81 protein-coding genes and 9 tRNA genes (2 of these 90 running past the window's edge) are annotated in these 115,343 nt (G+C 59.5%); 66 read left to right on the top strand and 24 right to left on the bottom strand.

The genetic code is table 11. The features are described from left to right. The 3 genes from ICA15_RS02025 to ICA15_RS02015 form a co-directional block, all read left to right on the top strand. Nucleotides 1-4,152: the 3' portion of a non-ribosomal peptide synthetase gene (locus ICA15_RS02025; protein ID WP_210555568.1), read on the top strand. The gene continues 3,675 nt to the left of window position 1, outside the view; 4,152 of the gene's 7,827 nt are visible here — the last part of the coding sequence; its start codon lies beyond the left edge, outside the window; its stop codon occupies nt 4,150-4,152. A 13-nt stretch (nt 4,153-4,165) separates the two neighbouring features. Then, a complete protein-coding gene (locus ICA15_RS02020) occupies nt 4,166-16,492 on the top strand; it encodes a non-ribosomal peptide synthase/polyketide synthase (RefSeq protein WP_210555569.1) in 12,327 nt (4,108 codons plus the stop codon). A 75-nt stretch (nt 16,493-16,567) separates the two neighbouring features. Continuing rightward, nucleotides 16,568-17,524: an alpha/beta hydrolase gene (locus ICA15_RS02015; protein ID WP_042558563.1), complete on the top strand. Its 957-nt coding sequence runs from the start codon at nt 16,568-16,570 to the stop codon at nt 17,522-17,524. Between the two features lie 329 nt (nt 17,525-17,853). Here ICA15_RS02015 and ICA15_RS02010 read toward each other — a convergent pair whose 3' ends face one another. The 6 genes from ICA15_RS02010 to pvdM form a co-directional block, all read right to left on the bottom strand. Continuing rightward, on the bottom strand, nt 17,854-18,129 hold the full coding sequence (locus ICA15_RS02010; protein WP_210555570.1) for a hypothetical protein: 276 nt from the start codon (nt 18,127-18,129) through the stop codon (nt 17,854-17,856). A 364-nt stretch (nt 18,130-18,493) separates the two neighbouring features. Further along, the gene (locus ICA15_RS02005; protein WP_210555571.1) at nt 18,494-20,974 is read right to left on the bottom strand and encodes a TonB-dependent siderophore receptor; all 2,481 of its coding nucleotides are present in this window, start codon (nt 20,972-20,974) and stop codon (nt 18,494-18,496) included. A 115-nt stretch (nt 20,975-21,089) separates the two neighbouring features. Next, complete coding sequence (locus ICA15_RS02000; protein ID WP_210555572.1) at nt 21,090-22,739, bottom strand: cyclic peptide export ABC transporter; 1,650 nt, start codon at nt 22,737-22,739, stop codon at nt 21,090-21,092. Between the two features lie 108 nt (nt 22,740-22,847). Continuing rightward, on the bottom strand, nt 22,848-23,735 hold the full coding sequence (locus ICA15_RS01995) for a formylglycine-generating enzyme family protein (protein ID WP_150601402.1): 888 nt from the start codon (nt 23,733-23,735) through the stop codon (nt 22,848-22,850). A 37-nt stretch (nt 23,736-23,772) separates the two neighbouring features. Then, complete coding sequence (locus ICA15_RS01990) at nt 23,773-25,059, bottom strand: aminotransferase class V-fold PLP-dependent enzyme (RefSeq protein WP_210555573.1); 1,287 nt, start codon at nt 25,057-25,059, stop codon at nt 23,773-23,775. After that, complete coding sequence (gene pvdM / locus ICA15_RS01985) at nt 25,056-26,426, bottom strand: dipeptidase (protein ID WP_210555574.1); 1,371 nt, start codon at nt 26,424-26,426, stop codon at nt 25,056-25,058. Before pvdM ends, ICA15_RS01990 begins: the two co-directional genes overlap by 4 nt. Before the next feature lie 208 nt (nt 26,427-26,634). On the opposite strand from pvdM, the gene ICA15_RS01980 reads away from it, so the two are divergent. Further along, the gene (locus ICA15_RS01980; protein ID WP_210555575.1) at nt 26,635-28,260 is read left to right on the top strand and encodes a PvdJ/PvdD/PvdP-like protein; all 1,626 of its coding nucleotides are present in this window, start codon (nt 26,635-26,637) and stop codon (nt 28,258-28,260) included. Between the two features lie 150 nt (nt 28,261-28,410). Here the strand turns inward: ICA15_RS01980 and ICA15_RS01975 are convergent, their stop codons facing one another. The 3 genes from ICA15_RS01975 to ICA15_RS01965 are packed head-to-tail and all read right to left on the bottom strand — an operon-like array spanning nt 28,411 to nt 32,950. Then, nucleotides 28,411-29,805, bottom strand: coding sequence for an efflux transporter outer membrane subunit (locus ICA15_RS01975; RefSeq protein ID WP_210555576.1), 1,395 nt, complete (start codon nt 29,803-29,805; stop codon nt 28,411-28,413). 7 nt (nt 29,806-29,812) lie between these two features. Next, nucleotides 29,813-31,786, bottom strand: a complete 1,974-nt coding sequence (locus tag ICA15_RS01970) for a MacB family efflux pump subunit (protein WP_210555577.1) — start codon at nt 31,784-31,786, stop codon at nt 29,813-29,815. Beyond that, on the bottom strand, nt 31,787-32,950 hold the full coding sequence (locus ICA15_RS01965) for an efflux RND transporter periplasmic adaptor subunit (RefSeq protein WP_210555578.1): 1,164 nt from the start codon (nt 32,948-32,950) through the stop codon (nt 31,787-31,789). 322 nt (nt 32,951-33,272) lie between these two features. Here ICA15_RS01965 and ICA15_RS01960 point away from each other — a divergent pair, with 322 nt between their 5' ends. From ICA15_RS01960 to ICA15_RS01920, 9 genes are all read left to right on the top strand, one after another. Then, on the top strand, nt 33,273-33,755 hold the full coding sequence (locus ICA15_RS01960) for a sigma-70 family RNA polymerase sigma factor (RefSeq protein ID WP_150601408.1): 483 nt from the start codon (nt 33,273-33,275) through the stop codon (nt 33,753-33,755). A 132-nt stretch (nt 33,756-33,887) separates the two neighbouring features. Next, complete coding sequence (locus ICA15_RS01955) at nt 33,888-35,222, top strand: lysine N(6)-hydroxylase/L-ornithine N(5)-oxygenase family protein (RefSeq protein WP_150601409.1); 1,335 nt, start codon at nt 33,888-33,890, stop codon at nt 35,220-35,222. A 725-nt stretch (nt 35,223-35,947) separates the two neighbouring features. Beyond that, nucleotides 35,948-38,647, top strand: coding sequence for a magnesium-translocating P-type ATPase (gene mgtA / locus ICA15_RS01950; protein ID WP_210555580.1), 2,700 nt, complete (start codon nt 35,948-35,950; stop codon nt 38,645-38,647). Nucleotides 38,648-38,838: 191 nt separating this feature from the next. Further along, complete coding sequence (locus tag ICA15_RS01945) at nt 38,839-39,555, top strand: MgtC/SapB family protein (RefSeq protein ID WP_150616682.1); 717 nt, start codon at nt 38,839-38,841, stop codon at nt 39,553-39,555. Between the two features lie 188 nt (nt 39,556-39,743). Beyond that, a complete protein-coding gene (locus ICA15_RS01940; protein ID WP_150616681.1) occupies nt 39,744-40,133 on the top strand; it encodes a hypothetical protein in 390 nt (129 codons plus the stop codon). Between the two features lie 94 nt (nt 40,134-40,227). Next, nucleotides 40,228-41,436: an EAL domain-containing protein gene (locus tag ICA15_RS01935; RefSeq protein ID WP_210555668.1), complete on the top strand. Its 1,209-nt coding sequence runs from the start codon at nt 40,228-40,230 to the stop codon at nt 41,434-41,436. A gap of 87 nt (nt 41,437-41,523) precedes the next feature. Continuing rightward, nucleotides 41,524-41,946, top strand: coding sequence for a chemotaxis protein CheY (locus tag ICA15_RS01930; RefSeq protein ID WP_150616680.1), 423 nt, complete (start codon nt 41,524-41,526; stop codon nt 41,944-41,946). Nucleotides 41,947-42,081: 135 nt separating this feature from the next. Then, a complete protein-coding gene (locus ICA15_RS01925; RefSeq protein ID WP_150616679.1) occupies nt 42,082-42,708 on the top strand; it encodes a response regulator transcription factor in 627 nt (208 codons plus the stop codon). A 10-nt stretch (nt 42,709-42,718) separates the two neighbouring features. After that, entirely contained in the window at nt 42,719-45,937 is a 3,219-nt protein-coding gene (locus tag ICA15_RS01920; RefSeq protein WP_210555581.1) for a transporter substrate-binding domain-containing protein, read from the top strand. Nucleotides 45,938-45,954: 17 nt separating this feature from the next. Here the strand turns inward: ICA15_RS01920 and dkgB are convergent, their stop codons facing one another. Then, on the bottom strand, nt 45,955-46,758 hold the full coding sequence (gene dkgB / locus ICA15_RS01915) for a 2,5-didehydrogluconate reductase DkgB (RefSeq protein WP_210555582.1): 804 nt from the start codon (nt 46,756-46,758) through the stop codon (nt 45,955-45,957). Between the two features lie 367 nt (nt 46,759-47,125). On the opposite strand from dkgB, the gene ICA15_RS01910 reads away from it, so the two are divergent. From ICA15_RS01910 to ICA15_RS01890, 5 genes are all read left to right on the top strand, one after another. Then, on the top strand, nt 47,126-47,992 hold the full coding sequence (locus tag ICA15_RS01910) for a pirin family protein (protein WP_210555583.1): 867 nt from the start codon (nt 47,126-47,128) through the stop codon (nt 47,990-47,992). A 196-nt stretch (nt 47,993-48,188) separates the two neighbouring features. Further along, nucleotides 48,189-49,631 carry a mechanosensitive ion channel family protein gene (locus ICA15_RS01905; RefSeq protein WP_210555584.1) on the top strand — a complete coding sequence of 481 codons (1,443 nt, stop codon included), beginning with the start codon at nt 48,189-48,191 and terminating at the stop codon, nt 49,629-49,631. A 105-nt stretch (nt 49,632-49,736) separates the two neighbouring features. Next, entirely contained in the window at nt 49,737-50,531 is a 795-nt protein-coding gene (gene xth / locus ICA15_RS01900; protein ID WP_150601420.1) for an exodeoxyribonuclease III, read from the top strand. 137 nt (nt 50,532-50,668) lie between these two features. Further along, the gene (locus ICA15_RS01895; protein ID WP_210555585.1) at nt 50,669-52,324 is read left to right on the top strand and encodes a hypothetical protein; all 1,656 of its coding nucleotides are present in this window, start codon (nt 50,669-50,671) and stop codon (nt 52,322-52,324) included. Between the two features lie 225 nt (nt 52,325-52,549). Next, nucleotides 52,550-53,392 carry an arylamine N-acetyltransferase family protein gene (locus tag ICA15_RS01890; RefSeq protein ID WP_210555586.1) on the top strand — a complete coding sequence of 281 codons (843 nt, stop codon included), beginning with the start codon at nt 52,550-52,552 and terminating at the stop codon, nt 53,390-53,392. On the opposite strand, the gene ICA15_RS01885 is transcribed toward ICA15_RS01890, so the two are convergent. Genes ICA15_RS01885 through ICA15_RS01875 form a run of 3 tightly spaced genes read right to left on the bottom strand, consistent with a single transcriptional unit; the run spans nt 53,374 to nt 55,093 of the window. Beyond that, nucleotides 53,374-53,799, bottom strand: a complete 426-nt coding sequence (locus ICA15_RS01885; RefSeq protein ID WP_210555587.1) for a DUF4952 domain-containing protein — start codon at nt 53,797-53,799, stop codon at nt 53,374-53,376. The two genes, ICA15_RS01890 and ICA15_RS01885, sit on opposite strands and share 19 nt — an antisense overlap. After that, entirely contained in the window at nt 53,800-54,549 is a 750-nt protein-coding gene (locus ICA15_RS01880; protein WP_210555588.1) for a hypothetical protein, read from the bottom strand. A 49-nt stretch (nt 54,550-54,598) separates the two neighbouring features. Further along, nucleotides 54,599-55,093, bottom strand: coding sequence for a PAAR domain-containing protein (locus ICA15_RS01875; protein WP_150594673.1), 495 nt, complete (start codon nt 55,091-55,093; stop codon nt 54,599-54,601). Between the two features lie 210 nt (nt 55,094-55,303). Between ICA15_RS01875 and ICA15_RS01870 the strand changes: the two genes are divergently transcribed. Next, nucleotides 55,304-56,830 carry a nucleobase:cation symporter-2 family protein gene (locus ICA15_RS01870; RefSeq protein WP_150601424.1) on the top strand — a complete coding sequence of 509 codons (1,527 nt, stop codon included), beginning with the start codon at nt 55,304-55,306 and terminating at the stop codon, nt 56,828-56,830. 205 nt (nt 56,831-57,035) lie between these two features. Here ICA15_RS01870 and ICA15_RS01865 read toward each other — a convergent pair. Next, a tRNA-Asn gene (locus ICA15_RS01865) sits at nt 57,036-57,111 on the bottom strand. A gap of 219 nt (nt 57,112-57,330) precedes the next feature. Between ICA15_RS01865 and ICA15_RS01860 the strand changes: the two genes are divergently transcribed. Next, nucleotides 57,331-57,561 carry a hypothetical protein gene (locus ICA15_RS01860; RefSeq protein ID WP_042558588.1) on the top strand — a complete coding sequence of 77 codons (231 nt, stop codon included), beginning with the start codon at nt 57,331-57,333 and terminating at the stop codon, nt 57,559-57,561. On the opposite strand, the gene ICA15_RS01855 is transcribed toward ICA15_RS01860, so the two are convergent. Both ICA15_RS01855 and ICA15_RS01850 read right to left on the bottom strand, forming a co-directional pair. Then, a complete protein-coding gene (locus ICA15_RS01855; protein WP_150601425.1) occupies nt 57,558-57,758 on the bottom strand; it encodes a hypothetical protein in 201 nt (66 codons plus the stop codon). The genes ICA15_RS01860 and ICA15_RS01855 overlap by 4 nt on opposite strands. 223 nt (nt 57,759-57,981) lie before the next feature. Then, a complete protein-coding gene (locus tag ICA15_RS01850; RefSeq protein WP_150594675.1) occupies nt 57,982-59,178 on the bottom strand; it encodes an amino acid aminotransferase in 1,197 nt (398 codons plus the stop codon). Nucleotides 59,179-59,514: 336 nt separating this feature from the next. Between ICA15_RS01850 and uvrB the strand changes: the two genes are divergently transcribed. From uvrB to ICA15_RS01785, 13 genes are all read left to right on the top strand, one after another. Next, nucleotides 59,515-61,530, top strand: coding sequence for an excinuclease ABC subunit UvrB (gene uvrB / locus ICA15_RS01845; RefSeq protein ID WP_210555589.1), 2,016 nt, complete (start codon nt 59,515-59,517; stop codon nt 61,528-61,530). Between the two features lie 152 nt (nt 61,531-61,682). After that, a complete protein-coding gene (gene gltX / locus ICA15_RS01840; protein WP_150596876.1) occupies nt 61,683-63,164 on the top strand; it encodes a glutamate--tRNA ligase in 1,482 nt (493 codons plus the stop codon). Between the two features lie 247 nt (nt 63,165-63,411). Next, nucleotides 63,412-63,487 (top strand) — tRNA-Ala (locus tag ICA15_RS01835). Nucleotides 63,488-63,566: 79 nt separating this feature from the next. Beyond that, nucleotides 63,567-63,642, top strand: a tRNA-Glu gene (locus tag ICA15_RS01830). A 56-nt stretch (nt 63,643-63,698) separates the two neighbouring features. After that, nucleotides 63,699-63,774 (top strand) — tRNA-Ala (locus tag ICA15_RS01825). 81 nt (nt 63,775-63,855) lie between these two features. Beyond that, nucleotides 63,856-63,931, top strand: a tRNA-Glu gene (locus ICA15_RS01820). Nucleotides 63,932-64,113: 182 nt separating this feature from the next. Continuing rightward, nucleotides 64,114-64,653, top strand: coding sequence for a TetR/AcrR family transcriptional regulator (locus ICA15_RS01815; RefSeq protein ID WP_150594676.1), 540 nt, complete (start codon nt 64,114-64,116; stop codon nt 64,651-64,653). A gap of 30 nt (nt 64,654-64,683) precedes the next feature. Continuing rightward, nucleotides 64,684-65,517: an alpha/beta fold hydrolase gene (locus ICA15_RS01810; protein WP_042558594.1), complete on the top strand. Its 834-nt coding sequence runs from the start codon at nt 64,684-64,686 to the stop codon at nt 65,515-65,517. Nucleotides 65,518-65,564: 47 nt separating this feature from the next. Further along, nucleotides 65,565-66,008, top strand: coding sequence for an acyl-CoA thioesterase (locus tag ICA15_RS01805; protein ID WP_210555590.1), 444 nt, complete (start codon nt 65,565-65,567; stop codon nt 66,006-66,008). Nucleotides 66,009-66,168: 160 nt separating this feature from the next. After that, nucleotides 66,169-67,128 (top strand): tRNA dihydrouridine synthase, encoded by a 960-nt coding sequence (locus tag ICA15_RS01800; RefSeq protein ID WP_210555591.1) that lies wholly within the window; start codon nt 66,169-66,171, stop codon nt 67,126-67,128. A 121-nt stretch (nt 67,129-67,249) separates the two neighbouring features. Further along, complete coding sequence (locus ICA15_RS01795) at nt 67,250-67,696, top strand: Hsp20 family protein (protein ID WP_210555592.1); 447 nt, start codon at nt 67,250-67,252, stop codon at nt 67,694-67,696. 182 nt (nt 67,697-67,878) lie between these two features. Beyond that, on the top strand, nt 67,879-68,574 hold the full coding sequence (locus tag ICA15_RS01790; RefSeq protein ID WP_042558598.1) for a DUF1266 domain-containing protein: 696 nt from the start codon (nt 67,879-67,881) through the stop codon (nt 68,572-68,574). Next, nucleotides 68,571-71,276, top strand: a complete 2,706-nt coding sequence (locus ICA15_RS01785) for a J domain-containing protein (RefSeq protein ID WP_210555593.1) — start codon at nt 68,571-68,573, stop codon at nt 71,274-71,276. The genes ICA15_RS01790 and ICA15_RS01785 overlap by 4 nt, the downstream gene beginning before the upstream one ends. Here ICA15_RS01785 and ICA15_RS01780 read toward each other — a convergent pair. The 3 genes from ICA15_RS01780 to ICA15_RS01770 form a co-directional block, all read right to left on the bottom strand. Then, a complete protein-coding gene (locus ICA15_RS01780) occupies nt 71,273-72,964 on the bottom strand; it encodes a molecular chaperone HscC (RefSeq protein ID WP_150616667.1) in 1,692 nt (563 codons plus the stop codon). The two genes, ICA15_RS01785 and ICA15_RS01780, sit on opposite strands and share 4 nt — an antisense overlap. An 86-nt stretch (nt 72,965-73,050) precedes the next feature. Further along, a complete protein-coding gene (locus tag ICA15_RS01775; RefSeq protein WP_210555594.1) occupies nt 73,051-76,329 on the bottom strand; it encodes a PAS domain S-box protein in 3,279 nt (1,092 codons plus the stop codon). Nucleotides 76,330-76,398: 69 nt separating this feature from the next. After that, on the bottom strand, nt 76,399-77,289 hold the full coding sequence (locus tag ICA15_RS01770) for a LysR family transcriptional regulator (RefSeq protein WP_047300450.1): 891 nt from the start codon (nt 77,287-77,289) through the stop codon (nt 76,399-76,401). A gap of 148 nt (nt 77,290-77,437) precedes the next feature. Between ICA15_RS01770 and leuC the strand changes: the two genes are divergently transcribed. The 23 genes from leuC to ICA15_RS01655 all read left to right on the top strand — a co-directional run bounded on the left by leuC (nt 77,438) and on the right by ICA15_RS01655 (nt 102,602). Beyond that, the gene (leuC, locus tag ICA15_RS01765; protein ID WP_150601433.1) at nt 77,438-78,868 is read left to right on the top strand and encodes a 3-isopropylmalate dehydratase large subunit; all 1,431 of its coding nucleotides are present in this window, start codon (nt 77,438-77,440) and stop codon (nt 78,866-78,868) included. Nucleotides 78,869-78,870: 2 nt separating this feature from the next. After that, complete coding sequence (leuD, locus tag ICA15_RS01760; RefSeq protein ID WP_210555595.1) at nt 78,871-79,515, top strand: 3-isopropylmalate dehydratase small subunit; 645 nt, start codon at nt 78,871-78,873, stop codon at nt 79,513-79,515. Nucleotides 79,516-79,661: 146 nt separating this feature from the next. Further along, nucleotides 79,662-80,429, top strand: coding sequence for a class I SAM-dependent methyltransferase (locus ICA15_RS01755; RefSeq protein WP_210555596.1), 768 nt, complete (start codon nt 79,662-79,664; stop codon nt 80,427-80,429). A 54-nt stretch (nt 80,430-80,483) separates the two neighbouring features. Beyond that, the gene (leuB, locus tag ICA15_RS01750) at nt 80,484-81,566 is read left to right on the top strand and encodes a 3-isopropylmalate dehydrogenase (protein WP_150616663.1); all 1,083 of its coding nucleotides are present in this window, start codon (nt 80,484-80,486) and stop codon (nt 81,564-81,566) included. A 66-nt stretch (nt 81,567-81,632) separates the two neighbouring features. Beyond that, complete coding sequence (gene asd, locus ICA15_RS01745) at nt 81,633-82,745, top strand: aspartate-semialdehyde dehydrogenase (protein ID WP_150601435.1); 1,113 nt, start codon at nt 81,633-81,635, stop codon at nt 82,743-82,745. A 276-nt stretch (nt 82,746-83,021) separates the two neighbouring features. After that, nucleotides 83,022-84,032, top strand: a complete 1,011-nt coding sequence (locus ICA15_RS01740) for an aspartate-semialdehyde dehydrogenase (protein WP_150601436.1) — start codon at nt 83,022-83,024, stop codon at nt 84,030-84,032. 209 nt (nt 84,033-84,241) lie between these two features. Further along, a complete protein-coding gene (locus tag ICA15_RS01735; RefSeq protein ID WP_210555597.1) occupies nt 84,242-86,893 on the top strand; it encodes a FimV/HubP family polar landmark protein in 2,652 nt (883 codons plus the stop codon). Nucleotides 86,894-87,120: 227 nt separating this feature from the next. Beyond that, the gene (gene truA / locus ICA15_RS01730) at nt 87,121-87,945 is read left to right on the top strand and encodes a tRNA pseudouridine(38-40) synthase TruA (RefSeq protein WP_150601525.1); all 825 of its coding nucleotides are present in this window, start codon (nt 87,121-87,123) and stop codon (nt 87,943-87,945) included. Nucleotides 87,946-88,010: 65 nt separating this feature from the next. Then, nucleotides 88,011-88,631 carry a phosphoribosylanthranilate isomerase gene (locus tag ICA15_RS01725; protein WP_042558611.1) on the top strand — a complete coding sequence of 207 codons (621 nt, stop codon included), beginning with the start codon at nt 88,011-88,013 and terminating at the stop codon, nt 88,629-88,631. A gap of 200 nt (nt 88,632-88,831) precedes the next feature. Next, the gene (gene accD / locus ICA15_RS01720; protein WP_042558612.1) at nt 88,832-89,752 is read left to right on the top strand and encodes an acetyl-CoA carboxylase, carboxyltransferase subunit beta; all 921 of its coding nucleotides are present in this window, start codon (nt 88,832-88,834) and stop codon (nt 89,750-89,752) included. Next, nucleotides 89,749-91,056 (top strand): bifunctional tetrahydrofolate synthase/dihydrofolate synthase, encoded by a 1,308-nt coding sequence (gene folC / locus ICA15_RS01715; protein WP_210555598.1) that lies wholly within the window; start codon nt 89,749-89,751, stop codon nt 91,054-91,056. The genes accD and folC overlap by 4 nt, the downstream gene beginning before the upstream one ends. Further along, nucleotides 91,040-91,690, top strand: coding sequence for an SPOR domain-containing protein (locus ICA15_RS01710; protein WP_150616660.1), 651 nt, complete (start codon nt 91,040-91,042; stop codon nt 91,688-91,690). The genes folC and ICA15_RS01710 overlap by 17 nt, the downstream gene beginning before the upstream one ends. A 98-nt stretch (nt 91,691-91,788) precedes the next feature. After that, entirely contained in the window at nt 91,789-92,349 is a 561-nt protein-coding gene (locus ICA15_RS01705) for a CvpA family protein (protein ID WP_042558615.1), read from the top strand. Between the two features lie 41 nt (nt 92,350-92,390). Beyond that, nucleotides 92,391-93,896 carry an amidophosphoribosyltransferase gene (gene purF / locus ICA15_RS01700; RefSeq protein ID WP_150616659.1) on the top strand — a complete coding sequence of 502 codons (1,506 nt, stop codon included), beginning with the start codon at nt 92,391-92,393 and terminating at the stop codon, nt 93,894-93,896. Nucleotides 93,897-93,976: 80 nt separating this feature from the next. Further along, complete coding sequence (locus ICA15_RS01695) at nt 93,977-95,188, top strand: O-succinylhomoserine sulfhydrylase (RefSeq protein ID WP_210555599.1); 1,212 nt, start codon at nt 93,977-93,979, stop codon at nt 95,186-95,188. After that, entirely contained in the window at nt 95,185-95,961 is a 777-nt protein-coding gene (locus ICA15_RS01690) for an SDR family oxidoreductase (RefSeq protein ID WP_150616657.1), read from the top strand. The genes ICA15_RS01695 and ICA15_RS01690 overlap by 4 nt, the downstream gene beginning before the upstream one ends. Nucleotides 95,962-96,129: 168 nt before the next feature. Then, a tRNA-Val gene (locus ICA15_RS01685) sits at nt 96,130-96,205 on the top strand. 55 nt (nt 96,206-96,260) lie between these two features. Further along, nucleotides 96,261-96,337: transfer RNA gene (locus tag ICA15_RS01680), tRNA-Asp, on the top strand. A gap of 94 nt (nt 96,338-96,431) precedes the next feature. Then, a tRNA-Asp gene (locus ICA15_RS01675) sits at nt 96,432-96,508 on the top strand. A gap of 519 nt (nt 96,509-97,027) precedes the next feature. Next, nucleotides 97,028-99,859 carry a xanthine dehydrogenase family protein molybdopterin-binding subunit gene (locus tag ICA15_RS01670; RefSeq protein ID WP_150616656.1) on the top strand — a complete coding sequence of 944 codons (2,832 nt, stop codon included), beginning with the start codon at nt 97,028-97,030 and terminating at the stop codon, nt 99,857-99,859. After that, nucleotides 99,852-100,391: a (2Fe-2S)-binding protein gene (locus ICA15_RS01665; protein WP_042558620.1), complete on the top strand. Its 540-nt coding sequence runs from the start codon at nt 99,852-99,854 to the stop codon at nt 100,389-100,391. Before ICA15_RS01670 ends, ICA15_RS01665 begins: the two co-directional genes overlap by 8 nt. 2 nt (nt 100,392-100,393) lie before the next feature. Next, nucleotides 100,394-101,629, top strand: a complete 1,236-nt coding sequence (locus tag ICA15_RS01660) for a c-type cytochrome (protein WP_210555600.1) — start codon at nt 100,394-100,396, stop codon at nt 101,627-101,629. A gap of 1 nt (nt 101,630) precedes the next feature. Next, nucleotides 101,631-102,602 carry an XdhC family protein gene (locus ICA15_RS01655; protein WP_210555601.1) on the top strand — a complete coding sequence of 324 codons (972 nt, stop codon included), beginning with the start codon at nt 101,631-101,633 and terminating at the stop codon, nt 102,600-102,602. 201 nt (nt 102,603-102,803) lie between these two features. Here the strand turns inward: ICA15_RS01655 and ICA15_RS01650 are convergent, their stop codons facing one another. Then, nucleotides 102,804-104,087: an NAD(P)/FAD-dependent oxidoreductase gene (locus ICA15_RS01650; protein WP_210555602.1), complete on the bottom strand. Its 1,284-nt coding sequence runs from the start codon at nt 104,085-104,087 to the stop codon at nt 102,804-102,806. Nucleotides 104,088-104,270: 183 nt separating this feature from the next. Here ICA15_RS01650 and ICA15_RS01645 point away from each other — a divergent pair. Both ICA15_RS01645 and ICA15_RS01640 read left to right on the top strand, forming a co-directional pair. Continuing rightward, nucleotides 104,271-104,347 (top strand) — tRNA-Val (locus ICA15_RS01645). A gap of 521 nt (nt 104,348-104,868) precedes the next feature. Beyond that, nucleotides 104,869-105,324 carry a DUF2214 family protein gene (locus ICA15_RS01640; RefSeq protein ID WP_210555603.1) on the top strand — a complete coding sequence of 152 codons (456 nt, stop codon included), beginning with the start codon at nt 104,869-104,871 and terminating at the stop codon, nt 105,322-105,324. A gap of 222 nt (nt 105,325-105,546) precedes the next feature. On the opposite strand, the gene csrA is transcribed toward ICA15_RS01640, so the two are convergent. Then, nucleotides 105,547-105,741: a carbon storage regulator CsrA gene (gene csrA / locus ICA15_RS01635; protein ID WP_003179932.1), complete on the bottom strand. Its 195-nt coding sequence runs from the start codon at nt 105,739-105,741 to the stop codon at nt 105,547-105,549. Between the two features lie 250 nt (nt 105,742-105,991). On the opposite strand from csrA, the gene ICA15_RS01630 reads away from it, so the two are divergent. Together ICA15_RS01630 and ICA15_RS01625 are read left to right on the top strand one after the other, a co-directional pair. Continuing rightward, nucleotides 105,992-106,360: an SPOR domain-containing protein gene (locus ICA15_RS01630; RefSeq protein ID WP_210555604.1), complete on the top strand. Its 369-nt coding sequence runs from the start codon at nt 105,992-105,994 to the stop codon at nt 106,358-106,360. An 86-nt stretch (nt 106,361-106,446) separates the two neighbouring features. Beyond that, entirely contained in the window at nt 106,447-107,358 is a 912-nt protein-coding gene (locus ICA15_RS01625; protein WP_210555605.1) for a siderophore-interacting protein, read from the top strand. 51 nt (nt 107,359-107,409) lie between these two features. On the opposite strand, the gene ICA15_RS01620 is transcribed toward ICA15_RS01625, so the two are convergent. From ICA15_RS01620 to ICA15_RS01610, 3 genes are all read right to left on the bottom strand, one after another. Continuing rightward, on the bottom strand, nt 107,410-108,099 hold the full coding sequence (locus tag ICA15_RS01620) for an endonuclease (protein WP_150616650.1): 690 nt from the start codon (nt 108,097-108,099) through the stop codon (nt 107,410-107,412). A 4-nt stretch (nt 108,100-108,103) separates the two neighbouring features. Next, nucleotides 108,104-108,373: a DUF1654 domain-containing protein gene (locus tag ICA15_RS01615; RefSeq protein ID WP_090282667.1), complete on the bottom strand. Its 270-nt coding sequence runs from the start codon at nt 108,371-108,373 to the stop codon at nt 108,104-108,106. 199 nt (nt 108,374-108,572) lie between these two features. Then, the gene (locus tag ICA15_RS01610; protein WP_210555606.1) at nt 108,573-109,661 is read right to left on the bottom strand and encodes an asparaginase; all 1,089 of its coding nucleotides are present in this window, start codon (nt 109,659-109,661) and stop codon (nt 108,573-108,575) included. A gap of 348 nt (nt 109,662-110,009) precedes the next feature. On the opposite strand from ICA15_RS01610, the gene ICA15_RS01605 reads away from it, so the two are divergent. The 6 genes from ICA15_RS01605 to rbsK all read left to right on the top strand — a co-directional run. After that, a complete protein-coding gene (locus ICA15_RS01605; RefSeq protein ID WP_210555607.1) occupies nt 110,010-110,456 on the top strand; it encodes a hypothetical protein in 447 nt (148 codons plus the stop codon). 200 nt (nt 110,457-110,656) lie between these two features. Then, nucleotides 110,657-111,613: a sugar ABC transporter substrate-binding protein gene (locus ICA15_RS01600; RefSeq protein ID WP_150601453.1), complete on the top strand. Its 957-nt coding sequence runs from the start codon at nt 110,657-110,659 to the stop codon at nt 111,611-111,613. Nucleotides 111,614-111,668: 55 nt separating this feature from the next. Next, complete coding sequence (locus tag ICA15_RS01595; RefSeq protein WP_210555608.1) at nt 111,669-113,222, top strand: sugar ABC transporter ATP-binding protein; 1,554 nt, start codon at nt 111,669-111,671, stop codon at nt 113,220-113,222. Beyond that, nucleotides 113,219-114,196, top strand: coding sequence for an ABC transporter permease (locus ICA15_RS01590; RefSeq protein WP_150594716.1), 978 nt, complete (start codon nt 113,219-113,221; stop codon nt 114,194-114,196). The genes ICA15_RS01595 and ICA15_RS01590 overlap by 4 nt, the downstream gene beginning before the upstream one ends. A gap of 3 nt (nt 114,197-114,199) precedes the next feature. Further along, complete coding sequence (locus ICA15_RS01585) at nt 114,200-115,219, top strand: LacI family DNA-binding transcriptional regulator (protein ID WP_210555609.1); 1,020 nt, start codon at nt 114,200-114,202, stop codon at nt 115,217-115,219. 24 nt (nt 115,220-115,243) lie between these two features. After that, nucleotides 115,244-115,343 carry the beginning of a ribokinase gene (gene rbsK, locus ICA15_RS01580; protein ID WP_150616644.1) on the top strand. 818 nt of this gene lie beyond the right edge of the window, so the window shows 100 of its 918 coding nt (coding positions 1-100); it begins with the start codon at nt 115,244-115,246; the stop codon falls past the right edge of the window.

Here is a 115,343-nt window from a genome sequence, read left to right as displayed (position 1 = left end):
GATGGCGTGTCGTGGCGCATTCTGCTGGAAGATCTGCAGCACGCTTATACCGCGCTCGCCACCGGTACCGCGATGGTCTTGCCGGGCAAAAGCACTTCGCTGCACAGCTGGGCTGAACACCTGCAGCGTTATGCGCAGTGCGAGGCGCTGGCTGCTGAGAGCGAATACTGGCGCACAACCCTGGAGGCGGGTGACGCGCAACTGCCGCAGGATTTCCCGCAAGAGCGTCAGACCCGTGGACAAGCGGCCCGGGCCAGTTCGCGCCTGAGCCAGGCGCTGACTCACAAGCTGCTCAAAGTCGCCCCTGCTGCCTATCGCACACAAATCAACGACCTGCTGCTGACCGCGCTGGCGCGGGTGTTGTGCGACTGGAGTGAACAGCCTTCGGTATTGGTGCAACTTGAAGGGCACGGTCGCGAAGACTTGTTCGATGAAGTCGATCTGAGTCGCACGGTCGGTTGGTTCAGCAGCCTGTTCCCGGTGCGTCTGACCCCGCAAGCGCAGCCGGGCGCATCTCTTTGCGCGATCAAGGAGCAATTGCGTGCGGTGCCGGGCAAAGGCATCGGTTACGGCGTGCTGCGCTATTTGACCCGATCCGCCGAATTGCAGGGGCTGGCTCAGCCACGGGTGACATTCAACTATCTGGGCCAGTTCGACGGTGCGTTCAATGCCGACGAAGGCGCCTTGTTTATTCCGGCAGGTGAAAGCACCGGGGCCAATCAGGACGCTGCGGCACCATTGGGTAACTGGCTGAGCGTCGATGGTCAGGTGTACGGCGGTGAACTGGAACTGACCTGGACTTTTGGCACGGGCATGTACCGCGCCGAAACCATCGAAGCGCTGGCCGTAGCCTATCGTCGTGAGCTGGAGCGTTTGATCGAGCATTGCTGCGACAGTGGTGAGGCCGGTGTAACACCGTCGGACTTCACTCTGGCGAGCCTGACCCAGGCACAGCTGTCGGCACTGCCGATCCCGGCCCGCGACATCGTCGACCTCTACCCGTTGTCGCCGATGCAGCAGGGCATTCTGTTCCACAGCGTCAACGATCCGGACAGCCCGGCCTACACCAACCAACTGCGTGTCGATGTACAGAATCTGGACACCGAGCGTTTCCGTCAGGCCTGGCAGCAAACCGTCGACGCCCACGAAATCCTGCGCACGGCGTTCGTCTGGCCGCAAGATGCCGCCGCTGCGGTGCAAGTGGTTCGCCAGAGTGCGCAGATGCCATGGCGCTTGCAGGACTGGCGTGGTCGCGATGACCTCGGTACGGCGCTGGATCAACTGGCTGGTGATGATCTGGCCAGTGGTTTCGACCTGACCGCCGCGCCGCTGTTGCGGGTGACGCTGGTGCGCACGGACGACTCGACGCATCACTTGATCTACACCTGCCACCACATCCTCATGGACGGTTGGAGTACCTCGCAGTTGTTCGGTGAAGTGCTGCAGCGTTATGCCGGCATGACCCCGGCGGTCGGGCAGGGACGCTATCGCGACTACATTGAATGGCTCGGCCAGCGCGATCAGCAGGCCAGCCGCGAATTCTGGACGACGGCCCTGGCTGACCTTGAAGAGCCGACGCGTCTGGCCAATGCCGTGTCTGGCGGGCAGCGCAGTGCCAGTGGTTACGCCGATCACGAGCATGTGTTCAGTGAGCAACTGACGGCTGATTTGAACCGTTTCGCCCGCGAGCAGAAAGTCACCCTCAACACTCTGGTGCAAGCCGCGTGGCTGGTGCTGTTGCAGCGCTATACCGGTCAGGACAACGTCGCGTTCGGCGCGACCGTGGCCGGGCGTCCGACCGACTTGCCGGGCGTCGAGCAGCAGATCGGTCTGTTCATCAATACCTTGCCGGTGGTGGCAGCGCCGTCCGCCGATATCGTCGTCAGCCAGTGGCTGCAACAGGTGCAGAGCCTCAATCTGGCGCTGCGCGAGCACGAACACACGCCGCTCTACGATATCCAGCGCTGGGCGGGAGCGGGTAATGGGGCGTTGTTCGACAGCATTCTGGTGTTCGAGAACTACCCGATGGCCGAAGCCCTGCAACAAGGTCCGGCCAACGGCCTGACGTTCTCGGCGATTCGCCGTCAGGAGCAGACCAACTACCCGTTGACGCTGGTAGCGGTCACCGGTCGCGAGCTGAGTCTGGGGGTCAGTTATGATCAGGCCAGTTTCGCTGCGACGACAGTCGTTGCATTGAGTGCACAGCTTGAGAGTCTGTTGGCGCAGTTCCTGGCTGATGCCACGCAACCGTTGGGAACCCTGGAATTGCTCGCAGAGCCCGAGCGTCAATATGCGATCGATTGGGGGCGGGCCGATGTCAAGGCGCTGGATTCACGCAGCGTGCTGGAACACATCGCCGCACAAGTGCAGCGGCAACCGCAGGCGGACGCCATTGTGTTCGCCGAGCAACGGATCGATTACCAAGGCCTCGATGTCCGGGCCAATCGCTTGGCGCACAAGCTGCAAACGCTGGGGGTCGGGCCAGAGGTGCGCGTGGGTGTGTGCATGCGTCGCACACCGGACATGCTCGTGGCCTTGTTGGCAATTCTCAAGGCCGGTGGCGCTTATGTGCCGCTGGACCCGGATTATCCACAGGAACGTTTGCTGCATATGCTCGATGACAGCCGCGCCGCGGTGCTGCTCACCGAGCCGGCGGCGCAGGCGATGTTGCCCGCAGCGCTGAGCGCACAGGTGCTGTTGGTGGACGAGGGCACGCTGAGCGAATTCCCGTCCACGGCTCCGCTGGCGAAAGTGTCGGCGCAGAATCTGGCGTACGTCATCTACACCTCCGGTTCCACCGGCAAACCGAAAGGCGTGGCCATCACCCATGGCAACCTCTCGGCGCTGATTCAGTGGTCGGCCGGGGTCTATTGCGAGGAGCAGCTGCGCGGCGTGCTGGCCTCGACGTCGATCTGCTTTGACCTGTCGGTCTGGGAGATCTTCGTCACCCTCGCTTGCGGTGGTTGCCTGGTGCTGGCGGACAACGCGCTGGCGCTGGCCGATTTGCCGGCCCGCGAGCAGGTCACGTTGATCAACACAGTGCCTTCGGCAATTGCCGCATTGCAACGCGCCGGGCAGATTCCAGATTCGGTCACCACGATCAATCTGGCTGGCGAACCGCTCAAGCAAAATCTGGTGGACAGTTTGTACGCAAGCACATCGGTCAAGCAGGTCTACGACCTCTACGGGCCGTCAGAGGACACCACTTACTCGACCTTCACCCTGCGTACCGCGCAAGGGCAGGCCAACATCGGCCGGCCGCTGGAAAACACCGTGGCTTATCTGCTCGACAGCCAGTTGCAGGTGCTGCCGAACGGCGTGGCCGCCGAGCTGTATCTGGGCGGTGCCGGGGTGACCCGTGGTTATCTGATGCGCGCGGCACTGACCGCCGAACGCTTTGTGCCGAACCCGTACGCCAGCAACGGCGAACGGCTGTACCGCACCGGCGACCTGGTGCGCCAGGGCAGTGATGACAACATCGAGTACATCGGCCGGGCCGACCATCAGGTGAAGATTCGCGGCTTCCGTATCGAACTCAGCGAAATCGAAGCGCGGCTGTTGGAGCAGGACGAAATCCGCGAAGCGGTGGTGCTCGCTCAGGACGGTGCCGCCGGCAAACACCTGCATGCCTACGTCGTGGCGGCGCAGGCAGTGACGGATCAGCACGCATTGACGGAACGCTTGCGCAACGCGCTGGCCAGCCGCTTGCCGGCGCACATGGTGCCGGGACACTTGCACCTGATCGAAGCCATCCCGCTGACCCCGAACGGCAAGCTGGATCGCAAGGCCTTGATGGCGTTGGGCGACAGCCCGACACAGCAGCACTATCAGGCGCCGCAGACCGATTTGCAGTGGGAGGTGGCGACGGTCTGGCAAGAGGTGCTGGAGGTCGAACAGGTGGGCCTGGCCGACAACTTCTTCCAGCTCGGCGGGCACTCGTTGCTGGCCACGCTGGTGGTGACCCGGATCAAGGAGCGTCTGGGCGACAAGGTGCCGCTCAAAGAGCTGTTCGAAACCGACACCCTCAAGGCGTTCTGCGCGCGGATCGAGGCCTTGCGCGTCGAAATGTCGCCCGTTCAGGATGAATTGGCTAAATCCCTGGAGGCCCTCAAACGTCTATCCCTCGATGATCTGGAAAAACTGATTTCTTGAGAGGGAAAAACGCGTGCAAGAGTTAATCGAGTCGGTAGGACAACTTTCGGCTAAGCAAAGAAAGGCTCTGGCGGTTCTGCTCAAGCAGAAAGGCGTCAACCTCTTTGACATTGCCCCGGTTTTCAAGCGCACGGCTGAAGAGCCGCTGTTGCTGTCCTACGCTCAGCAACGCCAGTGGTTTCTCTGGCAGTGGGCGCCGCACAGCGCGGCCTACAACATTCCGACGGCCCTGCGTTTGCAGGGGCCGCTGGATGTGAGTGCGCTGGAGCGCAGCGTCCAGGCGCTGATCGAACGACACGAAACCTTGCGCACGGTGTTCACTCAGGAAACCGGGCAACCCTTGCAAAGGGTCCTGCCCGCAGGACCCTTTGCACTGGAGATCCATCAACTGAGCGCTGCGCTGGCGAACGACCCTGAGGCTTCAATTCAGGCGTTCGTGCAGACCCAGAGCCAGAAAACTTTCGACCTGGAGCACGGCCCGCTGTTGCGCGCGGCCTTGCTGCAAGTCACCCCGCATGATCATGTACTGGTGCTGACCCTGCACCACATCGTGTCCGATGGCTGGTCGCTGCAAGTGATGATCGAAGAGCTGGTGCAGCTTTACGCTGGCTTCAATCTCGGTCACGACGCCGGTCTGCCGGCCTTGCCGATTCAATACGCCGACTACGCCTTGTGGCAGCGGCAGTGGATGGAGGCCGGGGAGCAGGAGCGGCAACTGGCGTACTGGCAGGAGAAGCTGGGCGGCGAGCAACCGGTGCTGGAACTGCCGATGGATCGCCCGCGCTCCATCGAGCAAAGCTTCGCCGGCGCCAGCCATAACCTGATTCTCGACCCGACGCTGAGCAACGCGCTCAAGGCCTTTGCGCGCAAGGAAAACGTCACGCTGTTCGTCTTGCTGCTGGCCTCGTTCCAGGCTTTGTTGCACCGTTACAGCGGGCAGCCCGACATTCGTGTCGGTGTGCCGGTGGCCAACCGTGGGCGGGTCGAAATCGAGCGTCTGATCGGCTTCTTCGTCAACACTCAGGTGCTCAAGGCCGACATCGACGGGCAACTGCCGTTTGTCGATCTGCTGCGTCAGGTCAAGCAAACCGCACAAGAAGCGCAAGCCCATCAGGATTTGCCGTTCGAGCAACTGGTAGAAGCGCTGGAGCCGGGCCGCAGCTTGAGCCACAGTCCTTTGTTCCAGGTGATGTTCAACCACCAGGCCGAACGCCGCGCGAGCGTCGAGACGCGTCTGAACGGCCTGAGCATCGAGCCACTGGAATGGCAGAGCCAGACCGCGCAATTCGACCTGACCCTCAACACCACCGAACAGGCGCATGGCATCGAAGCCGTGCTCAAGTACGCCACCGATCTGTTCGACGCGGCAACCATCGAGCGTCTGGCGCAACACTGGACCGTACTGTTGCAGGCCATCGTCGCCGAGCCGACGCAGCGCATCGGCCAGTTGCCGATACTCGATGGCAGCCAGCAGCAACAATTGCTCGCACAGTGGAACCCGGCGTTGGTCGAGCAAACGGTCGAGCAATGCATTCACCAAACCATCGAAGCCCAGGCCGAACGTCATCCCGATGCGGTGGCCGTAACCTGCGACGGGCAACGCCTGACCTACGCAGAACTCAATCGCCGCGCCAACCAGTGGGCGCATGTGCTGATCGCGCGTGGCGTCGGCCCGGACGTGCGCGTCGGTGTCGCCGTTGAGCGTTCGCTGGACATGATCGTCGCCATCCTCGCGGTGCTCAAGGCTGGTGGCGCCTATGTGCCGCTGGACCCGGGTTACCCGGATGATCGCCTGAGCCACATGATCGAAGACAGCGGCATCGAGTTGCTGCTGACCCAAGAGCATCTGCTGGCGCAATTGCCGGTTCCGCAGGGGCTGGCGTGCCTCGATCTGAATCAAACGCCAGAACATGGCAACGACACCAATCCGGTGTGCCTGACTACGCCGGATAATCTGGCCTACGTCATTTACACCTCCGGCTCCACCGGCAAACCGAAAGGCGCGCTGCTGCCGCACAGCAACGTCATGCGCCTGTTCAGCGCCACCGAACACTGGTTCGATTTCGGTCCACAGGACAGCTGGACACTGTTCCATTCCTACGCCTTCGATTTCTCGGTGTGGGAGATCTTCGGTGCGCTGCTCTATGGCGGCAAACTGGTGGTGGTGCCCCACGACGTCAGCCGCTCCCCGGAGGATTTCTACACCCTGCTGTGCGACGAAAATGTCACCGTCCTGAACCAGACGCCGTCGGCGTTCAAGCCGTTGATGCAGGTGGCCAGCGAGTCGACACGCGATAACGCGCTGCGTTATGTGGTGTTCGGTGGCGAGGCACTGGAAGTGCAGAGCCTGCGTCCGTGGTTCGAGCGTTTCGGCGACTGTGCCCCCACGCTGATCAACATGTACGGCATCACCGAAACCACCGTGCACGTGACTTACCGGCCGTTGTCGCTGGCCGACTTGCAGCATAGCCACAGCAGCCCGATCGGCGAGCCGATTGTCGACCTGTCGTGGTACTTGCTCGACAACTCGCTGAACCTGGTGCCGCAAGGCTGCATCGGCGAGTTGTACATCGCCGGCGCCGGTCTGGCCCGTGGTTACCTGAATCAGGCGGGAATGACTGCTACGCGGTTCGTGCCGGATCCTTTCAATCCGCAGGCGGGAGAGCGTCTGTATCGCACCGGTGACCTCGCGCGGTTGCGCGGCGACGGTGTGATCGAATACATCGGCCGTATCGACCATCAGGTGAAGATCCGCGGCTTTCGTATCGAACTCGGGGAAATCGAAGCGCAACTGCTCAAGCACCCCGAAGTGCGCGAGGCGGTGGTGCAGGCGGTCGATGGCCTCAGCGGTCAGCAACTGGCGACCTGGATCGTCGCCAACGAGGCGCTGGACGCCGAAGGGCAGGGCGCGCTGCGCGAATCGATCAAGGTTCACCTGCGCCAATCCCTGCCGGATTACATGGTTCCGGTCAGTTGGGCGTTCCTTGAACGTCTGCCGCTGACGGCCAATGGCAAACTCGATCGCAAGCAACTGCCACAGCCCGACGTCGCCCAGGTGCAGGAAGCGTACGCGGCACCGCGCAACGAACTGGAACAGCGTCTGGCCGAGATCTGGCAGGACGTGTTGAAGGTCGAGCGGGTCGGCCTCAACGACAACTTCTTTGAGCTGGGCGGCGACTCGATCATTTCGATTCAGGTGGTCAGCCGCGCCCGTCAGGCGGGCATTCGCTTCACCCCCAAGGACATCTTCCAGCACCAGACCGTGCAGCGTCTGGCCACCGTCGCGCAACAAAGCGATGCGGTGCAGACCCAGCAGGGCGAGGTGCTGGGCGACGCGGTCCTGACGCCGATCCAGCATTACTTCTTCAACAGCGACATCCCGGCGCGGCATCACTGGAACCAGTCGATCCTGCTGACCCCGGCCACCGCGCTGCAAGCGGCACCGCTTGCGCAGGCGTTGCAGCATCTGCAACGGCACCATGACGCCCTGCGCCTGCGTTATCGCCAATCCAGCGATGGCTGGCAACAGAGCCATGCGCCTGCGGAGCAAGCGCAAGCGTTGCTGCGCACCTTTACGCTGGACGACAGCGCGGCATTGCCGGCCTTGTGCCTGGACTTGCAACGCAGCCTCGATTTGCTCGATGGCCCGCTGATTCGCGCGGCGCTGGTCGATTTGCCGGACGCCAGCCAGCGCTTGCTGCTGGTGATCCATCACCTGGTGGTCGATGGTGTGTCGTGGCGGATCCTGCTGGAAGATCTGCAAACCGCGTATCAACAACTGAGCACCGAGCAAGCCGTGCGTCTGCCGGCCAAGACCAGCGCGTTCAAGGAGTGGGGCAAGCGTCTGCAGGAGCATGCCCGCAGCGCTGAGCTGGAAAGCGAACTGGATTACTGGCGCGGGCAGCTGCGCGATGTGTCGGTCGAACTGCCGCTGGACAACCCGCAGGGCCAGTTGAGCAACCGTTTCGAACGCAGTGTCGATACGCGTCTGGACGCCGAACGCACCCGTCAGTTGCTGCAACAGGCGCCAGCGGTTTATCGCACCCAGGTCAACGACTTGTTGCTGACCGCGCTCGCCCGGGTCTTGTGCCAGTGGACCCACACCGACAGCGCACTGGTGCAGCTTGAGGGGCACGGTCGTGAAGACCTGTTCGACGACGTCGACCTGAGCCGCACGGTGGGTTGGTTCACCAGCATGTTCCCGGTGCGCCTGACCCCCGACGTCAATCTCGAAGCGTCGATCAAGGGCATCAAGGAGCAACTGCGCTCGATCCCCAATAAAGGCATCGGCTATGGCTTGCTCCGTCACTTGGGCAGCCCCGCGGCGCAAGCTTCCCTGAACCCATTGGCGCAACCGAAGGTGACGTTCAACTACCTCGGCCAGTTCGACAACAACTTCGACGCCGACGCCCTGTGGGTGCCGGCCACCGAAGACAAGGGCGCCGGCCAGGACGAAAACGCGCCGATGGCCAACTGGCTGACCATCGACGGCCGGGTCTATCAGGGCCAACTGAGCCTGACCTGGACCTACAGCAGCGATGTTTTTGAAGAGGCCACCATCAACGCGCTGGCCCGCGCGTATGAAGTGGCGCTGGGCGAGTTGATCGACCATTGCCTGAGCCACCCGAGCGGTGGTTTGACGCCGTCCGACGTGCCACTGGCGGGGTTGTCCCAAGCGCATCTGGACAGCCTGCCGATCGCTGCTCAGCGCATCGAGGACATTTATCCGCTGGCGCCAATGCAGCAGGGCATTCTGTTCCACAGCCTGTACGACGCCGATGCCAGCGCCTATGTCTATCAGATGCTGCTGGACATCGACGGCCTCGACGTGGCGCGCTTCCAGCAAGCCTGGCAGCGCGTAGTAGATCGCCATGAAGTGCTGCGCGCCGGTTTCATCTGGGGCCGCGACGGCCTCGATGCGCCGCTGCAAGTGATCAACCGGCAGTTGACCCTGGAAATGCCGGAAGTCGATGTGCGCGGTGTGACGGATCTGCCGGCCGTGCTCGAAGCGCGGGCGCAGGCCGACCGTGAGCGCGGTTTCGATCTGCAGAACCCGCCCCTGTTGCGCCTGTGCCTGCTACGTACTGCCGATGACCGTCATCGTCTGATTTTCACCTGCCACCACATCCTCATGGATGGCTGGAGCAACTCGCGGATGTTCGGCGAGGTATTGCAGGATTACGCCGGTCACCCGGTGCCGAGTGCACAGGGTCGTTACCGCGACTTCCTGGTCTGGCTGCAAGGTCAGGACAAGGCCGGCGCAGAGGATTTCTGGCGCGGGCAACTGGCTGAACTGGACGAGCCGACCCGTTTGGCCTCGGCCTGCCATGGGCGTACCGTGCCGGGGCCGGGCAAGCAAATGCATCGTCTGCATTTCGACGAAGTCTTTACTCAGCGCCTGAACAGTTTCTCCCGTCAGCAGCAAGTGACCCTCAACAGCCTGGTGCAAGCGGCGTGGTTGCTGGTGCTGCAACGCTACACCGGCCAGGCCACCGTTGCGTTTGGCGCAACCGTGTCCGGGCGCCCGGTTGATTTGCCGGGCATCGAGCAGCAACTGGGTCTTTTCATCAACACCTTGCCGGTGATCGCCAGCCCGCAGGCCACGGTCAGCGTCGGCGACTGGGTGCGCAGTGTGCAGGACAAGAACCTGTTGCTGCGTGACTTCGAGCAGACGCCGTTGCAGGACATCCAGCGTCTGGCGCAACTGAGCGGCGAAGCGCTGTTCGACACTTTGCTGGTGTTTGAAAACTATCCGGTGTCCGAAGCATTGGAAGCCAATCCCGGTGGCCTGCGTTTCGCAGGTTTAGAACACCGCGAGCAAACCAACTACGGCCTGACCTTGATCGCCGGGGCCAGCGACGTGTTGAATCTGGACTTCAATTACCTCACCGAGCACTTCGCCGAGTGCAGCGTGCAGGGGCTGGCGGCGCATATGCAAGAAGTGCTGCGTCAGTTCCTTGAGGCGCCGCAACGGCTGTTGGGCGAGATCGGCCTGCTGTCGGTCGCTGAACGCCAGACACTGGCGCAGTGGAACGACAATCACGCCACGTATCCGGCTGAACGTCTGATCCCGCAAAGCTTCGAAGCCCGCGTGCAAATGCATCCGCACGCACAGGCCCTGAGTCACGCCGGCGTGGCCCTGAGCTACGCCGAACTCAATCAGCGCGCTAACCAGTTGGCGCGTCATCTGCAGGTGCTCGGGGTCGGCCCCGAAATCCGCGTGGGCGTGGTGATGCCGCGTTCGGCGGAGCTGGTGATCGCCTTGATGGCGGTGCTCAAGGCCGGTGGCACCTATGTGCCGCTGGACCCGGATTATCCAGCCGATCGCGTGGCTTACATGCTCGAGGACAGCCAGGCAAAAGTCCTGCTGACGCAACAGCCGCTGCTGGCGCAATTGCCGCAGACCGACGCCGAAGTGGTACTGGTCGAGGCGGGCGGTCAGGCGTTTGCCGAGTTGTCTTCGGACAATCTGCCGGCGCAGGGCGACTCCGCCAATCTGGCGTACGTGATCTACACCTCCGGTTCCACCGGCAAACCGAAAGGCGTGGCCATCGCTCATCGCAATGTGCAGGCGCTGATTCACTGGTCCGCCGATGTCTACAGCGAAGACGATCTGCAAGGTGTACTGGCCTCGACGTCGGTGTGTTTCGACCTGTCGGTGTGGGAGATTTTCGTCACCCTGGCGCGTGGCGGTTCGATCGTCATGGCGCGTAATGCGCTGGAGCTACCGGACTTGCCGGAGCGTGATCAGGTACGCCTGATCAACACCGTGCCGTCGGCGATTGCCGCACTGCAACGCATCGGGCAGATTCCGCAGGGCGTGCGCATCATCAACCTTGCTGGCGAGCCGCTGAAGCAGAGTCTGGTCGATACCCTTTACCGCGAAACCTCGGTGGCTCACGTCTACGACCTGTACGGGCCTTCGGAAGACACGACCTATTCGACCTGGACTCGCCGCGCACTCGGTGGTCAGGCGAACATCGGTCGGCCGTTGGTCAACACCACGGCGTATATGCTCGACGGCCAATTGCAGCCAGCGCCGATTGGAGTGGCGGCCGAGCTGTATCTGGCTGGCGATGGCATCACCCGTGGCTACCTGTTCCGCCCTGGCCTGACCGCCGAACGTTTCGTGCCGAACCCGCTTTCGAACACCGGCGAGCGCATGTATCGCACTGGCGACCTGACCCGCTTCACTGACGACGGCCGTATCGAATATGTCGGGCGCATCGACCATCAGGTGAAGGTGCGCGGGTTCCGCATCGAACTGGGTGAAATCGAAGCGCGTTTGCTGGCCCACAACAGAGTGCGCGACGGCGTGGTGCTGGCCGTGGATGGCCCGAGCGGTCAGCAACTGGTCGCGTACGTGGTACCGAGCGACAGCAGCCTGAGCCTCGAAGAGCAGGACGCTCTGAGCCAGGCGTTGCAGGACGTGCTCAAGGCGCATCTGCCGGATTACATGGTGCCGGCGCAGTGGCTGTTCCTCGAGCAGTTGCCGCTGACCCCGAACGGTAAACTCGACCGCAAGGCCTTACCGGCACCGGACGCCAGCCAGTCGCAGCGCGATTACGTGGCGCCGTCGACGCCGCTGGAGCAACAACTGGCTGAAGTCTGGCAGGACATTCTCAAAATCGAACGCGTCGGCGTCACCGACAACTTCTTTGCCTTGGGCGGCGATTCGATCATCTCGATTCAGCTGGTCAGCCGCGCGCGTCAGCAGGGGATTCGTTTCACCCCGAAAGATTTGTTCCAGCAGCAGACCGTGCAGAAACTCGCCACGGTGGTCTCGGTCGATCACGCCGACTCCGTCAGCGACACCCCGGCGGACTATCCGTTGGCCCAACTGGATCAAGCGCAGCTCGATGCATTGCCGATGCCGGCTGACATGATCGAGGACGTCTACCCGCTGTCGCCGATGCAGGAAGGCATGCTGTTCCACACGCTGTCGGATAACGGCAGCAGCCTTTACATGCAACAGGTCAGCCTGCCGATCAAGGGCCTGGACGTGGAGCGTTTCCGCAAGGCCTGGGAATTCGTGATTGTCCGCCAGGCCATTCTGCGCACCAGTTTCCATTGGCAGGATGGCTTGAGCAAACCGTTACAGGTGGTGCATCGCCACGCGCCGTTGCAAATGCAGGTGCTTGACTGGCGCGAACGCGACTTCAGCGAAGCGGCTATCGCCGAGTTCGCCAGCGATGACCGCGCCCTGGGCTTCGACCTGGCCGATGCGCGCTTGCAACGGATCACCCTGCTGCGCCTGAGCGACGATCAGTATCAAATGATTTGGACCAGCCACCACATCCTGATGGATGGCTGGAGCAGCTCGCGCCTGTTCGGCGAAGTGCTGCAGTATTACGCCAAGGGCGAAATCACCGGCGAGAACGGTCGTTACCGCGACTTCATCGCCTGGTTGCAGGCGCAGGATCAGGACGCTCAGGAGCTGTTCTGGAAGGCGCGTCTGGCCGTGGTCAACGAGCCGACGGCCCTGAGCCAGGCGATGCATCCGCGCCACAGCGTCGATGTCGCCGGCCACGATGCGATCTATTCCAATTGGGACAAAGCGCAAACCGCGGGCCTGTTGCAGTTCTGCCGCGATCTGCGCATCACCCCCAACACGCTGATTCAGGGCGCATGGCTGCTGCTGCTGCAGCGCTACACCGGCCAGCAGACGGTGACCTTCGGTGCCACAGTGTCGGGACGTCCGGAAAGCCTGGCGAATGTCGGCAACATGCTGGGTCTGTTCATCAACACCTTGCCGATCATTCAGACGCCGCAAGCGGATCAGCGTCTGGCGGACTGGCTGGGCGAAGTGCAGGCCTACAACCTCGACATTCGCGATTATTCCCAGGCGCCGCTGGCCGATGTACAACGCTGGTCCAACCTCGGTGGGCAGGCGCTGTTCGACAGCATCGTAGTGTTCGAAAACTTCCCGATCGACGACCGTTTGCAGGAAGAAAACGACACCGACCTGACCTTCGGCAAATCCATCGGCCATGGCGTGACCAACGTGCCGATGGACCTCGCGGTGATGCTCGGCGACGAGTTGTCGATCGAATACCTGTATCTGCGCAGCCACTTCAGTGCCGACGCCGTTGTCGGTATTCGCCAGACCATGGAGAACACGATTGCCGCGATGTTGGCGGCACCGTACGAGCGCCTCGGCAACTTGCAGCGCCTGAGCAACGAGCAATGGCAAGCAGCACAGGCCTGGAGCGCCGAACCGGCTCACTCGCATCAAACGGCTCTGTTGCCGGAACTGATCAGCCGTCACGCGCAACAGCAGCCGCAGGCGATTGCCTTGCAATGCGCGGGGATGAGCCTGAGCTACGGCGAACTCGAACAGCGGGCCAATCGTCTGGCTAACTGTCTGATCGAACACGGTGCCGGGCCGGAAGTAGTGATCGGCGTGGCCTTGCCGCGTTCGCTGGAGATGGTGGTGAGCTTCCTCGCCGTCCTCAAGAGCGGTGCGGCGTACGTGCCGCTGGATATTGAGTATCCGCCGGAGCGTCTGGCATACATGATCGAAGATTCGGGCATGGCACTGCTGCTGACCCAGAGCAGCCTGCGCGCGACGCTGCCGGCGCCGGAAGGTCTGCTGCGCCTGGAAATCGATCACCTCGACGAGAGCCGCTACGCCGAACACGTTCCCGACTGCCGCGTTCACGAGCAGGGTCTGGCGTATCTGGTCTACACCTCCGGTTCCACCGGGCGTCCAAAAGGCGTCGCGGTCACCCAAGGCCCGCTGAGCATGCACTGTCAGGCGATTGCCGAACTGTACGAAATGGACGCCAGCAGTTGCGAGCTGCACTTCATGTCGTTCGCCTTCGACGGCGCCCATGAGCGCTGGCTGAGCACCTTGTACAGTGGTGGTCGCCTGGTGATCCGTGACGGTTGCCTGTGGACGCCGGAGGAGACCTATCAGGCGCTGCACGATTACGGCATCACCATCGCCTGCTTCCCGCCGGCCTACCTCAAACAACTGGCTGAATATGCGGCGGCCAGCGGCATTGCGCCGCCGCCCGTGCGGATCTATTGCTTCGGCGGCGATGCGGTGCCGGATCAGACTTTCGAGCAGGTCAAGGCTGCGCTGCGTCCCGAGTACTTCACCAACGGCTACGGCCCGACCGAAACCGTGGTCACGCCGATGCTCTGGAAAGTCCCGGTCAGCCAGCATTGCGAAGCGGCCTATGCACCGATCGGCCGCGCCGTCGGCGCGCGTTCGTTGTACGTGCTGGACGAGGATTTGAACCCGTTGCCGCCCGGTTTTGCCGGTGAGCTGTACATCGGCGGGTACGGTGTCGCCCGGGGTTATCACGGGCGTGCGGACCTGACCTGCGAGCGCTTTGTACCGAACCCGTTCGCGGCGGGCGAGCGCTTGTATCGCAGCGGCGATCTGGTGCGTTTGCGTACCGACGGTGTGGTCGATTACGTCGGCCGTATCGACCATCAGGTCAAGGTGCGCGGCTTCCGCATCGAACTGGGCGAAGTCGAAGCCAGTCTGCGCCAATTGCCATCGGTCACCGATGCACTGGTGATCGCCCGTGACAATGCCTCTGGCAAGCAACTGATCGGTTATGTGGTCACCGCAACTGGCGAAGACATCGGCGATGAACTCAAGGCTGGCCTGCGTGCTTCGTTACCGGAATACATGGTGCCGGCGCAGATCGTCTGCCTGGATGCTTTCCCCGTCACGCCAAATGGCAAGCTCGATCGCAAGGCGTTGCCGGAACCGGAATTCAAAACCGAGGAATACATCGCGCCGCGCAACGAGCAGGAAAGCTTGCTCGCGGACATCTGGGCGCAGGTGCTGCAGGTCGAGCAGGTGGGTATCAGCGATAACTTCTTCGAACTGGGCGGCGACTCGATTCTGAGTTTGCAGGTGATCTCCCGCGTCAGAAACCACCCGACGTTGCAGATGGATCTCAAGCTGCGCGACCTGATGCGTTATCAGACCATCGCCGGCATCGTCGAGCAGGAAGTGGCGAAGGAGGGCACGGCCCAGCCACAGACGGACATCACGCAAGTGGCCACCGAGGGGCTGTTCAATCTCTTGCCGATTCAGGAGTGGTTCTTTGCCGAAGGCATGGCCGAGGCGCATCACTACAATCAGTCGCTGCTGCTGAGCGCGCGCCAGCCGCTGGATCTGGACGCACTGGAGCAAGCACTGAGCTGGGTCGAGCAACATCACGACTCGTTGCGTCTGCGTTTCAGCCACGAAGGCGGACGCTGGTTGCAACGCTACTGTGACCTCAACGAACAGGGCGAAGTGTTGCTCTGGCGTCGCGAAGCGGACAACAGCGAGCAGGTCGAAGCGCTGGCCAACCTCGCCCAGCGCAGCCTGAAACTCGACGACGGGCCGGTCTGGCGGGTGATGCACGTCGCCTTGCCCGATGGCCAGGCGCGATTGCTGGTGGTGATTCATCACTTGGTGGTCGACACCGTGTCCTGGCGGATTCTGCTCGACGATTTGAAAGTGGCCTACGAGGCGTGCGTGCAGGGGCAGGAGCCGAAACTGCCGATTCGCACCAGCAGTTATCGTTCGTTCGCCGAGGCGTTACAGACCCAGGCGCCGGTGATCGCCGAGCAGGAACTGTCGTATTGGCTGGAGCAACTGGATCAGCCGGGCGTCGATCTGCCGTGCGACAACCCGCGCGGCAAAAACCTCGTGCGCCAACAAGCGCAGGCGCGGCTCAAACTGTCACGCGAACACACCGAACAACTGCTCAAACAAGCCCCGGCGGTGTACGGCACGCAGATCAACGATCTGCTGCTGTCGGCACTCAGTCGCGCGCTGTGCCGCTGGAGTCAACAACCGTCGGCGCTGGTCCTGCTCGAAGGCCATGGTCGCGAAGACCTGTTCGAGACCATTGATCTGAGCCGCAGTCTGGGCTGGTTCACCAGCATGTTCCCGGTGCGTTTGCGTCCAGACAGCGATGACATTGGCCGTTCGATCGTCAACGTGCAGGCGCAATTGGCAGCGGTGCCGCAGAAGGGCATCGGCTACGGCGTGTTGCGCCATCTGGCGGGGGCCGAGGTATCCCGGCAACTGGACGAGCTGCCGCAAGCGCGGGTCACGTTCAACTACCTGGGCCAGTTCGACCAGAGCTTCGACGAGCAGGCGTTGCTGGTGCCGGCGCTGGAAGAAACCGGTGACAACTACAGCCTCAAAGCCAACCTGGGCAACTGGCTGGAAATTGTCGGCCAGGTCTATGACGGTCAGTTGGCCATGCGCTGCATCTACAGCAGCCAGCGGTATCGCGCCGGCACCATGGATGCCTTGATGAACGATTTCCAGCGTGAGCTGGAGGCGTTGGTCGAGCATTGCATGGCACGCGTGGGCTGATCGGCAATTGCACTGACTCTTGTGGGGGGCGTCGCCCGTGCGCGCCCCTTGTTTGCTCATACAAGGACCTTATCGATGTCGTTACACCCTGATCTGGAAGCCTTCCTCGACCTCGCTCAAGACAGCCAGGACGCCGGCCTGCCGGCCATGCACCAATTGACCCCGAGCGAAGCCCGGGCGACTTTCGAGCAGACCACGGCGCAGTTGCGCTGGCCTGTGCCCGAAGATCTGCACGTTACACCGGTCGACACCCTGGCTCGCGACGGTGCGCCATTGGCGTTGCGTCTATACCGGCCCAATGGTGCGTCTGCGCCGATGCCGGTGCTGGTGTATTTTCACGGCGGCGGTTTCGTCGTCGGCAGCCTCGACTCCCATGATGGTGTGTGTCGTGAATTCTGCCGACGTACGCCCTGTGCGGTGCTTTCGGTTGGTTATCGGCTGGCACCGGAGCATCGCTTTCCTACGGCGCTGGAAGATGGCGAGGATGCCTTGTCGTGGCTGGCGGAAAACGCTGCGGGCCTGGGTCTCGACACCTCGCGCGTAGCGTTTGGCGGCGACAGTGCCGGTGCTACCCTGGCCACCGTGCTGGCTGTACAAGCGGTGGTACAGCCGTCGACGGTGGCCATCGCGCCCAAGGTGCAGTTGTTGTGTTATCCGGTTACCGATGCGTCGCGCACTCATGATTCACGCTTGCTGTTCGGCGAGGGTTATCTGCTGGAGAACGATACGCTGGACTGGTTCTATCAGCACTATGCCCGCAGCCCGCAGGACTATTTAGACTGGCGCTTTTCGCCATTGCTGGCGGAGGACTTGCGTGGTGTGGCTCCGGCGATTGTGCTGTTGGCCGGGTTTGATCCCTTGCTGGATGAGGGGCAGGCTTATGCGGATAAATTGCGTGAGCACGGTGTGAGTGTTGAGCTTGAGCATTGTTCGGGGTTGACCCATGACTTGCTGCGTATGGCTTGCGTTATGCCTGATGTTTTGCAGGTGCATGAACGCCTGAGCCGGGTTTTGGCGCGGGCTTTGGGTTGATTGTGGTTTGGTGGTTTGGTGGTTTGGTTGGGGGGAATATCCGTTGCTGCGGGTGTTGCTGATTAGGGTTCCGCCCTTACGGCGGGTCACTTTTGGCAAACGCCCGGAATGCCGGCCCAGCCAAAAGTAACCAAAAGGTCTGTGCCCTGACGTTCGGCCCCTCGCTGAGGCTCGGGGTCCCTTCGTTCCGGGATTGATCCGGGGGCATCGCTTCCGGTTTGCTTCGCTGCACCTCCTTTCGATGTGTTTGGCTTCGCCAAACGGTCGCTGCGCTCCCACCCCCGGATCAACCCCTCCACTCAGCCTGCCGACGGGCTCCGAGATCAAGATCAAGAGCGGTACTCGAGCTTGCGCTCATTGTGTTGAGTGGGGCGGCATGCGCCGCGTGCGGGTTGTACTTGTTTTCTTGTGGGAGCTGGCTTGCCAGCGATGGCGGCCTGACAGCCGACCAAGTTTTGACAGATGTACTCAACCCCCTTGTAGGAGTTGCCGAAGGCTGCGATCTTTTGATCTGCTTGGCTTTGGCTTTGGCTTTGGCTTTGGCTTTGGCTTTGGCTTTGGCTCTGGCTCTGGCTTTTGACGTTGCTTTTGATCTCCAGACCCATCGGCAGGCTGAGTGGAGGGGTTGATCCGGGGGGGGGGGGAGCGTAGCGACCGTACGACGCAGTCGTATACAGCGGAAGGAGGTGCAGCGAAGCAAACCGGAAACGCTGCGCCCGGATCAATCCCGTAGCGAAGGAACCCGAGCCTTAGCGAGGGCCGTACGTCAGGGTAAAGCCTTTTTGGTTACTTTTTCGGCGTCTGGAAAAAGTGACCCGCCGTAAGGGCGGAACCCTAATCAGCAACACCCGCAGCAACGGATATTCACCCAACCCCCAAGAACATGGTCGGCCCAAAGGCCGCCAAAAAAAGCCAAAAAAAAGCCAAAAAAAAGCCCCACCAAGGCAGGGCTTTCTTAAAAGCGAAAAATCAGAAGTCAGCCTTCACCGACATCACGAAATTACGCGGATCACCATAAAAGTTACCGAACCCTTCGGTACCAATGGTCGAGTAGTAACGCTTGTCAAACAGGTTATTCCCGTTCAACGCAACCGACCAGGTGTCATCGATACGGTAGCCAATGCGACCGTTCCACACGGCATAACCGGCACCATCAATGTTGTCACCGCCCAAGGGCGAAGTCCGGTAGTTGCCCGTCTGCGCATTAACGCCAGCACCAATCGTCACGCGATCCAGCGGCCCGCTCAGGCTGTAGTCACCCCACACACGCAACAGATGACGCGGCACGTAGGAGTTATAGATCACGCCGTCTTGGGTGGCGTCAGCATCCTCCAGCACTTTGGTCTGGGTATAGGTATAGCCAGCCAACAATTGCAGGCGATCAATCACCTCACCGCTGACTTCAGCCTCGAAGCCCTGCGCGCGCACCTTGCCGGAGTTGATCGAGCAAGAGCTGTCTTCGCAACGCGGGTCATCCTGAGCCGCATCTTTCTGAAGGGTGCGGAACAGGTTGAAGGAGCTGTTCAGACGTCCGTCGAACCACTCACCCTTGATCCCCAACTCGTAGCTCTGGCCAACCAATGGCTTGAGGGTGCTGCCATCGATAGTCTTGTAGGCGCCTTGCGGGGTAAAGATGTCGGTGTAGCTGGCATACGCAGTCAGGTTGTCGTTGAGGTCGAACAGCACACCGGCGAACGGCGTGACCTGCCCGGTTTCCGTGGACTTGGTGTTGACCTGGGTGCCCTCACCGCGGAAGTACTGCACCGAGTCGGTGTCGGACTTGTACCAGCTCACACGGCTGCCCAAGACGAGGGTCAGCGGATCGGCGAGTTTCAGGCGGGCGATGGAGTAAGCGCCGTACTGCTTGATATGCATGTCCACCGGGCCGCCACGGGAGGCATTGGCCAGGTAGTAGCTTTCGTCCGGTTGCGGGATGTGGTGGTTGGGGTTGAGCACGTTCTGTCGTTGGGGCAGGGCGGCTACCGCGTAGAAGTCATCCTTGTGCGAGCGGCTGGCGTTGGCGCCGACCGTCAGTTCGTGTTGCTGGCCGAAGGCGTCAAATTTGCCATCCACGTAGGCATCGAAGCCGTAGTCGCGCTGGTCGTAGTCGTAAATGCTGCCCAGCATCAGCGTGTTGGAGGCAGTGGCACCGATCGGTACTGCGCCGCTCGGGAAGGCGTATTCCATGTCCTGAGTGTTGCGCGAGTAGACGCCGGCGACCTTGAGCGACCAATCGTCGTTGAATTGGTGTTTCAGGTCGGCGAAGTAGGTGGCGCGTTTGCTGCGCTGGTTGTTCCACGCGGTGTTCAGGCACGTGGAGCGCTTGAGGTGCAGGTCGGAGCCGTCGGCGTAACGCGGCAGACCGCCCCAGCACGGCGTGGCATCGACGTCTTCCCAGGCGAAGCCCAGGCCCAGGGTGGTGTCGGGGCTGAGGTCGAAGTCGAGGGCGCCGTAGTAGATCTGGTCCTTGCGGCTGGCCACGTCATAGAAGTACTGACGGGTCTGTTCGGTGACCACGGCGCGACCACGGATGGTGCCAGCGTCGTTCAGCGGGCCGCCAGTATCGACCTGACCGCGATAGTTGTCCCACGTCCCTGCCGACAGCGACAGTTGCGTGTGCGCGGTGTCCTGGCCGCGCTTGCGCACGAAGTTGACGCCACCGGCTGTGCCGCCTGCGCCTTTCATCATGCCCGCCGCACCGCGCAGGATTTCCACGCGGTCATAGATGGCCATGTCGCTGTTGAAACTGTCGGCCTGTACGTAGCTGCTGCCCATATCCAGCGGCACGCCGTCGTACTGATATTGACCGGTCATGCGGAAACCGCGGGAGTAGAAATACTTGCCGCCCATTGGCGAGTCGTAAACGGTGATGCCCGGCGTCTTTTCCATCACCTGTTCGATGGTGTTGAGGTTCTGGTCGTCGAGCATTTTGCGGGTCATCACCGTGACCGATTGCGGTGTTTCCTTCAGCGAGTGCACACCCTTGCCGATGGTCACTGCGCCTGTAGTGTAGGAGTTGCTGCCCTCGGTGGTGGCGGTCAGGTGCTGGGCGTTGACGTTGGTCGGTGCCAACTCCATTGCATCGCCTGTGGTCGGGCCGAGTACCGTGACGGTATTGCCGTCGCGCTGATAGCTGATGCCAGTGCCCTTGAGGATGGCTTTGAGCGAGTCGTCATCCTGATACCGGCCGCTGAGCGGGCTGGAGCGCAGACCTTGCAGGTTTTCAGGGCTGTAGATGATTTGCAGGCTGGTCTGCTGGCCCAGCGCCTGGAGCGCCTGCGCCAGTGGCTGAGCCGGAATGTTCAGGGTCCATTCCTGCGCCTGGACGTAAGGGGCGGCAGCGACAGTCAGTGCCAGACCCAGACCGGTGCTGGCCAGTCGGGAGCGTGTCGCGCCGTGCATCAGCAGGGCTCGAGTCAGAGGGCGAAGCATGAAACGGGATGCGGACATGAGGTTAAGACCTTGGCAGGTATAGTTGTTAATGGTTCTTATTCATCTCATTAAGACGAGGAAGCCGCGGCAAACCGGAAAATTATTTTTCCCAGCCTGGCCACGGCCTCTTCAATCAAGCAGTTTGCAGTTCGCTTTTGACCTTGCCGGCCTCCATGCGCACAAGCTGATCGGCAACGTCGAAGTAACGGTCATCATGGGAAATCACGATGATGGTTTTGCCCAGACGTTTCAGGTCGGGCAACAGTTCGGTGTAGAAAATGCGCCGGAACGTCGGATCCTGATCCGCCGCCCATTCATCGAACACCAGCACCGGACGCTCTTCGAGCCAAGCGTTGACCAGCGCCAGTCGCTTGCGTTGGCCGGTGGACAAATCGGTGGTGCTGAAGGCGCCGTCGCGCACGCTGACCTTGTGCGCAATCTCCAGACGCTCCAGGTAGCGCGTGGCGTCCTGCGGGACTTCGCGGTCGCCCTGAATCAGATCATCGAACAGGTAATAGTCGGCAAAGATGGTGGTGAAGTTCTGCCGGTAATCATCGCGGTTGAGCGCGGTGATCGGTTGATCGTTGACGCGGATTTCGCCCTCGGTCGGTGCATAGAGACCCAGCAACAGTTTGATCAACGTGGTTTTGCCACAACCGTTTTCGCCGACAATGAACACGATGTCACCCTGTTCGATGCGCAGGTTGACTGGCCCCAGACGGAACGGTTCGCTGCCTTCCACTGGTGGGAAGGCGTAGCGCACATTGTTCAGTTCCAGACTGTTGACGACGCCGGGTTTCTTGCCCTGATCCTCCAGCAACAGATGCGGTTCGGGCGAGGAAAACTGCTCGCTCAGCTCGGCGATGCGGCGGAAGGCAATTTGTGCGCGGCTGATGATCGGCAAGGTGCTGACCAGATGTTCCAGCGGCCCCTTCATGTACAGCAGCACCAGGACAAAACCGCTCATCACCGCTTTATCGCCGCTAGGCCAGAAGGATTGCAGGGCCAGCGCCAGGCCGATCACCACGAAGAACAGCATCGAACCGAACGACTTGGCGATGACGAAGGTGTTGATCGATTTGATCTGGGTGTCGCAGATTTTTTCTGCGGTTTTCTGAATCCCGGCGACAAACATGCGCTGACGCCGTGGACGATGAATGCGCAGTTCCTTGGCACCCTCGGCAATCGCGTTGTAGTGCTTTTGCAGTTCATCTTCGCAATCACGGGCGGCGTAGAAACCGCGCATGCCCTTGGCCCGGGCAATCGCCTGAATGGTCGTGCCGATGGCGATGGCCACCAGCATCATCAGGAACATCGGCCACGACAGCATCGCCAGATAACCGAGGCAGCCGAGGGTGACGGTCATCGAAATCGCCAACGGCGCAAAGGCGAAGGCGAAGTCACTGATGGTGTCGACGTCGTGAGTCAATACCGGGATCAGGCGATGGCTGCGATAGCGTTCGATCTGGTCGATCGGCGCCGACAGCACTTTTTCCCCCAGTTCCTTGCGCAGCTTGGCAATGATGTGTTGGCCGACATAGTTGGTGCCGATGTCGGACAGAATCGTCGTCAGCAGCGCCAGTGCACACAGGCCGGCGAAGATCATGACTACGGTGCGGGTCAGGCCGTCGTCGGAGTGCAGGGCATTGTTGATGGTCGCCAGCAGCACAGTGACACTCAGGCCGCCGATCATGCCAAGCACGATGGACGCAGAGACGATCAGGCGGAAGGGCTTGAGCAGGGCGAACAATTCGTTGATCGCCCCACGCGTAGGCTTGGTCATGGAGGATTCCTGCTTCGATGCGGAGGGAGTGCCGGTACTTAAGGAAAACGAATGGTCACGGACTTTCTTTAAACGACCGCAGGTGGGCTGCGGTCGCGTGAGGCGGGATCAGAGGTCGCGCACTACTCGAAACCCGAGCCAGTCGCCCTTGCTGGTTGGCCAGCTGCTGTTGCGGTTGCCGGAACGGGAGAACACCGGCGCTTCGCCCCAGTCGTTACCGCGCATGACCTGGCGCTCGCAATTTTCCTGCGTCCATGGGCGACCGTCGCTCGGTACGTCGGAATAATCCTTGTGATAACAGTCGGCGGTCCATTCGTAGACGTTGCCGTGGGCGTCATAAACGCCAAACGCGTTGGCCGGGAAGGTGCCGGCCGGTGAGGTGAAGTTGTAGCCGTCGGCGGCGCCATAGGTGTTGGCGTGTTTGGATATCTGGTAGTTGTTGCCTTCATCGAACGGGAACGGGAAGGGCCCGGTGCTGCCACCGCGGGCGGCGTATTCGCGGATCGATTCGCTTTGCAGGCGATAAGCGTTGCCGGTCTTCTTCGACAGCCAGTCGATGTAGCCTTGGGCTTCAGCGACGTTCATGCACACGGCCGGATCGCGCGCCGTCTGTTTGAATTCGGGTTTGCCGGCCGTGCAGCGACGACCCGGACGATCATCGAAGTCATAAGGTTTGTTGCCGGTTTCGCGCACATACGCGTCCCATTCGCCCACCAGCACCTGGAAGCGGCTGATGGCGAACGGTTTGCTGAAGGTCACTTCGTGGCGTGGGCCTTCGTCCGGTTCGCGACCGACTTCGTCGTCCGGGGTGCCCATGGTGTAACTGCCGGTCGGCAACACCACCATTTCCGGGCAGTCCTTGCAGTCTTTGAACACTTTTCCGGGTGCCGGCGGGGTGGCAGCTTGAGCGGCGCCGGGCAACAGGCCGGCGCACAGCGCAGTCAGAGCCAGGGCGGGGAGCGCCTTGAAAGTGAAGCGGGTGTGAGGCTTTTTCATGAGTCGTCTCTGTGAAAGGAAAACTGGAGTCGAGGAATCAGGCGCGCAGTTTTTTACCGAGGATGTCCATGAACCGGTCGACTTCGGTTTCGTTGTTCAGCAGCCCTGGCGACGTACGAATCACCGGACCGACATCGCGGCTGACGGCATCGCAGATCACCCGGTTGTTCATCAGGTAAGCGGCCACTTCATCACTGTCCTGGCCCTTGACCCGGAAAAAGCTGAAACCGGCGGAAAACTTCGGATCGAGCGGGGTTACCAGTTCGATGTTCGACTGTTCGCGCAGGCGCTGTTTCAGGTAGCTGTTGAGCTGATGGATGCGGGCCTGCACGTCGGCCTTGCCCAGTTGCAGGTGCAACTTGAAGGCTTCGTCCAGCGCCCAGCGATGTTCGAAGGCGTGGTAACCGCCCGGGGTCATGGTGTTGGCGAACGTCGTGGCTTCGGAAAATGTCGGTACGCTGGGGCTGATGTACTTGAGCTCTTCGCTGCGGCTGCAAACGATGCCGGTGCCGCGGGGGCCGAACATCCACTTGTGGGTGCCGGCAATGAAAAAATCGCAGTTCATCTTCGCGAAGCTCAGGTCATCGACACCGAAGCCGTGCACCCCGTCGACCACGTAAATCAGCCGATCCTTGTCGTCGCGTCCGCGATTGTGTTCATCGACCAGACGCGAGATGTCGGCGATCGGCAATTTCACTCCGCTGCCCGAATGCACCCAGGTCATACCCAGCACACGGGTTTCGGGGCGGATGTTGCGGTTGATGGTGTCGAGTACCTGATCCAGCGAAATGCTTTGCGAAGTGTCGAACAGCTTGAGTTTGCGAACTTGTGTGCCGTCGCGCCGGCTACGGAATTCGAGAATGTTGCGGGTTGAGTAATGCTCGTGAACCGTGGTCAGGATCTCCTGATCCGGGCGAACATGTACGCCGCCATAAATCATCGCCAGGCCTTCGGTGGTGCTGCCGGTGAGAGCGATCTGGCTCGGTTTGGCTTGCAGGTACTTGCCGGCCCAGACCCGCACGTTTTCTTCGCGCTGCTCGGTGACGCCCAGGTCCCAGTCCATCGCCAGTCCCGGATTCAGATCCAGCGCTGCGCGATGGCGTTCGATGGCCTCGCGCACGGGGCGGGGATGTGAAGTGACCAGAAAGTTGGCGAAGTGAATGGCCTGCGGATCCTGATCGAACAACTGGCGCAATTGCGTCCATTTGTTGCCCGGCAGCGCAGGGTGAGGGGTGGCAGCGGTCGCGCACGCAAGGCTCGAACCCAGGGGCAGGGCAGCGGCGAGTACGCCGGCCTGTTTCAGGAATGTACGACGGTCAGTCATGGCTTGGCCGCATCCTGACGGGAAATCAGCGTGGGTTTTGCAGCCTTTTGCACTTGATCCCAAACGCGCAGGAAGTTGCCGCCCCACAGCTTGGCGATGTCCGCTTCGGAATAGCCACGCTGGATCAGCTCGGCGGTGACGTTGCGGATTTCGCCGACGTTTTCCCAGCCCTTGATGCCGCCGCCATCGTTGAAGTCCGAAGCGATGCCGACGTGGTCGATGCCGATCTTGCGCACGGTGTAATCGATGGCGTCGCCGAGATCCTTGAGGGTCGCTTTCGGCTCTTCTTCAAGAATGCCGTAGAGGCCGCTGGCGTATTGCCCGAGTTTCTGTTCGGACCAGGCGGTGATGATCGGATCGCCCGGCATCAGGGCCATGGCCAGGTTCGGCAGTGGCGGCAGGTCGAAGCGTGCGCGCAGGGCGTTGAGTTTGTCCTGGGTGCCTTGAGTCAGCGGTTTGAGGTACTGCGAAAAGCCGACCACCTGCACTACGCCGCCATTGTTTTTGATCAGTTGCAGCTCTTTGTCGCTGAGGTTGCGTGGAATATCCACCGCCGCTCGCGGCGCTGAGTGCGAGGCGACAATCGGCGTACGACTCAACTGCACAACTTGCTCCAGACCTTTGGTCGACATCTGCGAGACGTCGATGATCACCCCCAGGTCGTTCAAGCGATGCACGGCTTGTTTGCCGATGTCGGAGAGACCGTCGAGCGCGTCGGGAGAGTCATTGAAAAAGGGCAGCGGGCGCGAAGAGTCGGCCCAGCTGTTGTTACCGATATAGCTGAAGCCGAACATGCGCATGCCGCGTCCGGCCCACAAGTCCAGTTTGCTCAGGTCGTTGCCCAGTGGATAGGCGTTGAGCATGCTGATGAAAATCGCAAATTTGCCTTCACCGTGCAGACGGCGGAAATCATCCGGGGTATAGGCGATGCCGACCTGATTGGGGAAGTCGCGCACCATCCCGGAAATGATCTTGTAGCGCACTTCCTGCTGGTTGCGCGCTTCCTCGACAAAACCTTCGGTCGGGCGGTGCGGTGCATTCGGGCCGTTCCACATTTCCGGCCAGCCAAATACGGTCAGTGCCGCGCCGGACAGCCGTCCACGGTTGGCCTTGATCAGGTCGAACTGCCCCGAGCCATCCTTGTCGGCTTCGTTGCCGTGAGTGCCGAAGCTCAACGGCACGGTGATGTGGCTGTCGAAAGACAGGATGCGGTCCTGCAGTTCGGTCGCCTGCTTCATCACTTTGACCGGATAGCCGGTGTTGTCCCGAAACCAGTAATCCCAAGCCAGAAACCCTGCGCCGGCGCTGATCGCCAAGGCCAGCGGCAGGCCGATAAATAGAGCCTTTTTCGAACGCGGTTTTGTCATTGCCATCTCATTCAGGTTCGCCGTCGAGGTTCAGGCGCAGGGGCCTTTGCTATCTGGGAGGAACGAGCGGCGGAGCGGGTAATTTAGGGACGGAAGGTGAAAAGGCGACGGCGAATGCCGGGATCTTTCGCCGCGGCCATAAATTTCCTCGGCGAGCAAACGTTCTAGCTTGGATAAAGCCTGCTTCATGGCTGACACAGGTAGGGCAATGACGATCTCTCGACGCTGGTTCATGGCGGGCATGGCACTCACGGGCGCCGCGCTGCCTGCCGCTTTTTATGCACATCGTGAACTGACCCGTGAGGAGTTTCCGATCACCCCGGGAGAGGCCACGGTCGACCTGGCGGACACGGCCGGTCAGCAGTTGGCGGACAGTTTGCGCGGCGTTTGGGACATTCGTTTCACTGGTGCTGCCGCTGGACTGGATGGCTTGCCCAATGAAGGTCTGGAGCTGTTTCTCGACATTGCCCACCGTGGCCGCGGTTTGCGCGGTTATCTCGACACGGGGGCTAACCTGCGTTCCGAGGCGCCAGTGCGTTATCAAGTCATCGGCGATCTGGCGCCGGGTAATGGCGCCGAGATGTTCTGGCGTCTGATGCGCAGCGATGCGCCGCAAGCGCCGGCGGTGTACGAATTTAAAGTAAAACTGGACGAAGTCTGGGCCGCGTTCGGCAACGCTGGCAGCGGCACGTTTACCGGGCAAGTGCTGCGACTGGATCGCGCGCTGGGTCTACCAGAACTCGACAATCACTTCATCGCGATCAAGCGACGGTTTCCCGAAGCCCGAGAAAGAGTCGGGTTGAATCCGGCGTTTCTGGCGTGGCTGGTAGCGCCCGAACATCGGCTGTTCCATCAGCTCTGGCACGCGTCGCGGGACAAGTGGCACAAACTCTCCGAAAAAAAACGTGATGCGTTACGTGGTATCGGCTGGCAACCTGGCCCACGGGACAAGGAGCGTGATGCCCGTGGGCCGCGTAAGGATCGCAACGGCTCGGGCATCGATTTTTTCTTCATGCATCGACACATGCTGGGCAAAGCCCGTTCGATGCAAGACTTGCCGTCATGGCAGGCATTCCCCATGCCGCAGCCGGAGCTGGAGCGTGACCGTCAGGGCTTCGCCCGCTACTTCGACAATCACGACGGCAACGCATTGCCGCCAACGTGGCTGACCGAAGGCGACGACGAGTACACCAAGTGGGTCAGCGACATCAAAGCGGCCGAAACCTATCACAGTAATTTTCAGGTGTGGGAGTCGCAGTACCGCGATCCGCGCTACTTGTCGAAACTCACCCTCGGCCAGTTCGGCTCGGAAGTCGAACTGGGCCTGCACGACTGGTTGCATATGCGCTGGGCATCGGTGGCCCGCGACCCGTCCAACAACATTCCAGTGCCGATGGCGCGGGATCAGGCGGATTTCGCCGCGCGTTGGTATGCCCCGGAAAACGACTTTCTCGGCGATCCGTTTTCCTCCCATGTGAACCCGGTGTTCTGGCGTTTTCATGGCTGGATCGATGATCGGCTTGAAGACTGGTTCCGCGCCCACGAGCGTTTTCACCCGGGGGAAGTCAGTCGCCTCGAGGTCAACGGCGTGCCGTGGTTTGCGCCGGGGCGTTGGGTGGAAGTCGATGACCCCTGGCTGGGCCCCGACACTCACGGCTGCAGCAGCGTGCCCGGCCTGCAAGTCGGGCGTTCGGTGGAGATGGATCCGGAGACCATGAAACTGGCGCTGCGCATCACTTTCGGTGACGAAGACAACATGGCCGACCTGTTCCGTAAGGTGCCGCAGCGGCCGTGGTACGCCAGGCATTTGAAGGTGAAAGGCCGGCAACTTTAAGCGTCACCCATCCGACACAACGCAATACCCCCTGTAGGAGCTGCGGCACGCTGCGATCTTTTGATCTTGTTTTTCTAGATCAAAAGATCGCAGCGTGCCGCAGCTCCTACAGGTTTTTGGTTCGGTAAAAGAGAGTGTGAGTGTTCGCTGTCAGATAACTTGCCAGCCACCACCCAGCGCCTTGTACAAGGCAATGCTCGCCTGCAGTCGCGACAGGCGCAGTTGCACGTTCATGTCCTGCGCCGCATACAAGGTGCGCTGGGTTTGCAGCACGGTGAGCAAGTCCTCGGCACCCGCCTGATAACGGCTTTGCGCGATGTCGAAAGCGGTTTGCGCCTGACTCAATTCTTCGCTTTGCCACTGCCGTTGCTCATCGAGGCCACGGATGGTGCTCAGGGCTTTTTCGACATCGGCAAAGCCATTGATGATCGCCCCGCGATAGGTCTCCAGCAATTCATCCTGACGGGCCCTGGCCTTGTCGCGTTCGGCGCTCAAGCGCCCGTTGTTGAAGATCGGCGCCGTCAATCCGGATGACAGGTTGTAGAACGTTGTGCGCAGCAGATCCGCCGCCAGATCGGCACCGGTGCCGAGGCTGGCGGTGAGGGTGATTTTTGGCAGCATGGCCGCGCGGGCTACGGTGACATCAGCCTGGGCCGCCGCCAGTTTGGCTTCTGCGCTGGCGATGTCCGGACGTCGACTCAGCAGATCGCTGGGCACGCCACTGGCGATGTTCGGCCACTGCAATTGCGCGAATGCCTGCTGAGGCGAGGACAGCGCCTGCACCGGTTGACCGAGCAGGGCGGCGAGGGTGATCAGCGCTTCGCGGGCCTGTTGCTGCACCAGCGGCAATTTGCGCTGTTGCTCGGCCACCAGACTTTTTTGCTGGGCCAGTTCCAGCGCGGTGGCGCTGCCTGCGTCGAAGCGGGTTTGCACCAGGTGCAGCACGTTTTGCGCGTTGGCCAGATTGAGCTCGGCAATGCGCGCCTGCTCACGCAAGGCGAGCGCCTGGGTGTAGCTGTTGGCGACGCCGCTTTGCAAGGTCAGCTCGACCGTGGCGCGATCAAACTCACTGGCCTGCACGCCGAACACGGCGCTGTCACGGGCGGCTCGTTTACCCCCCCAGAAATCGATTTCGTAACTGGCGCTCAGCTCGGCGTCGTAGTAATCCAGCGAGCGATTGTCCGGGCTGACATCCAGTTGGCTGTAGCCTTTGCCGTGCAGAAGCTTCTGCCGATTGGCATTGATTCCGGCCTTGAGTTCGGGCAGCAGCGGGGCTCCGGCAATCGTCGCGCTGGCCTGCGCCTGTCTGACGCGGGCAACGGCCGCGCCGAGGTCATGGCTGCCCAGTCGTGCCTGTTCGACCAGTTGATCGAGTTCGCGACTGCCGAACTGCGTCCACCATTGGCGATTGCTTTGCACCGCGCCGGGATGGTCTGGCGATTGCCAGGCGGGCGGTGATTGCACGCCGCTGTCAGGGCGTGGCGCAGGGCTGCTGCAGGCCGCCAGTAACAGGCTGGCGGCAAGGAATGTCAGTTGCGCTTTCATAGGTTGATCATTCACTGGTAAGGGCTGTGACCGGGTCGAGCCGGGCGGCTTTGCGGGCAGGCATGAAGCCGAAGATGACACCGGTGACCAGGGCGCAGGCGAAGGCGCCGATTACGGCCATCCATTGAAATGCGATTGCTACGCCGCTGAACGACAGAACGCCGCCGACCAGCATCGCCAGGCTGATGCCGGCAATGCCACCGACCACGGAGAGCATCACCGCTTCGGTCAGGAACTGGCGCAGGATGTCGCGCTGACGGGCGCCGGTGGCCATGCGAATGCCGATCTCGCGGGTGCGTTCACGCACGGTCATGAGCATGATGTTCATCACGCCGATGCCGCCGACCAGCAAGGAAATGGCGGCGATGGCGCCGAGCATCAGTGACAGCGTGCCCTGGGTGCGAGCCTCGGCCTGGATCATGGCGGCGTTGTTGGTCAGCTCGAAATCCTTTTTGCCGTTGTGCCGGCGCAGCATCGATTGCTCGATGGCCTGTTCGGCGTCTTTGACCTTGCGTGCGTCCCTGGCGGCGATCACGACATATTCCGGGTTGCGACTGCCGAACAGGCGCGTACTGGCCGCCGAGTACGGCACGGCAATCCGGTTGTCGCTGTCCGAGTCGCCGGAGCTTGAGCCTTTTTCCGCCAGCACGCCGAGCACCTGGAACGGAACGTTTTCAATCAGGATGTATTGACCGATCGGGTCAGCCACGCCCTTGAGCAATTTGTCGCGAACCTTGGTGCCGATCACCGCGACTGCGGCGGCGCTGTCTTCATCGGCCTGAGTGAAGTAGCTGCCCTGTACCACCGGCCAATTGAAGATGATCGGGAAATTGGTGTCGTTGCCGCCGACGTAGCTGGAGTGATCGGCGTTGCCGAAGCGCACGCCGGCAGTCGAGCCATTGACCGGCATGATTCGTTCCACCTGGGGCAGGGTTGCAAGTTCGGCAACGTCATCGAGGGTGATGATGCCCGGTGGCGTGCGCGGGTTGGGTGCCGCGCCGCTGAGGTAAATGATGTTGGAGCCGAACGCCCCCATTTGCGCCATCACCTGGCGTTTACTGCCTTCGCCGACCGCCAGCATCACCACCACTGACGCGACACCGATGACAATCCCCAGCAGCGTCAGCGCGGTGCGGAAACGGTTGATCCACATCACCCGCCAGGCCGCTTGCACGGCATCCAGCAGTTCGCCCCTCCAGGCGCCGGTCTCGGTGCTGCCGGCGCTCAGGCGCTGGCGCAGATCCACTGCCTGCAAGGCGCCGGAATTGGCGGTACGGGCAGGGGCACCTGGTTGCTCGGCGGTATCGCTGATGATCAGGCCGTCACGAATTTCGATAATGCGCTTGGCACGTTGCGCCACTTCGCGATCGTGAGTGATGAGAATCACCACATGGCCCTGGCTGGCGAGCTCGTCAAGCAGGGCCATGACTTCTTTGCCGCTGTGGCTGTCGAGGGCGCCGGTAGGTTCGTCGGCGAGAATGATGTGGCCGCCGTTCATCAGTGCTCGGGCAATTGATACGCGTTGTTGTTGACCGCCGGAGAGCTGGTGCGGGCGATTGCCGGTGCGGCTGCCCAGCCCCAGGCGTTCCAGCAATGCGCTGGCCCGGGCGTGTCGTTCGGCCGCAGGCGTGCCAGCGTAGATGGCCGGCATCTCGACGTTTTCCTGTGCGGAGCCGGACGGGATCAGGTGATAACCCTGAAACACAAAGCCGAATGCCTCGCGACGCAGCCACGCCAGTTCGTCGGTGTCCAGTTGCGCAACGTCTTCACCGGCAAAGCGGTATTCGCCGCTGGTCGGGCGATCGAGGCAACCGAGGATGTTCATCAACGTCGACTTGCCGGAGCCGGAGGCGCCGACGATGGCCACGAATTCGCCGGCGTGAATCGACAGATCGATGCCGCGCAATACCTCCACCAGCGGGCTGTCGTTGCCGCCGTAGGCTTTGCGGATCTGGCGCAAGTCAATCAGGGGCGTTTGCATTCAGCCTCCGTTGCCGACAGCGGGAGCGCTGAGAATGTGATCGCCTTCGGCCAGGCCCTCGAGGACTTGTGTACGTAACCGGTCGCTGATGCCGGTGCGGACTTCGCGCGACTGGATTTCCCCGTTGGCAGCGACGATCTGCGCCAGTTGCCATTGCGGGCGCGAGCCCGGTTGCAAGGCAGTGCTCGGCACTGTCAGGGTGTCCTGCGCGTGTTGTGCGACGAAGAACACCTGAGCGGTCATGTCGGTCATGAGGGCGTTGTCTGTGTTGTCGACGTCGAGCAGTACGGTGTAGAGCACCACTCGCTCACTGCCACTGCGACCGCCGGTGGGGCTGCCGCCCTGATTTTGCTCAAGGGGGCGCGGGGGCACCGGCAGAATCTGCCGCACCGTGCTGCTCCAGCGCCGGCTGCCACCGCTGAGGGTGGTGAAGTAGGCGGTCATACCGGGTTTGACGTGGCCGATGTCCGCTTCGGAAACTTCGGCCCACACCGTCATTGGCGACAACCGCGCGATGCGCAGGATCAGTGGCGTCTGTTGTTGCGCGTTGAGTGTCTGGCCTTCGCGCGCGCCCACAGCGACGACGGTGCCGCTCATTGGTGCAAAGATGCGCGTGTAGCCGAGCTCCGCTTCGTCGCTGCGCAGGCTTGCCTGGGCCTGACGAATCTGTGCCTGAAACATGTCAATGCGTGCCTGGGTGGCGCGGACTTCGGCACGGGCGGTCTGCACGTCCTCCTCGCGGGTGGCGCCGCCGGCGGCGAGTTTCTGTTGGCGCTGGTATTTCTGCTGCGCCAGGTCGTGCTGAGCGCGCTGTTCCTGTAATTGGGCCTTGAGGTTTTCGATGGAGAAACGACCTGCGTCGAGTTTGGCTTTTTGCGTCGACGGATCGATTTCCACCAGCAGTTGGCCTTCCTTGACCGCATCACCTGCCTCGACGTGGATCTTCTGGATTTGCCCCGAGGCCTGCGCGCCGACGTCTACATAGCGTCGCGGCTGCAAAGTGCCCAGTGCTGTCACGCTGTTTTCGATATTGCTGCGGGTCACTTGTACGGTCGCCAGGGTGTCGCGTCCCGGCGGCAGGACTTGCCATGCGGCGACGGCGATCACGGGAATCAGACAAAGGGCGGCGAACAAGGCGCGTCGGGCGGGGCGGGGACGTTTCATGCAGGGTTCCGGCCAGTGGGTTCGGCCCGACGTTCAGCAGGTGCACGGAATGTTCGGGCACTTGAACGCTGTCGCAAGGCACGACAGAAACGGGGAGCTGTCATGTAAACGATGAATGTACGAGGGAATTTAAGCGCTAACACATCAGGTAACACGTGCCCGTCCGACACTATTCGGCAGGTATGTGGAAACAAGACTTTAAATCTATATGAGAATTACTATAAATTACGCACCTAAGTTGCCACTATCTTGCTACTGCCTGTCAGCGCAGGGCGGATGGGTGAGCCCAAGGACAAAAACCGCGTCGTTGCGGCCAGGAGTCATGTTGGAAAACTACTATCGCGAGCTGGTGTGTTTCCTGAACGCCAAGCTGGGCAACCGTCAGGTTGCCGAAGATGTGGTGCATGACGCCTATCTGCGGGTGCTGGAACGCTCCAGCGACACGCCGATCGAACAACCCCGGGCGTTTCTTTATCGCACCGCGCTGAATCTGGTCATCGACGATCATCGACGCAATGCCTTGCGGCAGGTCGAATCCCTTGAAGTGCTCGACAATGAAGAGCGTTATTTCACCCCGTCTCCCCACGGCACCCTCGATCACGGTCAACGCCTGGAGATGCTCCAGCGAGCGCTGGCAGAATTGTCACCGCTGTGTCGTGACAGTTTTCTGCTGCGCAAGATCGAAGGTCTGTCCCACAACGAAATTGCCGAGAGTCTCGGTATTTCCAAAGCGCTGGTGGAAAAACACATCGTCAACGCCATGAAACATTGCCGGGTGCGGATCCAACAATGGGACGCCCATTGATCCTTCCCCGTTAAATTTTTTTTCACCGTCCTCGTTCCTACTCAACAGACGACCTGCTGTCCTGCTTCGGGCCGGTCAGGTCATTCAGGCTTTATCCCCGAGGTTGAGGGGTTCATCCAGAGGACACTGGAAATGACACAGGCAATTGCATCGCCCATCGTTCACGACCTGATCGGCGTCGGTTTCGGCCCTTCGAACCTGGCGCTGGCCATCGCGCTGCAAGAGCGCGGGCCGACCCAGGGCGAACTGGATGTGCTGTTCCTCGACAAGCAGGCCAACTACAGCTGGCACGGCAATACGCTGTCGACCCAGAGCGAGTTGCAGATTTCCTTCCTGAAGGATCTGGTGACCTTGCGCAATCCGACCAGCCCGTACTCGTTCGTCAATTACCTCAAGTACCACGGTCGTCTGGTTGACTTCATCAACCTCGGCACCTTTTATCCGTGCCGCATGGAATACAACGATTACTTGCGTTGGGTTGCCGGACAGTTCTCCGGGCAGAGCCGGTATGGCGAAGAAGTGCTGACCATCGAGCCGGTGCTGCACAACCATCAGGTTGAAGCACTGCGCGTTATTTCCCGTGGCAGCGATGGCCAGCAACATGTACGCACCACCCGTTCGGTGGTGGTCAGTGCCGGTGGCACACCGCGTATTCCGGAGGCGTTCAAGGCGCTGAAGGGCGACAACCGTGTGTTCCATCACTCGCAATACCTGTCGCAGATGGCCAAGCAGCCGTGCGTGAACAATCAGCCGATGAGCATCGCGATCATCGGTGGCGGGCAGAGCGCGGCGGAAGCGTTCATCGACCTGAACGATTCGTTCCCGTCGGTGCAGGTCGACATGATCTTGCGCGGCTCGGCCCTCAAGCCTGCGGACGACAGCCCGTTCGTCAACGAAGTGTTTTCGCCGGAGTTCACCGATCTGGTGTTCCAGCAGAACAGCGCCGAGCGTGAGCGTCTGGTCAACGAGTACCACAACACTAACTATTCGGTGGTCGACATCGACCTGATCGAACGCATCTACGGCATCTTCTATCGCCAGAAGGTTTCCGGAATTGCCCGTCATGCGTTCCGCACCCTGACCACCGTCGAGAGTGCTACCGCCACCGAACACGGAATCGAGTTGGCGGTACGCAACAACGCAACCGGCGAAGTGACTGTGCGCAACTACGACGCCGTGGTACTGGCCACCGGTTACGAGCGTCAGATGCACCGTAAATTGCTGGCGCCGCTGGAAGAATACCTGGGCGAGTTCGAGGTTGATCGCAACTACAAACTGATCACCGATGAGCGCTGCAAGGCTGGCATCTACATGCAGGGCTTCTGCCAGGCCAGCCATGGTTTGAGCGACACGTTGTTGTCGGTGCTGCCGATTCGTGCCGATGAGATTGCGGGCTCGTTGTATGAACATGGCAAGCATCGTGGGCATCGTTCGATGGCGGATTTGCTATTGGCGACTGCCAGCTAAAATTTGCGCCGCCTGCTACACCGCCATCGCTGGCAAGCCAGCTCCCACAGTATTTTGTGCGATGTCAGCTATCGCTTACTCAACACTGATCCCTGTGGGAGCTGGCTTGCCAGCGAAGGCGGCAGATCAGGCAACATCACCTTTGATGAGCCACCGCCTTCGCGAGCAGGCTCGCTCCCACATTTGGATCTTTGATGAATACAAAAACTGTGTTCGCAGGAGATTCCCTGTGGGAGTGAGCCTGCTCGCGATGGGGTCTTTGAAAACACCAGAATTTCACAATCCTGAACCCTTCCTGAAGAACCCCGACATTCCCCGCCACACTGCCTTTCACGGGTTTACTCTCCAGACATCGAGGCGTAAGCTTCGCGCGTTTTCATCAATAGCGGAGACCCACAGTGGGTACTTGTTCGAGTGACAGTTGTCGGCCGGTCTCGGTAACCGGCAGATTCTCGGCAAGATAACGCGCATTTTTTTGCCGTTGTCTCGCCGTAAAAGCGAGCAGCGGCATCCCGTGCATGGCCAGTCCTTGGTCATGTCTCGACGTCCTTCTCATCGACGCTGAACAGAGCGTGATGTCGACTTTAAAGTCGCCATCGCAGCCCTATCGACACGCCTGTCTTTTCTGATCGGCGCGCCATGCCTTGCCGTGCCGGTTTTCCCGGCGGACGAGGCGCGGTTGTACCTGCTTGACGGTTTCCCGGCTGACTATAGGGGCAACAGCCATGAAACTTACGCTCAAGGAATTTTTCGCAGGTTTTCTGCGTACCCGCCACATCGCCCGGCACTTCCGCCGCCTGGCGTTGCTGGAAACCATCAACGACACCACGGTCAGCCGTGAAGTCCCGCCAACCCTGGCCAATACGCTGGTCGATGCCGCGCAAAGCGACAGCTCGGCATTGCTGTCTTCACTGGGTACGCACTCCGATGGCCTTACCGATTTCGAAGTCGATGCACTGCGTGCGCAATACGGTCTCAATGAAGTCGAACACGAGCAGCCGCTGCCGTGGTGGACCCACCTATGGCACTGCTACAAAAACCCGTTCAACCTGCTGCTGACGCTGCTTGCAGTGATCTCGTGGCTGACCGAAGACATGAAAGCCGCCGTGGTGATTTTCTCCATGGTGGTGCTGTCGACGCTGCTGCGCTTCTGGCAGGAAAGCAAATCCAACCAGGCTGCCGACGCGCTTAAAGCGATGGTCAGCAACACCGCGACGGTGATGCGCCGTGATGCACCGCGCAGCGAGTTGCCGATCAAGCAATTGGTGCCGGGCGATCTGATCGTGTTGTCGGCCGGCGACATGATTCCCGCCGATTGCCGGGTGCTCAGCGCCAAAGACCTGTTCGTCAGTCAGGCCGCGATGACCGGTGAATCGATGCCGGTGGAGAAATTCCCGCGTCAGGCGGATCGCGATACACGCAATCCGCTGGAGCTGGACAACATCCTGTTCATGGGCACCAACGTCGTGTCTGGCACTGCGGTGGCGGTGATTCTCACCACCGGCAACAGCACCTATTTTGGTGCGCTGGCGCAGCGGGTTGGTGCGACTGATCGGGCGCCGACTTCGTTTCAGCAAGGGGTCAACAAAGTCAGCTGGCTGTTGATCCGGTTCATGTTCGTGATGGCGCCGCTGGTGCTGTTCATCAATGGTTTCACCAAGGGCGACTGGTCCGAAGCACTGCTGTTTGCACTGTCGGTTGCGGTCGGACTGACCCCGGAAATGCTGCCGATGATCGTCACCTCAACGCTGGCCAAAGGCGCGGTGTTTCTGTCGCGTAAAAAAGTCATCGTCAAACGCCTCGACGCGATCCAGAACTTCGGCGCCATGGACGTGCTGTGCACCGACAAGACCGGCACGCTGACCCAAGACAAAATCTTCCTCGCTCGTAACGTTGATGTCTGGGGCGAAGATTCTGACGACGTATTGGAACTGGCTTACCTGAACAGCTACTACCAGACCGGTCTGAAAAACCTGCTGGACGTGGCCGTGCTGGAACACGTGGAAGTCCACCGTGAATTGAAGGTCGGCACAGCGTTTCGCAAGGTCGATGAGATCCCGTTCGACTTCAATCGCCGGCGCATGTCGGTGGTGGTGGAAGGGTGCGGCCAAGCGCATCAGCTGATCTGCAAAGGCGCGGTGGAGGAAGTGCTGGCGGTGTGCAGCCAGGTGCGTCACGGCGACGTCGATGAAGCCTTGAGCGATGAATTGCTGACCCGGATTCGTCAGGTCACTGCAGCATTCAACGCTGAAGGCTTACGCGTGGTGGCAGTAGCGGCACGCTCGATGCCTGAAGGGCGCGACACCTACAGCCTGGCCGATGAACAGGAACTGACGTTGATCGGTTACGTGGCGTTTCTCGATCCACCGAAGGAAAGCACCGCACCGGCGCTCAAGGCTTTGGCCGAGCATGGCGTGGCGGTGAAAGTGCTTACCGGTGACAACGAGTTGGTCACGGCGAAAATCTGCCGCGAAGTCGGCCTCGCTCAGCAAGGCCTGCTGATGGGCAACGACATCGAGCGCATGAGCGATGCCGAACTGGCTGTGGCAGTGGAAACCACTAACGTTTTTGCCAGGCTGACGCCGTCGCACAAGGAGCGCATCGTGCGCATCCTCAAGGGCAATGGCCATGTGGTTGGTTTCATGGGTGATGGCATCAACGACGCGCCGGCGTTGCGCACCGCCGACATCGGTATTTCCGTGGACAGCGCGGTCGATATCGCCAAGGAAGCGGCCGACATCATCCTCCTGGAAAAGAGCCTGATGGTGCTGGAGGAGGGCGTGCTCGAAGGGCGCCGCACCTTCGCCAACATGCTCAAGTACATCAAGATGACCGCCAGCTCCAACTTCGGCAACGTGTTTTCGGTGCTGGTTGCCAGTGCGTTTATTCCGTTTCTGCCGATGCTGCCGATGCATCTGCTGGTGCAAAACCTGCTCTACGATATTTCGCAGATCGCCATTCCGTTCGACAACGTCGATGAGGAGATGCTGAAGAAACCGCAGCGCTGGCAGCCGGGCGATGTCGGGCGCTTCATGCTGTTTTTCGGGCCGATCAGTTCGATCTTCGACATCACAACGTTCGCCTTGATGTGGTACGTGTTTGATGCCAACACCCCGGATCACCAGACGCTGTTCCAGTCCGGCTGGTTCGTGGTGGGCCTGCTGACCCAGACGCTGATCGTGCACATGATCCGCACGCCGAAGATTCCGTTCGTGCAAAGCCGTGCAGCGCTGCCGCTGCTGGTGATGACCGGGATCATCATGGCGGTCGGCATCTTCCTGCCGATGGGGCCGCTGGCGCACTACTTCAAATTGCAGGCGTTGCCGTCGATTTACTTCGTGTTCCTGCCAATGATTCTGCTGGCGTACATGGCGCTGACTCAGGCGGTGAAAGGTTTCTACATCCGCCGGTTCGGCTGGCAATAACACCCAGGCTGCGATCCTTTGATTTTTTCAAGATCAGAAGATCGCTCCCCCAGTAGGAGCTGCCGAAGGCTGCGATCTTTTGATCTTGGTTTTTAGAAGCCAGATCAAAAGATCGCAGCCTTCGGCAGCTCCTACAGGGTATGTGTTTTCAGCCCCCAATAAGGGGCTGTGGTTTATTCAAGGATTTCATCATGCAAGCCATCAACAACCTCAACCTGAGCTCACTGCTCGACACCCTCGTCAGCCTCAGCGCAGCTTTCCTTCTCGGCGGGCTGATCGGCTTCGAGCGCCAATACCGGCAACGTACAGCCGGCCTGCGAACCAATGTGCTGGTGGCGGTCGGCGCGGCGATTTTTGTCGACATGGCCAACCGTCTCGCCGGGGCCGAAGGCGCGGTGCGTGTGGTTGCCTACGTGGTCTCCGGCATCGGTTTTCTCGGTGCCGGGGTGATCATGCGCGAAGAGGGCAACGTGCGCGGCCTCAACACTGCTGCCACCCTGTGGACCTCTGCTGCGGTCGGTGCCTGCGCCGGTGCCGACCTGCTGGCCGAAGCGGTGCTGGGCACGCTGTTCATCCTCGCCGCCAACACTTTGTTGCGGCCGATCGTCAATAACATCAACCGCCAGCCACTGGACGTGGTCTCGGCCGAAGTCACCAATATCGTCTACGTGATCGCCCGACGTTCACAGCAAAAAGCTGTGCTCGCCTTACTCGAAGCCGAGCTGGAACGCAGCAACTACCCGGCCAGCGACGTCGACGTGCACGCCTTTGGCGCCGATGAAGTCGAGATCGAAGCGACCCTGGCGACCACTTCGGTGGACGGCGATGAACTGGATGCACTGATCGCGCGGATCTCGACGTCGGCGCTGGTGGTGCAGGCATTCTGGAGTCCGAGTACCACTGAATGACGTTACCAAAGGCATCCGCTGCCTTTGATCAATCAAGTAAGCCACTCCGGGTCATTGCGGTGTGGCCTTCTTCTTGTTTGCCGCCAGAAAATCCCGCTCGTTTATCAGACTTGTCTTACATGTTTTACGGCGCCCATTGATTAGAGTGTTCCGCTGATTGGAAACATCTCCTACGGCCGCCGAAATCAATGTCCTACAAACACTGGCGAATTCTCGTTGCTGAAGAGCAACTCATCGCGCACAACCGAATCTGCAAGTCCCTCAATGAACTGGGATATCGCACGCTCACACCGGTGCGTTCGTTTCGTGAACTGCTGGGCGTGACCCATTACTCGTTCGAACCGTTCGAGCACTTTGATCTGCTGGTCATCAACGGTGAGCTGATCGCTGCCGCCGGGATTGATCCGGTGCGGTTTTTCCAGAGCAACTCGCAGATTCGTCACGGTGTGATTTATGACGCACGCCGTGGCCAGGCACAGGCAGAAACGATTTATGCCAACCAACGACGCCAGTTGACGCTGATCCGTACTGCGGATCGGCAAACCCTGGCTGCACTCCTCGAACAACTCGATATTTAGGATATTTCCTATGGGATTTGGGACTTTTCCTAACGAGTTCTACGCACAAACACAGGACACTTGTGTGAATTTCACCATCCGCGAGGCAATGATCATGCCCCTTCAGCCGCTTCGAATTCTGGTGCTTGAAGATCACGCGTTCCAACGCTCCGTTGCGGTCAGCATCTTGCAAAGCCTGGGGTGTCGGCAGATATACGAAGCCAGCGATGGTGCGCAGGCACTTGCCCTGTTGGAGGACATCGGCTGCGTCGACATTGCCTTGTGCGACTTGCAAATGGAGGGCATGGACGGCCTGCAGTTCTTGCAACGCGTCGGCGCGTCCGGGCAGGTCAAGTCGGTCATCATCAGCAGCTCGTTGTCGGTCGATCTGCGCCGGGCGGTACATCAAATGGTGACGCTGCTCGGTCTGGATCTGCTGGGCGATGTCGGCAAACCACTGCATACCCAGGTGTTGGCCGATCTGCTGGAAAAATATGTTGAGCGGCCGAGCCTTCGCGAAACAGCGTCGGCGGTTGTTACTCTGGCCAGTGAGGTGTCCGTGCGGCGGGCTTTGGCCGATGGGCAGTTGCATGCCTGGTATCAGCCAAAATTCGATCTGCGCAGCGGTGAAGTCTGCGGTGCAGAAGTGCTCTGCCGCTGGCTGCATCCAACCCGGGGCATTATTTCGCCCGCGCAGTTCATGCCAGTGCTGGAACGCTGTGGCCTGCTCGACGAGTTGTTGTTCTCTCAGCTCGATCAGGCTTTGGATATTCAGCGAAGCGCCCGGGAGCAGGGTTTCGTCCTGAATCTGGCGTTCAACCTGCAAGCCGTGCAGTTGGCCAGCGCTGGGCTGACCGCGACCCTCAAAGGCATTTTGGCGCGCCACGCTGCCCAAGGCTTGGGACTGACCTTTGAGCTGACCGAAAGCGGCTTGCTGGAAGCGCCGGCTACCAGCCTGGAAAGCCTGGTGCGGTTGCGGATGATGGGTTGTCGCTTGTCGATCGACGACTTCGGTGCCGGATTTTCCTCGCTGCAACGGCTATGTCAGTTGCCCTTTAACGAGATCAAGCTCGACGCTGATTTCATTCGTAACCTTGAACGTGAACCCCGTTGCCGCGCAGCGATCAGCAGCACTTTGGCGCTCGGCGAAACCCTCGGCATGACCGTGGTGATCGAGGGCATCGAGACCGATGCGCAACGCCGCGAACTGCTGGCACTGGGCTGCACGCAAGGACAGGGTTACTGGTACGCAAGACCGATGGCCGGAACCGATTTGCTGAACTGGCTGCAACGGCGCAGTTATCAGCAGATCTCGGGCGAATGACGTTTTTTAGGGAAAGTCCTACAGAACCTGCCGTTGAGGTTGCGTAGTCTTGCCGCACCCAGAAACCTGATCACCGGGAGATTGACCATGATCAATAAAGCTCTGCGTATTCTTATCGCTGATCCGCAGCATTTTCACCGGATGAAAGTCGAGCGTCTGTTCAACAGCCTCGGCTACTACCGCGTTGCCCCGGTGCAGAGTATCGCCGAGCTGTTGACGCTGGTGGACTACGGCTGTGAACCGTTCGACGTGGTGGTCATCAACGCTGAACTGGCGATGGGGTCGCTGGATCTGCTGGGGTTTTTCCTCGACAACCCCCAGGTGCGTCATGCGCTGATCTACAACGAACCCTCGGCGCCATTGCAGGTGAAGTCAGGTTTCGCGCAGGAGAACGTGCAGATCAGTCATGCGGCGTCGCCCGGCGAGCAGGCAATCAGGCACTTGATGGCGCTGGTCGATGCGGCCAAATGGAAACAGGATGGCGTTGAGCAGCGTCGGGCATATGCATAAAAACACCCTCACCACAACTGTCAGATCTGACAGGTGATTTCCATTCCATTGCGTGTAACAGTCGCTGCGCAGCCATTGAGTCTGGATCAGCCGATCCCGGTGGTCTTATTGCCAGATTTTGTAGCGGGAGTGGAAATGAAGTCAGCGCTGATCGTCGACGATCACCCGGTGGTGCGCGCCGCCATCCGAATCGTGCTGCAAACCGAAGGTTTCAAGGAGATTCACGAGGCGTCCAGTGGCAACGAGGTGGTGCAACTGATCCGCGAACACCGGCCCCGACTGGTCGTGCTTGACTTGCATCTGCCAGCACTCGACGGGCTGGACGTACTGGCCCGAATCAAGGCCAACGATCTTGCGTGCCGAGTTCTGGTGTTCAGTTCCCACGATCCCTTGTTTTACCAGGAACGTTGCCTGCGCGCCGGGGCGATGGCTTACGTAACTAAAACCAACCAATTGCAACAGTTGCACAAAGCGATACAGGCAGTGATGTCGGGCTACACCTATTTTTCCGCGATGCCCGACAACGTCAGCGTGTTGAATGCAGTGCAAGCCACGGAAAAACAGATGATCGATCAGCTCTCTGATCGAGAGTTGAGCATTTTCGTGCAACTGGCGCAGGGCAAGGCCAACAAGACGATTGCCGAGGACATGCACCTCAGTCACAAAACTGTCAGTACCTACAAAACCCGACTGATGAAGAAGCTCGGCATGGGTACAGCGGTGCACTTGCGCGATTTCGCCAAGCGCAATCATTTGATCTGAGTAGCCGGACATGAGCCAGGGAGGGCGTATCTGTTGGCTGTGGCTAAGCCTTGTAACCTCTTGCTGGGCGAGTGAAACGCCGCAGGTTCTTGAGGTGCTGACCCGGTCCGGCCTGGACCATGTCCAGGTTCGCCTGGACGAACATGACCGCCAATGGCTGCGTCAGCATCCGGTGTTGCGCATGGGCATTTCCGGTCGCGATTACCCACCGTTCGAGATCACCCGCAATCAGCATGAACTGGAAGGGCTCACGGCCGATTACGCCGACCTGCTGGCGCAACTGCTTGGCCTGAGAATCGAAGTTCAGCGTTTTGCCAACCGGGATGCGGTGATGGCGGCACTCAAACGTGGCGATCTCGATGTGCTGGGGACATCCAACAGCTTTGAGATCGCAGATCCTGCGATCGTTCTATCCCGACCCTATGCCGAAGATCAGCCAATGCTGGTTACCCGGCTCGAAGAGTCCATGCCGTTGGATCTCGCCGGCAAGCGTATCTCGATGGTCGAGGACTATATGCCGCTGGCGACGGTGCAGATGTTCTACCCCGAAGCGAGCGTGCAACTTTACTCCGCGGCAATGGATGCACTGGGAGCAGTGGCGTTTGGTGCAGATGATGTTTATCTGGGCGACTTCATCAGTGCCAGCTACTTGATCAACACCAATTATCGCAATGACCTGCGATTGGCCGGGCCCGCGGGGCTTGATGCCAATCCATTCGGCTTTGCGCTGATGCGCAGCGATGTGCGCCTTAAACGTCTCGTCGACAAGGCGTTGGCGGCGATTCCCATGGAGCACCGGCAGCGTATCGAACAGCGCTGGAGTGTCGGTCTTGCCGAGATGGCTGAACAAACACGGGTGCAGCTCAGTGCCGCAGAACAGCAGTGGCTGGATCAACATCCGGTGGTGCGGGTCGGCGGCATCGAAGATTTCGCCCCGCTGAGTTTTTTCGACGCGGATGGCCGTTTCAGTGGGCTTGCGGCTCAACTACTCAACCTGATCAGTCAACGCAGCGGCCTGAATTTCCAGATCGTGCGAGGGCTGTCGCTGGATCGCCAGATCGAGCAGATGAAGGCCGGTGAGCTTGATGTGTTGCCCGTGGTGACGCCCAGCAGTGAGCGTGAAAACGAACTGCAATTCACTCGGGCCTATCTGAACAATCCGTTCGTGCTGGTCAGTGCGACAACGGCGGCGAGCCCGCGCAATCTTGATGACCTGATGGATAAACGGCTGGCGATTTATCGCGGCCACCCGTTGCGCGGTTATTTGCAGGAGCGCGTATCGGCATTACGTTTTGTCGAAGTCAAAAGCCCCGCCGAAGGCATGGCGTTGATCGCCAGGGGGCAGGCAGACGCCACCGTGAGTTCCTTGCTGGTGGCTCGATTTCTGATCGCCCGTCATCATCGCGAGCGTCTGCGTATTGCCAGCACCATTGGCGATCAACCAGCCCGAATTGCCTTGGCCACCGCACCGCAGTCTTCCATGTTGCATTCGATCCTGAACAAGGCGTTGCTGAGCATCGCTCCGCAACAGATGGACGAACTGATTGCCCGCTGGGGCCATGATGTGGTGGTGGAAGAGAGCTATTGGCTGCGTCATCGCCGCGAGATCCTGCTGGGTTTTGCGGGGGCGGCAAGCCTGCTGTTGGCGGCGCTGATCTGGATCGGTTTTCAGCGCAGGCAGATCCGTCAGCGTCAGCAGTGGTTACAACAATTGCAGCAAGCCAAAGACGCAGCGGACGACGCCAATCGGGCCAAAACCACGTTTCTGGCGACCATGAGCCATGAAATTCGCACGCCGATGAATGCACTGATCGGGATGCTTGAGTTGGCGCTCAAACGCGCCGATGAGGGCGTGACGGATCGCCTGGCCATTCAGGTGGCATCCAATGCCGGGCAACAGTTATTGGCACTGATCGGCGATATCCTCGACATCGCGCGCATTGAAACCGGGCATTTGTCCCTGGCCCCCGAGCGGGCCAACCTGCGGGAGCTGGTGGTGTCAGTGTGCCGGGTGTTTGAGGGGCTGGCGCGACAGAAGCGCTTGCTGTGGCATGTCGAGCTCGGTGCGCACAGCGATGTCGATGTATTGATTGACCCGACGCGCTTCAAACAAGTGTTGTCGAATTTGCTCAGCAACGCGATCAAGTTCACTGAGGAGGGCGAGGTCAGCTTGTGGCTGACGGTGACGGCGGTATCGGCCGAGCGACTGACCGTGAAAGTGCTCATCGAAGACAGCGGGATCGGCATCAGTACGCAGGACCGGCAACGGTTGTTCAGCCCTTTCGTACAGGCGAGCAATAACACTCAATCGGCGCGCGGTGGTTCCGGATTGGGCTTGGTGATCAGCCGCAGCCTCTGCGAAATGATGGGCGGCTCGTTGCACCTCGACAGCGAGCCGGGGCGCGGTACACAAGTGCAAGTCAACCTCGAACTGCCACTGCTGGCCGCCATCGCGCATGCCCCTGCATCACCGCTGACGCAGGATATGCCAGTGTGCTCACTGAGCGTTCTGGTGGTGGACGATCATCCGGTGAACCGTTTGTTGCTGTGCTGGCAGTTGAGTGAACTGGGCCACCGGACGATTGCCGCCGAAGACGGCCATGAAGGACTGGAACGTTGGCTGGCACAGCCATTCGACGTGGTCATCACCGACTGCAACATGCCGCGGCGCAACGGCTATGAACTGGCGCGGGCCATCCGTGACGAAGAAGCCGCTAGCGACCGCGCGCCCTCTCTCTTGATCGGATTTACCGCCAATGCTCAGGTCGAGGAGAAGGTTCGTTGCATTGATGCCGGCATGGACGAGTGCCTGTTCAAACCGATTCGCTTGCACGACCTGCAGCAGGCGTTGACGGGTGCCAGCCAGTGCGACAGTGATGTCGAACCGGTCGAGGGCACGACCCTGACAGAAATCGACCTGAGCGCGCTGGAGCAGATGGCCGGCAATGATCATTCGATGATTGATCGCCTGCGTGCAGAAGTTTTGCGCAGCCTGCACCACGACCTGCAACGCCTCGACGATCTGAACCACGAGAATGACAGTGACGGGTTGCGCGAACTGGCCCATCACATCAAGGGCGGCGCGCAGATGGTGGGGGCGGCGCGTGTGGTGTCGGCGTGCGCGGGTGTTGAACAGGCATGTATCGAGGCTGAAGCCGTTGCCGTGGTCAAGGCGATCCATACGCTGCGCGAGGCCATGAACAGCCTGGCGCAGCGTCTTCAGGGCTGAGCATTCAATCGCGCTGATTAATCCCAGGCAGGCGCAATGCCTTTGGGGCTGGTAAGGCGATGGCCGCGATCCAGCGTGGCGATTTGCGCCATGTCGGCATCGCTCAGCGTCAGGGTCGTGGCGCCGAGATTGCTTTGCAGGTTGGCGCGTTTGGTCGATGACGGAATCACCGCGTAACCCGACTGCATGGCCCAGGCCAGAGTGACTTGCGCCGGGGTGACGTGCAGGCGTTCGGCGATCTGCTGGATCAGAGGATCTTTCAGCACTTCGCCATAGGCGAGGGTCATGTATGAGGTGATGTGGATGCCCTGACTCCGGGCGAACTCGGCTACTTTGCGGTTTTGCAGATACGGATGCAGCTCGATCTGATTGGTCGCGATGTTGTCGGCGCCTACGGCAGCAATGGCCTGTTTCATCAGGTCGATGGTGAAGTTGGAAATACCGATCTGCCGGGTCAGGCCCAAACGCTTGGCTTCCAGCAGGGTCGTCATGAACTCTTCGACGGGCACTCGATCGTCCGGCGATGGCCAGTGGATCAACGTCAGGTCGAGGTAGTCGGTCTGCAGTTTTTGCAGGCTCTCTTTGAGGCTGTCAATCAGGCGCTCTTTGGCGAAGTTGGCAACCCAGATCTTGCTGGTGATAAACAGCTCTTCACGTGGGATGCCGCTAGCGGCGATGGCCTGGCCGACGTCGGCTTCGTTCTCGTAGATCTGTGCGGTGTCGATGACCCGATAGCCGAGCTCGAGGGCGGTGCTCACCGAATCGATGACCACCTGGCCTTGCAGGCGAAACGTACCAAGACCGAAAGCGGGAACAGACATGAAGACTCCAGAGGTTGCAGTGGGAATGGGGGGAGTATCCGCGTCTGCGGCCATGGGAAAAACCGTTGGCGGGGCAAAGCACTGTTGATCAGAAGTCATGAATCAATTCCGAGACCTGTGATGTCTGGCCAGGCCTCTTCGCGAGCAAGCTCGCTCCCACAGGGAATTGTGTTGGTGCTGAATTCTATTTACACCCCCGAAACCTGTGGGAGCTGGCTTGCCAGCGATCGCCGCGACTCGGTCTTGTGGCTGTCGAAGTTCACTGTCCTCCAGATAGAACGCTGAAGCTGATTTTTGCCGTCTAGTGCAATCATCGTCATGCAATTAAGCTCAATCCATTGCGTTATTCACACCTTTGGAGCCAATCATGAAAAACATCATCGGTATTTACACCAGCCCTCGCGGCCATTGGGTCGGCGATGGTTTTCCGGTTCGCACACTGTTTTCCTACGACAACCTTGGCAAACACATCAGCCCGTTCTTGCTGCTCGATCATGCGGGGCCTGCTGAATTTACGCCGACCACCGAGCAGCGCGGCGTGGGTCAGCATCCGCACCGTGGTTTTGAAACCGTGACGATTGTTTACGACGGTGAAGTGCAGCACCGCGACTCAACCGGCAGCGGTGGCACCATCGGCCCGGGCGACGTGCAATGGATGACTGCCGCTTCCGGGATCCTGCATGAGGAGTTCCACTCGGAAAACTTCGCCAAAACCGGCGGAAAGCTCGAAATCGTTCAGCTGTGGGTCAACCTGCCGGCCAAGGACAAAATGGCTGCGCCGGGTTACCAGACAATTCTTGATCACGACATCCCGAGCATTGCGCTCAAGGACAATGCCGGTAGCCTGCGTTTGATCGCCGGTGAGTTCGACGGTCACACAGGTCCGTCGCGCACCTTTACGCCAATTGATGTCTGGGATATGCGCTTGAACGCTGGCAAGTTGCTGGCGCTGGATCTGCACGAAGGACGCAATACTGCGCTGGTGGTGTTGAAAGGTTCAGTGCAGATCAATGAACAGGAATCGGCGGAGCAGGGGCAACTTGTGTTGTTCGAGCGCGACGGCCGTCAACTGACTCTCGAAGCTGGAACCGACGCCGTGGTGTTGTTGCTGAGCGGCGAGCCGATCGACGAACCGATCGTTGGCCACGGCCCGTTCGTGATGAACACCGAGCAGGAAATCCACCAGGCCTTCGCTGACTTCCAGTCCGGGCGTTTTGGCCGAATGCACGGGTAATTCCAGCCACACCAAACCCTGTAGGAGCTGCCGAAGGCTGCGATCTTTTGATTTGGTTTTTAAAGATCAAAAGATCGCAGCCTTCGGCAGCTCCTACAGGGGGCTTAGTGTTTTTTTGAAGGCTGAAATCAATTACTCCTACACTGTCCCCAATCTGTGCGATCTTCGCGCGATTGGCCTTCGTCGGAGTTGTTTGATGCTGTCTCTGCTGACTGAACATCCGTTGTTTTGCGCGTTTATCCTGATCCTGCTCGATCTCGGACTTTGGCGTCTGATCAGTTCCCGTGGCAGTGAATGGAAACTGCTTGTGCGGGTGCTGATTTTCACGGTGTTCAGCCTTCTGCTGTTCAATGAAGGTCTCAATCCGATGGAGCCCGCGCCGTGGGCCGACAACGTTCCGCTGCACCTGGCGGCGACCGGGTTGCAGATCGGCTGGTGGTTATTCGGCGCGCGCACGCTGACGGTGTTGATCGGTGCAGTCATGATGCAGCGGGTCGGGCACACCGGGCGGCTGCTCCAGGATTTGCTCGGCGCGGTGATTTTCCTGATAGCAATCATCGCGGCATTGGCGTACGTGCTGGATCTGCCAGTCAAAGGAGTGCTGGCGACTTCCGGCGCGCTGGCGATCATCGTCGGTCTGGCCTTGCAGAGCACGCTGAGCGACGTGTTTTCCGGGATTGTCCTCAACACCACCAAGCCGTATCAGCTGGATGACTGGATTTCCATCGACGGCACCGAAGGCCGGGTCACTGATATCGACTGGCGTGCCACGCGTCTGCAAACCAGTCAGGGCAGCATGGCGGTGATTCCCAATTCGTTGGCGGCCAAGGCCAAGATCATCAACTTCAGTCGACCGAGCAACATGTTCGGCGTATCGGTCAGCGTGCAGGTCAGCCCCCATGCGCGGCCCCATTCGGTGATCGACGCGCTGGAGCGGGCGATGCAGGGCTGTCGGCAACTGCTCGACACGCCCGCACCGAGCGTGGCGTTGAAAAGCTCCGGCAGCAACGGCGCCGAATACGAGATCAGCGGTTTCGTCGCCTCGATGAGCGAGAAACGGCTGGTGCGCAATCAGCTGTTTGATCTGGCGTATCGGCACTTGCAGGCATCCGGGGTCAATCTGCTGTCGAGCGATGAAGGCAACGCACCGACCCAGTCGTCGCGACCGCGTGCGTTGCTCGACAGCTCACCGATCTTTTCGACGCTGCGCCAGGAAGAAAAGGACACCTTCAGCCAGTACATGGTCCTGCAGACTTTCCGCGCCGGGGAGGTAATTCTGGCGGGCGGGGAGGTCAGCGATCACTTGTTCATTGTCGAGTCCGGGGTGGTTTCGGTGACATTGAAACGTCACGGCACACCGTTCGAGTCCGGGCGCATGGGCCCGGGCGAAGTGATCGGCGAGGCCGGAATTCTCGCCGATACGTCGCTGCCGGCGGACTTTACGGCAAAAACCTTCTGCGCCCTGTATCGCATCGAGAAGTCCTATCTCAAACCGTGTCTCGATGCGCGGCACGACATCAACGATGCAATGACAGCGCTGTTTGATTACCGTCTGCACAAGGCGCAATCGCTGACCGAGGAAGCGCCCGTGGTGGTGCCCAAGAAAGGCTTTTTGCAATGGCTGCGCAGTCGCGCCTGAGCCTTTCAGCGCTGTTGTCGCACGCCGTAGCGGAACGATTCAATGCAACCAGTGCGAGGCCGACAAGGTCAGAATTTTCACAACCTCTGGCACGAGCCCCGGACGATGAAAAACCTGCGGATCGCCACCTTCAACGTCAACGGCCTGCGCGCGCGGCTGCCCAATCTGCTGGAGTGGCTCAAACGCGAGCAGCCGGACATCGTTTGTCTGCAAGAACTCAAATCGCTCGACAGCGCGTTCCCTGCCGCCGACCTGGAAGCTGCCGGTTACGGCGCGATCTGGCACGGTCAGGCGGCTTGGAACGGTGTGGCGATCCTCGCCCGCGATGCGCAACCACTGGAGAGTCGGCGCGGCTTGCCCGGTGATCCCGAGGACAAGCACAGCCGTTATCTGGAAGCGGCGGTGCACGGCGTGTTGGTCGGTTGCCTGTACCTGCCCAATGGCAACCCGCAACCGGGGCCGAAATTCGATTACAAACTGGCGTGGTTCGAGCGGCTGATCAGCTACGCGAAAGACCTGCAAAGCAGCGATCACCCCGTCGTACTGGCCGGCGACTACAACGTCGTGCCCACCGACATGGACATCTACAACACCCGCTCATGGCTCAAAGATGCGTTGCTGCAACCCGAAAGCCGCGAGTGTTATCAGCGATTGCTGGATCAGGGCTGGACCGATTCGCTGCGGCATCTGTATCCCGAAGAGCGCCTCTATACCTTCTGGGATTATTTCCGCCAGCACTGGCAGAGCAACTCTGGCCTGCGCATCGATCATCTGTTACTCAATCCGGCGCTGAGTCCTTACCTGCACGAGGCCGGCGTAGATGCCTGGGTGCGCAATGAACCGCACGCCAGCGACCATGCACCGACATGGATTCGCATCGGTTCACGGAAAAAACGCTAGTTCAAAACCTCGCACCTGAGAATAGTTATCATAATAGATTGGTGAAAACTCAACCTAATCCATGTAGTGGCTTTTTGGTTCTGGATGTCGTAGCTTTGAAATATAGGAAATACAAAAATAATGATGGAGCGAAGCGAATGTCCAGTTACTTTAAAGATGCGATTTCCAAAATTTATGGTGATGATGACTTCATTATCATCGGTCTGACCGGTCGTACTGGGAGTGGATGCTCTACGGTTGCAAAAATACTTTCTAAACCGCAAAAGGAAATAAAGCACTCATTATTTTCCGGCAATAATCCTGAGTCTAATCCTCAGCGAAAACAGAAAATTGTCCTTAAGAATTTCGAAAAAACTTGGGAGCCATTTGTAACTATTCAGGCAAGCTCTGTTCTGACTCTCATGTTGTCGGAGCTGGATATTACTGATTCTTCTGTTTTTTTAGGTGGGGTGGAGGGAATAGATGAGGGGGTTAAGAGGAACATCGTTGAGGTTTTACAGGAGATAAAAAATGAGCCGCTTGAGGACGGTGATATAAAAAGCCTGCGTAGATATTACGCGGAGTTTTTACCCGGTCAGAATGAAAAGCTGAAACTGGCGATGGGTGGCTCAGGGTATGTTAAGTTGTTTCAGCAAGTAGGTAATAATCTGAGGAACTCAGGTAATCCGACGTCGGGTGAACTTAAGAGTGGTAGTTTTTACGCGTTAGCGGATAAAATAAATTTAATTATAAAGTCGATACGTTCCGCTCGAGGGAAAGGTCAGAAAACGTTTATTGTTATTGATGCTATTCGCAATCCATTTGAAGCGACTTATTTCCAGGATCGATATTCTTCATTCTATTTGATGGCTGTTTCATGTGAGGATGAGCAACGTAAGAGAAGACTGAGATTTTTAGGGTATACGGATGAGCAAGTAATTAGGATCGATAGCGAAGAATATAGCTCTCGAAGCCTTGATCAGCAGTCGACGTATATCAAGCAGGACATTCAAGCTTGCTTGGAAAGATCAGAGCTGTACATAAGTAATCCGGATTCAGAAAATGCCGTGTCGGATTTTTCCAGCTTGGCAAATCAGCTGATAACTTTTGTGTCCTTGATGACAAGGCCGGGTCTTGTTACGCCTACGCCTTTAGAAAGGTGTATGCAGATGGCATATACCGCAAAGTTGAACTCAGGTTGCATTTCGAGGCAGGTTGGGGCTGTTGTTACCGATTTGAATTTTTCAGTGCAGTCTGTTGGCTGGAATGATACTCCCTATGGACAAGTTCCGTGCAGTTTGCGTAATCGATTTGATCTGATTAGTGGGTATGATCAAATCGCCTATTCTGAGTACGAGAAAACCGATGTTGGGTATATTGAAAGATTTAGTGGTGAGAATTCTAAATATCTAAAGATTGCCAGTACGGGACGGAATGTCTCCTATTGTTTTAAAAGTGAATACAATAGCCTGAAGAAAGAAAAGAACCAGGTTCATACAAGATCCCTTCATGCAGAAGAAAATGCGTTTTTGCAAATATCCAAGTATGGTGGGCGACCGATCGAGGGGGGTAAACTTTTCACAACAGCTAGTCCTTGTGAGTTGTGCTCCAAGAAAGCTTATCAGTTAGGCATAAAGGAGATTTATTATATTGATCCCTATCCGGGAATTGCGGTGACTCATATTTTGATGGGTGGTACCAATAACCCTGAGTTGATAATTTTTTCGGGTGCTATCGGGCGTGCATTCCATAACTTGTATTCTCCTCGGCTTCCATACAAAGACGAATTGGCCGCTTTGGCGCGCGATGACTGATCATCGTGTGTGTTTTGCGACTCACTCAGCGGGTATCTCTGAGTGAGTCGTCATCGAACACCACGTTATCTGGTTATCCCGAGCACCCGACATGGATTCGCATCGGTTCACGGAAAAAACGCTAGGGGCGATTGGTGAAATCAATTGTCGAATTCAGTGCCCGATACCGTATACATGGCGACCATCAACGCAGTGACCTGCGGCCCCATGCATAAGGACTGAGCAATGAGTGAGCCCCGCCTGACGAGTCTGAAACGGTATCTGCAACGCCTGGGTTTCGAGGCACCACCGCCGCCGACCCTGGAAACCCTGCGCGAGTTGCAATTGCGCCATACCGGCGCTTTCACCTTTGAAAATCTCGCAACGGTCACCGGCACTCCGGTATTGATCGATCTTGCCTCGATTGAGCAGAAAGTCTTGCACGGTGGTCGCGGCGGTTACTGCTACGAACTCAATCATCTGTTTTTTGCCCTGTTGCTTGAACTGGGCTTCGACGTTCGGGCCATCAGCGGGCGAGTGGTCATGAATCAGCCCGAAGGCACCTGGACCGCGCGCACCCATCGCTTGAGTCTGGTAACCCTCGGCGGCGTGCGCTACATCACCGATGTCGGCTTCGGCGGCATGGTGCCAACCGCACCGTTGATGCTGGATACCGAGGCCGAGCAAGCCACACCGCACGAGCCGTATCGCATCGAAAAACAACCCGACGGCTACATGCTGCGCGCCAATGTCGGGGGCGAATGGCGGCCGATGTACCTGTTCGATCTGCAACGCCAGGAAGACATCGATTTCACCATCGGCAACTGGTATGTCTCGGCGCATCCGCAATCACCGTTCGCCAATCGGCTGATGGTTGCGCGTACTGGCGATGGCTGGCGGCGTACATTGAACAATGGCAGTTTCGCGATCCACCGCATCGGCGCCGAGAGCGAGCGGCGTGATGTAGCCGATGTGGAAGATCTACTCGATCTGCTTGAGGTTGAGTTCGGGATACAGGTCGCGAGCCCAGAATTGTTGAGGCCGGTGCTCAGACGCCTTATCGAGTCGGGTCAGGGATCCTCAGCGTAAGCATCGACCTGGATCGTAAAGAGATTGATCTTGGCCCACGACTCTCGTTGCCCGACCTCTGTTTCCTCTGAGCCAATGCTGATCAGGTAGTTGATGCCTGTTGCCGGATCCTTGAAACCATTTTGGGTCGAGTCCCAGGAGCAACAGGCGCGCGTGATCGGCGATATCCCGAAGTGCTGTTCAAGGTACTGTTCGGCTTTCGAAGCATTGGCCCCGGATACTTCATAGCTGGCAGAAAATGGCTGGCCCATGCGGTCAAGCGCCTGCTTGCAGCCTTTGAATTCAACAAACGATGGCTTGTCTGCGAGCTTCGACAGAAAGTCATCACAGCCAAAGTCGGCACTGGCGCTGTTGGCAATTACCAACAACAGCGCGGGTATCAATCGGATCAGGAACAGCCGAATCATTTATTTCTCCACCAGCAGTTCGCCGACATATTTCCCGCCTTCACCTTTGACTCGCCGGCAAATGAGGTAATCGTAAACATCGTTCCATTTGATCAGCTCATAAAAAGTGACGCAGCCGTCGGACAAATGGCCGACATGGATGTAACGGCTACTGTTGCCTTTCGTGCCTTGCAGTTCGATTGGAAACCAGACATCCGTGCAATGCAGGCTGCCTTTGGTCTTATAGCCGCCGGTTGAAATGTTCCCGTGAGAGCGGTCGGGTGCCATGATCCGGTGGCGGCCGGGCGGGATCGGTGTGTATTGGCCACCCCACTGACTATTGAGTGTCACCTTTGCCGTGATGCCGTTGAAACTGACCTGGGCCCATTGCTGAAGGAGTTTACCCTTGAACTCCGATACGGCATGGGCCGGTGCGCCGGTGTATTTGACCTTCACAGTCGCCGGCCCTGTGGGCGGCGTGTCCATCAGGTACTTCAAGGCATTTTCGGTCTTCAGGCTGGCGGTCTGCCCGACGAATTCAGAGTTGCCATCGGCAATCCGGAAGTAGGTTCGACCACCTGACTCCTTGGCGAGGGTCACTTTGGTGAATTCGCACAGCGCGACGAGGATGCCCTTCGGTTCGAGCTTTACGCTTAGCCAGCCGTTGTCGTCAGCGCGTTTGGTGTATTTGGTGACCACGGTAGACGGGTGGGTACTGCCGCCCTGCCTGTTCGAGGAGGCTAGATTATTGTTCAGGATCGCAAGCGCCATGCTGGTTACAACTCCTTCAGATAATTTTCAGCAGACTGGTTCCATCTGTTCAGGCCAGGTCGTCGGGTTCCAGATGCAACAGTTCGGTTGCCCTGGTGGAAACGCGTTGGGTCAGCCCCCGTTCATTGGTGACTCCGCGGAAAATCTTGCCTGAGGCGGTGGTGATTTTATAAGCGAAGTCCGGCACAGGCTCGCCGTCGGCGTCCGACAGGGTGAATTGCTCGTCGAAGCCGAGGTTGATCGGGGGGACTGGGCTGACCGCTGCGCCACCGCCACTTTGGCCAATGATGACTGTGCCGGAGCCGCCGACGATGACATCGCCGTGAGTGCCAAGGCTGCCTTGCGTAGCGGCATTTTTTCCGTTGATGAAGACCGTTGCCGAAATATTGCCACTGATTGTGCTGCCGCAAGAGGCAGGATCTCCGAGGCGCGCGGCTGGCAATCCATCGAAAAAAACGTCGGGCGAGCCGGCAGCGATTTTCTGTGCGGCATGCCCTGGGCAGTTTGTGGCGTCTGTAGCGCGTGCGGCTGGTTTTCCACTCATGCTGAATTCCTTATCTGATCCCGGAAAGGGTTTCCGTTAATCCCTACGGCATGCCGCCGATCCTGCCACGCGCCGAGGTTGAGCTCAATAGCTCTTCGCGGTACCGGTTTCGGACAACTCGAGATGATTTTTTGTATACAAAGCGATAGACACTTGTCGCGACTTTTGAATACAGTGTGCGCATAACAAAAACCAGGGAACCCCCCCACCATGAAAACGCCCCATGTTTCACACCAACGGCCCGAGGACGAAAACCTCGGGGTCGGCGCGAATATGGCTTACGGCCTGCAACATGTTCTGACCATGTATGGCGGTATCGTCGCGGTGCCACTGATCATCGGTCAGGCGGCCGGGCTGTCGCCCGCAGACATTGGTTTGTTGATTGCTGCTTCATTGTTTGCGGGGGGGCTGGCGACACTGCTGCAAACCCTGGGTCTACCGTTTTTCGGCTGTCAGTTGCCGCTGGTACAGGGTGTGTCGTTCTCCGGCGTTGCGACCATGGTCGCGATCGTCAGCAGTGGCGGGGAGGGTGGCTTCCAGTCGGTGCTTGGCGCGGTGATTGCCGCGTCGCTGATCGGGTTGTTGATTACCCCGGTGTTCTCGCGCATTACCAAGTTCTTCCCGCCGCTGGTGACCGGCATTGTGATCACCACCATCGGCCTCACGCTGATGCCGGTGGCCGCGCGCTGGGCCATGGGCGGCAATAGCCACGCGCCGGACTTCGGCAGCATGCAAAACATTGGCCTGGCGGCGGTCACGCTGGTACTGGTGCTGCTGCTGAGCAAGGTCGGCAGCTCGACCATCTCGCGCTTGTCGATCCTGTTGGCCATGGTGATCGGCACGGTGCTGGCGGTGTTCCTCGGCATGGCGGACTTCTCCAGCGTCACCACCGGCCCGATGTTCGGCTTCCCGACGCCGTTCCATTTCGGCATGCCGACCTTCCACTTCGCAGCGATCCTGTCGATGTGCATCGTGGTCATGGTGACGCTTGTGGAAACCTCGGCGGACATTCTTGCGGTGGGTGAAATCATCGGCACCAAGGTCGATTCCAAACGTCTGGGCAATGGTCTGCGCGCGGACATGCTGTCGAGCATGTTTGCGCCGATCTTCGGCTCGTTTACCCAAAGTGCCTTCGCCCAGAACGTCGGGCTGGTGGCGGTGACCGGGATCAAGAGTCGTTTCGTGGTCGCCACCGGTGGTCTGTTTCTGGTGGTCCTCGGCCTGCTGCCATTCATGGGCCGAGTGATCGCGGCAGTGCCGACTTCGGTACTCGGCGGCGCAGGTATTGTGTTGTTTGGCACCGTCGCCGCGAGTGGTATCCGTACGTTGTCGAAGGTTGATTACCGCAACAACGTCAATCTGATCATCGTCGCGACCTCAATTGGTTTCGGCATGATCCCGATTGCTGCGCCGAGCTTCTACGATCAATTCCCGAGCTGGTTCGCGACCATTTTCCACTCGGGCATCAGCTCGTCGGCGATCATGGCGATCCTGCTCAACCTGGCGTTCAACCACTTCACAACCGGTAACTCTGACCAGCAGTCGGTGTTTGCGGTAGCGGAGGAGCGAACTCTGCGCTATCGCGATCTGGCGGCGCTGCGTGAGGGTGACTACTTCTGCGACGGCAAACTGCATGACTGCGATGGCAAGGAAGTGCCGGTGATCGAAGTGGATGCAGATCACGACCATGGTCACGGTGCCCCGAAGGTGCAGGTGAAGAGCAGCGAACATGTTTGATCGCTGATCGAATAAAAAGGCCGATCTGTTGGAAGACAGATCGGCCTTTTCGTTTTCGTGGAGATCAAAAGATCGCAGCCTTCGGCAGCTCCTACAGGGGGAGTGCATTTCAAACTGTAGGAGCTGCCGAAGGCTGCGATCTTTTGATCTTTTCGAGCGCCCACAAAAAAGCCCCTGAACCTTTCGATTCAGGGGCTTTGCTATTTGGCTCCACAACCTGGACTCGAACCAGGGACCCAGTGATTAACAGTCACTTGCTCTACCAACTGAGCTATTGCGGAATTGGTGCGTATGTTACTGATTCAAAAAGAGAAGTCAAGCGTCTGTTGTTGAATTGTGCAATTCGCCAGGACGGACGGTGGTTTATCGGCGATTGGCGGTTACCAGAATCGCCTCAGGGGTCTACCATGGCCGCCCGGAAGTGGTCACACGCGCTGCCGGCCATTCGCCGAAAAGGTACGCGCCATGAATCACACATCACTGCACATCGAGGTGCTCGCATGACCACCGCTCAAATCAGCCTGCCAAAAGGCGTCGGCCCGCACGCCGAAAAACTCTTCGATGCAATCACCCAGGCCAGCACCGCTGAAGAACTGAACCGCGCTGGCGGCAAGGCTGAGGGTTTTGTCCTCGGCCTGGAAACTGCCAAGGCCATCAAAAGCCAGATCGCCGAATCGCTGTACGTTGTCTATGACGATGCCGCCAGCCAGCGTGCGAGCGAACTGGCTTAACTGCCGAAGGTGATGGTGCCCATCATCAGTTTGGCGTAAGCCGCGGTGGTCGCCAGTTGCACCAGCCACAAGGCCAGGCCGCCGAGAAACACCCCGGCCGCCACTTGCAGCACCAGGCTTTTCTCGCGTTTGGCGGGGGCGCGGGGGATGAAATCATCCAGATCGTCACGGTCGGCGCGCAGGTTGTCGTTTTTCATGGGTTTCTCGCAGAATTCTGAGGTGTTCACAAACCCTGTAGGAGTGAGCCTGCTCGCGATAGCGGTGTGTCAAGCAATGAAGCTTCAACTGACAAAACGCTATCGCGAGCAAGCTCACTCCTACAGTTTGGATTTGTGTGCAGTTTAGAGGGTGTGGACTGTTTACCGGCACAAATAAAAACGGGAAGCCCGAAGGCTTCCCGTTTTTCATCACAATGCGAAATCAGATGACCTGAACAATCGCATCCGTTACAGCCTTGATGTTGCTCTGGTTCAGCGCAGCCACGCAGATGCGGCCGGTGTCCAGGGCGTAGATGCCGAACTCGTTGCGCAGGCGATGAACCTGCTCAGTGGTCAGGCCGGAGTAGGAGAACATGCCACGCTGACGGCCGACGAAGCTGAAGTCGCGCTGCGGTGCTTTTTCTGCCAGCAGGCTGACCATTTGCTCGCGCATGCCGCGAATACGCAGGCGCATTTCCGCCAGTTCCGCTTCCCACTGCGCGCGCAGTTCCGGGCTGTTCAACACGGCGGCGACGATGCTTGCACCGTGGGTCGGCGGGTTGGAGTAGTTGGTGCGGATCACGCGTTTGACCTGCGACAGCACGCGTGCGCTTTCTTCTTTCGACTCGCTGATGATCGACAGGGCGCCAACGCGCTCGCCGTACAGCGAGAACGACTTGGAGAACGAACTCGAAACGAAGAAGGTCAGGCCCGATTCTGCGAACAGGCGCACAGCCGCGGCGTCTTCGTCAATGCCGTCGCCGAAGCCCTGATATGCCATGTCGAGGAACGGCACGTGACCTTTGGCCTTGACCACTTCCAGCACGTTGTTCCAGTCCGCCGGGGTCAGGTCGACACCGGTCGGGTTGTGGCAGCAGGCGTGCAGGATAACGATCGAGCCGTTCGGCAGGGCGTTGAGGTCTTCGAGCATGCCGGCACGGTTCACATCGTGGGTGGCAGCATCGTAGTAACGGTAGTTCTGCACCGGGAAACCAGCGGTTTCGAACAGCGCGCGGTGGTTTTCCCAGCTCGGGTCGCTGATCGCCACAACAGCGTTCGGCAGCAGTTGCTTGAGGAAGTCGGCACCGATTTTCAGTGCGCCGGTCCCGCCGACGGCCTGGGTGGTGATGACGCGACCGGCGCTGATCAGCGGCGAGTCGTTACCGAACAGCAGCTTTTGCACGGCCTGGTCGTAGGCAGCGATGCCATCGATCGGCAGGTAACCGCGCGAAGCGTGTTGAGCGACGCGAATCGTTTCGGCTTCGATAACGGCGCGCAGAAGTGGAATTCGCCCCTCTTCGTTGCAGTAAACACCTACGCCCAGGTTGACCTTGGTGGTCCGGGTATCGGCGTTGAATGCTTCGTTGAGGCCCAGGATTGGATCGCGGGGTGCCATTTCGACAGCGGAGAACAGGCTCATTTTTGCGGCGGCTCTGAATGGGGAGTGGAGGGACGTGTCGCGCTCCAGCCGGATGCACTAGAGCGGTGCACAAACGGGGAGCTAGTATAGAGGCCATCACTGAGCAATGGCGACAGGCGATTCGGCTTTTAGGGTAAGTTTTTCCGATTATTTCTTGACCGTTAGTCGATTGAGCGTGTCAGAGTTTTTACCGGATGTAGGACGTTTGCCTTGAAAGCCAAGGCAATCGCCACCACATTCAGCACAATCCAGCTTTTTCTTGCGCGACATCGGTCGTTTGCGGTCGTCCCCGTGGTGTTCCGCTTTGCTCGGAACCCCGCGATCCCAGAGGTGTGTATGTCCGAATTCCAGCTAGTCACCCGCTTTGAGCCCGCCGGCGATCAGCCGGAAGCCATCCGCCAGTTGGTTGAGGGCATCGAGGCCGGGTTGGCGCACCAGACGCTGCTCGGTGTGACCGGCTCGGGCAAGACCTTCAGTATCGCCAATGTCATCGCGCAAATTCAGCGCCCGACCCTGGTGCTGGCGCCGAACAAGACCCTGGCCGCGCAGTTGTACGGTGAGTTCAAGGCGTTTTTCCCGAACAACTCGGTCGAGTATTTTGTTTCCTACTACGACTACTACCAGCCCGAAGCGTATGTGCCGTCGTCCGACACCTTCATCGAGAAGGATGCGTCGATCAACGACCACATTGAACAGATGCGCCTTTCCGCGACCAAAGCGCTGCTGGAGCGCAAGGACTCGATCATCGTTACCACGGTGTCGTGCATCTATGGTCTGGGTAGCCCGGAAACCTATTTGAAGATGGTGTTGCACGTCGATCGCGGCGACAAGCTCGATCAGCGTGCGCTGCTGCGGCGTTTGGCTGACCTGCAATACACCCGCAATGATATGGACTTTGCTCGCGCGACCTTTCGCGTACGCGGTGATGTGATCGACATCTACCCGGCGGAATCGGATCTTGAGGCTATCCGCATCGAATTGTTCGATGACGAGGTCGAGAGTATTTCCGCGTTCGATCCGCTGACCGGCGAAGTCATCCGCAAGATGCCGCGCTTCACGTTTTACCCGAAAAGCCACTACGTGACGCCGCGCGAAACCCTGCTTGGCGCCATCGAGGGCATCAAGGTCGAGTTGCAGGAGCGTCTCGAATACCTGCGCAGCAACAACAAACTGGTGGAAGCCCAGCGTCTGGAGCAGCGCACTCGTTTCGATCTGGAGATGATTCTTGAGCTGGGCTACTGCAACGGCATCGAAAACTACTCGCGCTATCTCTCGGGTCGCGACTCCGGTCAGGCGCCGCCGACCTTGTTCGACTACCTGCCGGCCGACGCCTTGCTGGTGATCGACGAATCCCACGTCAGCGTGCCGCAGGTCGGCGCGATGTATAAAGGTGACCGCTCGCGTAAGGAAACCCTGGTGGAGTACGGTTTTCGTCTGCCATCGGCGCTGGACAACCGGCCTATGCGTTTCGACGAATTCGAAGGCATCAGCCCGCAAACGATTTTCGTCTCGGCCACGCCGGGCAATTACGAGGCGGAACACGCCGGTCGCGTTGTCGAGCAACTGGTGCGTCCGACCGGCCTGGTGGATCCGCAAATCGAAATCCGTCCGGCGTTGACTCAGGTTGATGATCTGCTTTCGGAAATCACCAAGCGTGTGGCGCTGGAGGAACGGGTGTTGGTCACCACGCTGACCAAACGCATGTCGGAGGATTTGACCGATTACCTCGCCGACCACGGCGTGCGCGTACGTTATCTGCACTCGGATATCGACACCGTCGAGCGGGTTGAAATCATCCGTGACCTGCGACTCGGCACCTTTGACGTGCTGGTCGGGATCAACCTGTTGCGTGAAGGCCTGGACATGCCGGAAGTGTCGCTGGTAGCGATCCTCGATGCGGACAAGGAAGGGTTCCTGCGCTCCGAGCGCTCACTGATCCAGACCATCGGCCGTGCGGCGCGTAATCTCAATGGCCGGGCGATTCTCTACGCCGATCGCATTACCGGTTCGATGGAGCGCGCGATTGGCGAAACCGAACGCCGTCGCGACAAGCAGATCGCTTTCAACCTGGCCAATGGCATCACGCCTAAAGGCGTATTCAAGGACGTTGCCGACATCATGGAAGGCGCCACGGTGCCCGGCTCGCGCAGCAAGAAGCGCAAGGGCATGGCCAAGGCCGCCGAAGAAAGCGCCAAGTACGAGGCCGAATTGCGCTCGCCAAGCGAGATCACCAAGCGAATTCGGGCGCTGGAAGAGAAGATGTATCAGCTTGCCCGGGACCTGGAGTTTGAAGCGGCGGCGCAGATGCGTGATGAAATTGCCAAGCTGCGCGAGCGTCTTCTGGCTGTTTGATTGTGCGGTGAATTATCCGGCCTCATCGCGGCCAGCGGGCCTGACAGACACAAACCTGGCTTAAATACCGTGCCCGCTGGAGCGGGGCGGGTGTCGCCTGTTACCATTCGCCGCTTATTGATCTTTGCTTTTCATTCTTTTCGAGACATGCCATGACCACCGTCCGCACTCGCATCGCGCCATCGCCTACCGGCGATCCCCATGTAGGTACCGCTTACATCGCATTGTTCAACTACTGCTTTGCCAAGCAGCATGGCGGTGAGTTCATCCTGCGGATCGAAGACACCGATCAGTTGCGTTCGACGCGCGAGTCCGAGCAGCAGATCTTCGACGCCCTGCGCTGGCTCGGCATCGAGTGGAGCGAAGGCCCGGACGTCGGCGGCCCGCACGGCCCGTATCGTCAGAGCGAGCGTGGCGATATCTACCAGAAATATTGCCAGCAACTGGTTGAGCTGGGTCACGCTTTCCCGTGCTTCTGCACGGCAGAGGAGCTGGACCAGATGCGCGCCGAGCAACAGGCGCGTGGCGAAACTCCACGTTACGACGGCCGCGCGCTGCTGCTGTCCAAAGAAGAAGTTGCCGCACGTCTGGCCGCTGGCGAGCCCCACGTGATCCGCATGAAAGTGCCGAGCGAAGGCGTCTGCGTGGTCCCGGACATGCTGCGTGGTGATGTCGAGATCCCGTGGGACCGCATGGACATGCAAGTGCTGATGAAGACCGACGGCCTGCCGACGTATTTCCTCGCCAACGTGGTCGACGATCACTTGATGGGCATCACCCACGTACTGCGCGGCGAAGAATGGCTGCCGTCGGCGCCGAAACTGATCCTGCTTTACGAGTACTTCGGCTGGGAACAACCGGAGCTGTGCTACATGCCGCTGCTGCGTAATCCGGACAAGAGCAAGCTGTCCAAGCGCAAGAACCCGACCTCGGTGACGTTCTACGAGCGCATGGGCTTCATGCCGGAAGCGATGCTCAACTACCTGGGCCGCATGGGCTGGTCGATGCCAGACGAGCGCGAGAAGTTCTCGCTGCAGGAAATGGTCGACAACTTCGACCTCAAGCGTGTGTCCCTCGGCGGGCCGATCTTCGACATCGAGAAACTGTCGTGGCTCAACGGCCAGTGGCTGCGTGATCTGCCGGTGGAAGAGTTCGCCAGCCGCTTGCAGACCTGGGCGCTGAACCCGGAATACATGATGAAGATCGCTCCGCACGTGCAGGGCCGTGTTGAAACCTTCAGCCAGGTCGCACCGTTGGCCGGGTTCTTCTTCGCCGGTGGCGTTAATCCGGATGCCAAGCTGTTTGAATCGAAAAAGCTCTCGGGCGATCAGGTTCGCCAGTTGATGCAGTTGATTCTGTGGAAGCTGGAAAGCCTGCGTCAGTGGGAGAAGGACAGCATCACTGCGACGATTCAGGCCGTGGTTGAGTCGCTGGAGCTGAAACTGCGTGATGCGATGCCGTTGATGTTCGCGGCAATCACCGGGCAGGCGAGTTCGGTGTCGGTGCTCGATGCGATGGAAATCCTCGGGCCGGACCTGACCCGCTTCCGTCTGCGTCAGGCGATCGACCTGCTGGGCGGCGTGTCGAAGAAAGAAAACAAGGAGTGGGAAAAACTGCTGGGCGCCATCGCCTGATCCCCTGTAGGGGCTGCGGCACGCTGCAATCTTTTGACGTTGGTTTTTAAAAACAGGATCGAAAGATCGCAGCCTTCGGCAGCTCCTACAGTCTGCGTAGGTTGTAAACCTCCCGAATTTACGGGGGGAGGGCGGTAAGTGATTGTTATGTCGGCAAAAAACTTTGAAATATTTTAAAAATAAGTTTGACAGCCCTCCGAAGCGCCATTAAGATTCGCCCCGTCCTCAGCGATGACATCAACGATGAGGGGCTTTAGCTCAGCTGGGAGAGCGCCTGCATGGCATGCAGGAGGTCAGCGGTTCGATCCCGCTAAGCTCCACCAATTTACACTTCAAGGTCTGGCCACACCGGCCTTGAAGCGATCAACACTCAGCGTTGATCAGTTGTATAGAAGGGTTTGCGTCCCCTTCGTCTAGTGGCCTAGGACACCGCCCTTTCACGGCGGTAACAGGGGTTCGAGTCCCCTAGGGGACGCCAGTTTTACAGAAGTGATGTTGCTGCAAGATGTCACTCCGCCGCGAGGCGAAAAATCCGGGGCTTTAGCTCAGCTGGGAGAGCGCCTGCATGGCATGCAGGAGGTCAGCGGTTCGATCCCGCTAAGCTCCACCAATTTTACAAGTTCAAGGTCTGGCCACACCGGCCTTGAATCGATCAGCTCTCAGCACTGATCAGTTGTATAGAAGGGTTTGTGTCCCCTTCGTCTAGTGGCCTAGGACACCGCCCTTTCACGGCGGTAACAGGGGTTCGAGTCCCCTAGGGGACGCCACGATTACCCGCTCTGCGGGATTTTATAAGGGTCATTCAATTATTGAATGGCCCTTTTGTTTGTCTGGCGTTTGGCCAACTCTCCTTTTTCCTTACACTGTGCTTCAGACCAGCGGTCATATCCTTGACTTGCAGAATATTATTATGCGAATAATATTCTAGTCGTAATATTCGGAGGCAACGATGAACGATAAAAAAGCTCAAACCCGCGAACGCATCCTCAAGGCTGCCAGCGCCGCACTGATCCAGCGCGGCCCGGCAGACCCAAGCGTGGGCGAGGTGATGGGCGCAGCCGGCCTGACCGTCGGTGGCTTCTATGCGCACTTCGAAAGCAAGGACGCGATGATGCTCGAAGCGTTCAAGCAGTTGCTGGGTCGGCGTCGCGACCTGATTGCCGACATGGACACCGAATTGACTGGCGAAGAACGCCGCGCGCTGGTCGCTGCGTTCTACCTGTCGCGCAAGCACCGCGATTCCAGCGAATCGGCCTGTCCGATTCCTGCCTCCATTGGCGAACTGGGCCGTTTGCCGGAGTCGTTCCGCATCGCGCTGAACGAGCACCTGGAATTGATGATTGCGCAGTTGGCGTCCAGCCCTGAGGACACCGACAAAGCCTTGGCCGACGTGGCCTTGATGGTGGGTGGGCTGGCACTCGCAAGAGCGCTCGGCCCCGGAGACTTATCTGATCGATTGCTGCGCGCTGCCAAGTCGGCGGTGCGTTGACCTGAAGGCAGCACGCCTGAGGAGAGAGCGATGAACACGTTGAAGTGGGTTCGTGGCGTTAATGGCACCTTGGGCTGGATTGCACCGCAACGAGTGGCGAGCAAAATGCGCCTGGCGTTCATGACGCCGCGCGCGCTGCCGCTGCGCGATTGGGAGTTGCCGCTGCTGGCCAATTCCGAACGGATCACTTTGCGCTTCGGCCTCTCCGCACTGCGCTGGGGGCACGGTCCGACGGTGTTGCTGATGCACGGTTGGGAAGGGCGACCCACTCAATTTGCTGCACTGATCACCGCACTGGTCGACGCTGGTTATACGGTGGTTGCACTCGACGGCCCGGCCCACGGTCGGTCGCCGGGGCGTGAGGCCAACGTTGTGTTGTTTGCCCGCGCCATGCTTGAAGCTGCTGCCGAACTGCCGCCCTTGCAAGCTGTTATCGGTCACTCCATGGGCGGCGCCAGTGCGATGCTCGCCGTGCAATTGGGCCTGCGTACCGAAACCCTCGTCAGCATCGCCGCCCCTGCGCGCATTCTTGGCGTGCTGCGCGGTTTTGCCCGCTACGTGGGAATGCCGCCCCGAGCGCGTTCCGCCTTCATTCGCCAGGTTGAGCAAGATGTCGGCATGCGTGCCGCCACCCTTGACGTCGCGCACTATCAACTGGATATGCCCGGGCTGATCGTGCATGCCGAGGACGACAATTTTGTCTCGGTCAAGGAATCGCAATTGATCCACGAATCCTGGTTCGACAGCCGCTTGTTGCGCCTCGAGAGCGGTGGTCATCAGCGCGTGCTGGCCGACCCTCGGGTGATTGATGGTGTGTTATCACTGCTGACCGGCCGCAGCCTTCAGGCGCGCCAATCGGCGTGAGCATCCGTTACACTGCCCCGGTTGAATAATCTGACCGGGAGTGGGGCATGGGCTGGGATCGGGCGACGCCGTTTACCATTGATCTGCAAGTGGGCGCCGAAGACATCGACGGGCTGGGGCACGCCAACAACGCAGTGTACGTGACCTGGCTCGAACGCTGCGCCTGGCGCCACTCGCAGCGTCTGGGGCTGGATCTGGTCGAGTACCGGCGGCTGGATCGAGCAATGGCCGTGGTGCGCCACGAGATCGATTACCTGGCGGCGGCCTATGAAGGCGACGAACTGCAATTGGCGACCTGGATCGTCGATTGGGATCAACGTCTGAAAATGACCCGGCATTTCCAGCTGATCCGCCCAAGCGACCAGACCACGCTGCTGCGCGCCCAGACCACATTCGTCTGCATCGAACTGTCCACCGGCAAGCCCAAGCGCATGCCGGCGGAGTTCATCGAAGGCTATGGCCCGGCGATCCAAACCCCAGAATCAGCGTAAATCCCTGTAGAAGCTGCCGAAGGCTGCGATCTTTTGATCTTGTCTTTAAAAACCAACATCAAAAGATCGCAGCCTTCGGCAGCTCCTACAGGTGGTCGTGGGTTTAACCTGCGCAATCCAGTAAACTGCCGCACGTTTTTCCTCAAGTAGTGTTTTCCCCATGCAAATTGCTCTGGCGCCCATGGAGGGGTTGGTCGACGACATCCTTCGCGACGTGCTGACCCGTGTTGGCGGCATCGACTGGTGCGTGACCGAATTTATTCGCGTCAATGACCAGTTGCTCACCCCAGCCTACTTTCACAAGTTCGGCCCGGAACTGCTCAACGGTGCCCGCACCGCGTCCGGTGTGCCGTTGCGTGTGCAACTGCTGGGTTCTGACCCGGTGTGTCTGGCGGAAAACGCTGCGTTGGCTTGCGAACTCGGCTCCGAAGTGATCGACCTCAACTTCGGCTGCCCGGCCAAAACAGTCAATAAATCCCGTGGCGGTGCGGTGCTGCTTAAAGAGCCCGAGTTGCTCAATCAGATCGTCGAGCACGTGCGTCGCGCCGTACCTGCGCACATTCCCGTCACGGCCAAGATGCGTCTGGGCTTCGACAGCCCGGATGGCTCGCTGGTCTGTGCCACGGCGCTGGCCGAAGGCGGTGCCGAGCACATCGTGGTTCACGCCCGGACCAAAATGGACGGTTACAAACCCCCTGCGCACTGGGAATGGATCCCGCGCGTGCAGGAAGTGGTCAAGGTGCCGGTGTTCGCCAACGGTGATATCTGGAGCGTCGAGGACTGGCGTCGTTGCCGCGAAATCAGCGGCGTGGAAGACATCATGCTTGGTCGCGGCCTGGTTTCGAGGCCGGATCTGGCCAGGCAAATCGCCGCTGCACGCGCCGGTGAGGAAGTGGTCGAGATGACCTGGGCCGAGCTGCTGCCTCTGATCCAGGATTTCTGGCTGCAAGCCAAAGCGCAGATGACCGCGCGTCAATCGCCGGGCCGTTTGAAGCAGTGGCTGGCCATGTTGACGCGCAATTACCCTGAAGCGACCGAGCTGTTTACCGTGCTGCGCCGTGAGACGGAACCGGATCACGTCTCGCGTTTGTTGGGTTTGCCAGTCGCCGAAGTGGCCTGAAAAAAATCTGCAAATACTCTCTTGAAATCAAATCAGCGGTCCCTATCTAAGGGTTACGCGATGCCGAATTCGGGTCGCGGAGATAAAAAACCTTGCTGATTGTTTTCAGGAGATTTGAACCATGAGTACTGCATTTTCCCTCGCGCCACTGTTCCGTTCCTCGGTGGGTTTCGACCGCTTCAACGACCTGTTCGAAACGGCCCTGCGCAACGAGCCAGGCAGCAGCTATCCACCCTACAACGTGGAAAAACACGGTGACGATCAATACCGCATCGTCGTAGCCGCGGCCGGTTTCCAGGAAGAAGACCTGGAGCTGCAAGTCGAGAAGGGCGTGTTGACCGTCAGTGGCGGCAAGCGTGATGCCAACGAAGGCGTGACGTTCCTGCATCAGGGCATTGCCCAGCGTGCTTTCAAGCTGTCCTTCCGTCTGGCCGATCACATCGAGATCAAGGCTGCCGATCTGAGCAACGGTCTGCTGAGCATCGACCTGTTGCGGGTGATCCCGGAAGAAGCGAAGGCCAAACGCATCCCGATCAACGGGACGCAAAAACCGGTTCTGCAGCACTGATTCACGCGCAGACACACAAGCGTCTGAACAAACATTGAGCCGCTGAATGAAGGCCCCGATACGTCGGGGCCTTTTTTGTGCGCGCTGAAAACCGGCTTTGCCGCCCGGCGGCGGTTTCTCTACAATCCGCCGCAGTTTTGCCGACCTCCTATTACTCACTCGGTCGGCCTGGAGCCTTTTTCATGGATGAGATTCAACAGCGTTGGCTGTGTGCCCTGTCTGCACCGATGGCGGCGCTCAATCCTGGAGCCGGGTACGACGATCCGGCTTTCTGCGACGACAACTACATCGATCTTAAAGACAGCTGGGGCATCGACAACCGGCAGCAGTTGTTCGACATGATCGAGCGTATGGCCGATGACGGCCATGCCACGCACCTCGAAGCGGCTTATCGGGCGTGGCAGCGTTGTCTGCCGGGTGAGTGGCAGGCATTGCTTGAGCGCCTCGAACCGCGAGAGCGCATCCTGCATGAGTTTGCCAGTCGCACGTTTGGCAGTTGCGGGCCGGGTGGGATCTTGTCCTGGGACTACGGGCGGATGGGGTTTCTCTTGCGTTGCGCCGTGCGCAACCAGTGGATCGATCTGGTAGAAAGCAATTGGTTGCATGGTCGTCTGGCCGTCAGAGCGCAATACCATTACGGCAGCTGGATGGCTTACTTCAATGGCTTCCTTGTCGGCCGTTCCTTCTGGTGTTGCTTAAGTAAAAGTGACGATGAGCTGGCGTTTGAACTGGATCGACAAGGGCAGAGTTCGCATAACCTGCTGATTGCCCGTGGGCTCGACCGGAACATCCCGCAGTTCCTCGCGGACTTGCCTTGGCAGATGGCGCTTGATCTGTCGCAACGTCCCGAATCGCTCAAGGAGTTCGACTGGTCATGAGTTGCTGGATCCGCTTGGGCATCGAGCCCACCACCGACGAAACCCTCATTCGCAACGCCTACCGCACACGCCTGCCGGAACATCACCCGGAGACCGATCCCGAAGGTTTTCAGGCGCTGCGCATGGCCTACGAAAAAGCGCTGCGTCTGGCGCGCGAAGGCGATGAAGAAGAATCAGAAGAATTCGAGGAATACGCAGAGCCGGAACAGACAATCATCGAGGTGCCGCAGGCCTTCGTCGATTTCTGCGAGTTGCTTGACGATCCTCTACGGCGCTTCGACTTTGCAGCGTGGCAGGCGTTTATCCGAGGGCTGGATCAACTGCCGCTCGAGTCTCTCGATGACCTCAGTTGGGGCTTGTACCATCGGCTGGCTGACGCCGGGCCGCTGTCCTATCGTTGCGCGAACCTGTTGGCCGAGCGCATGGCCTGGGACCAGCAGTTGCTGGATCTGTCGTTCGACGACGCAGAGCGTGTCGAAGCATTTCTGCAACGGATCAAGGCGGGTGATCCGTTCGATACGGATCTGATGAGCGCCTGGTCAGAAGCCGCGCAGACCGAATCCCTGTGGTACGCGCGCAGTCTGGATTTCATCTTCTCTCAGCGTCCGCTCCATGAGTTCGCCGACTTTGCCAGTCGGCACACCTGCCTGCCGTTGCCGAACGATGAAATGTACATCAAGCGGCTGGTGACGCAGTTCACTCAGGCGGGCATGGGTGGTGCAGGGTGGCTGCAGTGCTGCGAAGAGCAGCAGGGCAAACATCCTGAGGATGTCGATTGGCTCTACCTGCTCGCCTGCCAAAGCACTCTACTGGGCCTGGACGATCAGGCGTGGCCGTGCTGGATCCGGCTCTGGCAGGAGCATCGTCATCCGAAGGCTGAAAGCCACTTGATGGCAATGTGCGCAGAACGTCAGCCTGACTTTCTGCCGCTGCTGATTCAGGCATTTGATCGAGCGCAGGTTTTCAGTGACTGGTCCCGCGAGCTCGACCATGTCAGTCAGCAATATGGCAGCCCTTCACAAAGACCGGAAACCCTGGCGCGATGGCTGGGGATTGGCGGCCTCGAACTTCAGGGCCTGGCCAAGGCCTTCGTCGACTGGCGCATGGCCGACGATGAACTGCCGTTGCTGGCACTGTTGCTTGGCAACCATGACGACCCAAGGTTGCAGCGCCTCTATCGACATGCCTGGGTACTGCATCGCGGTGACGTGCCGCTGTTACAGCAAATGCTCGACGAACCGTTTTCGGTGGATGCCCTTGAGGCGTTGGTGCTGAGCGGATTCAAGCAACAGGCCGAGCAGCATGTGCGTTGGTTGACGCAAGCACCGATTCCGTTGGCGATGAGTGCCTACACCGATGCGAACGCGGTTTTGCCACAACTGCCCGAAGCCCTGAAAGAAGGTTTTGCGCACAGCCTCTGCCGACTCTGGTTACGCAGATTGCGTCCTTACAGTCGCACCGCGCTTGAGCGCATTGCCGAAGATTTCAAACTGAACGATGCGCGCGCCACCCTCGATTTGTCAGAGCTGGCGCTGCTGCTGCAACTGAGTCAGGGCGATGTAGAGTTGCCGTCGCCGGGGGCGGCTGAGGCGCTGTGGCAATGGCACGCTCAAACGCTGTTTCTGTTGGTGTTGCTGGGGCAAGCCGAGCGTTGGTTGCCATTGATCGACGTGCGACTGCTGGAGCAACTGCCTTACAACCCGGCCCATCCGCTCAGCCGGTTGCAGCCGTTGTTGCAGCGCTTGTTGCGTGAACAGGGTAACTGCGAGGGCTTGCTTGGCCTGCTGCAAACGGCGGACCCGGTGCATGCGCTGCTGGCCCGGCAAATGTGCGGTGTGCAGGAAGCACTCGCCAGCCTGCGACTGTTGAGCAACGACCGCCTGTTCGAATGCATGCGCAGCGATTTGAGTGCATTTGACGACGATCTGCTGGGGCGGATGCTATTGACGGCCGTGCTCTATCACTGCGGATTGTTCGACGCCAAACAGCGGCGCTTCCTGCTCGACAGAATGACCGAAGTCGTCAATCCCCAGGATTGGTTCGACGGTTTCCGCCACAGTCTGATCAAAGGCGAGCCAACGCGCCCACCACGCGAGGCTCTGGAAGACGAGGGCGTTAACGACATCGATGGGTTTTACCTGGCGCTCGACGTGCTCAAGGACCTGGTGCTTTACGGCAATGCCGGCGTGCCGCGCCAGAAAACCCTGATGCGCCTGCAACGCGCCAAGGACGATACGCAGAACGGGCTCGGTTTACGGTTTGCCTTCAGCGCATTGCTGTCGTGGTCGGAGCGCTTGTTGTTGGCCAAGGCCGACACACGTCCAGTTGCCGCCACGGCGTTCTGGCGTCTGGGCACACGGCTGGGGCGTGAGGCATTTATCGGTCAAGTGATCGGTATCGTGTTGCTGACGCCGCTGCTGGCATTGTTCAGCGGCTCAATGACTTCGGCCTTCGTTGTGTTGGCCGTGGCGCTGCTGCTGTTGCTCAGCGCCATGCTGCGGCGCCTGCACGACATGGGCCGCGGCGTCGCGACCTTTCTGGTGCTCGCGGGGCTGACACCGGTTTTGCCGTTTCTGCCGCTGGTGCTGTTCGGTTTTCCTGGCGAGAAGCTGCCCAATCGCTACGGCGTGCCACCGGAAAGTTTCCGTGAGGATCCTTTGTCCGGTGGGTTGCAGGCAGCGTTGCGCCGGCTCATTGGCTAGAGGCGCAACTCATCCAGCGCGCTGTTGAGCTGTGAGCGGTGGCTGGCGATCTCTGACGATTGCTGGCCGCCGAGCACGGTGGTGAAGCTGTGCAGCCATTCGGCAATGCGCTCGCGTTCCGTCCCCAGGCTCTGCATCCATGCGCGCTCCAGGCGTGCCAGCAGCGTGCGGTTGGGTAATGCATCGCGCGGGTGAACCTTGAGCGCGGCGAGCCGCTCATGACTGTTTTGTCGGGCTTGTTCATCAAGTCCGGTGGGGCTGCGGTCGATGCTGTGACTGTACCGTGCACCTGTTTCCAGCAGGGTGACGTCAACTTCGAGCAAGCCATTGATGTCGTAGCTGAAACGCACATCCAGTTGCTGGATGTGCTCGGTGGGCATCAGCGTGACATCGAAAGCGTCGATAAGAATGTTGTCGCGTACCCATGGACGTTCGCCCTGATACACCGCAATGCGGATTTTTTCCTGCCGCGGATGCGTCGTGTAATAGCGCTCCACCCGGGACGTTGGAATGATGGTGTTGCGCTCGATGATGGGCGAGAAGGCGCCTTCGATCCCCTTGCCGCGCATGGTCTCGATACCCAATGTGTAAGGGCAGACGTCCGTCAGGATCAGCTCTTCCACCGCACCGTCGCGCGCCTTGCACGCCGCTTGCGTCGCCGCGCCGAGCGCGACAATGGTGTCGGGATCCAGATGACGATAAGGCAGGCGCCCGAACAGCGTGGCGACCATCTGCTGCACCGCCGGCATTCGCGTGGCACCGCCTACCAATACCAGGCTGTCGAGATCACGCGGTTTGAGCCGGGCATCGCGCAGGGCTTGTTCGATCGGTGCGCGCAAACGGCCGAGCAGTGGCTCCCAGATCTTCACCGCAGCGGCTTCATCCAGCGACCATTCAAATGTCTTGTCGGCGTGGCGCCAGCTCAAATGCTGCGTGCCTTCACCGAGTTTGCACTTGAGCTGCTCCAGCGCGTCACCGAGGCTGGCCATGCCTTGCGCATCGACCATTGACGGGGTCAATTGCCAGGCCTTGAGGCAGGCCTGCAACAGCGCGGCGGTGAAGTCTTCGCCGCCGAGGAAGTTGTCGCCGGTGGACGCATGCACTTCGATCAGCGGCAGCGCATATTCCAGCACCGTGACATCGAAGGTGCCGCCGCCCAGATCGAAAATCAGCGTGCGTTCGAACTTCTGCTCATGCAGCCCATAGGCCATGGCGGCAGCGGTCGGCTCGTTGATCAGGCGCGTCACGGACAAACCAGCCAGCTCGGCGGCAAACAGCGTGCGTTTGCGTTGTTCGTCACTGAAATACGCCGGTACGGAAATCACTGCCTCGGATACCGGGTGGCCGAGAAAGGCTTCGGCGTCCTGCTTGAGTGAGCCGAGCACCAGTGCCGACAATTCTTCGGGGCTGAATTGACGACTGCCGAGTTCAATCTGCTTGTCGCTGCCCATGAAACGCTTGAAAGCAGCGGCGCTGCGTTCCGGGTGCGTAGTCAGTCGGGCGCGCGCGGCTTTGCCGACCAGAATCGTGTCGTCTTCATCGAGGCTGACCACCGACGGCGTCAGCACGTCGCCGAGGGCGTTGGGAATCAACCGGGCCTGACCGTCCTGCCAGACGGCGATAAGACTGTTGGTGGTGCCAAGGTCGATGCCCAGCAGGGCCGGGCGGGGGAGGGTTGCATCCTGCATGATTGATCTCGAAACGGCGCAAAAAACGCGACCCTACAGGTTGCCGCCAACACTGGCAATTGTTGGCCTGGTGCAAGCTGAGCGCGTTATGCCAGCAGCTTTTTCAAGCCCTCCAGCGGCAATGGCCGACTGTGCAGATAACCCTGATACAAATGGCAGCCCAAGCCCTGCAAAAACGCAAGCTGCTCCGGGGTTTCCACGCCTTCGGCAATCACTTCGAGTTCCAGGCTGCGAGCCATCGCGACGATGGCGCGAATGATCTCTGCGTCGTTCGGGTCAGTGGTCGCATCGCGGATGAACGACTGGTCGATTTTCAACGTATCAACCGGCAAGCGCTTGAGGTAAGTCAGCGATGAATAACCGGTACCAAAGTCGTCCATGGCGAAACTCACACCGAGCTTTTTCAGGCGGCGCATCTTGCTGATGGTGTCCTCCAGGTTCTGGATGACGATGCCTTCGGTGATCTCCAGTTTCAGCAGCGAGCACGGCAGGCCGTGGCTGACCATGCTGTGTTCGATACGCTCGACGAAGTCGTTCTGGCGAAACTGTCGCGGGCTGATGTTGACGCACAAGCTGAAATTGAGCGGGTCGACCAGTTTCAGGGCGATCAGTTGTTTGAACGCCGCACAGGCTTCATCGAGTATCCAGGTGCCGACTTCCAGAATCAGACCGCTGTCTTCCAGAACCTTGATGAACTCGGTCGGTGACTGTGCGCCGAGTTTCGGGTGGTTCCAGCGCACCAGGGCTTCGGCGCCGATGATGCGGTTGTCCTGCGCGTCGATTTGCGGCTGGAAATGCACCCTGAATTCGCCGCGCGACAGCGCCAGGCGCAAGTCGGTCTCCATGCGCAGGCGTTCGCTGGCCGCTTTCTGCATGGTGTTGTGATACATCTGCGTGGTGTTGCGCCCGGAATCCTTGGCTCGGTACAGGGCAATGTCGGCACGCTTGAGCAGGTCGGTCGGGGTCGAGCCGTGATCCGGAATAAGCGCCACGCCAATGCTCGGTGTCACTTGCAGGCGCTGGCCGTCGAGGAACATCGGCTCCGACAGCAGTTCACGCAGGGTGTCGGCCAGTTCGCGTACCTGCAAGCTGACTTCATTGCGCGTGCCCTCCAGGCCGCTGAGCAACACCACGAATTCATCGCCGCCCAGGCGCGCCACCGTATCCTCCATGCGCACGCTGGCTTCGAGCCGCGCCGTGATGATCTTCAGCACCGTGTCACCGACCGGATGGCCGAGTGAATCATTGATGTGCTTGAAGTGATCGAGATCGAGAAACAGCAAGGCACCGCGCAGGTTGTGGCGTTTGAGCAGGGCGATCTGCTGGCTCAGCCGATCCATCAACAACGCACGGTTGGGCAGGTTGGTCAGCGGATCGTGGTAAGCCAAATGACGGATTTGCGCTTCAGCGTTTTTCAACAGGCTGACGTCTCGGGCGGTCAGCAGCAGGCACGCCGTTTCATTGAGGGTGATCGGCTCCACCGAGACTTCCACCGTGAGGATTTCCCCGCGTTTGTTGCGCCCGAGCATTTCCTGGTGGTGCACGCGGCCCTTGATCTGCAGTTCGGCGAGCAGGGCCGAACGCTGTTTTTCCTCGGCCCAGATACCGACCTGATGCACGGTTTTACCCACCACTTCATCGGCGCGATAGCCGGTGAGGCGACAGAAACCGTCGTTGACCTCCAGATAGCGGCCGGTGTCGCGCTCGGTGATGGTGATGGCGTCAGGGCTGGAGTGAAACGCCTTGGCGAACTTCTCTTCGCTGGCTTTCAGGGCCGCTTCCGAGCGTTGTTGCTGAGTGATATCGCGCAATGTGGTGACGATGCACGGTTGATCGCCGACGCTGATTTGCCGACTGGAAATCACGCAGGTCAACGACTGGCCGTCCTTGTGCTGGACGATGATCGCGACATTGCTCAGGCCTTGTTCGCGGATCACCCGTTCGATGCGTTGCAGACTTTTCGCCGACGCGTCCCACAGGCCGATGTCTTCGGCGGTGCGGCCGATTACGTCGGCGGCGCTCCAGCCAAAGGTCTGGGTGAAACTGTTGTTGATTTCGATGAACTCGCCGCTGTCCTGACGGGTGACGCAGATCGGGTCGGGGCTGACCTGGAACAGCGTGGCGAATTTCTCTTCCGAGGCCACCAGGCGTTGTTCGCGTTCGACCTGATCGGTGATGTCGAGCAAAGTGCCGGCCATGCGCAACGGCGCGCCGTTGTCGTCGCGATAGAGGCGGGCGCGGCTTTCCAGATAACGTGAGCTGCCGTCGGGCAATTGCACGCGATACGTCAGTTGATAATTGCCCGCAGGGCCTTCGCGCAGACTGCGATAGGCGTCGCGCATGCTGTCGCGCTCCTCGCCGGGCACACCTTCGAAAAACTCGTCGAACGATTCATGGAAGGGTTTCGGGTCGAGTCCGTGCAATTGCGCGGCGCGTGCGGAGCCATAGAGCATGCCGCTGGGAATGTGCCAGTCCCAGGTGCCGAGCTGCGCCGAGTCCAGCGCCAGGTCGAGGCGTTCCTGACTGTCTTTCAAGGCGTGTTCCGCAGCTTTGCGCTCGGTGGTGTCGAGGAACGTGCTCAGCAGATAAGGCTGGCCTTCAAGTTCGACCTTTTGCGCGCTGAGAATGCCGTCATGGATCTGCCCGTTGCTGGCGCGAAACTGCACTTCCATGCTGATCAATTCGCCCTTGGCCTTGGTCTTCTTGACCAGTTCGCCGCGCTGCTCAGGGTGCACCCACAGGCCCAGTTCCAGAGTGGTGCGGCCAATCGCGCTTTGCACCGGCCAGCCGAACAGGCTTTCGAAATACTGGTTGGCTTCGCTGATCAGGCCGTCTTCCTGGCGGGTCAGCAGGACCATGTTCGGACACAGATGAAACAGCGTGGCGAAACGTTTCTCCGAGCTGCTCAGGGCTTGTTCGCGTTGCCGCTGGTGGGTGATTTCGCGAATCACCCCGATCATTCGGGGGCGGCCGTTTTTGTCTGGCAGCAGGCTGCCGTTGATCTCCAGCCAATGCAGGCTGCCGTCGGGCCAGCGGATGCGGTGATGCATCGCCTGTTCCAACGGGGCGCCGGCAATCACCGCGTGGAAGGCACGGACGGTTTTCGCCCGGTCTTCGGGCGGCAGCAAGTCGAGGTATTCGAGATCTGCCGGCAGCGGCTGGCGCGGATCGAAGCCGAACAATGCCTGCGTGCCCCGTGACCAACTGATCTGACCGCGCTCGATGTCCCAATACCAGGCGCCGAGCCGTGCGCCGTTGAGCGCTGCGAGCAATTGCGGCGCGCTCTCCCAGCTCTGCTCGGAATGTCGCGGGTCAATCGCTTGAATGCGCGGCATCGGCGGAATTCGGTCAACAGATTTCGGCATCGTTAACAGGCCTTGAGCGGGTGGTGGCATTTAGGCACAGAGACAGCGGCACTATAGGATTAGCACAAGTTAGCCCTGAGTCCCTGGCAGATCGATTTGTGCATCCAGCAAGGCCATAAACGCTCTTGCTGCATTCGATAGCGTCCGTTCGGTGTGCACGATATAGCCTAGCTGGCGACTGAGCTGTATGCCCGGCAATGCGATGCTTGCCACCTGTTCATCAAGCATGGTGCGCGGAAGTACGCTCCACGCCAGGCCGATGGAGACCATCATCTTGATGGTTTCCAGATAGTTGGTGCTCATCGCGATGTTCGGCGTCAGCCCTTGGGCCTCGAACAAACGTTGGACAATATGGTGTGTGAATGTGTTGCCGCCGGGGAAAACCGCCGGATGGCCGGCAATGTCCGCCAGACTGACGGCGCCGTTGCTGATCAGCGAATGCTCCGGGGCGACCACGAAATCCAGCGGGTCATCCCACACCGGCGTGGCTTTGACCAGCGTGTGCGGCTCGGGGGCAAGGGTGATGACCGCCAGTTCTGCACGGCCGTGGAGTATTTCTTCGTAGGCCACTTCCGAATCGAGAAACTGAATATCCAGCGCGACCTGGGGGTAGCAGCGGGTGAACTCCCTTAATAGCGGCGGCAAGCGGTGCAGGCCAATGTGATGACTGGTGGCCAATGTGAGGCGGCCGCTGACTTCGCCGGTCAGGTTGGTCAGTGCGCGGCGGGTGTCGTCCAGCACATTGAGAATCTGATAAGCGCGCGGCAGCAGGGCGCGGCCGGCCTCGGTCAGGCCGACTTCGCGACCCAGTCGATCGAACAGGCGCACCTTGAGTTGCTGCTCCAGACCGGCGATACGCTTGCTGATGGCCGGTTGCGTCAGGTGCAGCCGCTCACCGGCGCCGGAGAAACTGCCGGTCTCGGCGATGGCGATAAAAGCATTGAGGTTAGCCAGATCCATGGTGGTATTCCAGTTGGTTATCCAAAGCATAAAAAATATGAATTTGAGTTATTTAATCTAACCCCATAGGATCGACCTCACAAGCCAAAGGGTTATTGAATCTCTCAAATACCCAGGGCATAGAAACAAGCTGATGAGGAACCGTCTGATGGCCGGCAAAACGCTCTACGACAAGCTCTGGGATTCGCATTTGGTCAAGCAGCGCGACGATGGCTCTGCGCTGATCTACATCGATCGTCACATCATTCACGAAGTGACTTCGCCGCAAGCCTTTGAAGGTCTGCGTCTGGCCGGGCGCAAGCCTTGGCGCATCGATGCCAACATTGCGACCCCGGACCACAACGTACCGACGACCCCGGAGCGCAAGGGTGGCATCGAAGCCATTGCCGACCAGGTCTCGCGTTTGCAGGTCCAGACCCTCGATGACAACTGTGATGAATACGGCATCGTCGAGTTCAAGATGAACGACGTCCGCCAAGGCATCGTCCACGTGATCAGCCCGGAGCAGGGCGCGACCTTGCCGGGCATGACCGTGGTCTGCGGTGACTCGCACACCTCGACCCACGGCGCGTTCGGCGCGTTGGCTCACGGTATCGGCACTTCCGAGGTCGAGCACGTGCTGGCCACTCAGTGCCTGGTCGCCAAGAAAATGAAAAACATGCTGGTGTCCGTCGAAGGCCAATTGCCGTTCGGCGTGACCGCCAAGGACATCGTCCTCGCGGTGATCGGCAAGATCGGCACCGCCGGCGGTAACGGCCATGCCATCGAATTCGCCGGCAGCGCGATTCGCGATTTGTCCGTCGAAGGCCGCATGACCATCTGCAACATGTCCATCGAAGCCGGCGCCCGCGTGGGTTTGGTGGCGGCGGATCAAAAGACTGTCGATTACGTCAAGGGCCGTCCGTTCGCACCGAAAGGCGCCGAGTGGGAGATGGCGGTCGAGTCCTGGAAAGACCTGGTGTCCGACGCCGACGCCAAATTCGACACCGTGGTCGAACTCGACGCCTCGCAGATCAAGCCGCAAGTCAGCTGGGGCACTTCGCCGGAAATGGTCTTGGCCGTTGATCAGAACGTGCCGGACCCGGCTAAAGAGATGGATCTGGTCAAGCGCGACTCGATCGTCCGCGCCCTGAAATACATGGGTTTGACCGCCAATCAGGCGATCACCGACATTCAACTCGATCGCGTGTTCATCGGTTCCTGCACCAACTCGCGGATCGAAGATTTGCGCGCCGCCGCAGTGATTGCCAAGGGTCGCAAGGTGGCTTCGACCATCAAGCAAGCCATCGTCGTGCCGGGCTCGGGTCTGGTGAAGGCGCAGGCCGAGTCTGAAGGTCTGGACAAGATTTTCCTTGAGGCCGGTTTTGAATGGCGTGAGCCCGGTTGCTCGATGTGTCTGGCGATGAACCCGGATCGTTTGGAGTCCGGCGAGCATTGCGCCTCGACGTCCAACCGTAACTTCGAAGGCCGTCAGGGCGCCGGTGGCCGCACCCACCTCGTCAGCCCGGCCATGGCTGCTGCGGCGGCGGTGAACGGTCGTTTCATCGACGTTCGTGAATTGATTCAGGGAGCACAGTAACGATGAAGGCATTTACCAAGCACACTGGTCTTGTCGCGCCTCTGGATCGTGCCAATGTCGACACCGACCAGATCATTCCGAAGCAGTTCTTGAAGTCGATCAAGCGCACCGGTTTCGGCCCGAACCTGTTCGATGAGTGGCGTTACCTTGATGTTGGCCAGCCGTATCAGGACAACTCCAAGCGCCCGTTGAACAAGGACTTCGTGCTCAACGCCGAGCGTTATCAGGGCGCCAGTGTATTGCTGGCCCGCGAAAACTTCGGTTGCGGCTCCAGCCGTGAACACGCGCCGTGGGCGCTGGAAGAGTACGGTTTTCGCAGCATCATCGCGCCGAGCTACGCCGACATCTTCTTCAACAACAGCTTCAAGAACGGCTTGCTGCCGATCATCTTGAGCGACGCTGAAGTCGATGAATTGTTCAAGCAGGTCGAGGCTGAGCCGGGCTATCAATTGCAAGTCGATCTGCAAGCGCAAACCGTGACGCGTCCGGATGGCAAGGTTTACCACTTTGAGATCGATGCGTTCCGCAAGCATTGCCTGCTTAACGGTCTGGACGATATCGGCCTGACCTTGCAGGACCACGAAGCGATTGCGACGTTTGAAGCGAAGCATCGCGTGAGCCAGCCGTGGTTGTTCCGCGACGCGTGATTGATTCGAGATTGATGTAGTCAGGGCCGGCCCCATCGCTGGCAAGCCAGCTCCCACAGGTTTTGTGAACACCGCAAATTACTGTGGGAGCTGGCTTGCCAGCGATGAGGCCGGAACAAGCACCACAAGATTCAAGGAAAGTCCCCATGACCAGCACCGCCCAGCACAGTCAGGTTGTACAAAAGCAATTCGGTGAACAGGCCGCCGCCTACCTGAGCAGCGCCGTTCATGCGCAAGGCACTGAATTCGCCTTGCTACAGGCTGAACTGACAGGGCAGGGCGAAGCGCGGTTGCTGGACCTGGGGTGTGGCGCCGGCCATGTGAGTTTTCACGTGGCGTCGCTGGTCAAGGAAGTGGTCGCCTACGACCTGTCGCAGCAAATGCTCGACGTCGTGGCTGCTGCTGCCTTGGATCGCGGCATGAGCAATATCTCCACGGTCAATGGAGCCGCCGAGCGTCTGCCGTTTGCCGATGGCGAATTCGATTTCGTCTTCAGCCGTTATTCGGCGCATCACTGGAGCGATCTCGGTGTGGCCCTGCGCGAAGTACGCCGGGTATTAAAGCCGGGTGGTGTGGCGGCGTTCGTGGATGTGTTGTCGCCGGGTAGCCCGTTGTTCGACACTTACCTGCAAAGCGTCGAAGTGCTGCGCGACACCAGTCACGTGCGCGATTATTCTGCCGGCGAGTGGTTGCGGCAGGTCAGCGAGGCGGGGTTGCATGCGCGTAGCACTGCGCGGCAGCGTCTGCGCCTGGAGTACAGCAGTTGGGTCGAGCGCATGCGCACACCTGAAGTGATGCGCGCCGCGATCCGCCAGTTGCAGCAGTCGATGGGCAACGAAGTACGCGAATATTTTGAGATTGATGCCGACGGCTCGTTCAGTACCGATGTGATCGTACTGATGGCCGAACGATAAGAATTTTCCGGGCGCGCCAGTTGAGGGCGCACCGACTGAAGACACGAGGAAAGCATGAGCAAGCAGATTCTGATTCTCCCAGGCGACGGTATTGGTCCGGAAATCATGGCCGAAGCGGTCAAGGTGCTGGAATTGGCCAACGACAAGTACAGCCTGGGTTTCGAGCTGAGCCATGACGTGATCGGTGGCGCGGCCATCGACAAGCACGGCGTGCCACTGGCCGACGAAACCCTCGACCGTGCCCGCGCTGCCGATGCCGTCCTGCTGGGCGCTGTCGGTGGCCCGAAATGGGACACCATCGAGCGTGACATCCGCCCTGAGCGCGGTCTGCTGAAAATCCGTGCGCAACTGGGCCTTTTCGGCAACCTGCGTCCGGCGATCCTGTACCCGCAACTGGCCGACGCGTCGAGCCTGAAGCCGGAAATCGTTGCCGGTCTGGACATCCTGATCGTCCGTGAGCTGACCGGCGGCATCTACTTCGGCGCGCCACGCGGCACCCGCACGCTGGAAAACGGCGAGCGTCAGGCCTACGACACCCTGCCATACAGCGAAAGCGAGATCCGCCGCATCGCCCGCGTCGGTTTCGACATGGCCATGGTGCGTGGCAAGAAGCTGTGCTCGGTCGACAAGGCCAACGTGCTGGCCTCCAGCCAACTGTGGCGTGAAGTGGTCGAGCAGGTCGCCAAGGATTACCCGGAAGTCGAACTGAGCCACATGTACGTCGACAACGCGGCCATGCAACTGGTGCGCGCACCGAAGCAGTTCGACGTGATCGTCACCGACAATCTGTTCGGCGATATCCTCTCCGACGAAGCGTCGATGCTTACCGGTTCCATCGGCATGCTGCCGTCGGCCTCGCTCGACTCCAACAACAAGGGCATGTACGAGCCTTGCCACGGTTCGGCGCCGGACATTGCTGGCAAAGGCATCGCCAACCCGTTGGCGACCATTTTGTCGGTGTCGATGATGCTGCGTTACAGCTTCAATCTGCATGACGCGGCCGATGCCATCGAGAAAGCCGTCAGCGTGGTTCTGGATCAAGGCCTGCGCACCGGCGACATCTATTCGGCCGGTTGCAACAAAGTCGGTACGCAGGAAATGGGCGACGCAGTAGTCGCCGCGCTGCGGAATCTGTAATCTCTCGGGCCCGCTGCGAAATTCAATACAAAGCAGCGGCCCACTTTTCAAGAAGGTGTAGTTGCGATGAAACGTGTAGGTCTGATCGGTTGGCGCGGTATGGTCGGTTCCGTGCTCATGCAGCGGATGCTGGAAGAGCAGGATTTCGATCTTATCGAGCCGGTGTTTTTCACCACTTCCAATGTCGGTGGCCAAGGCCCGTCCGTGGGCAAGGATATTGCCCCGCTCAAGGACGCTTACAGCATTGAAGAGCTGAAGACCCTCGACGTGATCCTGACCTGCCAGGGCGGCGACTACACCAGCGAAGTGTTCCCCAAGCTGCGCGAAGCCGGCTGGCAGGGTTACTGGATCGACGCGGCTTCCAGCCTGCGCATGAACGATGACGCGGTCATCATTCTTGATCCGGTCAACCGCAAGGTCATCGACCAGCAGCTCGATGCGGGCACCAAGAACTACATCGGCGGCAATTGCACCGTCAGCCTGATGCTGATGGGGCTGGGCGGTCTGTTCGAAGCCGGTCTGGTCGAGTGGATGAGCGCCATGACTTATCAGGCTGCCTCCGGTGGCGGCGCGCAGCACATGCGTGAACTGATCAAGCAAATGGGTGTGACCCACGGCGCTGTTGCCGAGCAACTGGCGGATCCTGCCAGTGCGATCCTGGATATCGACCGTCGTGTGGCTGAGGCCATGCGCAGCGAAGCGTACCCGACCGAACACTTCGGCGTACCGCTGGCTGGCAGCCTGATCCCGTGGATCGACAAGGAACTGCCGAACGGCCAGAGCCGCGAAGAGTGGAAGGCCCAGGCCGAGACCAACAAGATTCTCGGTCGCTTCAAGAGCCCGATCCCGGTCGACGGCATCTGCGTGCGCATTGGCGCCATGCGTTGCCACAGCCAGGCGCTGACCATCAAGCTGAACAAAGACGTACCGATCGCCGACATCGAAGGGCTGATCAGCCAGCACAACCCTTGGGTCAAACTGGTACCGAACCAGCGCGAGATCAGCATGCAGGAGCTGAGCCCGACCAAGGTCACCGGCACCCTGAATGTGCCGGTCGGTCGACTGCGCAAGCTGAACATGGGCACCCAGTATCTGGGCGCCTTCACCGTCGGCGACCAACTGCTGTGGGGCGCGGCCGAACCGCTGCGTCGCATGCTGCGGATTTTGCTTGAGCGTTGATCGTTTGAAGTCATAAAAGAACCCGTGCCTTGTGAGAGGTGCGGGTTTTTTTATGCCTGAAATTTCTTGAGTGTCAGGTCTGGCCTCATCGCGAGCAGGCTCACTCCTACAGTGGGCGGTGGTGAACGCAAGTTTTCTGTTCCACACCAATCATTGTAGGAGTGAGCCTGCTCGCGATGAGGCCTGAACAGTCTCCGCAAACCTCCGGCAGAAATTGCCTGTGCGCCAGTCACCCGGTAAAGTGCCGCTCCCCCCGTTTCGCCAGAGGCTCGCACCATGACCCAGACCCTTGATATTGCCGTGATCGGCGCCACCGGTACTGTCGGCGAAACCCTCGTACAGATTCTTGAAGAACGTAATTTCCCGGTCGGCAACCTGCACCTGCTGGCCAGCAGCGAATCCGCCGGCAGCTCGGTGCTGTTCCGCAACAAGAACGTGCGCGTGCGTGAGGTCGACGAGTTCGATTTCAGCAAGGTCAAACTGGTGTTCTTCGCCGCCGGTCCAGCCATCACCCTGAGCTACGCCGCCCGCGTTCACGCCGCCGGTTGCTCGCTGATCGACCTGTCCGGCGCCTTGCCGGCCGATCAGGCGCCGCAAGTGGTGCCCGAAGCCAATGCTGCTGTGCTCGCCGGCTTGAAAGCGCCGTTCCAGGTCAGCAGCCCGAGTCCGTCGGCGACCACTCTTGCCGTAGTGCTCGCGCCGTTGCTCGATCTGATTGATCTGCAATACGTCAACGTCACCGCCAATCTGGCTGTTTCTGCCCAGGGTCGTGAAGCCGTCGCCGAGCTGGCACGCCAGACCGCCGAGCTGCTGAACATGCGCCCGTTGGAGCCAAAGTTTTTCGATCGGCAGATGGCGTTCAACCTGCTGGCTCAGGTCGGCACGCCTGACGCGCAGGGCCATACGCTGCTGGAAAAACGCCTGGTGCGTGAGTTGCGTCAGGTGCTGGCGCAGCCTTTATTAAAGATTTCCGCAAGTTGCGTTCAAGCCCCGGTGTTTTTTGGCGATAGCCTTAGCGTGACCTTGCAGTCAGCGCAGGCCGTCGACCTGAAAAAGGTCAATGCCGCGCTGGAAGCTGCGTCGGGCATTGAACTGGTCGATGCCGGTGATTACCCGACGGCGGTCGGTGACGCGGTGGGGCAGGACGTGGTCTATGTCGGTCGTGTTCGCAGTGGTGTCGATGACCCGGCGGAACTTAATCTGTGGCTGACGTCAGATAACGTGCGCAAAGGCGCAGCACTCAATGCTGTGCAGGTTGCCGAGTTGTTGATAAAAGACCTGCTGTAAAAGATACTTGGCAACAATTTGTCGACTGATTCTAGCTGGGCGCTATGCTTGGCCGAAGCAGTTGATAACGAGTCACCCTCCGGGACTTTCCGGGGCATCAAAGAAATGATCGCGCGCGGCAGTCTGTCGTCGTCGCGCGCAATGCCTTACGGCAGCGGTATTCAACATCTTCTCGCTGGCCGAGGAACGTTCAAACAAAGGATGAGGCTATGGTTCAAGTTCGCAAACTGGTGTTAGCAATAGCGGCCGCCTCGGCGCTGTCCTCCGGTATGGCGCATGCCCTCGGGCTCGGGGAGCTGACCCTGAAGTCGACCCTGAACCAGCCGCTGGTGGCTGAAATCGAGCTGCTCGACGTCAAGGATCTCACCGCTGCCGAAGTGGTGCCGAGCCTGGCCTCGCCGGAAGACTTCGCCAAGGCCGGCGTCGACCGCCAGGCCTTCCTCAATGATCTGACGTTCACGCCAGTGCTTAACGCCAGTGGCAAAAGCGTGCTGCGGGTGACCTCGAGCAAGCCACTGTCGGAACCGATGGTGAAATTCCTCGTCCAGGTGATGTGGCCGAACGGCCGCTTGTTGCGCGATTACAGCGTGCTGCTGGACCCGTCGAAGTTTTCGCCGCAGACCGCTGACGCCGCTGCTCAACCGGCGCCGTCGCAAACCATCACTGCGCCGACCACCGGCGCCACGCACTCGACGCAATACACCACCACCCCGCGCGACACCCTGTGGGAAATTGCGGCGAAGGCGCGTACCGGCGGTTCGGTGCAGCAGACCATGCTGGCCATTCAGGCGTTGAACCCGGATGCGTTTATCGGCGGCAACATCAACCGCCTGAAAGTCGGCCAGGTCCTGCGTCTGCCGGATTCGGTGCAAAGCACTGCGCTGCCACAGTCGGCGGCCATCGCTGAAGTCGCGGCGCAAAACGAAGCCTGGCGTCAGGGCCGTCGATATGTGGCCAAGCCTGGCACCGGTCAGCAGCAACTCGATGCGACCAACCGTGGTCGCGGCAATACTGGCGCTGCGCCTGACGCGCAAGACAACCTGAGCCTGGTTTCCGCTGAAAGCGCCAAGGCCCGCGGCAAAGGCCCGGCGGGCGACGCCAAGGCCCTGAGCGACAAGCTCGCGGTCACTCAAGAAAGCCTCGACACGACCCGTCGTGACAACGAGGAACTGAAAAGCCGCATGACCGATCTGCAAAGTCAGCTCGACAAGCTGCAACGTCTGATCGAGTTGAAGAACAACCAACTGGCGAAGATGCAGGCCGAAGGGCCGGGTGCTGCGCCAGGCGCCAATCCGGCGGTGCCTGCGATCACTGCCGAGTTGGCCGCCACACCGCCAGCGACACCGGCAGAAGCAGCGCCGACGCCAGAGTCGGCCATTGCACCACCGGCCGAGACGCCAGTTGAGCCAGTGGTCGAGCCGGTGGTCGAAACCACACCTGCCGCTGATGACGAAAAAACCTTCAACGAGCTGCTGACCAATCCGATCTTGCTGGGTCTGGTCGGTGGCGGTGCCGTGGTCTTGCTGTTGTTGCTGTTGCTACTGGCCCGTCGCCGCAAAGCTCAGCAGGAAGCCGAGAAGCATGTGCGCATGGCGCGCGCTCTGGCTGAGGAACAAGAGTTCTCCGCCGAGCACGATCTGCCGGAAAGCAGCTTCGAAGGCCTGGAAACCCCGGCCGCCAGCGTCAAGCTCAACACGCCGGCTCCAGCGCCAACGCCTGCGCCAGTAGTCGCCCCGATTGTGGCGCCAATCGTGATGGCCGAGCCGATCGCCGCACCGCTGGTTGCCCCGGCAGGCGAGCGCTCCGATGATGTCCTCGACAAGGCTCAATCGCACATTAACGCCGGACGTATGAATCAGGCTGCTGCATTGCTGGAAGAGGGCATCAGCCTGGAGCCGCAGCGCAGTGATCTGCGTCTGAAGCTGATGGAAGTCTATGGTCAGCAGGGCGATCGCGATGCTTTCGTAGGTCAGGAGCGTCAGTTGGTAGCCAATGGCGACAACTTCGCCAAGGTCGAAGAGCTGAAAAGCCGTTTCCCGGCCATGGCCGTAGCGGTCGCCGGTGGTTTGGCCGCCGCCGCCATCGCTGCCGAGCTGGACGCCCAGTACGTCAAGGAATTGCTGCTGGATGAGCCAGAAGTGCCTGAGCCATCGCCAGTTGCGGACGATCTGGACAGCGCGTTCGACCTGAGTCTGGACGATCTCGACAACATCACTCCGGTTGAGCCGGCGCCAATCGTTGAGCCCGAAGCGCCAGTCGAACTGGACGAGTTCCCGTCGGACGACGATCTGAGCTTTGAATCGGTGCTGAAAGAGCAGACCGACACCAAAGAGAATCTCGATGATCTCTCGGATTTCGACCTGGATCTGGACCTTGGCGCTGAGCCGGCTCCTGCTCCGGCACCGTTGGCCGATGATGACTTCCTGCTGGATCTGGACGACGGCGTGAAAGATCTGTCGCCGCTAGAGCCACCCGTCGTCGCCGATGTGCCGCAGGATGATCTGGAGCTGCCAGCCGATTTCGACCTGTCGCTGGCTGACGAGATGGACTCCAATCCGGCGGCCGAGCCTGATGCATTTGCCGCCGAACTGGATGACGTCAACGCCGAGCTGGATCGCCTGTCGCAGAGCATCGCCGAGCCGACGTTCACGGAGGCCGATGCGGCGCTGGGTGATGATCTGGGTGAAGACGATTTCGACTTCCTCGCGGGCACCGACGAAGCAGCCACCAAACTTGATCTGGCGCAGGCCTACATCGACATGGGTGACAGCGACGGCGCGCGCGACATCCTCAATGAAGTGTTGACCGAGGGTGATGAGAAGCAGCGCGGCGAAGCCAAGGAAATGCTCTCGAGCCTGTAAATCAGGTTCAGCGGTAAAGAACACGGCAGCCCATGAGGCTGCCGTTTTTGTTTGGCGCATTGGATCAAAAGATCGCAGCCTTCGGCAGCTCCTACAGGAAAACGCCGATTCTTGTGCAGGAGCTGCCGAAGGCTGCGATCTTTTGATCTTGAGGCCTTATAATGCCCGCCTTTGCAAAAACAGCAGGCTGTCCCACCTTGGCAAACATAGATAACCCGGTCGCCGAAATGGCCCCCGACGGCTTTTACCGCGTGGCGCTGGGCGTTGAATACAAAGGCTCGCGCTACAGCGGCTGGCAGCGTCAGTTAACCGGTGTGGCGACGGTGCAGGAAGCGCTTGAAAAAGCCTTGTCGAAAGTCGCCAACGCACCCGTTTCCTTGCAGTGCGCCGGGCGTACCGATGCGGGTGTGCATGCCTGCGGACAAGTGGTGCATTTCGACACTCAGGTCGATCGCTCGCTGAAGGCCTGGGTGATGGGCGCCAACATCAACCTGCCTCACGACATCAGTGTCAGTTGGGCGCGGGTGATGCCGGCGAATTTCCATGCGCGGTTCAAGGCCATCGCCCGGCGCTATCGTTATGTGATCTACAACGATCAGATTCGCCCGGCCCATCTCAATGAAGAAATCACCTGGAACCACCGCCCGCTGGACGCTGAGCGCATGGCTGAGGCCGCGCAGTATCTGATTGGCACCCACGATTTCAGTGCGTTCCGTGCCGGCCAGTGCCAGGCGAAATCGCCGATCAAGAAGATGCATCACCTGCGCGTGACCCGTCACGGCAAGATGATCGTGCTCGACATCCGCGCCAACGCATTCCTGCACCACATGGTGCGCAACATCGCCGGCGTGCTGATGACCATCGGTGCTGGCGAGCGGCCGGTCGAGTGGATGAAAGAAGTGCTGGAAAGTCGTGAGCGCCGGTCTGGCGGCGTGACAGCGCATCCCTACGGCTTGTATCTGGTGCAAGTCGAGTACCACGACGAATTTCCGCTGCCCGAGCGTTTTATCGGGCCGCATTTCCTTACGGGGTTCTCCGAACTTGACGGCTGACGCCCTCGAGCGCTTTTGTTACCATCCGGGACTTTCCCGGATTCTGCCTCGGAGTTTTTCTCGATATGTCAGCCGTTCGCAGCAAGATCTGCGGGATTACCCGCATAGAAGATGCGTTGGCCGCCGTCGAAGCCGGGGCTGATGCGATCGGATTCGTGTTTTACGCCAAAAGTCCGCGCGCAGTCTCGGTCCAGCAAGCGCGGGAAATCATCAAGGCCTTGCCGCCGTTTGTGACCACCGTGGGTCTGTTCGTCAATGCCAGCCGCTGCGAGTTGGGGGAAATCCTCGATGCCGTGCCGCTGGATCTGCTGCAGTTCCATGGTGACGAGACCGCCGAAGAGTGCGAGGGCTGGCACCGTCCTTACATCAAGGCGCTGCGGGTCAAGGCCGGCGATGACATCGCCGCGGCTGTCGATGCCTACCCAAGCGCCAGTGGCGTGTTGCTCGATACCTACGTCGAAGGCGTGCCGGGCGGAACCGGCGAGGCGTTCGACTGGTCATTGATTCCGCAAGGTTTGAGCAAGCCGCTGATTCTGGCGGGTGGTTTGACCCCGGAAAACGTCGCAGGCGCCGTGGCTCGGGTAAAACCCTATGCAGTAGATGTCAGCGGTGGGGTCGAGGCGAGCAAGGGCATCAAGGATCACGCAAAAGTTCAGGCGTTCATCGGCGCCGTCAGGGGCATTTAGGCCTGTGCATGATGTGACGGCTGGCACACTGCCGCCGTCCACAGCTTGGTACAAAAGAGGCTGAGGGTTTTTGGGTTGTACGAAGGTCAGTTTTACTGACCCGGCCATCCTTGATCATCGCCACACATGAATTTAGCTGAAGGGCATACGCGGGGCTGCGAACCAGAGCGTTCGAGCCGCCGGTACTGGAGAAAGAAAGCATGAGCAACTGGTTAGTAGACAAACTGATCCCTTCGATCATGCGTTCGGAGGTCAAGAAGAGCTCGGTGCCTGAAGGTCTGTGGCACAAATGCCCGTCCTGTGAGGCTGTGCTGTATCGTCCGGAGCTGGAAAAGACCCTGGACGTTTGCCCAAAGTGCAACCACCACATGCGCATCGGCGCACGTGCGCGCATCGACATCTTCCTCGATGCCGAAGGTCGCAACGAACTGGGCGCCGATCTGGAGCCGGTTGACCGTCTGAAATTCCGTGACGGCAAGAAGTACAAGGATCGCCTGACCGCTGCACAGAAGCAGACCGGCGAAAAAGACGCGTTGATTTCCGTCAGCGGCACCCTGCTGGGCATGCCGGTAGTGGTTTCGGCGTTTGAATTCAGCTTCATGGGCGGTTCCATGGGCGCCATCGTCGGTGAGCGTTTCGTACGCGCTGCCAACTACGCGCTGGAAAACCGCTGCCCGATGATCTGCTTCGCCGCTTCCGGTGGTGCGCGCATGCAGGAAGCCCTGATCTCGCTGATGCAGATGGCCAAGACCTCGGCCGTGCTGGCGCGTCTGCGCGAAGAAGGCATTCCGTTCATCTCGGTGCTGACCGATCCGGTTTACGGTGGTGTTTCCGCCAGTCTGGCAATGCTCGGCGACGTGATTGTTGGCGAACCTAAAGCCCTGATCGGCTTCGCCGGTCCGCGCGTTATCGAGCAAACCGTGCGCGAGAAACTGCCGGAAGGCTTCCAGCGTAGCGAATTCCTGCTGGAGCACGGTGCGATCGACATGATCATTCATCGTCAGGAGCTGCGTCCGCGTCTGGGTAACCTGCTGGCACAAATGACGGGTAAGCCAACGCCGACATTCGTTGCTGCGCCAATCGAGCCGATCGTCGTTCCGCCGGTGCCTGCCAACATATGACCGAGCGCACCCTTGGCGAGTGGCTCGCCTACCTTGAGCAGTTGCATCCGTCGGCCATCGACATGGGTCTGGAGCGTTCGCAACAGGTAGCGTCCCGCATGGGGCTGGGCCAGCCGGCGCCTCGGGTGATCACGGTCACCGGCACCAACGGCAAGGGTTCGACGTGCGCTTTCGTGGCTTCATTGCTGCGGGCGCAGGGCCTGAGCGTTGGTGTCTATAATTCTCCGCACCTGCTGCGTTACAACGAGCGGGTGCAGCTCAATGGCGTCGAAGCCACTGACGCACAGCTGTGCGAAGCCTTCGCTGCGGTCGAGGCCGGGCGTGGCGAAACCTCCCTGACTTACTTCGAAATGGGCACCTTGGCGGCGTTTTGGCTGTTTCAACAGTCAGGGCTCGACGCTGTGGTGCTGGAAGTCGGTCTGGGCGGGCGTCTGGACACGGTCAACGTGGTGGATGCCGATATCGCGCTGGTTACCAGCATTGGTGTCGATCACGCCGATTATCTGGGTGATACCCGCGAATCCGTAGCCTTCGAGAAGGCCGGCATCTTCCGTCAGGGCAAGCCTGCACTGTGTGGCGATTTGAATCCTCCGCAACCGTTGCTCGACAAGGCGCGTGAGCTGGCGTGCCCGTTCTTCCTGCGTGGGCGCGATTTCGATCTCGGCATCACTGATCAGAACTGGCAGTGGCGCGGTACCGATGCGCAGGGCCGGGTTGTCGAGCTGCATGATTTGCCGCTGCTCGATCTGCCGATGGAAAACGCCGCGCTGGCGTTGCAGGCGTATCTGCTGCTCGGTTTGCCGTGGAATGCACAGCAGATTGTGGCGGCCTTGCGGGCGACGCGAGTTGTCGGGCGTCTGGATCGCCGTTCGTTCGAATGGAATGGCAAGCGCCTGAATCTGTTGCTGGATGTTGGTCATAACCCGCACGCGGCGGAGTATCTGGCTCGACGTCTGGCCTCGCGGCCTCCGGTCGGCAAGCGTCTGGCGGTGTTCGGTCTGCTGGCGGACAAGGATCTGGATGGTGTTATCGGCGAATTGAATGCTAGTGTCGAGCACTGGGCCGTGGCGCCCTTGGATTCGCCGCGCGCACGTCCGGTTGCAGAATTACACGCGGCATTGCAGAACCTTGGCGCGTCGGTCACGTCTTACGACAGTGTTGCCGCCGCACTTGAAGGGCAGTGCGCAGTCGCAACCAGCGACGATGAGATTCTGTTGTTCGGATCATTTTATTGTGTCGCCGAGGCCCTTGAATGGTTGGCCCGGCGCTCCACGGAGGAAGCGGCAAATGGCTTTGCTGGATAAAGCGTACAAACAGCGCATGGTCGGTGCCCTGGTGCTGGTGGCGCTGGCGGTGATTTTCCTGCCAATGCTGTTTTCCCGTCAGGACGAACAGCGTCAGGTGACCGTAGAGGCCCCGGCTGCTCCGCATGCGCCTGCCGTGCCGCAGGTGCAGTTGGAACCGGTCGCCGTTCCCGAGCCGCAAGCCTTGCCGCAAGAGCCCGTGCCAAGCGATGACGAAATCGCCGAGCAAGTCGCGCCTTCTGCGCCGATCGCCCCGGCACCTGTTGTGCCGGCCCAGATCGCCAAGCCTGCCGCGCCGCCGCCGGTGTCCAAGCCGATTCCTGCGCCTGCCCAGCCGATCGCTTCAGCGACAACCAAGCCTGATACCACTCAGAGCCGCGTCGACGCCAATGGTCTGTCGGTCAGCTGGTCGGTGCAACTGGCCAGCCTGTCGAGCCGCGCCAGCGCCGAGAGTCTGCAGAAAACGCTGCGCAGCCAGGGCTACAACGCTTACATCCGTTCAGCCGATGGCAAGAATCGGGTGTTCGTCGGTCCGCTGATCGAGCGCGCCGAAGCCGATCGTCTGCGTGATCTTTTGAGCCGTCAGCAGAACCTCAAGGGTTTTGTCGTGCGCTTCCAGCCCGAGCGTGGCTAGGATCTATCGATTCGATTGAAATGCACTGAAAATCGCAGCTTACCGACAGCCATGCGCTCTGCTAAAATGCGCCGCCTTATCCGTCTGTAGGCTGCACTGTGCCATTTACCTGGGTTGACTGGGCGATCGTTGCAATCATCGCCATCTCCGCATTGATCAGTTTGAGCCGCGGCTTCGTCAAAGAAGCATTATCGCTGGTGACCTGGATCATCGCAGGAGTCGTCGCCTGGATGTTCGGTGGTTCATTGTCCGAGTACCTCGCCGGATACATCGAAACCCCATCGGCTCGCGTGATCGCGGGCTGTGCCATCATGTTTGTCGCCACGCTGATCGTGGGCGCAATGATCAATTATCTTATCGGCGAGTTGGTTCGCGTCACCGGGTTGTCCGGGACCGACCGCTTCCTGGGAATGGCCTTCGGCGCGGCGCGTGGCGTGCTGCTGGTGGTCGTCGCAGTCGGGCTGTTGAGCCTGGGGCCGGTACAGCAGGACGGGTGGTGGAAAGAATCTCAGCTCGTGCCAAAATTTCTATTGGTCGCCGACTGGTCCAAAAACCTGATTCTCGGGTGGAGCAGTCAGTGGCTTGCCAGCGGAATCAGCGTACCCGCTGAAATTCCGTTCAAGGAGCAGCTCTTGCCGTCGGCCAAAACGCCGCAGTGAGTGTTGTTCAGTTCAGATCCATTAAGTAGGGGTTGCGTCGCATGTGTGGCATCGTCGGTATCGTCGGTAAGTCGAACGTCAATCAGGCGCTGTATGACGCGCTAACCGTGCTCCAGCACCGCGGCCAGGACGCTGCCGGTATCGTGACCAGCCATGATGGCCGGTTGTTCTTGCGCAAGGACAATGGCCTGGTGCGTGACGTGTTCCATCAGCGTCACATGCAGCGCCTGGTCGGCCATATGGGTATCGGCCACGTCCGTTATCCAACCGCGGGCAGCTCGACTTCGGCCGAAGCCCAGCCGTTCTACGTCAACTCGCCTTACGGCATTACGCTGGCGCACAACGGTAACCTGACCAACGTTGAACAGTTGGCCAAAGAGATTTACGAATCCGATCTGCGTCACGTCAACACCAGTTCCGACTCGGAAGTGCTGCTCAACGTGTTCGCCCACGAGCTGGCCCAGCGCGGCAAGCTGCAACCGACCGAAGAAGACGTGTTTGCTGCCGTGACCGACGTGCACAACCGTTGCGTCGGCGGTTACGCGGTAGTGGCCATGGTGACCGGTTACGGCATCGTCGGTTTCCGTGACCCGCACGGCATCCGCCCGATCGTGTTCGGCCAGCGTCACACCGACGAAGGCGTCGAGTACATGATCGCCTCGGAAAGTGTTTCCCTGGACGTGCTCGGTTTCACCCTGATTCGCGACCTGGCACCGGGCGAAGCGGTCTACATCACTGAAGAGGGCAAGCTGCACACCCGTCAGTGCGCGACCAACCCGTCCCTGACCCCGTGCATCTTCGAACACGTCTACCTGGCGCGTCCGGATTCGATCATCGACGGTGTTTCGGTGTACAAGGCTCGCCTGCGCATGGGTGAGAAGCTCGCCGAGAAGATCCTGCGCGAGCGTCCAGAGCACGACATCGACGTGGTCATCCCGATTCCGGACACCAGTCGCACCGCTGCGCTGGAGCTGGCTAATCACTTGGGCGTGAAATTCCGCGAAGGTTTCGTCAAGAACCGTTACATCGGCCGCACCTTCATCATGCCGGGCCAGGCTGCCCGCAAGAAATCGGTACGCCAGAAGCTCAACGCCATCGAGCTGGAATTCCGCGGCAAGAACGTGATGCTGGTCGATGACTCGATCGTGCGCGGCACCACCTGCAAGCAGATCATCCAGATGGCCCGTGAAGCCGGCGCGAAAAACGTCTACTTCTGCTCGGCCGCTCCTGCGGTGCGCTTCCCTAACGTCTACGGCATCGACATGCCAAGCGCCCATGAACTGATCGCCCACAACCGTTCGACTCAGGACGTGGCTGATCTGATCGGTGCTGACTGGCTGATCTATCAGGACTTGCCTGACTTGATCGAAGCGGTCGGCGGCGGCAAGATCAAGATCGAAAACTTCGATTGCGCAGTGTTCGACGGCAAGTACGTCACCGGTGACGTCGATGAGGCGTACCTGGACAAGATCGAACAGGCTCGCAATGATCTCTCGAAGGTCAAGACCCAGGCGGTCAGTGCGATCATCGATCTGTATAACAACTGAGTTTCTACCGGCCCTGAGGGGCCGGTTTTGTATCTGGCAAAAGACTTTTTATTTATCGAGAACAGGCAAGGAGTGACAGCATGAGTCAGGAATGGGATGCCGGTCGTTTGGATAGCGACCTCGAAGGCGTAGCGTTCGATACCCTGGCCGTACGTGCCGGTCAGCACCGTACGCCGGAAGGCGAACACGGTGATCCGATGTTCTTCACCTCAAGCTACGTGTTCCGCACTGCTGCCGACGCAGCAGCACGGTTTGCCGGCGAAGTGCCGGGCAACGTTTACTCGCGTTACACCAACCCGACGGTTCGTGCGTTCGAAGAGCGCATTGCTGCGCTGGAAAGCGCCGAGCAAGCTGTTGCGACGGCGACCGGTATGGCCGCGATCATGGCGGTGGTGATGAGCCTGTGCAGTGCTGGCGATCACGTGCTGGTCTCGCGTAGCGTGTTTGGCTCGACCATCAGCCTGTTCGAAAAGTACTTCAAGCGTTTCGGCATCGAAGTCGACTATGTGCCGCTGGCAGAGTTGCCGGCGTGGGATGCGGCAATCAAGCCGAACACCAAACTGCTGTTCGTCGAGTCGCCATCCAATCCGCTGGCTGAGCTGGTCGATATCACTGCGCTGGCTGAAATCGCCCACGCCAAAGGCGCAATGTTGGTGGTCGACAACTGCTTCTGCACGCCTGCGTTGCAGCAGCCGCTGAAGCTCGGTGCGGACATCGTCGTGCACTCGGCGACCAAGTTCATCGACGGCCAGGGTCGTTGCATGGGCGGCGTGGTTGCCGGTCGTAGCGAGCAGATGAAGGAAGTCGTCGGTTTCTTGCGTACCGCCGGGCCAACGTTGAGCCCGTTCAACGCGTGGATCTTCCTCAAAGGTCTGGAAACCCTGAACCTGCGGATGAAGGCGCACTGCGCCAACGCCCAGCAACTCGCCGAATGGCTGGAGCAACAGGACGGTATCGAGAAGGTGCATTACGCCGGTCTCAAGAGCCATCCGCAGCATGAGCTTGCCCAGCGTCAGCAGAAGGGCTTTGGTGCGGTGGTGAGTTTTGAGGTCAGGGGCGGCAAAGAGGGCGCGTGGCGCTTTATCGATGCCACCCGGTTGATTTCGATCACCGCCAACCTCGGCGATAGCAAAACCACCATCACCCACCCGAGCACCACGTCCCACGGCCGTCTGGCGCCGCAGGAGCGTGAAGCGGCGGGTATTCGTGACAGTCTGATTCGCGTTGCGGTCGGTCTGGAAGACGTGGCTGATCTGCAGGCCGATCTGGCGCGCGGTCTGGCGGCGCTGTGATCGAGTTGTCCACTGCGAAAGCGGGTACCCATGGCCGCGTTGCACTGGTCACGGGCGCCGCGCGCGGCATTGGTCTGGGCATCGCCGCGTGGCTGATCAGCGAGGGCTGGCAAGTGGTCCTGACCGATCTCGATCGTGCGCGCGGTTCGAAAGTGGCGAAGGTGCTGGGCGAACACGCCTGGTTCATCGCCATGGACGTTGCGGATGAAGGTCAGGTGGCACTGGGCGTGGCTGAAGTACTGGGGCAGTTTGGGCGTCTCGATGCGCTGGTGTGCAACGCGGCGGTGGCTGATCCCCACAACATCACCCTGGAAAGCCTTGATCTGGCCTACTGGAATCGGGTGCTGGCAGTGAATCTCAGCGGGCCGATGCTACTGGCCAAGCATTGCGCGCCGTATCTGCGAGCGCACAATGGCTCGATCGTCAATCTGGCGTCGACCCGTGCCGGACAGTCCGAACCTGATACCGAGGCGTATGCGGCGAGCAAGGGCGGTTTGTTGGCCCTCACTCACGCGCTGGCCATCAGCCTCGGGCCGGAGATTCGGGTCAACGCCGTCAGCCCGGGTTGGATTGATGCGCGGGACCCGTTTGCACGCCGTGCCGAGCCGTTGGCCGATACCGATCACGCTCAGCATCCGGCGGGCAGGGTAGGCACGGTTGAGGATGTCGCGGCGATGGTTGCGTGGCTGCTGTCGAGGAATGCCGGGTTCGTCACCGGGCAGGAATTCGTCGTTGACGGCGGCATGACCAAGAAGATGATCTACAGCGAGTAGGGTGCGAAGCTGCCATCTCTGTGGGAGTGAGCCTGCTCGCGATAGCGGTCTTGCGGTTGATGGCTTCTTCAGGAATGACTCGATTTTGTCTTTTTCAGAAAAACTTCAATCCTGCTATTGACTTAGGTTCGCTACCTGCGTAAATTTCGCGGCCTCGGAGATGCAAACGGGTGATTAGCTCAGCTGGGAGAGCGTCTGCCTTACAAGCAGAATGTCGGCGGTTCGATCCCGTCATCACCCACCACTTCCGGGTAACTTGCGAAAGCAAGAGGGTAGGCTGAAAGTGCCTGCACCGACGCGCAGCGGTAGTTCAGTCGGTTAGAATACCGGCCTGTCACGCCGGGGGTCGCGGGTTCGAGTCCCGTCCGCTGCGCCATATTTAACGAGTCAGACACTGTCTGGGTCGTGATTGAAAAGCACCGAAGCTTTCAATCAAAACGAGTTACTTGAGCGCAAGCTCAAAGCGATACGCAGCGGTAGTTCAGTCGGTTAGAATACCGGCCTGTCACGCCGGGGGTCGCGGGTTCGAGTCCCGTCCGCTGCGCCATATCTGCCTCAAGGCCCACTGAACGCCTTGAAGCACCGAAAGCAACCATTGGTTGATTCGGAATCGATAGCAAAGACCCTGGTCGAAAGACCGGGGTTTTTTGTGTCTGAAATTTGACCTTCCTCTTTCCTCTCTCCTATTTACGTCCCTGCACGATATCCCTGTAGGAGCTGCGGCACGCTGCGATCTTTTGATTTTGATTATTAAAAAACCAGATCAAAAGATCGCAGCCTCGTTTCACTCGACAGCTCCTACAGAGTTTTGTATTCGCAAAGATCTTGCGCGCAGAGTTTTCTATCGGCTTGCTGCGGTGCCACGTCGCATTGATTTTTTGATTCTTTAGTCAGAATTATGTAACTGGTTGTTTGCTGCGAGCCAAGAAACCTTTAAAGTTAACCTTTCGGTCAGCTTTGCACTGTCAACACAGCTCTTTGCTTCGCCAGAAAGAGCTTCTGCAAGACTCGAGATTCCCAGTAGATAACCAGAAGGGCGGACAAATAACCGCCCAGAGGATGATCCATGTCCAACCGTGAAATATCCCGGCGCTCATTTCTTCAGGGCGGGCTGGTAGCGGGGGTGAGCGTCACGCTCACGCCGCTCAGCAGTCAGGCGCTGGCTGCCTTGATGGAAAACAGCGTCACCGTGCCGTCCGAGAAGTGGCTCGGCAACAACGGTAAGGCGCGTCAGCGTAACGATGCACTGTCCAAGGTCTGCGGCAGTAAAGTGTTCGCCCGTGACATCCGTTCCAAGGACATGCCGGGCTGGCCTGAACAGCAAGGCCACGCCATGCTGCTGAAAACCATCAAGGCTGATCGCATCTATGCCGGCTACGACCTGTCGTGGCTTGGCGCAGACTTGCAGCCGGATCGCATCGTTACCGCTGCTGACCTGGACAAGGACGGCATCGTCTTTCCGGAAGAGCACGCTCCGGATCCGCTGTTGCCGGAAGGCAAAGTGCCGATGTTCATTGGGCACCCGGTGGCAATCCTGATCTGGAACGATTTCGAGCGTTTCCGTCAGGCCAAGAACCAGCTCAAATTCAATGACAAGGCGATTCGTTACGGTGCTCAAGTGCCGTTCTACGAGCGTGACCCCTACGGCAGCTTCCGTTATGTGCGCGTCGGCGGCCCGACCTCAGCTGATGAAGACGAATTCGCCAGCCTCAAGGATTCGATCCTGTTCCCGATGCTGAAAAACCGTCGCCCGGTGTGGAATGCATCGCCGAACCTGCATGGCAACCTGACCGAGCGCGGATTGTTCTACGCCGATCGCATGAAGAAAGAGATCGACACGCCGCCGGACAACTGGCTGGTGTTCGATGAGCGCTACAAGACTCCGTCGATCGAGCCGGCCGCCATGGAGCCGGACAACGGCAACGGCTGGTATGACCCGAAGACCAAAACCCTGCACTTTGTCGTGGCGACCCAGTGCCCGCTGGAAACGGCGACCGATACCGCGAAAATGATCGCGCCGTCGCGCTTTGGCCTGGCCAATCTGAACATGCACCCGGGTTACACCGTGGGTTACGGCTCAAAAGACCACAACATCTTCGTTTACTACGCGGCCCTCGCTGCGCTGTACGGCGCCGGTGTGCCTGTGCGTCTGGCCAACGACCGCTACGAGCAGTTCCAGAGTGGCATCAAGCGTCACCCGTTCGACATTCGCTACCAATTGGCCGTGGACAAGAACGATTACAGCTTCAAGATTTTTCGCTCCGAAATGAGCGTCGACGGTGGCGGCCGGATCAACTACAGCCCGTCGGTAGCCGCAGTGGGTGCCACGGCAGCACAGTCGATCTACTACATGCCGCAGAATGACCTGCAAGTCACCGCCTATCACTCGCGCGGTGTTGAGGCGGGTTCGATGCGCGGCTACGGCACCCTGCAAAGCATGGCGGCGACCGAAATGATGGTCGACGAAATCGCCAATCGCCTGGGCGTCGACGCGATCGATCTGCGTCGCAAGAACGCTCTGCGTTCCGGCATGAAAAACACCCAGGGTGCGATCCCGGCCGGCGCGCTGCGATTGCACGAGATTCTCGACAAGGCCTCGGTGCACGAAGTCTGGAAAAACCGCGACGCGATCAAAAAGCAGCGCGAAGCGGCAGATCCGGATAACTGGTATGGCGTTGGTTTTGCCATCTGCCAGAAAGACTTCGGCACCGGTTCCGAAGCGCCGATGGCCAGCATCGAATTCACTGCCGACGGTCGCATTACCCTGCGCCACATCGGCATCGAAATCGGCACCGGCATGTCCACTTCGCAAGCTTTGGTCGTTGCCGATTTCCTCGGTAGCCCGGCGCACGAAGTGAAGACTGGCGAAACCGAATGGAAGGAAATGCAGCTGATCACCAGCGGCAACCCTTACATCATGAGCCAGGCCGAGCAAGACAACCTGCTGCGCAACCCGCGCTGGGTGGGCAAATTGGCCTCGGCGTCGTCCGCGACCAACTCCGCTTACTACTTCAGCCACGCCACCCGTGAAGCGGCGCGTGTGTTGTTCAATCACGGTCTGTGGCCGGCGGCGCTGGAGATCTGGCGTCAGGGCCCTTATGGCGGCCAGGCCAACCCTTACGTGGTGCGACGTGAAGACGCGCATTGGGTCGATGGCAAACTGACCGCTAACGGCATGCAGCCGCTGAGCTTCGAAGAGCTGGCCAAGCGCGCGCACGAGCGTGGTTTGGTCACAGCAGCGACAGTCCACGGTTTCAACCGCTGGAGCTGGGCCGAGGCTGAGTACAGCATCGACGGCGTGAAAGAGCGTCTGCCGCTGGACGGTCTGGCGGTGAAGTATGGCGACGGCGCACCGAAGGCCAAGCAAGCGTTGATGAGTACCGCCGGTTTCCACCTGCTGGATCGCCAGAACATCAACTATCCGGTCACCCAACTGAACAATGCTGCCGTGACTTACTACAGCCCGGTCGCCACGCTGGTCGAGTTGAAGGTCAATAAAGGTTCGCTGGAAGTCGAAGTGCTCAATCACCATTCGTGGGTCGAGTGCGGGCGTGTGTTGGTCGAAGAACTCGTCAAGGGCCAACTTGAGGGCGGTATCGCCATGGGCATCGGCCACGCACTGATGGAAGAAATGCCGCTGTACGAAGGCGGGCCGGGGGAGGGTGACTGGAACTTCAACCGTTACCGTCTGCCGATGGCGCGTCACGTTGCGGTGTGGAAACAGACGGCGGAAATTCTGCCGCCGCTGTCGCCAAGCGATCCGTCCAAAGGCATCGCCGAAGTGGTGATGATCCCGGTAGTCGGTGCCATCGGTAACGCCGTGGCGCACGCCATCGGTAAACGTGTTCGCGATCTGCCAATCACTGCTGCGCGCATCAAGGAGGCCCTCAATGGCTAACCGTCCGCTTCAACTGACCCTCAATGGTCAATCCGTCGGCCCGGTGGACATCCCTGATGACCTGCCGATGATCGACTACCTGCACGAATACAAGAATCTCACCGGCTCGCGCCTGGGCTGCGGTCAGGGTATCTGCCACGCCTGCGTCGTGATCGTCGACAACCCGGACGGCACCAGCGAAGAAGTGCGCACCTGCATCACCGGCGCGCATTACTTCGAAGGCAAGAAAGTCCGCACCATTGAAAGCCACGCCAAGCGTGACGAAGATGGTCAGGTCACTGAGCTGAATCCGATCCAGCAGCGTTTCGTCGATGAGTTCGCCTTCCAGTGCAGCTACTGCGCACCGGGCTTCGTCAATGCCGCGACCGTGCTGGTGGAAAAGCTGCAACGCCAGCCGATCGTCAAAAGCCAACTGGAACAAGTCATCGAGGACAGCCTCGGCCATCACATCTGTCGTTGCACCGGGTACGTGCGTTACTACAACGCTACCCGCAACGTGCTGACCGATCTCGGCCTGGTCAAGGAGGGTTAAGCATGAAGCTTTTATTGACCCGCCTGACCCTGACGGTCGGGCTGGCTGCGCCGCTGTTGTTGGCGCACGCTGATGATCAGGTCAAGCGCGGCGAGTATCTCGCCCGCGCTGCCGACTGCGTGGCCTGCCACACAGCGCCGGGTGGTGCGCCGTATGCGGGTGGTCTGCCGATCGTCTCGCCGTTCGGCACGATCTACGGCACCAACATAACGCCGAGCAAAGAGCACGGCATCGGTTTGTACAACGATGACGAGTTCTTCGCTGCATTGACCGCAGGCAAGCGCCGCGACGGTGCGAATCTGTATCCAGCGATGCCGTACACCTCCTATCACCTGGTGCCGCGGGAAGATTCGGACGCGATCCATGCGTATCTGAAAACTGTTGCACCGATCGAGCGTGCGGCACCGGTCACCAGCCTGAGCTTTCCGTTCAACGTGCGTCTGGGCCTGATGGGCTGGAACATGATGTACGGCAAAGATGTGAAGCTGGATTCGGGCGAAGGCAAAAGCGAAGCGTGGAAGCGCGGCCAATACATGGTCGACGTTCTTGGCCACTGCGGCGAATGCCATACGCCACGCGGCCTGCCGGGCGCGATGCAGATGGACAAGCGCATGACCGGCGGCATCCTCAACGGTTATCTGGCACCGAGCCTGTTGGCCACCGATCTGGCCGCTCGCGGCTGGAATCATCAGGATCTGAGCACATTCCTCAAGCACGGCATGAGTGCGCAGGGCACGATGTTCAACGAGATGTTCCCGGTGTTCCACAACAGCACTCAGGGCCTGACCGATACCGATCTGGCGGCGATGGCCACGTTCCTGCTCGGTGATCAGCCGCCGGCAGCCAAAGCGCTGGTCGAAGTGCCAGTGGACAAACTCAGCGCGAGCGCCCAGCGTGGCCGTCAGGATTACTTGAACGTCTGCGCCGGATGTCACGCGGTCGGTGGCGAGGGCAAACCGCATATCGCGGTGGCCATGCGCGGCAACACCACGCTGCGTCTGGAAGATCCACGGAACTTGTTGCGCGTGATCGAAGATGGTATCGGCGAACAGAAGTTCTCCGGTTTCGAGCACATGCAACCGATGCCGGGTTTTGCCGACAAGCTCAGTCCTGAGCAGTTGACCGATCTGCTGAACTACCTGCGCCAAGGTTGGGGCGGTCAATCCGCCGAGCTGGCAGTGAGCGACGTGCAGAAGCTGCAAGCCGACGCCCCGACCATCGAGCACAAGGCGCACTGACATGCAGCATCTCGATCTGCAAGTGGTGCGACGTGCGCTGGAGTGGTCGGTGGCGGGGCAGCGCATCTGGCTTTGCACCGTGCTGACCACCTACGGCTCGGCACCGCGTGCGCCGGGTTCACTGCTGGCGGTGAATGATGGTGGACAGTGGATCGGGTCGCTGTCCGGCGGTTGCGTCGAGGAAGATTTTCTCGAACGCGTCGCCGAAGGTGCGTTTCTCGATGCGGTCAACGTTGTGCGTTACGGCGAAGGTGACGATCCGCGCTCGCGGGTCAGCCTGCCCTGCGGTGGCATTCTCGATGTGCTGGTAGAGAAATTTGACGCCGACTGCGAGGTGCAGGCGCATCTGCGCGAATTGGAGTCGGCACTGCTCGGTCAGCGTCGATTGATTCGCGAGGTCGATCTGGCCAGCGGTGCGCGCAGTCTGTTCGCTGATCGCGAGCAGGGTGCGCGTATCGAGCGGGAGATTGATCGGGTGCGGATCCGCATCGGTGCGGCGCAGCGTCTGTTACTCGCCGGATATTCCAGCGTGGCCCAGGCCTGCGCCGAGTTTGCGGTCGGCCTCGGTTTCGAAGTGATCCTCTGCGATCCGCGCGATGAAGTGCTCGAAGGTGTGGTGCTTAATGGCGTGGAGATTCGGCGGCAACTGCCTTCGGTGTTCATCGCCGATGGAGGCTGCCATCGCGATACCGCGGTCGTGGCGTTGACCCATGATCCGCGCATCGACGATCTGGCGATGATGGAGGCGGTGCGGACCGAAGCGTTCTACATTGGCGTGATGGGCTCGCTGCAGACTTCGCAGAAACGCTTCGAGCGTTTGCGTCGGATTGGCGGGCTGGGGGAGGGCGAGTTGGCGCGGATTCATGCGCCGATCGGTCTAAACCTGGGCAGCAAGACGCCGGCGGAAATCGCGTTGGCGGTACTGGCGGATATCTTGCGCATTCGCAGTGGGATTGCTCGGGATCAGCTCTGATACGGATTTTTAGATCCATCTGTGGTGAACGGATCTGTGGTCAGAGGGGGTATCTGGGGGTTAGGGGATTTATTTGTGGCGAGGGGAATTATCCCCGATGGGGCGCGCAGCGGCCCTGCTTTTGAAAAGCAGAGGACTGCTGCGCAATCCATCGGGGATAAATCCTCTCGCCACAAATGCTTCTGTGGTCAGAAAACCTGATCAGAACCCATATCTGTCGCGCAACCCGTAATACCAGGCCCCCAGCGCCGCAAACGGCGTACGCAGCAGTTGCCCGCCCGGGAACGGATAGTGCGGCAGATCAGCAAACGCATCAAAACGCTCCGCCTGACCACGCAACGCCTCGGCCAACACTTTGCCGGCCAGATGCGTGTACGTCACACCATGACCACTGCAACCCTGCGAGTAATAGATGTTGTCGCCCAGGCGTCCAACCTGCGGCAGGCGCGACAGGGTCAGCAGGAAGTTTCCGGTCCAGGCGTAATCAATCTTCACGTCCTTGAGTTGCGGGAAGGCCTTGAGCATTTTCGGGCGGATGATCGCTTCGATGTTCGCCGGATCCCGTGCGCCATATACCACGCCGCCGCCGAAGATCAGGCGCTTGTCGCCCGTCAGGCGGTAGTAGTCGAGAAGGTAATTGCAGTCTTCGACACAGTAATCCTGTGGCAGCAGGGTTCTCGCCAGTTCATCGCCCAGCGGTTCAGTGGTGATTACCTGGGTGCCGCACGGCATCGATTTGGCCGCCAGTTCCGGCACCAGATTACCGAGGTAGGCGTTGCCGGCAACGATGATGAACTTCGCTCTGACCTTGCCTTGCGGCGTGTGCACAACCGGGTTGGCACCGCGCTCGATCCGCACGGCGGGCGATTGCTCATAGATAGCGCCGCCAAGCGATTCAACTGCCGCTGCTTCGCCGAGCGCCAGGTTTAGCGGATGAATATGGCCGCCACTCATGTCGAGCATGCCGCCGACGTACTGATCGCAGGCCACAACCTCGCGAATACGACGTCGATCAAGCAGTTCAAGCTGCGTATGGCCGAAGCGTTCCCACAGACGCTTTTGCGATTCCAAGTGGCCCATCTGCTTGGCCGACAGCGCCGCGAACACGCCGCCGTCCTTCAGATCGCACTGTATGTTGTACTTGGCGACGCGCTCGCGAATGATCCGGCTGCCTTCGAAGGCCATGTGGCCAAGCAGTTGCGCTTGCTGCGGGCCGACGGTGCGTTCGATCACATCAATGTCGCGGCTGTAGCTATTAACAATCTGGCCGCCGTTGCGCCCTGAAGCGCCGAAACCGACTTTGGCGGCTTCCAGCACGGTCACGCGAAAACCGCTCTCCAGCAGAAACAGGGCGGAGGACAGCCCGGTATACCCGGCACCAATCACACAGACATCCGTCTCCACATCATCCTGCAAGGCTGGACGTGCCGGTACGGCATTCGCCGACGCCGCGTAATAAGACTCTGGGTAAAGGGTGTTCGCCATCCTGCAGCCTCTGTTTAATATATTTTACGAGTGCGCCGATCCTACCCGAGTTGAAAAACCTCCGCCAGCCACGGAAAAATCTGTGTCGCTGGGTGGAAATTAAATATTTTGCATATTCATAGGGTTAGGTGAAAAAAAGGTGTTGACACCCCTCCGGAATTCCGTAGAATGCCGCCTCACAGCAGGCACGTAGCTCAGTTGGTTAGAGCACCACCTTGACATGGTGGGGGTCGTTGGTTCGAGTCCAATCGCGCCTACCAAACAAAATCCGCTCTGCTGGGCGGTCTAGAAGGGCTCACCGAAAGGTGGGCCCTTTTTTGTTGTCTGGGGTTTGCAAACCCTTTGCAAAATCCTCGGTTCAGAACACCAACTCGACACTCACCTCGACGTACGCTTACCTTCTCTTTCCAGATTGATGAGACTGCTTCAGCGCTAGCGCATATAGCCAGTCATTCCGTCGCGTCAAACTCTCATTCCTTAAAAATAGTGTGGATATTGAATGAGTTACGAGTTTTTTTAACCGACCGGTTATCGAAAAAATATTGTCGCTGAAGCGATTAATCAGTAATATCCGCTCCGCGTTCACCACCACGGTTTATGCATTTTTAATCCCAAGCTTCCATCAGCTGCTTGGGATTTTTTTTGCCTGCGATTTGGCTTTTGCAGCACTTCTCTATTGCGTTCCTCGGCGTCACCACTGGCGATGTGGCACGAGCGAATCTCCATTTTTTCGACTACTACTGACTGGCCGATTTTCAACTCTCTATAAAGGAGTGTGTCGATGCTGGGTCATTGGTTTCTAGCGGCTATTCATCTACTGGCTTTTGCCTTGGGCTTTTGGGCGGTACTGACGCGTGGAACGGCGTTCAGTCGTTTGGCGGCCGGTGCGGGGGAGGTCAGGCGCGTGTTGCTCGCCGATAATCTGTGGGGCATCTCTGCGTTGATTCTGTTGATAACGGGCGGGATGCGTGCTTTTGGCGGGTATGAGAAGGGCACTGACTATTACCTTCACCAGCCACTGTTCCATCTGAAAATGACACTGTTTGTAGTCATTCTGCTGATAGAGCTCGCGCCGATGATCACATTGGTCAAATGGCGCATTGCATCAGCCCGCGGTGCGGCACTCGATACCGGGCGTGCAAAGTTGTACGCGCGAATCAGTCATGTCGAGGCGTTGTTGCTGATGCTGATGGTGGTTGCCGCCACCGGCATGGCGCGTGGCGTGACATTCGCTTAGGAGGGCGAATTCCCTGTGCTCTATCGGAATCGTCCGACAGCCAGCCTTTGGAATGGCCGGTAATATCGAGCGGTAACAAGGGATGGGGAGAATGAATCGGAAGGGGATGGGTGTGTCAGGCGCCGTGCCCAACAGAGTGGGAAGCGGGTGGCAATACGGCGCGTGTATCTCTAGCCAGTCATTGTGCTGGGCAAACGAACTGGCTACTGACTGCGATGCGGATCAGGGTGTCTGTGGTTTGTCCGGAGCGGTCAGACCAGCCTGAATGCGCTGGTAGATCTCTTCACGGTGCACCGCAACGTTCTTCGGAGCGTTGATGCCAATTCGTACTTGCTGGCCGCTAACGCCCAGGATGGTGATGGTGATGTCATCGCCAATGTTTATGCTTTCACCGACTTTGCGGGTGAGTATCAGCATGGTCTTCTCCTTGATTGCTTTGTAGGGCACCTGATTCAGACAGTGCAGAGGTCGGTGGTACGTATAGATTAGTGCGAAGTCTCACGGTTTGGGTGCCTCTTTCTGACGCGCAGATGCGGCATTAATTCCCAGGGCGTAACTATACAGAGGCTGCAATCATCAATCTCGTTGTTTCGTGCCCATTTTGCGGGGCTCGCGAAGTATTTATGAATGGTAAGATCGCCGCTTTGAGATTTCCGAGGAAACCGTTGTGCGCAAATTGGTCTGGATGGTCGCGGCACTGGCATTGGCAGGATGTGGTGAAGGCAAGAGTGTAGACGCGCAAAAGCCGAAAACGGTGGTCGCGGCTGCTCCTGCGGTGGCCTCCGCTCCACAGTGGGATCTCGAGGTGCGCGGCGAAACGCCTCAGGCTGTCAGTGATCTGAGCGGCTGGCTGATCGAGCATGCGTTTGTTCCAACGGTAATCAAGGACAGCAGCGGTAAAGCGCGGATTCTGATTGGCCCGTTCAACACCAAGGCAGAGGCTGAAGCTCGTCAGGTGCAGGTCGATGCAGCATTGGTAAAGGCCAAAAAACAGAATATTGAATCGGTGGTGATCGAGCATCCGATCCAACCGTAAATTTTGCTTTCAGCGGAGCAGCCTAAAGGGCGTCGGATGCGATTCGTCTTATACGAGTCACTTACGATTTCTTGAAGGAGCTCCGCATGGCCTCCGCCAATCCCTACAAGCTCTTCAGTGCTGTGCTGCAGCGTAAAACCCTGTTGAGTCCGCACTTGATGCGGATCACCCTCGCCGATCCAGAAATTGCCAACATGGCCACCTGGGCACCCGATCAGCGCGTCAAACTTTTTTTCCCTGCCGCAGATGGCTCTCCTGCAAACCTTGCGCAGGAGGAAGGTTGGTACGCGCGTTTCCGTTCGATGTTGGCGAGCAGCCGCCCGGCGATGCGTACTTACACGATTCGTCATCTGCGTACCGAACAAGGTGAGGTCGACATTGATTTCGTCTTGCACGGTGAAACAGGACCGGCTTCGCGCTGGGCGTTGCGAGCGCAGCCGGGCGAGTCGATGCAGATCCTTGCGCCTGACAACCGTTTTTCTGCGAAGGAAGCCGGAGGGTTCGAGTGGCGGCCGCCGCAGGCTCTCAAGCAAGTATTGCTGGTTGCCGACTCGACGGCGTTGCCGGCAGCCATGGGCATTCTTGATGAGTTAGCCGCCCTCGCCGAACCACCCCAGACGCAAGCTTTCTTCGAAGTCGACAGTGCACAAGACATGCTTCCAGTGCCCGACTGGCCGGGGCTTACAGTGCAATGGTTGATCCGTGAGCAGGCAGGTGCGACCGTCGCCGGGACGCTGATGGTTGAAGGGGGGCGGCAGGCGACCTTGCCAATTCATGCTTCGTCAGCGAGCCAGGCCATCGAACTCGCCGAAGTGGATATCGATGAAGACATTCTTTGGGAAATCGCCAATACGGCCGAAGAAGGATTTTACGGCTGGATCGCCGGCGAAAGTGCGGCCGTCATGAGCTTGCGCAAGTACCTGATCAAGGACTGCGGGATCCCTCGTGAATCGCTCAACCTGATGGGGTATTGGCGCTACAACAAGTCTGGCAGCTAGCCACAAAAAAAGGCCTCGAACATAACGTTCGAGGCCTTTTTTGTGCTGCGATCAACCGCAGGCTTTCAGGTTTATCGGGCCGACAAATTCATTGCCGCGCCCCATTACGCACGCCACGCTCTGATTGCGCTGGCGTTCCCAGTCTTGCACCGGGTAGGTCTTGTCCCACGCCTCATACAACTGCCGATCCTGTTTCGACAGACGCAAGCCGTATTGCTTGCTCATGTAGAAATAGGTGCGGGCAATCATGCCGCGAATTGAAGGTCGGGGCATGACCTTCTTGGCCTTGAAGTCGACTTGGGTCAGGCAAGAGCCGTACTGACCGGATTGCACTGGCAGCCAGCCGTAGCTGAAATTGCTGCGATCGCCATTGACCTCGCCAATGCTCGGTACCAGGTTATGCAGGTCGGCTTCGGCCTTCTGGTAGGTTGGATCGTAGCGTGTACAGTTCTTGCGTCCGCCTTCCTGCCAGCATTGGCGCTGATGGCCAAACTGCCAGGCGGGCACGATGTGCTCCCATTCGATACGTGACGCGCGCTTGGCATTTTTGCGCGGTACATAACCGCAAGCTTTCAAATCAACTCTGTTGCCAGTGTATTTGCAGCCGCAATAGAACTCGGTGGACTGCGGTGCGTACAGTTTCCAGGCGACCTTCTTGGCTTCAGAAAATGTGCGAGGTGCGCCCGCTTGGGCGCCCATGGCGATGAACAGCAGGAGCAAAGCAAAACAGCGGACAATCATTGAATCAATCTTCCTTCGGCACAACCCAAAAAATCTGCACGCCACCATCGTCGCGGTAGGCGAGGGTAACGTTGTCGTTCTCGTCGATTTCCTCGAGCAGGCGCTCCCAGTCATCCATCGGCTCGTCCGGCAGGCGGAAGATCAGTGCGGCTTTGGCTTTCTGTGCGGTGGGGGAATTGATGATTTTTTGAACGCGCATACCCATGCGTTCATAAGCGTCAGGAGCATCAGGGGAGGTGGCCACGAGGTTATCCTTATTAAGCTGTACGTGCATACAGTATTTAACTGTAAGCATTTTCGCAACTGCTTAAAATTCAAGAAAATCCTCTGACAGCGCTTTTCCTGTTTTGGTGTAGGACGAGTCGAAATTTTTGTCGGGAAGATGCACGGAGATTTGTAGGCGACGCACCACCCGTGAATCAGGCGGGTGGTGCGAGGATTGCCCCATCAAGAGCTGATCGGGCGAGGGTCAATCAGTATTCCCAGAACATCCGTTGCAGCTCTTTGCTGTCGTTGGTTTTGGTCAGTGCGACCATCGCCAGGATGCGGGCTTTTTGCGGGTTCAGGTCGTGAGCGACAACCCAGTCGTATTTTTCGTCAGGTTGTTCGGCATTGCGCAGAACGAAGCCGCCAGCGTTGACGTGGGACGAGCGGATGATTTGCACGCCTTCTTTACGCAGGGCTTGCAGTGAAGGGACTACGCGCGAGGACACCGAGCCGTTACCCGTGCCTGCGTGGATGATGGCTTTGGCACCGGATTGGGCGAGTGCCTTGTAGGCGGTATCGCTCACGTTGCCGTAGGAATAGGCGATTTCTACGTCAGGCAGGCTCTTGATGTTTTTGATGTCGAACTCGGAATCCATGGTGTGACGCTTGGCTGGCAAGCGGAACCAGTAGGATTTGCCTTCAACCACCATGCCCAGTGGGCCCCAGGCACTTTTAAAGGCCTCGGTCTTGATGTTGATCGTTTTGCTCACGTCACGACCGGACTGGATTTCATCGTTCATGGTCACCAGAACGCCCTTGCCGCGAGCTTCTTGGCTGCTGGCCACCGCGACGGCGTTGTACAGGTTGAGCATGCCATCAGCGGACATGGCGGTACCCGGACGCATCGAGCCGACGACGATAATTGGCTTGTCGGTCTTCTCTACCAGGTTAAGAAAGTAAGCGGTTTCTTCCAGCGTGTCGGTGCCGTGGGTGATGACGATGCCGTCGACATCTTTGCTGTCAGCCAGCTCGGCGACGCGGCGGCCCAATTGCAGCAGATTGTCGTTAGTGATGCTTTCCGAGGCGATCTGCATGACTTGTTCGCCACGCACGTTAGCCAGTTTGCTCAATTCGGGAATGCCGGCAATCAATTGCTCGACGCCGACTTTGGCCGCTTGATAAGTGGCGCTGTTAGCTGCACTGGCGCCGGCCCCGGCAATGGTGCCGCCGGTAGCGAGAACCACGACGTTGGCGAGTTTGGTCTGGGTTTCGACTTCTTTAGCCTGAAGGGCAGTCGGCAGGAGCAGGAGGAGGGCCAAAGCGCCCGGAACGAAGGTGTTGAAAGCAGATTTCATTATTTTTCTCTCTAGTAGTGAGACAGTGCTGATGCAGGTTCATCTAGATGCGCCCCGAGCCGATCTGGATGCCGGGGTACGGTGAAGGGAGCAGGATCTGTACCAGCCGTACTATGCGTCAGAGAAATGTTTAACCCGATGATTTACATCAGTATTTTGTGATTCTAAAAATAGCGTCTGGCGTCGGATATCCGGTTTTCCGAACAATGTGAGCTTTCATGTTCGGCTCTCCGAAAAGGACTACTGCTTCTGTCGAACGAATCGGGTTGCCGTTTCTGGAATGGGTGCTAAAGAATCCTTCGCGCTGGCCGATGCGTGTTCAGGGAAACTAATATTTAGGGAGTTCTCATGTCACTGACGATCGGTTTATCAAATCCCGCGGCTGTCACCATCGGCGGCAAGACTGCTGCGACGATCAATGCATTGAGTGAGGCGGAAGCGGACGCTTCCGCTGAGGCGCTGGGCACTGAGAAAGAAGCGAGCAATCAGGTCCGAACCGGTGGTCCCGCGCAGGAAGACAGCAAAGCTGAAAGCGGCGACAACCTGAGTATCACGGTCAAAATGCTGCTGAAGCGGATGCAGGAATTGCAGAAGCAACTCCAGGAACAGCAGCAGCAACTGGCTGCGGCCCAAGCTCAGAGCTATCCGACTCCGGAGGCCAAATCCCAGGCGGTCATGTCCATTCAGGGGCAGATCATGCAAACCAGCGGCGCGCTGACGGAAGTCGCGGGTGCGCTGCTCAAGGAGATGTCCAAGGACGCTACAAGCGGTAACCTGGTCAGCACAACGGCCTGAGCAACGGAGAGCGAGTTGGAAGACTCGTCCTACAATAAATGGCGATTTCCGATTGTTGACAAATCGCGGCGAGGTTCGCATAGTTCGATCTACGCAAACGTTTGCGCGGCTTCGACGGGGTAGTACTCCATCGTTGGAAGCGCTATAGCTGATGCCAGCGCAAGCGTTGCTCAAAATAATCATAAGATCGGAGTGAACCCATGAAGCTGCCATTCGCTGGACGTCTTCTTGCTGTCGCTATGCTGGCTGCCACAGCCGCTGCATTACCCGTCTCTTCGGCGTTCGCCGAATCTGCTGAAAAACCCAAAGTCGCACTGGTCATGAAATCCCTGGCCAACGAATTCTTCCTGACCATGGAAGATGGCGCGAAGGCCTACCAGAAAGAACACTCTGCCGATTTCGACCTGATCTCCAACGGCATCAAGGACGAAACCGACACTGCAGGCCAGACGCGCATCGTCGAGCAAATGATTCTGGCGAAGGTCAATGCTTTGGTCATCGCGCCTTCTGACTCCAAGGCCATGGTGCCGGTGATCAAGAAAGCCGTCGATGCCGGTATTACCGTGATCAACATCGACAACCAGCTTGATCCGCAAATCGTCAAAAGCAAAAACATCAGCGTGCCATTCGTAGGCCCGGACAACCGCAAAGGTGCGCGTCTGGTTGGTGAATATCTGGCCAAACAGCTGAAGGCCGGTGACGAAGTCGGCATCATTGAAGGCGTGTCCACGACCACCAACGCCCAGCAGCGTACCGCTGGCTTCAAGGATGCGATGGAGGCGGCGCAGATCAAGGTGGTTTCCCTGCAGTCCGGCGACTGGGAGATTGATAAAGGCAACAAGGTTGCCGCGTCGATTCTCAGTGAGTACCCGGATGTCAAAGCGTTGCTGGCCGGTAACGACAGCATGGCAGTCGGTGCCGTTTCCGCCGTGCGTGCTGCGGGCAAGGCAGGCAAGGTGCAGGTTGTCGGCTACGACAACATCAATGCCATCAAGCCAATGTTGAAGGACGGTCGCGTACTGGCGACTGCCGATCAATATGCCGCCAAACAAGCTGTGTTCGGTATCGAGACCGCGCTGAAAATCATCAAGGGCGAGAAGGTCGACAGCGGTACCAATGGCGTGATTGAAACGCCGGTCGAACTGGTCACCAAGTAAGTCCTCTGGCGATACAACGGCGCTCGTCCGCCCGGGCGAGCGCATGGAGATTTTTATGTCAGTTTCCGCTCCGAACGCTGTCCTCTCGGTCAGCGGTATCGGTAAGACCTATGCGCAACCGGTGCTCACAGGCATCGATTTGACGCTGATGCGCGGTGAAGTACTGGCGCTGACCGGCGAGAATGGCGCCGGTAAAAGCACCCTGTCGAAGATCATTGGTGGCCTGGTTACCCCGACCACGGGGCAGATGCAGTTCCAGGGCAAAGACTATCGCCCGGGCAGCCGTACCCAGGCTGAAGATCTCGGCGTGCGCATGGTCATGCAAGAACTCAATCTGTTACCGACATTGTCGGTGGCGGAGAACCTGTTTCTCGACAACCTGCCGAGCAACGGCGGCTGGATCAGCCGCAAGCAATTGCGTAAGGCAGCCATCGAAGCCATGGCGCAGGTAGGGCTCGACGCGATCGATCCGGACACGCTGGTCGGCGAATTGGGTATCGGGCATCAGCAGATGGTCGAAATCGCCCGCAACCTGATTGGCGATTGCCATGTGCTGATTCTCGACGAGCCGACCGCGATGCTCACGGCGCGTGAAGTCGAAATGCTTTTCGAGCAGATCACTCGCCTACAGGCACGCGGCGTCTCGATCATCTACATATCCCACCGTCTCGAAGAGTTGGCCCGAGTCGCGCAGCGCATCGCTGTGCTGCGAGATGGCAACCTGGTGTGCGTCGAGCCGATGGCCAATTACAACAGCGAGCAACTGGTCACGCTGATGGTCGGCCGCGAGCTGGGCGAACACATCGACATGGGCCCGCGCAAGATTGGCGCCCCGGCGTTGACGGTCACAGGCCTGACTCGTTCCGACAAGGTGCGCGACGTCTCGTTCGAAGTGCGTGCCGGGGAGATCTACGGGATTTCCGGCCTGATCGGAGCAGGGCGCACTGAACTGCTGCGGCTGATTTTTGGTGCCGACGTCGCTGACAGCGGCACAATTGCACTGGGCTCGCCCGCGCGAGTGGTGAGCGTACGTTCGCCGGTCGATGCGGTGCGCAATGGCATCGCGTTGATCACCGAAGATCGCAAAGGCGAAGGCTTGCTGCTTAGCCAATCGATCAGCGCCAACATTGTCTTGGGCAACATGCCGGAAATTTCCAGTGGTGGTTTCGTCAACAACGGCGACGAAATCTCACTGGCGCAACGACAGATCGACGCGATGCGCATCCGCAGCTCGAGCCCGACACAGTTGGTTTCGGAACTGTCCGGTGGTAACCAGCAAAAGGTCGTGATCGGTCGCTGGCTGGAGCGTGATTGTTCGGTGCTGCTGTTCGATGAACCGACCCGTGGCATCGACGTCGGTGCCAAGTTCGACATCTATGCCTTGCTCGGTGAGCTGACGCGCCAGGGCAAAGCGCTGGTGGTGGTATCCAGTGACCTGCGTGAATTGATGCTGATCTGCGACCGGATCGGTGTGTTGTCGGCCGGGCGTCTGATCGATACCTTTGAGCGCGACAGCTGGACCCAGGATGATTTGCTTGCTGCCGCGTTCGCCGGCTACCAAAAACGTGATGCGTTGCTCAACGAAGCGGCGCCTAGGGATCTCCCATGAAAACTGCATCTCCTGCCAGCAAGCGTAGTGGCAACTTTTACGGACTGGGCACCTATCTGGGGCTGGCCGGTGCACTGCTGGCGATGATTGCGCTGTTCTCGGTCTTGAGCAGCCACTTTCTGTCCTATAACACTTTCAGTACGCTGGCCAACCAGATTCCCGACCTGATGGTGCTGGCCGTCGGCATGACCTTCGTGTTGATCATTGGCGGCATCGATCTGTCGGTGGGCTCGGTGCTGGCACTCGCGGCATCAACGGTCAGCGTGGCCATGCTCGGTTGGGGTTGGAGCGTGTTGCCGGCGGCGTTGCTCGGTATGGCGGTGGCGGCATTGGCGGGCACCGTGACGGGTTCGATTACCGTGGCCTGGCGGATTCCTTCGTTCATCGTTTCTCTCGGTGTGCTGGAAATGGCCCGTGGTCTGGCTTACCAGATGACCGGCTCGCGCACGGCTTATATTGGTGATTCGTTTGCCTGGCTGTCGAACCCGATCGCTTTCGGTATTTCACCGTCGTTTATCATTGCCTTGCTGGTGATTTTTATTGCGCAGGCAGTTTTGACGCGCACCGTGTTCGGTCGTTACCTGATCGGTATCGGTACCAACGAAGAAGCGGTGCGGCTGGCGGGGATCAATCCAAAACCCTACAAGATTCTGGTGTTCAGCCTGATGGGCCTGCTGGCCGGTATCGCCGCGCTGTTTCAGATTTCTCGCCTGGAAGCGGCGGACCCGAATGCCGGCTCAGGCCTGGAGCTGCAAGTGATTGCCGCGGTGGTGATCGGCGGCACCAGCCTGATGGGTGGACGCGGTTCGGTCATCAGCACGTTCTTCGGTGTGCTGATCATTTCCGTACTGGCGGCCGGTCTGGCGCAGATCGGTGCAAGCGAACCGACCAAGCGCATCATCACCGGTGCGGTGATTGTCATCGCGGTCGTGCTCGATACCTATCGCAGCCAACGCGCCAGTCGGCGGGCTTGAAACATGGCGACAATCAAGGATGTGGCGGCACTCGCGGGGATTTCCTACACCACCGTGTCTCACGTGGTGAACAACACCCGACCGGTCAGTAAGGAAGTCCGGCTGAAAGTCGAGGCCGCCATCAAGAGCCTCGACTACGTGCCGAGTGCGGTGGCGCGCTCGCTGAAGGCCAAAACCACTGCAACCATTGGCTTGTTGGTGCCCAACAGTCTCAACCCGTACTTCGCCGAGTTGGCACGGGGCATCGAGGATTACTGCGAGCGAAATGGCTACTGCGTGATCCTTTGCAACTCCGATGACAACCCGCAAAAGCAACGCAGCTACTTGCGCGTCCTGCTGGAAAAACGCGTCGACGGTTTGATCGTCGCGTCGGCCGGCGGTGACAGTGGTCTGGCACAGGGGCTGGCCGGCGTGAAGACGCCGATGGTGATTGTCGACCGTGGACTGGATGGCGTGGATGCCGATCTGGTGCGCATCGACCATGAGTACGGCGCTTACCTCGCCACCCGTCATCTGTTGGAGCTTGGCCACCGCGATATCGCGACCATTGGTGGCCCTGCGAGCACCAGCGTGGCGCAAATGCGTCAGGCCGGTTTTTGCCGGGCGCTGAAAGAGGCGGGCATCGAAGTGTCGCCTGCGCGCATGCTCGAGAGTGATTTCACCAGCACCGGCGGTTACAACGCGGCGACGACGCTGCTTGCGAACGATCCGCCGAGCGCAATTTTTGCCGGGAACGACATGATTGGCATCGGGGTGCTGCGAGCGGCGGCTGAGCGCAAGGTGCGAGTGCCGAGCGAGCTGTCGGTGATCGGCTTCGACGATATCCAGATGAGCCGTTACGTGTACCCGGCACTGACCACCGTCGGCCAGTCGATCCTGCAACTGGGCGAGATGGCGGCTGAAGTGCTGCTGCGAAGGATTGCTACCCCAGGCCTGGTCACTGATCAACGGATCGTGACCCCGAGTATTGTCTTGCGCGAATCGACTGCGCCGCTGTCCGGCGTGTTCACCGAGTACCGCTGAAACCGAATTGACGAGTAGTGATGTATGCCAGCAAATGTAGTGGTAATAGGCAGCCTGAACATGGATCTGGTAACCCGGGCGCCACGGCTGCCCCGGGGCGGTGAAACGCTGATCGGACATTCCT

This window comes from Pseudomonas sp. P116 (assembly GCF_020149425.1).
GTDB classification, from domain to species: Bacteria; Pseudomonadota; Gammaproteobacteria; order Pseudomonadales; family Pseudomonadaceae; genus Aquipseudomonas; species Aquipseudomonas anatoliensis.
This window is presented reverse-complemented; position numbering and strand designations above follow the sequence as displayed.

Bases quoted from the DNA above. Each gene is read 5' to 3' on its own strand.
- ICA15_RS01810 (WP_042558594.1), top strand. From the start codon at position 64,684: ATGAACACGTTGAAGTGGGTTCGTGGCGTTAATGGCACCTTGGGCTGG.
- purF (WP_150616659.1), top strand. From the start codon at position 92,391: ATGTGTGGCATCGTCGGTATCGTCGGTAAGTCGAACGTCAATCAGGCG.
- ICA15_RS01775 (WP_210555594.1), bottom strand. From the start codon at position 76,329: ATGCCGAAATCTGTTGACCGAATTCCGCCGATGCCGCGCATTCAAGCG.
- ICA15_RS01880 (WP_210555588.1), bottom strand. From the start codon at position 54,549: ATGGCGCTTGCGATCCTGAACAATAATCTAGCCTCCTCGAACAGGCAG.
- uvrB (WP_210555589.1), top strand. From the start codon at position 59,515: ATGTCCGAATTCCAGCTAGTCACCCGCTTTGAGCCCGCCGGCGATCAG.
- ICA15_RS01600 (WP_150601453.1), top strand. From the start codon at position 110,657: ATGAAGCTGCCATTCGCTGGACGTCTTCTTGCTGTCGCTATGCTGGCT.
- ICA15_RS01595 (WP_210555608.1), top strand. From the start codon at position 111,669: ATGTCAGTTTCCGCTCCGAACGCTGTCCTCTCGGTCAGCGGTATCGGT.
- ICA15_RS01945 (WP_150616682.1), top strand. From the start codon at position 38,839: ATGCAAGCCATCAACAACCTCAACCTGAGCTCACTGCTCGACACCCTC.
- ICA15_RS01935 (WP_210555668.1), top strand. From the start codon at position 40,228: ATGCCCCTTCAGCCGCTTCGAATTCTGGTGCTTGAAGATCACGCGTTC.
- gltX (WP_150596876.1), top strand. From the start codon at position 61,683: ATGACCACCGTCCGCACTCGCATCGCGCCATCGCCTACCGGCGATCCC.
- ICA15_RS02005 (WP_210555571.1), bottom strand. From the start codon at position 20,974: ATGTCCGCATCCCGTTTCATGCTTCGCCCTCTGACTCGAGCCCTGCTG.
- ICA15_RS01890 (WP_210555586.1), top strand. From the start codon at position 52,550: ATGAGTGAGCCCCGCCTGACGAGTCTGAAACGGTATCTGCAACGCCTG.
- ICA15_RS01695 (WP_210555599.1), top strand. From the start codon at position 93,977: ATGAGTCAGGAATGGGATGCCGGTCGTTTGGATAGCGACCTCGAAGGC.
- ICA15_RS01640 (WP_210555603.1), top strand. From the start codon at position 104,869: ATGCTGGGTCATTGGTTTCTAGCGGCTATTCATCTACTGGCTTTTGCC.
- ICA15_RS01650 (WP_210555602.1), bottom strand. From the start codon at position 104,087: ATGGCGAACACCCTTTACCCAGAGTCTTATTACGCGGCGTCGGCGAAT.
- ICA15_RS01605 (WP_210555607.1), top strand. From the start codon at position 110,010: ATGTCACTGACGATCGGTTTATCAAATCCCGCGGCTGTCACCATCGGC.
- folC (WP_210555598.1), top strand. From the start codon at position 89,749: ATGACCGAGCGCACCCTTGGCGAGTGGCTCGCCTACCTTGAGCAGTTG.
- leuB (WP_150616663.1), top strand. From the start codon at position 80,484: ATGAGCAAGCAGATTCTGATTCTCCCAGGCGACGGTATTGGTCCGGAA.
- ICA15_RS01805 (WP_210555590.1), top strand. From the start codon at position 65,565: ATGGGCTGGGATCGGGCGACGCCGTTTACCATTGATCTGCAAGTGGGC.
- ICA15_RS01895 (WP_210555585.1), top strand. From the start codon at position 50,669: ATGTCCAGTTACTTTAAAGATGCGATTTCCAAAATTTATGGTGATGAT.
- ICA15_RS01755 (WP_210555596.1), top strand. From the start codon at position 79,662: ATGACCAGCACCGCCCAGCACAGTCAGGTTGTACAAAAGCAATTCGGT.
- ICA15_RS01795 (WP_210555592.1), top strand. From the start codon at position 67,250: ATGAGTACTGCATTTTCCCTCGCGCCACTGTTCCGTTCCTCGGTGGGT.
- ICA15_RS01665 (WP_042558620.1), top strand. From the start codon at position 99,852: ATGGCTAACCGTCCGCTTCAACTGACCCTCAATGGTCAATCCGTCGGC.
- ICA15_RS01710 (WP_150616660.1), top strand. From the start codon at position 91,040: ATGGCTTTGCTGGATAAAGCGTACAAACAGCGCATGGTCGGTGCCCTG.
- csrA (WP_003179932.1), bottom strand. From the start codon at position 105,741: ATGCTGATACTCACCCGCAAAGTCGGTGAAAGCATAAACATTGGCGAT.
- ICA15_RS01970 (WP_210555577.1), bottom strand. From the start codon at position 31,786: ATGCAAACGCCCCTGATTGACTTGCGCCAGATCCGCAAAGCCTACGGC.
- ICA15_RS01955 (WP_150601409.1), top strand. From the start codon at position 33,888: ATGACACAGGCAATTGCATCGCCCATCGTTCACGACCTGATCGGCGTC.
- ICA15_RS01980 (WP_210555575.1), top strand. From the start codon at position 26,635: ATGACGATCTCTCGACGCTGGTTCATGGCGGGCATGGCACTCACGGGC.
- ICA15_RS01790 (WP_042558598.1), top strand. From the start codon at position 67,879: ATGGATGAGATTCAACAGCGTTGGCTGTGTGCCCTGTCTGCACCGATG.
- ICA15_RS01910 (WP_210555583.1), top strand. From the start codon at position 47,126: ATGAAAAACATCATCGGTATTTACACCAGCCCTCGCGGCCATTGGGTC.
- ICA15_RS01875 (WP_150594673.1), bottom strand. From the start codon at position 55,093: ATGAGTGGAAAACCAGCCGCACGCGCTACAGACGCCACAAACTGCCCA.
- asd (WP_150601435.1), top strand. From the start codon at position 81,633: ATGAAACGTGTAGGTCTGATCGGTTGGCGCGGTATGGTCGGTTCCGTG.
- dkgB (WP_210555582.1), bottom strand. From the start codon at position 46,758: ATGTCTGTTCCCGCTTTCGGTCTTGGTACGTTTCGCCTGCAAGGCCAG.
- ICA15_RS01960 (WP_150601408.1), top strand. From the start codon at position 33,273: ATGTTGGAAAACTACTATCGCGAGCTGGTGTGTTTCCTGAACGCCAAG.
- ICA15_RS01585 (WP_210555609.1), top strand. From the start codon at position 114,200: ATGGCGACAATCAAGGATGTGGCGGCACTCGCGGGGATTTCCTACACC.
- ICA15_RS01885 (WP_210555587.1), bottom strand. From the start codon at position 53,799: ATGATTCGGCTGTTCCTGATCCGATTGATACCCGCGCTGTTGTTGGTA.
- ICA15_RS01975 (WP_210555576.1), bottom strand. From the start codon at position 29,805: ATGAAAGCGCAACTGACATTCCTTGCCGCCAGCCTGTTACTGGCGGCC.
- mgtA (WP_210555580.1), top strand. From the start codon at position 35,948: ATGAAACTTACGCTCAAGGAATTTTTCGCAGGTTTTCTGCGTACCCGC.
- ICA15_RS01590 (WP_150594716.1), top strand. From the start codon at position 113,219: ATGAAAACTGCATCTCCTGCCAGCAAGCGTAGTGGCAACTTTTACGGA.
- ICA15_RS01860 (WP_042558588.1), top strand. From the start codon at position 57,331: ATGACCACCGCTCAAATCAGCCTGCCAAAAGGCGTCGGCCCGCACGCC.
- ICA15_RS01610 (WP_210555606.1), bottom strand. From the start codon at position 109,661: ATGAAATCTGCTTTCAACACCTTCGTTCCGGGCGCTTTGGCCCTCCTC.
- leuC (WP_150601433.1), top strand. From the start codon at position 77,438: ATGGCCGGCAAAACGCTCTACGACAAGCTCTGGGATTCGCATTTGGTC.
- ICA15_RS01620 (WP_150616650.1), bottom strand. From the start codon at position 108,099: ATGATTGTCCGCTGTTTTGCTTTGCTCCTGCTGTTCATCGCCATGGGC.
- ICA15_RS01780 (WP_150616667.1), bottom strand. From the start codon at position 72,964: ATGCAGGATGCAACCCTCCCCCGCCCGGCCCTGCTGGGCATCGACCTT.
- ICA15_RS01990 (WP_210555573.1), bottom strand. From the start codon at position 25,059: ATGACTGACCGTCGTACATTCCTGAAACAGGCCGGCGTACTCGCCGCT.
- ICA15_RS01920 (WP_210555581.1), top strand. From the start codon at position 42,719: ATGAGCCAGGGAGGGCGTATCTGTTGGCTGTGGCTAAGCCTTGTAACC.
- ICA15_RS01770 (WP_047300450.1), bottom strand. From the start codon at position 77,289: ATGGATCTGGCTAACCTCAATGCTTTTATCGCCATCGCCGAGACCGGC.
- ICA15_RS01615 (WP_090282667.1), bottom strand. From the start codon at position 108,373: ATGCACGTACAGCTTAATAAGGATAACCTCGTGGCCACCTCCCCTGAT.
- ICA15_RS01785 (WP_210555593.1), top strand. From the start codon at position 68,571: ATGAGTTGCTGGATCCGCTTGGGCATCGAGCCCACCACCGACGAAACC.
- accD (WP_042558612.1), top strand. From the start codon at position 88,832: ATGAGCAACTGGTTAGTAGACAAACTGATCCCTTCGATCATGCGTTCG.
- ICA15_RS01925 (WP_150616679.1), top strand. From the start codon at position 42,082: ATGAAGTCAGCGCTGATCGTCGACGATCACCCGGTGGTGCGCGCCGCC.
- ICA15_RS01740 (WP_150601436.1), top strand. From the start codon at position 83,022: ATGACCCAGACCCTTGATATTGCCGTGATCGGCGCCACCGGTACTGTC.
- pvdM (WP_210555574.1), bottom strand. From the start codon at position 26,426: ATGACAAAACCGCGTTCGAAAAAGGCTCTATTTATCGGCCTGCCGCTG.
- ICA15_RS01660 (WP_210555600.1), top strand. From the start codon at position 100,394: ATGAAGCTTTTATTGACCCGCCTGACCCTGACGGTCGGGCTGGCTGCG.
- ICA15_RS01995 (WP_150601402.1), bottom strand. From the start codon at position 23,735: ATGAAAAAGCCTCACACCCGCTTCACTTTCAAGGCGCTCCCCGCCCTG.
- xth (WP_150601420.1), top strand. From the start codon at position 49,737: ATGAAAAACCTGCGGATCGCCACCTTCAACGTCAACGGCCTGCGCGCG.
- ICA15_RS01930 (WP_150616680.1), top strand. From the start codon at position 41,524: ATGATCAATAAAGCTCTGCGTATTCTTATCGCTGATCCGCAGCATTTT.
- ICA15_RS01655 (WP_210555601.1), top strand. From the start codon at position 101,631: ATGCAGCATCTCGATCTGCAAGTGGTGCGACGTGCGCTGGAGTGGTCG.
- leuD (WP_210555595.1), top strand. From the start codon at position 78,871: ATGAAGGCATTTACCAAGCACACTGGTCTTGTCGCGCCTCTGGATCGT.
- ICA15_RS01670 (WP_150616656.1), top strand. From the start codon at position 97,028: ATGTCCAACCGTGAAATATCCCGGCGCTCATTTCTTCAGGGCGGGCTG.
- ICA15_RS02015 (WP_042558563.1), top strand. From the start codon at position 16,568: ATGTCGTTACACCCTGATCTGGAAGCCTTCCTCGACCTCGCTCAAGAC.
- ICA15_RS02000 (WP_210555572.1), bottom strand. From the start codon at position 22,739: ATGACCAAGCCTACGCGTGGGGCGATCAACGAATTGTTCGCCCTGCTC.
- truA (WP_150601525.1), top strand. From the start codon at position 87,121: ATGGCCCCCGACGGCTTTTACCGCGTGGCGCTGGGCGTTGAATACAAA.
- ICA15_RS01725 (WP_042558611.1), top strand. From the start codon at position 88,011: ATGTCAGCCGTTCGCAGCAAGATCTGCGGGATTACCCGCATAGAAGAT.
- ICA15_RS01965 (WP_210555578.1), bottom strand. From the start codon at position 32,950: ATGAAACGTCCCCGCCCCGCCCGACGCGCCTTGTTCGCCGCCCTTTGT.
- ICA15_RS01735 (WP_210555597.1), top strand. From the start codon at position 84,242: ATGGTTCAAGTTCGCAAACTGGTGTTAGCAATAGCGGCCGCCTCGGCG.
- ICA15_RS01905 (WP_210555584.1), top strand. From the start codon at position 48,189: ATGCTGTCTCTGCTGACTGAACATCCGTTGTTTTGCGCGTTTATCCTG.
- ICA15_RS01815 (WP_150594676.1), top strand. From the start codon at position 64,114: ATGAACGATAAAAAAGCTCAAACCCGCGAACGCATCCTCAAGGCTGCC.
- ICA15_RS01800 (WP_210555591.1), top strand. From the start codon at position 66,169: ATGCAAATTGCTCTGGCGCCCATGGAGGGGTTGGTCGACGACATCCTT.
- ICA15_RS01870 (WP_150601424.1), top strand. From the start codon at position 55,304: ATGAAAACGCCCCATGTTTCACACCAACGGCCCGAGGACGAAAACCTC.
- ICA15_RS02010 (WP_210555570.1), bottom strand. From the start codon at position 18,129: ATGGGTCTGGAGATCAAAAGCAACGTCAAAAGCCAGAGCCAGAGCCAA.
- ICA15_RS01625 (WP_210555605.1), top strand. From the start codon at position 106,447: ATGGCCTCCGCCAATCCCTACAAGCTCTTCAGTGCTGTGCTGCAGCGT.
- ICA15_RS01940 (WP_150616681.1), top strand. From the start codon at position 39,744: ATGTCCTACAAACACTGGCGAATTCTCGTTGCTGAAGAGCAACTCATC.
- ICA15_RS01850 (WP_150594675.1), bottom strand. From the start codon at position 59,178: ATGAGCCTGTTCTCCGCTGTCGAAATGGCACCCCGCGATCCAATCCTG.
- ICA15_RS01855 (WP_150601425.1), bottom strand. From the start codon at position 57,758: ATGAAAAACGACAACCTGCGCGCCGACCGTGACGATCTGGATGATTTC.